The organism is Streptomyces sp. NA02950 (genome assembly GCF_013364155.1).
Taxonomy (GTDB): Bacteria; Actinomycetota; Actinomycetes; order Streptomycetales; family Streptomycetaceae; genus Streptomyces.
This window is the reverse complement of the sequence record NZ_CP054916.1, coordinates 6669269-6784611: the sequence shown is the minus strand read 5'-3', so window position 1 is coordinate 6784611 and position 115343 is coordinate 6669269. Positions and strand designations below refer to the sequence as shown.

At 71.6% G+C, this 115343-nt stretch carries 97 protein-coding genes, 2 tRNA genes and 2 pseudogenes (1 of these 101 cut by a window edge); 69 read left to right on the top strand and 32 right to left on the bottom strand.

The genetic code is table 11. From position 1 onward, the window contains the following. A protein-coding gene (locus tag HUT19_RS29790) for a cysteine desulfurase/sulfurtransferase TusA family protein (RefSeq protein WP_176183401.1) crosses the window boundary here: on the top strand, positions 1-612 show its 3' end. 810 nt of this gene lie to the left of the window's left edge; 612 of the gene's 1422 nt are visible here — the last part of the coding sequence; its start codon lies off the left edge, out of view; it ends in the stop codon at positions 610-612. A 44-nt stretch (positions 613-656) separates the two neighbouring features. On the opposite strand, the gene HUT19_RS29785 is transcribed toward HUT19_RS29790, so the two are convergent. Beyond that, the gene (locus HUT19_RS29785) at positions 657-1631 is read right to left on the bottom strand and encodes a carbohydrate kinase family protein (protein ID WP_176183400.1); all 975 of its coding nucleotides are present in this window, start codon (positions 1629-1631) and stop codon (positions 657-659) included. Positions 1632-1808: 177 nt separating this feature from the next. Here HUT19_RS29785 and HUT19_RS29780 point away from each other — a divergent pair, with 177 nt between their 5' ends. Next, positions 1809-2021, top strand: coding sequence for a hypothetical protein (locus tag HUT19_RS29780; protein ID WP_176183399.1), 213 nt, complete (start codon positions 1809-1811; stop codon positions 2019-2021). Positions 2022-2113: 92 nt separating this feature from the next. Further along, entirely contained in the window at positions 2114-3688 is a 1575-nt protein-coding gene (locus HUT19_RS29775) for a hypothetical protein (protein ID WP_176183398.1), read from the top strand. Positions 3689-3806: 118 nt separating this feature from the next. On the opposite strand, the gene erpA is transcribed toward HUT19_RS29775, so the two are convergent. Further along, positions 3807-4160 carry an iron-sulfur cluster insertion protein ErpA gene (gene erpA, locus HUT19_RS29770; RefSeq protein ID WP_135340779.1) on the bottom strand — a complete coding sequence of 118 codons (354 nt, stop codon included), beginning with the start codon at positions 4158-4160 and terminating at the stop codon, positions 3807-3809. A 236-nt stretch (positions 4161-4396) separates the two neighbouring features. Here erpA and nadA point away from each other — a divergent pair, with 236 nt between their 5' ends. After that, entirely contained in the window at positions 4397-5596 is a 1200-nt protein-coding gene (gene nadA, locus HUT19_RS29765) for a quinolinate synthase NadA (protein WP_176183397.1), read from the top strand. Between the two features lie 102 nt (positions 5597-5698). Here nadA and HUT19_RS29760 read toward each other — a convergent pair whose 3' ends face one another. From HUT19_RS29760 to HUT19_RS29745, 4 genes are all read right to left on the bottom strand, one after another. Beyond that, entirely contained in the window at positions 5699-6382 is a 684-nt protein-coding gene (locus HUT19_RS29760; protein ID WP_176183396.1) for a response regulator transcription factor, read from the bottom strand. Beyond that, the gene (locus tag HUT19_RS29755) at positions 6379-7659 is read right to left on the bottom strand and encodes a sensor histidine kinase (RefSeq protein WP_176183395.1); all 1281 of its coding nucleotides are present in this window, start codon (positions 7657-7659) and stop codon (positions 6379-6381) included. Before HUT19_RS29755 ends, HUT19_RS29760 begins: the two co-directional genes overlap by 4 nt. Positions 7660-7749: 90 nt before the next feature. After that, entirely contained in the window at positions 7750-8028 is a 279-nt protein-coding gene (locus HUT19_RS29750; protein WP_176183394.1) for a hypothetical protein, read from the bottom strand. A 45-nt stretch (positions 8029-8073) separates the two neighbouring features. Continuing rightward, on the bottom strand, positions 8074-8856 hold the full coding sequence (locus HUT19_RS29745; protein WP_176183393.1) for a PspA/IM30 family protein: 783 nt from the start codon (positions 8854-8856) through the stop codon (positions 8074-8076). Between the two features lie 259 nt (positions 8857-9115). Between HUT19_RS29745 and HUT19_RS29740 the strand changes: the two genes are divergently transcribed. Continuing rightward, positions 9116-9712 (top strand): DUF3043 domain-containing protein, encoded by a 597-nt coding sequence (locus HUT19_RS29740; protein WP_176183392.1) that lies wholly within the window; start codon positions 9116-9118, stop codon positions 9710-9712. 104 nt (positions 9713-9816) lie between these two features. After that, the gene (locus tag HUT19_RS29735) at positions 9817-10527 is read left to right on the top strand and encodes a bifunctional 2-polyprenyl-6-hydroxyphenol methylase/3-demethylubiquinol 3-O-methyltransferase UbiG (RefSeq protein ID WP_254886240.1); all 711 of its coding nucleotides are present in this window, start codon (positions 9817-9819) and stop codon (positions 10525-10527) included. Positions 10528-10651: 124 nt separating this feature from the next. Here HUT19_RS29735 and HUT19_RS29730 read toward each other — a convergent pair whose 3' ends face one another. After that, complete coding sequence (locus tag HUT19_RS29730; protein WP_176183391.1) at positions 10652-10855, bottom strand: hypothetical protein; 204 nt, start codon at positions 10853-10855, stop codon at positions 10652-10654. A gap of 139 nt (positions 10856-10994) precedes the next feature. On the opposite strand from HUT19_RS29730, the gene HUT19_RS29725 reads away from it, so the two are divergent. From HUT19_RS29725 to HUT19_RS29715, 3 genes are all read left to right on the top strand, one after another. Next, a complete protein-coding gene (locus tag HUT19_RS29725; RefSeq protein ID WP_176183390.1) occupies positions 10995-12194 on the top strand; it encodes a bifunctional adenosylcobinamide kinase/adenosylcobinamide-phosphate guanylyltransferase in 1200 nt (399 codons plus the stop codon). A gap of 68 nt (positions 12195-12262) precedes the next feature. Further along, positions 12263-13354, top strand: a complete 1092-nt coding sequence (gene cobT, locus HUT19_RS29720) for a nicotinate-nucleotide--dimethylbenzimidazole phosphoribosyltransferase (RefSeq protein WP_176183389.1) — start codon at positions 12263-12265, stop codon at positions 13352-13354. Between the two features lie 97 nt (positions 13355-13451). Beyond that, positions 13452-15251 carry a phosphatidylglycerol lysyltransferase domain-containing protein gene (locus HUT19_RS29715; RefSeq protein ID WP_176183388.1) on the top strand — a complete coding sequence of 600 codons (1800 nt, stop codon included), beginning with the start codon at positions 13452-13454 and terminating at the stop codon, positions 15249-15251. 32 nt (positions 15252-15283) lie between these two features. Here HUT19_RS29715 and HUT19_RS29710 read toward each other — a convergent pair whose 3' ends face one another. Further along, positions 15284-16045 (bottom strand): hypothetical protein, encoded by a 762-nt coding sequence (locus tag HUT19_RS29710; protein WP_176183387.1) that lies wholly within the window; start codon positions 16043-16045, stop codon positions 15284-15286. Between the two features lie 33 nt (positions 16046-16078). Here HUT19_RS29710 and HUT19_RS29705 point away from each other — a divergent pair, with 33 nt between their 5' ends. The 7 genes from HUT19_RS29705 (at position 16079) to HUT19_RS29675 (ending at position 26791) form a co-directional block, all read left to right on the top strand. Beyond that, positions 16079-16948 (top strand): adenosylcobinamide-GDP ribazoletransferase, encoded by an 870-nt coding sequence (locus HUT19_RS29705; RefSeq protein WP_176183386.1) that lies wholly within the window; start codon positions 16079-16081, stop codon positions 16946-16948. Positions 16949-17141: 193 nt separating this feature from the next. Beyond that, positions 17142-18677, top strand: a complete 1536-nt coding sequence (locus HUT19_RS29700; RefSeq protein ID WP_176183385.1) for a leucyl aminopeptidase — start codon at positions 17142-17144, stop codon at positions 18675-18677. A gap of 267 nt (positions 18678-18944) precedes the next feature. After that, positions 18945-20333, top strand: a complete 1389-nt coding sequence (gene lpdA, locus HUT19_RS29695) for a dihydrolipoyl dehydrogenase (RefSeq protein WP_176183384.1) — start codon at positions 18945-18947, stop codon at positions 20331-20333. Positions 20334-20383: 50 nt separating this feature from the next. Continuing rightward, positions 20384-22159 carry a 2-oxoglutarate dehydrogenase, E2 component, dihydrolipoamide succinyltransferase gene (gene sucB, locus HUT19_RS29690; protein WP_176183383.1) on the top strand — a complete coding sequence of 592 codons (1776 nt, stop codon included), beginning with the start codon at positions 20384-20386 and terminating at the stop codon, positions 22157-22159. Positions 22160-22304: 145 nt separating this feature from the next. Beyond that, the gene (locus HUT19_RS29685) at positions 22305-22928 is read left to right on the top strand and encodes a GntR family transcriptional regulator (protein ID WP_176183382.1); all 624 of its coding nucleotides are present in this window, start codon (positions 22305-22307) and stop codon (positions 22926-22928) included. A 92-nt stretch (positions 22929-23020) separates the two neighbouring features. Beyond that, on the top strand, positions 23021-25708 hold the full coding sequence (gene aceE / locus HUT19_RS29680; RefSeq protein WP_176183381.1) for a pyruvate dehydrogenase (acetyl-transferring), homodimeric type: 2688 nt from the start codon (positions 23021-23023) through the stop codon (positions 25706-25708). Positions 25709-25825: 117 nt separating this feature from the next. Then, a complete protein-coding gene (locus HUT19_RS29675) occupies positions 25826-26791 on the top strand; it encodes a YafY family protein (RefSeq protein WP_176183380.1) in 966 nt (321 codons plus the stop codon). A gap of 111 nt (positions 26792-26902) precedes the next feature. On the opposite strand, the pseudogene HUT19_RS42315 reads toward HUT19_RS29675, so the two are convergent. Then, positions 26903-27091, bottom strand: a pseudogene (locus tag HUT19_RS42315) (short-chain dehydrogenase); the annotation flags it as partial. Between the two features lie 342 nt (positions 27092-27433). Here HUT19_RS42315 and HUT19_RS29665 point away from each other — a divergent pair. Beyond that, positions 27434-27955, top strand: a complete 522-nt coding sequence (locus tag HUT19_RS29665) for a DUF4240 domain-containing protein (protein WP_176183378.1) — start codon at positions 27434-27436, stop codon at positions 27953-27955. A gap of 25 nt (positions 27956-27980) precedes the next feature. On the opposite strand, the gene HUT19_RS29660 is transcribed toward HUT19_RS29665, so the two are convergent. Beyond that, positions 27981-28484, bottom strand: coding sequence for a GNAT family N-acetyltransferase (locus HUT19_RS29660; protein WP_176187462.1), 504 nt, complete (start codon positions 28482-28484; stop codon positions 27981-27983). Positions 28485-28596: 112 nt separating this feature from the next. On the opposite strand from HUT19_RS29660, the gene HUT19_RS29655 reads away from it, so the two are divergent. Continuing rightward, positions 28597-29496 (top strand): TIGR01777 family oxidoreductase, encoded by a 900-nt coding sequence (locus tag HUT19_RS29655; protein WP_176183377.1) that lies wholly within the window; start codon positions 28597-28599, stop codon positions 29494-29496. Between the two features lie 295 nt (positions 29497-29791). Further along, positions 29792-31111, top strand: coding sequence for an NAD(P)/FAD-dependent oxidoreductase (locus tag HUT19_RS29650; protein WP_176183376.1), 1320 nt, complete (start codon positions 29792-29794; stop codon positions 31109-31111). 122 nt (positions 31112-31233) lie between these two features. Here HUT19_RS29650 and HUT19_RS29645 read toward each other — a convergent pair whose 3' ends face one another. After that, positions 31234-32796 carry a regulator gene (locus HUT19_RS29645; protein ID WP_176183375.1) on the bottom strand — a complete coding sequence of 521 codons (1563 nt, stop codon included), beginning with the start codon at positions 32794-32796 and terminating at the stop codon, positions 31234-31236. Positions 32797-33013: 217 nt separating this feature from the next. Between HUT19_RS29645 and lipB the strand changes: the two genes are divergently transcribed. The 4 genes from lipB to HUT19_RS29625 all read left to right on the top strand — a co-directional run bounded on the left by lipB (position 33014) and on the right by HUT19_RS29625 (position 36086). Then, positions 33014-33874, top strand: coding sequence for a lipoyl(octanoyl) transferase LipB (gene lipB, locus HUT19_RS29640; protein ID WP_176183374.1), 861 nt, complete (start codon positions 33014-33016; stop codon positions 33872-33874). A 101-nt stretch (positions 33875-33975) separates the two neighbouring features. Then, entirely contained in the window at positions 33976-34926 is a 951-nt protein-coding gene (gene lipA, locus HUT19_RS29635) for a lipoyl synthase (protein WP_176183373.1), read from the top strand. A gap of 271 nt (positions 34927-35197) precedes the next feature. Beyond that, positions 35198-35395, top strand: coding sequence for a hypothetical protein (locus HUT19_RS29630; protein WP_176183372.1), 198 nt, complete (start codon positions 35198-35200; stop codon positions 35393-35395). 10 nt (positions 35396-35405) lie between these two features. Then, positions 35406-36086 (top strand): DUF4191 domain-containing protein, encoded by a 681-nt coding sequence (locus tag HUT19_RS29625; protein ID WP_176183371.1) that lies wholly within the window; start codon positions 35406-35408, stop codon positions 36084-36086. A gap of 120 nt (positions 36087-36206) precedes the next feature. Here the strand turns inward: HUT19_RS29625 and HUT19_RS29620 are convergent, their stop codons facing one another. Continuing rightward, the gene (locus HUT19_RS29620) at positions 36207-36674 is read right to left on the bottom strand and encodes an RDD family protein (protein WP_176183370.1); all 468 of its coding nucleotides are present in this window, start codon (positions 36672-36674) and stop codon (positions 36207-36209) included. Between the two features lie 240 nt (positions 36675-36914). Here HUT19_RS29620 and glnA (HUT19_RS29615) point away from each other — a divergent pair, with 240 nt between their 5' ends. Together glnA (HUT19_RS29615) and HUT19_RS29610 are read left to right on the top strand one after the other, a co-directional pair. Further along, on the top strand, positions 36915-38324 hold the full coding sequence (gene glnA, locus HUT19_RS29615) for a type I glutamate--ammonia ligase (RefSeq protein ID WP_176183369.1): 1410 nt from the start codon (positions 36915-36917) through the stop codon (positions 38322-38324). Between the two features lie 241 nt (positions 38325-38565). Further along, a complete protein-coding gene (locus tag HUT19_RS29610) occupies positions 38566-40494 on the top strand; it encodes an ABC transporter ATP-binding protein (RefSeq protein ID WP_176183368.1) in 1929 nt (642 codons plus the stop codon). Positions 40495-40507: 13 nt separating this feature from the next. Here the strand turns inward: HUT19_RS29610 and HUT19_RS29605 are convergent, their stop codons facing one another. Both HUT19_RS29605 and HUT19_RS29600 read right to left on the bottom strand, forming a co-directional pair. Then, a complete protein-coding gene (locus HUT19_RS29605; RefSeq protein WP_176183367.1) occupies positions 40508-41011 on the bottom strand; it encodes an inorganic diphosphatase in 504 nt (167 codons plus the stop codon). A gap of 114 nt (positions 41012-41125) precedes the next feature. Beyond that, positions 41126-41794 carry a TetR/AcrR family transcriptional regulator gene (locus HUT19_RS29600; RefSeq protein WP_176183366.1) on the bottom strand — a complete coding sequence of 223 codons (669 nt, stop codon included), beginning with the start codon at positions 41792-41794 and terminating at the stop codon, positions 41126-41128. Positions 41795-41936: 142 nt separating this feature from the next. Between HUT19_RS29600 and HUT19_RS29595 the strand changes: the two genes are divergently transcribed. Beyond that, positions 41937-43049: a medium chain dehydrogenase/reductase family protein gene (locus HUT19_RS29595; RefSeq protein ID WP_176183365.1), complete on the top strand. Its 1113-nt coding sequence runs from the start codon at positions 41937-41939 to the stop codon at positions 43047-43049. A gap of 129 nt (positions 43050-43178) precedes the next feature. Then, positions 43179-43805 carry a GntR family transcriptional regulator gene (locus HUT19_RS29590; protein ID WP_176183364.1) on the top strand — a complete coding sequence of 209 codons (627 nt, stop codon included), beginning with the start codon at positions 43179-43181 and terminating at the stop codon, positions 43803-43805. 1 nt (position 43806) lies between these two features. Here HUT19_RS29590 and HUT19_RS29585 read toward each other — a convergent pair whose 3' ends face one another. From HUT19_RS29585 to HUT19_RS29575, 3 genes are all read right to left on the bottom strand, one after another. Beyond that, entirely contained in the window at positions 43807-44178 is a 372-nt protein-coding gene (locus tag HUT19_RS29585; protein ID WP_176183363.1) for a cupin domain-containing protein, read from the bottom strand. Beyond that, a complete protein-coding gene (locus HUT19_RS29580; RefSeq protein ID WP_176183362.1) occupies positions 44175-44990 on the bottom strand; it encodes a carbon-nitrogen hydrolase family protein in 816 nt (271 codons plus the stop codon). Before HUT19_RS29580 ends, HUT19_RS29585 begins: the two co-directional genes overlap by 4 nt. A gap of 190 nt (positions 44991-45180) precedes the next feature. Beyond that, positions 45181-46536 (bottom strand): MFS transporter, encoded by a 1356-nt coding sequence (locus HUT19_RS29575; RefSeq protein WP_176183361.1) that lies wholly within the window; start codon positions 46534-46536, stop codon positions 45181-45183. A 159-nt stretch (positions 46537-46695) separates the two neighbouring features. Here HUT19_RS29575 and HUT19_RS29570 point away from each other — a divergent pair, with 159 nt between their 5' ends. Beyond that, the gene (locus HUT19_RS29570) at positions 46696-47466 is read left to right on the top strand and encodes a DUF2848 domain-containing protein (RefSeq protein ID WP_176183360.1); all 771 of its coding nucleotides are present in this window, start codon (positions 46696-46698) and stop codon (positions 47464-47466) included. Positions 47467-47613: 147 nt separating this feature from the next. On the opposite strand, the gene HUT19_RS29565 is transcribed toward HUT19_RS29570, so the two are convergent. Further along, positions 47614-48057 carry an SPW repeat protein gene (locus tag HUT19_RS29565; protein WP_176183359.1) on the bottom strand — a complete coding sequence of 148 codons (444 nt, stop codon included), beginning with the start codon at positions 48055-48057 and terminating at the stop codon, positions 47614-47616. A 180-nt stretch (positions 48058-48237) separates the two neighbouring features. On the opposite strand from HUT19_RS29565, the gene HUT19_RS29555 reads away from it, so the two are divergent. From HUT19_RS29555 to HUT19_RS29545, 3 genes are all read left to right on the top strand, one after another. Further along, positions 48238-51498, top strand: coding sequence for a LuxR family transcriptional regulator (locus HUT19_RS29555; protein ID WP_254885860.1), 3261 nt, complete (start codon positions 48238-48240; stop codon positions 51496-51498). Positions 51499-51817: 319 nt separating this feature from the next. Beyond that, the gene (locus HUT19_RS29550; RefSeq protein ID WP_254886239.1) at positions 51818-52531 is read left to right on the top strand and encodes a trypsin-like serine protease; all 714 of its coding nucleotides are present in this window, start codon (positions 51818-51820) and stop codon (positions 52529-52531) included. Between the two features lie 394 nt (positions 52532-52925). Continuing rightward, a complete protein-coding gene (locus tag HUT19_RS29545; RefSeq protein WP_176183357.1) occupies positions 52926-53567 on the top strand; it encodes a winged helix-turn-helix domain-containing protein in 642 nt (213 codons plus the stop codon). Between the two features lie 111 nt (positions 53568-53678). On the opposite strand, the gene HUT19_RS29540 is transcribed toward HUT19_RS29545, so the two are convergent. After that, positions 53679-55892 (bottom strand): MMPL family transporter, encoded by a 2214-nt coding sequence (locus tag HUT19_RS29540; RefSeq protein WP_176183356.1) that lies wholly within the window; start codon positions 55890-55892, stop codon positions 53679-53681. A gap of 261 nt (positions 55893-56153) precedes the next feature. Here HUT19_RS29540 and HUT19_RS29535 point away from each other — a divergent pair, with 261 nt between their 5' ends. From HUT19_RS29535 to HUT19_RS29510, 6 genes are all read left to right on the top strand, one after another. Then, positions 56154-57431, top strand: a complete 1278-nt coding sequence (locus HUT19_RS29535) for a histidine kinase (protein WP_176183355.1) — start codon at positions 56154-56156, stop codon at positions 57429-57431. 101 nt (positions 57432-57532) lie between these two features. Continuing rightward, the gene (gene aac(3), locus HUT19_RS29530; RefSeq protein WP_176183354.1) at positions 57533-58411 is read left to right on the top strand and encodes an aminoglycoside 3-N-acetyltransferase; all 879 of its coding nucleotides are present in this window, start codon (positions 57533-57535) and stop codon (positions 58409-58411) included. 200 nt (positions 58412-58611) lie between these two features. Beyond that, positions 58612-59205: a hypothetical protein gene (locus HUT19_RS29525; protein WP_254885859.1), complete on the top strand. Its 594-nt coding sequence runs from the start codon at positions 58612-58614 to the stop codon at positions 59203-59205. Between the two features lie 178 nt (positions 59206-59383). Then, positions 59384-60031, top strand: a complete 648-nt coding sequence (locus tag HUT19_RS29520; RefSeq protein ID WP_176183352.1) for a response regulator transcription factor — start codon at positions 59384-59386, stop codon at positions 60029-60031. A 92-nt stretch (positions 60032-60123) separates the two neighbouring features. After that, positions 60124-63276 carry an alpha-N-acetylglucosaminidase gene (locus tag HUT19_RS29515; RefSeq protein WP_176183351.1) on the top strand — a complete coding sequence of 1051 codons (3153 nt, stop codon included), beginning with the start codon at positions 60124-60126 and terminating at the stop codon, positions 63274-63276. Positions 63277-63358: 82 nt separating this feature from the next. Further along, positions 63359-65305: a hypothetical protein gene (locus HUT19_RS29510; RefSeq protein WP_176183350.1), complete on the top strand. Its 1947-nt coding sequence runs from the start codon at positions 63359-63361 to the stop codon at positions 65303-65305. Positions 65306-65328: 23 nt separating this feature from the next. Here HUT19_RS29510 and pulA read toward each other — a convergent pair whose 3' ends face one another. From pulA to HUT19_RS29480, 6 genes are all read right to left on the bottom strand, one after another. After that, positions 65329-67962 (bottom strand): pullulanase-type alpha-1,6-glucosidase, encoded by a 2634-nt coding sequence (pulA, locus tag HUT19_RS29505; RefSeq protein ID WP_176183349.1) that lies wholly within the window; start codon positions 67960-67962, stop codon positions 65329-65331. Between the two features lie 262 nt (positions 67963-68224). Next, positions 68225-69268, bottom strand: a complete 1044-nt coding sequence (locus tag HUT19_RS29500) for a LacI family DNA-binding transcriptional regulator (RefSeq protein ID WP_176183348.1) — start codon at positions 69266-69268, stop codon at positions 68225-68227. Beyond that, complete coding sequence (locus HUT19_RS29495) at positions 69256-70863, bottom strand: glycoside hydrolase family 13 protein (RefSeq protein WP_176183347.1); 1608 nt, start codon at positions 70861-70863, stop codon at positions 69256-69258. Before HUT19_RS29495 ends, HUT19_RS29500 begins: the two co-directional genes overlap by 13 nt. Before the next feature lie 251 nt (positions 70864-71114). Then, complete coding sequence (locus HUT19_RS29490; protein WP_176183346.1) at positions 71115-71945, bottom strand: sugar ABC transporter permease; 831 nt, start codon at positions 71943-71945, stop codon at positions 71115-71117. Positions 71946-71947: 2 nt separating this feature from the next. After that, positions 71948-72961, bottom strand: a complete 1014-nt coding sequence (locus HUT19_RS29485; protein WP_176183345.1) for a carbohydrate ABC transporter permease — start codon at positions 72959-72961, stop codon at positions 71948-71950. 12 nt (positions 72962-72973) lie between these two features. Further along, positions 72974-74251: an extracellular solute-binding protein gene (locus tag HUT19_RS29480; RefSeq protein WP_176183344.1), complete on the bottom strand. Its 1278-nt coding sequence runs from the start codon at positions 74249-74251 to the stop codon at positions 72974-72976. Between the two features lie 251 nt (positions 74252-74502). Between HUT19_RS29480 and HUT19_RS29475 the strand changes: the two genes are divergently transcribed. The 6 genes and pseudogenes from HUT19_RS29475 to HUT19_RS29450 all read left to right on the top strand — a co-directional run bounded on the left by HUT19_RS29475 (position 74503) and on the right by HUT19_RS29450 (position 81205). Further along, complete coding sequence (locus HUT19_RS29475) at positions 74503-76164, top strand: glycoside hydrolase family 13 protein (protein WP_176183343.1); 1662 nt, start codon at positions 74503-74505, stop codon at positions 76162-76164. Positions 76165-76189: 25 nt separating this feature from the next. Further along, positions 76190-77242: a LacI family DNA-binding transcriptional regulator gene (locus HUT19_RS29470; protein WP_176183342.1), complete on the top strand. Its 1053-nt coding sequence runs from the start codon at positions 76190-76192 to the stop codon at positions 77240-77242. A gap of 115 nt (positions 77243-77357) precedes the next feature. Further along, positions 77358-78239 carry a phosphatase PAP2 family protein gene (locus tag HUT19_RS29465; RefSeq protein WP_176183341.1) on the top strand — a complete coding sequence of 294 codons (882 nt, stop codon included), beginning with the start codon at positions 77358-77360 and terminating at the stop codon, positions 78237-78239. A gap of 177 nt (positions 78240-78416) precedes the next feature. Further along, positions 78417-79268, top strand: a pseudogene (locus HUT19_RS29460) (HAD family hydrolase); the annotation flags it as partial. Between the two features lie 108 nt (positions 79269-79376). Further along, positions 79377-80543: a threonine synthase gene (locus HUT19_RS29455; RefSeq protein WP_176187458.1), complete on the top strand. Its 1167-nt coding sequence runs from the start codon at positions 79377-79379 to the stop codon at positions 80541-80543. Beyond that, positions 80540-81205, top strand: coding sequence for a transcriptional regulator (locus tag HUT19_RS29450; protein ID WP_176183340.1), 666 nt, complete (start codon positions 80540-80542; stop codon positions 81203-81205). Before HUT19_RS29455 ends, HUT19_RS29450 begins: the two co-directional genes overlap by 4 nt. On the opposite strand, the gene HUT19_RS29445 is transcribed toward HUT19_RS29450, so the two are convergent. After that, positions 81190-81723: a MepB family protein gene (locus HUT19_RS29445; RefSeq protein WP_176183339.1), complete on the bottom strand. Its 534-nt coding sequence runs from the start codon at positions 81721-81723 to the stop codon at positions 81190-81192. The two genes, HUT19_RS29450 and HUT19_RS29445, sit on opposite strands and share 16 nt — an antisense overlap. A gap of 104 nt (positions 81724-81827) precedes the next feature. On the opposite strand from HUT19_RS29445, the gene HUT19_RS29440 reads away from it, so the two are divergent. Continuing rightward, positions 81828-82931, top strand: coding sequence for a hypothetical protein (locus tag HUT19_RS29440; RefSeq protein WP_176183338.1), 1104 nt, complete (start codon positions 81828-81830; stop codon positions 82929-82931). After that, positions 82928-84202, top strand: coding sequence for a hypothetical protein (locus HUT19_RS29435; RefSeq protein WP_176183337.1), 1275 nt, complete (start codon positions 82928-82930; stop codon positions 84200-84202). Before HUT19_RS29440 ends, HUT19_RS29435 begins: the two co-directional genes overlap by 4 nt. Positions 84203-84243: 41 nt before the next feature. On the opposite strand, the gene HUT19_RS29430 is transcribed toward HUT19_RS29435, so the two are convergent. Next, complete coding sequence (locus HUT19_RS29430) at positions 84244-87501, bottom strand: bifunctional [glutamine synthetase] adenylyltransferase/[glutamine synthetase]-adenylyl-L-tyrosine phosphorylase (protein WP_176183336.1); 3258 nt, start codon at positions 87499-87501, stop codon at positions 84244-84246. A 347-nt stretch (positions 87502-87848) separates the two neighbouring features. On the opposite strand from HUT19_RS29430, the gene HUT19_RS29425 reads away from it, so the two are divergent. From HUT19_RS29425 to mqnC, 7 genes are all read left to right on the top strand, one after another. After that, positions 87849-87943 (top strand) — tRNA-Ser (locus tag HUT19_RS29425). A gap of 1 nt (position 87944) precedes the next feature. Next, positions 87945-88024, top strand: a tRNA-Tyr gene (locus HUT19_RS29420). 840 nt (positions 88025-88864) lie between these two features. After that, positions 88865-89872 carry an acetylserotonin O-methyltransferase gene (locus tag HUT19_RS29415; protein ID WP_254885858.1) on the top strand — a complete coding sequence of 336 codons (1008 nt, stop codon included), beginning with the start codon at positions 88865-88867 and terminating at the stop codon, positions 89870-89872. Between the two features lie 2 nt (positions 89873-89874). Beyond that, entirely contained in the window at positions 89875-90714 is an 840-nt protein-coding gene (locus HUT19_RS29410) for a menaquinone biosynthetic enzyme MqnA/MqnD family protein (RefSeq protein ID WP_176183334.1), read from the top strand. 130 nt (positions 90715-90844) lie between these two features. Next, positions 90845-92008, top strand: a complete 1164-nt coding sequence (mqnE, locus tag HUT19_RS29405) for an aminofutalosine synthase MqnE (RefSeq protein ID WP_176183333.1) — start codon at positions 90845-90847, stop codon at positions 92006-92008. Positions 92009-92054: 46 nt separating this feature from the next. Next, a complete protein-coding gene (locus HUT19_RS29400; RefSeq protein ID WP_176183332.1) occupies positions 92055-92357 on the top strand; it encodes a ferredoxin in 303 nt (100 codons plus the stop codon). A gap of 11 nt (positions 92358-92368) precedes the next feature. Next, complete coding sequence (gene mqnC / locus HUT19_RS29395; protein WP_176183331.1) at positions 92369-93580, top strand: cyclic dehypoxanthinyl futalosine synthase; 1212 nt, start codon at positions 92369-92371, stop codon at positions 93578-93580. 86 nt (positions 93581-93666) lie between these two features. On the opposite strand, the gene HUT19_RS29390 is transcribed toward mqnC, so the two are convergent. Both HUT19_RS29390 and HUT19_RS29385 read right to left on the bottom strand, forming a co-directional pair. Continuing rightward, the gene (locus HUT19_RS29390) at positions 93667-93774 is read right to left on the bottom strand and encodes a hypothetical protein (RefSeq protein WP_059143180.1); all 108 of its coding nucleotides are present in this window, start codon (positions 93772-93774) and stop codon (positions 93667-93669) included. A 191-nt stretch (positions 93775-93965) separates the two neighbouring features. Then, complete coding sequence (locus tag HUT19_RS29385) at positions 93966-94778, bottom strand: bifunctional 2-polyprenyl-6-hydroxyphenol methylase/3-demethylubiquinol 3-O-methyltransferase UbiG (RefSeq protein WP_176183330.1); 813 nt, start codon at positions 94776-94778, stop codon at positions 93966-93968. A 58-nt stretch (positions 94779-94836) separates the two neighbouring features. On the opposite strand from HUT19_RS29385, the gene HUT19_RS29380 reads away from it, so the two are divergent. The 15 genes from HUT19_RS29380 to HUT19_RS29310 all read left to right on the top strand — a co-directional run bounded on the left by HUT19_RS29380 (position 94837) and on the right by HUT19_RS29310 (position 107018). Next, on the top strand, positions 94837-95553 hold the full coding sequence (locus tag HUT19_RS29380) for a GntR family transcriptional regulator (RefSeq protein WP_176187456.1): 717 nt from the start codon (positions 94837-94839) through the stop codon (positions 95551-95553). A 686-nt stretch (positions 95554-96239) separates the two neighbouring features. Beyond that, positions 96240-96509, top strand: a complete 270-nt coding sequence (locus HUT19_RS29375) for a DUF6284 family protein (protein WP_176183329.1) — start codon at positions 96240-96242, stop codon at positions 96507-96509. Further along, positions 96506-96790: a hypothetical protein gene (locus tag HUT19_RS29370; RefSeq protein WP_176183328.1), complete on the top strand. Its 285-nt coding sequence runs from the start codon at positions 96506-96508 to the stop codon at positions 96788-96790. Before HUT19_RS29375 ends, HUT19_RS29370 begins: the two co-directional genes overlap by 4 nt. Next, the gene (locus HUT19_RS29365; protein ID WP_176183327.1) at positions 96787-97098 is read left to right on the top strand and encodes a hypothetical protein; all 312 of its coding nucleotides are present in this window, start codon (positions 96787-96789) and stop codon (positions 97096-97098) included. The genes HUT19_RS29370 and HUT19_RS29365 overlap by 4 nt, the downstream gene beginning before the upstream one ends. Beyond that, on the top strand, positions 97095-97949 hold the full coding sequence (locus tag HUT19_RS29360; protein ID WP_176183326.1) for a protein spdB: 855 nt from the start codon (positions 97095-97097) through the stop codon (positions 97947-97949). The genes HUT19_RS29365 and HUT19_RS29360 overlap by 4 nt, the downstream gene beginning before the upstream one ends. A 42-nt stretch (positions 97950-97991) precedes the next feature. Continuing rightward, positions 97992-98321: an RRQRL motif-containing zinc-binding protein gene (locus tag HUT19_RS29355; RefSeq protein WP_176187454.1), complete on the top strand. Its 330-nt coding sequence runs from the start codon at positions 97992-97994 to the stop codon at positions 98319-98321. A gap of 79 nt (positions 98322-98400) precedes the next feature. Next, positions 98401-100659: a cell division protein FtsK gene (locus tag HUT19_RS29350; protein WP_176183325.1), complete on the top strand. Its 2259-nt coding sequence runs from the start codon at positions 98401-98403 to the stop codon at positions 100657-100659. 141 nt (positions 100660-100800) lie between these two features. Next, the gene (locus HUT19_RS29345) at positions 100801-101052 is read left to right on the top strand and encodes a hypothetical protein (RefSeq protein WP_176183324.1); all 252 of its coding nucleotides are present in this window, start codon (positions 100801-100803) and stop codon (positions 101050-101052) included. A 13-nt stretch (positions 101053-101065) separates the two neighbouring features. Beyond that, positions 101066-101260, top strand: a complete 195-nt coding sequence (locus HUT19_RS29340; protein ID WP_176183323.1) for a hypothetical protein — start codon at positions 101066-101068, stop codon at positions 101258-101260. 16 nt (positions 101261-101276) lie between these two features. After that, complete coding sequence (locus HUT19_RS29335; RefSeq protein ID WP_176183322.1) at positions 101277-101747, top strand: hypothetical protein; 471 nt, start codon at positions 101277-101279, stop codon at positions 101745-101747. Between the two features lie 46 nt (positions 101748-101793). Then, positions 101794-102549 carry a hypothetical protein gene (locus HUT19_RS29330; protein ID WP_254885857.1) on the top strand — a complete coding sequence of 252 codons (756 nt, stop codon included), beginning with the start codon at positions 101794-101796 and terminating at the stop codon, positions 102547-102549. An 85-nt stretch (positions 102550-102634) separates the two neighbouring features. Beyond that, entirely contained in the window at positions 102635-103480 is an 846-nt protein-coding gene (locus tag HUT19_RS29325; protein ID WP_176183320.1) for a bifunctional DNA primase/polymerase, read from the top strand. Between the two features lie 3 nt (positions 103481-103483). Further along, complete coding sequence (locus HUT19_RS29320; RefSeq protein ID WP_176183319.1) at positions 103484-104959, top strand: ATP-binding protein; 1476 nt, start codon at positions 103484-103486, stop codon at positions 104957-104959. A gap of 466 nt (positions 104960-105425) precedes the next feature. Beyond that, entirely contained in the window at positions 105426-105665 is a 240-nt protein-coding gene (locus HUT19_RS29315; RefSeq protein WP_176183318.1) for a helix-turn-helix domain-containing protein, read from the top strand. Positions 105666-105752: 87 nt separating this feature from the next. Then, positions 105753-107018: a site-specific integrase gene (locus tag HUT19_RS29310; RefSeq protein WP_176183317.1), complete on the top strand. Its 1266-nt coding sequence runs from the start codon at positions 105753-105755 to the stop codon at positions 107016-107018. Positions 107019-107093: 75 nt separating this feature from the next. On the opposite strand, the gene glnA (HUT19_RS29305) is transcribed toward HUT19_RS29310, so the two are convergent. Then, positions 107094-108455 (bottom strand): type I glutamate--ammonia ligase, encoded by a 1362-nt coding sequence (gene glnA / locus HUT19_RS29305; protein WP_176183316.1) that lies wholly within the window; start codon positions 108453-108455, stop codon positions 107094-107096. Between the two features lie 492 nt (positions 108456-108947). On the opposite strand from glnA (HUT19_RS29305), the gene HUT19_RS29300 reads away from it, so the two are divergent. Together HUT19_RS29300 and HUT19_RS29295 are read left to right on the top strand one after the other, a co-directional pair. Continuing rightward, complete coding sequence (locus HUT19_RS29300) at positions 108948-110654, top strand: multicopper oxidase family protein (RefSeq protein WP_176183315.1); 1707 nt, start codon at positions 108948-108950, stop codon at positions 110652-110654. Between the two features lie 145 nt (positions 110655-110799). Further along, complete coding sequence (locus HUT19_RS29295; protein WP_176183314.1) at positions 110800-112563, top strand: NAD+ synthase; 1764 nt, start codon at positions 110800-110802, stop codon at positions 112561-112563. Positions 112564-112802: 239 nt separating this feature from the next. On the opposite strand, the gene HUT19_RS29290 is transcribed toward HUT19_RS29295, so the two are convergent. Further along, entirely contained in the window at positions 112803-114008 is a 1206-nt protein-coding gene (locus tag HUT19_RS29290) for an MFS transporter (protein ID WP_176183313.1), read from the bottom strand. Positions 114009-114180: 172 nt separating this feature from the next. Next, a complete protein-coding gene (locus HUT19_RS29285) occupies positions 114181-115206 on the bottom strand; it encodes an endonuclease/exonuclease/phosphatase family protein (protein WP_176183312.1) in 1026 nt (341 codons plus the stop codon). Positions 115207-115343 lie beyond the last annotated feature (137 nt).

The window sequence follows — 115343 nt, the reverse complement described above, 5'->3', positions numbered from 1 at the left end:
GCGCGGGTGCCGGAGCTGGTGCCGGACGTGGAGGTGGTGGGCGACCCGGAGCGGAGGCTGCCGCATCTGGTGACCTTCTCGTGTCTCTATGTCGACGGGGAGACACTGCTGCATGAGCTGGACCGTGCGGAGTTCTCGGTCTCGTCCGGCTCCTCCTGCACCTCTTCCACCCTCACCCCGAGCCATGTGCTGCGGGCGATGGGGGTGCTGTCCGAGGGCAACATCCGGGTCTCGCTGCCGCTCGGCACGGCCGGGGCGGAGGTGGAGCGGTTCCTGGAGCTACTGCCGGGGGTGGTGCGGGAGGTCCGCGGCCGGCTCGGCGTCCCGGAGACGGCGCGGCCCGCGGCAAGGGAGCCGGCGGCGGAAATGGCGGCGGAACCGGCAGAACCCGAGCTGGTGGTGGACTCGCTCGGCAAGCGGTGCCCGATCCCGGTGATCGAACTGGCCAAGGTGATCGGCGAGGTCCCGGTGGGCGGGGTGGTCACGGTGCTGTCCGACGACGAGGCGGCCCGGCTGGACATCCCGGCCTGGTGCGCCATGCGGGACCAGGAGTACGAGGGCGAGCGCCCGGCCGAACGCGGTGTCGCCTACCGGGTACGCCGCCGCACCTGACGGCGCCCGGCCCCCGGGGAGCCCGGGGGCCGGGCGGCCGGGCGTCAGACCAGGTGGTCGTTGACCTCGCCCGCGGCTTCATGGCCGTACGCCTTGGCGAACCGCTCCATGAAGTGGCCGCGGCGCAGTTCGTACTCCTGCGTGCCCACGGTCTCGATGACCAGGGTGGCGAGCATGCAGCCCACCTGGGCGGAGCGCTCCAGGGACAGCCCCCAGGACAGACCGGCGAGGAAGCCCGCGCGGAAGGCGTCGCCGACACCGGTCGGGTCGGCCTTCGCGTCCTCCTCCGGGCAGCCGACGACGATCGGCTCCTCGCCCTCGCGGTCGATCCGGACACCCTGCGCGCCCAGCGTGGTGACCCGGGTGCCGACCTCGGCGAGGATCCGTTCGGAGGTCCAGCCGGTCTTGGTCTCGATCAGCGCGGCCTCGTACTCGTTGGTGAACAGGTAGTCCGCCCCGCCGACCAGCAGGCGGATGTCCTCGCCGTCCATCCGGGCGAGCTGCTGGGAGGGGTCGGCGGCGAACGGGATACCCCGCGAGCGGCACTCCTCGGTGTGCCGGACCATCGCCTCCGGGTCGTCCGCGCCGATGACCACCAGGTCGAGGCCGCCGACCCGGTCGGCGACCGGCTGGAGCTCGATCTGCCGGGCCTCGCTCATGGCGCCGGTGTAGAAGGACGCGATCTGGTTGTGGTCCGTGTCCGTGGTGCAGACGAAGCGCGCGGTGTGCAGCACCTCGGAGATCCGCACGGACGCGGTGTCCACGCCGTGGCGGTCCAGCCAGGCGCGGTACTCGGCGAAGTCCTCGCCGGCCGCGCCGACCAGGATCGGGCGCAGACCGAGCACCCCCATACCGAAACAGATGTTGGGGCCCACGCCGCCGCGGCGGACGTCGAGGGTGTCGACCAGGAAGGAGAGGGAGACCGTATGCAGCTGATCGGCGACCAGCTGGTCGGCGAAGCGGCCGGGGAAGGTCATCAGATGGTCGGTGGCGATGGAGCCGGTGACGGCGATACGCACGGAAGTCGCTCCTGCGGGGCGGCGGCGGGATCGGACCCTTTACGCTATCGCCTTGCCACGCCCGTATGAACGTAAGAAACTACCCGATAGTAGGGCTATTTTCGCCAGAGATGCGGTGCATACGGTGCGTATGCATCAAATATTCATCCGCGACCCCTTCGGACCGGGAGGCTTCCCATGCCGGAGCACGTGATCAATGCCCTTCCCACCGGTGCCATCGAGCCCGAGTTCCTGGAAGAGCTGCGCGGCCAGGGGGCACGGATGGTGCCGCACTGGCCGGTCACCGTATCGCCGCCGGCCGCACCGGTGTCCCCGGCGCGGATCCGCGGGGTCACCGTGCCGCCCGCGTCCGCGCATCTGCTGGACAATATGTCGGATTACGGCGACTGACGGAACCGTCCGCCCGTCCGCCCCGTCTCACCGGCGTCCCCTCGCGAGGAAATGGGACCGTACAACGTGAGCGGAGCCGAAGGAGCGAAACGGTGAGCACCGACGAGACCGACACCCCGCAGAGCCCCGACGACGACCACCCGCGTCCGCGGCGCCGTTCGCCGCTGGCCGTGGTTTCGGTGGCGGCCGCGGTGCTGGTCGCCGGTGGCGGCGGGGCCTACTGGGCCTCGACCGCGGCGGACGGCAGCGGCACGGCACACAGGGACGGATCACCAAAACCCCTCGCACTGGACGCCTACCCCTCCGCCGGGCACGAGGGCATCGCGCCCGGTGAGCCCGATCCGAGCGGCGGGCGCTATGTGACCGAGGAGAAGCTGCCCGACGGGCCGGACTCGGCCCCGGTGTACCTGTCCGATCCGAAGGTCACCAAGTCCGATGTGGCGCGGCTGGCCGAGGCGCTGGACGTCCCGGGCAGCCCGCGCGGCGACCACGGCTACTGGAAGGTCGGGGGCACCCGGGACGCGGCCGGTCCGGTGCTGCGGGTGAGCCAGGACGGCCCGGGCAGCTGGACCTACTCCCGCTACGGCACCCCCGCCGGCGGCACCTGTGTGCGCCTGCCCGGCTCGGACGGCGACGCCGGCGCGGGCAGCGGCAAGGGCGATGGCGGCACCGCCCGGGACTGCCCCACCTACCGGGACGGAAAGTCCGGGAAGAAGTCCGGCGAGAAGGGCGACGACCACCCCGAGCGCAGCGACGCTGACCACGACAAGGTGGTGTCCGAGGCGAAGGCCAAGCGCACCGCCGAGCCGGTGCTCAAGGCACTCGGACTGTCGGACGCCAAGCTGGACGCGACCGGCCGCTACGCCGCCATCCGCACCGTGAACGCGGAGCCGCGGGTGGGCGGTTTGCCGACGCACGGCTGGTCGACCAGCCTCCAGGTGGCCGCCGACGGCCAGTTGGTCGGTGGCAGCGGAACGCTGTCGACGCCCAAGCAGGCCGACACCTATCCGCTGATCAGCGCGGACGAGGCACTGAAGAAGCTCAACGCGGCGACCAGGGGCCGGGGTCCGGCCAAGGGCGGCACCTGTCCGTCGGCCACCCCGGGCTCGGACGGGCCGGAGGCGGGCGGCGAGATCGCGCCGTGCGAGCCGAACCCCTCGGGTACGTCGAGCAAGGTGACGGTGCGCAAGGTGACCTTCGGGCTGGCCTCGCACAGGGTGGAGGGACGGCGGGCGCTGGTGCCGTCGTGGATCTTCGAGACCCGGCCGACCGGGAACAACGGTGTCTCGATGACCCTTCCGTACCCGGCCGTGCAGCCCGAGTACATCAAGAAGGCCGCCGGTACCGAGAGCCCGGGGCACGGTCACAGCGGCACCTCCGACCCGTCCGGCAAGAAGAAGATCGACGACATCTCCTCGTACAGCGTGGACGGCAAGACGCTGACGCTGCGCTTCTGGGGCGGGGTGTGCCGGACCTACTCGGTCTCCGCGCAGGAGACGTCGAAGCAGGTGACGGTGGAGATCAAGAGCCAGGCCAAGCATCCTGGGCGGGCCTGCATCCTGATCGCCAAGGAGATGACCAAGAAGGTCACGCTGGACAAGCCGCTGGGCGACCGCAAGGTGGTCGACAAGGCGACCGGTGAGACGGTGCCGCCGCGGAAGAAGTGACCCGGATACACGAAGCGGGAAAGAACGGGAAAGAAGCGGACAACACGAAGAAGGCGGCGGTCCCGGCCGGGACCGCCGCCTTCCCTCGCGTCAGTGAGCACGCGCCCCGCGGGAGGGCTCAGCTGAAGGAGTCGCCGCAGGCGCAGGAGCCCGTGGCGTTCGGGTTGTCGATCGTGAAGCCCTGCTTCTCGATGGTGTCGACGAAGTCGATCGAGGCACCGCCCAGGTACGGGGCGCTCATCCGGTCGGTGACGACCTTGACGCCGTCGAAGTCCTTGACGACGTCGCCGTCGAGCGAGCGCTCGTCGAAGAAGAGCTGATAGCGCAGGCCGGAGCAGCCGCCGGGCTGGACGGCGACGCGCAGCGCGAGATCGTCACGGCCCTCCTGCTCCAGCAGGCTCTTGACCTTCGACGCGGCGGCGTCGGACAGGATGATGCCCTCGCTCGCGGTGGTCTCGTCCTGAACGGTCATCTGCTTGTCTCCCGGGTTGTACGGACTGCTTGCCGTCGGCACAAACCAACGGCCCCCCGGATTCATTCCGGGCCCATCGCTTTGTTCCTGCGTTCTTCATGCTCGCACACGGCTCGCGACACCGGAATGCGTCACATCGACACGATGCCCATCGTCAAAGTGACGTGAAGCAGTTATGATAGATAGCGTCATTTTGACGATTAACAGGATCAGGGTTTCCCAGCGAAGAAAGAAGGGTGCGTGACGTGACCACCGCCCAGCCCCTCGACGTGCAGCCGACCCCGCTCGCTCTGCTGCTTCTCGGCCGTGAGGCCGACCCGCGGAGCGAGCGCGGTGTGGAGTGCCCCGGAGACCTTCCGGCGCCCTCCGACCCGGACCTGGTGGCGCGTGCCCGCGCGGCCAAGGAGAAGCTCGGGGACAAGGTCTTCGTGCTCGGCCACCACTACCAGCGCGACGAGGTCATCGAGTTCGCGGACGTCACCGGGGACTCCTTCAAGCTCGCCCGGGAGGCGGCGGCCCGGCCGGACGCGGAGTACATCGTCTTCTGCGGTGTGCACTTCATGGCGGAGTCCGCCGACATCCTGACCGGCGACGACCAGCAGGTTGTGCTCCCCGACCTGGCGGCGGGCTGCTCGATGGCCGACATGGCCACCGCCGAGCAGGTCGCCGAGTGCTGGGACGTACTGACCGAGGCGGGCGTCGCCGAGGTGACGGTGCCGGTCTCGTACATGAACTCCTCCGCGGACATCAAGGCGTTCACCGGCAAGCACGGTGGCACCATCTGCACCTCCTCCAACGCCAAGCGGGCCCTGGACTGGGCCTTCGGGCAGGGAGAGCCCGGGCACAGCAAGGTGCTGTTCCTGCCCGACCAGCACCTGGGGCGCAATACGGCCGTCCGCGACATGGGCATGTCCCTGGAGGACTGCGTCGTCTACAACCCGCACAAGCCGGGCGGCGGGCTGACCGCCGAGGAGCTGCGCGCGGCGAAGATGATCCTGTGGCGCGGCCACTGCTCGGTGCACGGCCGCTTCTCGCTGGACTCGGTCAACGACGTCCGTGAGCGCATACCGGGCGTCAACGTCCTGGTCCACCCCGAGTGCAAGCACGAGGTGGTGGCGGCCGCGGACTACGTCGGTTCGACCGAGTACATCATCAAGGCCCTGGAGGCCGCCCCGGCCGGGTCCAAGTGGGCGATCGGCACCGAGCTGAACCTGGTCCGGCGGCTGGCGAACCGCTTCGCCGACGAGGACAAGGAGATCGTCTTCCTCGACAAGACGGTCTGCTTCTGCTCGACCATGAACCGCATCGACCTGCCGCACCTGGTCTGGGCGCTGGAGTCGCTCGCGGCGGGCAAGGTCGTCAACCGCATCCAGGTCGACCGGGAGACCGAGAGCTTCGCCAAACTGGCGCTGGAGCGGATGCTGGCGCTGCCGTAGCGGACAGCGGACGCCCGACGACGGACGACGGACGGGGCGTGGGGCCGAGGGGCTCCGCGCCCCGTCCGTGGTGTCGGCGTCCGTCGTGTCGCGTCCGTCGTGTCAGAGCCCCGGGCGCACCAGGCCCGTCTCGTAGGAGATCACCACCAGCTGGGCCCGGTCGCGCGCCCCCAGCTTGGCCATCGCACGGTTCACATGCGTCTTGACCGTCAGCGGGCTGACCTCCAGCCGGGCGGCGATCTCGTCGTTGGACAGCCCCCCGGCCACCTGCACCAGCACCTCGCGCTCGCGCCCCGTGAGCGCGTCCAGCCGGCTCGCGTCGTAGGCGGACTCGCCACCGTCCCGGGCACCGTCGCCCTGAGCCAGGAACCGGGCGATCAGGCCCTTGGTCGCGGCCGGGGAGAGCAGCGCCTCGCCCGCCGCCGCGATCCGGATCGCGGCCAGCAGCTCATCGGGCTCGGCGCCCTTGCCGAGGAAGCCGCTGGCGCCCGCCCGCAGGGAGTCCACCACGTACTCGTCGACCTCGAAAGTGGTCAGCATGACCACCCGGACCCCGGTCAGCTCCGGATCCTCGCTGATCATGCGGGTCGCGGTCAGCCCGTCGGTACCGGGCATCCGGATGTCCATCAGGACCACGTCCGCGCCCTTGGCCCGGACGATCTCGACCGCCTCCGCGCCATCGGACGCCTCCCCCACCACCTCCATCTCCGGATCGGAGTCCACCAGCACGCGGAACGCACTGCGCAGCAACGCCTGGTCATCGGCGAGCAGCACCTTGATCGTCATGAGTCCCCTCCCGTACGGCCCTGCAACGGAAGTCTCGCCCGCACCCGGAAGCCGCCCTCGGGCAGGGGGCCCGCCTCGCAGCTGCCGCGCAGTGCGGTGACCCGCTCCCGCATCCCGAGCAGTCCGTGGCCGCCGCCGTGCTCGTCGTCCAGCGGTGCCGCGGGCACGTCCGGCCCGGCCGCGTCGGCGGCCCGGGGCTCCGCCCCCGCCCCGTCGTCCACGACGGTGATCTCCAGTGCGCCGCGGTCGCGGACGATCCGGATCCGGACACCGGCCTCGGGCCCGGCGTGCTTGTGCACATTGGTCAGCGCCTCCTGGACGACGCGGTACGCGGTGAGGTCCACCGAGCCCGCCAGCGGCCCGATACCGCCGCGCGGCTCCTCCTCGACCTCGATCCGCATCCCCACCCGGGCGAAGCCCTCCACGAGCTGGTCCAGCACCCCCAGGCCCGGTGCCGGTTCGGTGGGGGCCGCGGGGTCGCCGTACTGCCGCAGCAGGCCGACCGTGGCCCGCAACTCGTCCAGCGCCGAGCGGCTGGCCTCCCGGACGTGCGCCAGCGCCTCCTTGGCCTGGTCGGGGCGGTTGTCCATGACATGGGACGCCACCCCGGCCTGCACATTGACCAGGGCGATGTGGTGGGCGACCACATCGTGCAGCTCCCGGGCGATCCGCAGCCGCTCCTCGGCCACCCGGCGGCGCGCCTCCTCCTCGCGGGTGCGCTCGGCCCGTACCGCCCGCTCCTCGATGGCGGCGACGTAGGCGCGGCGGCTGCGCACCGCGTCGCCCGCGGCGGCGGCCAGACCGGCCCAGGCGAAGATGCCCAGGTTCTCCTGGGAGTACCAGGGGCTGAGCCCGAAGAGCATCGCGGTCCCGGTCAGCAGCACCGCGGTGAGGAAGCCGACCCGCCAGGTGGTGGGGCGGTCGGTGCGGGCCGCGAGGGTGTAGAGCGCCACCACCACGCCCAGCACGATCGAGGTGCGCGGCGGGCCGCTCTGGGTGGTGGTGATCTCCACCACCGTGATCGCGGAGGTGACCGCGAGCACACTGCCCGGCAGATCGCGGCGGAGCACCAGGGAGGCGGAGGAGAGCAGCGCCAGCAGGACGAAGTACGGGCCGATGTGCTGGTCGCGCAGGTGCGGGTTGGCCACCGCGCCGATGATGATCAGCGCGAAGACACCGATGGCGACCAGGATGTCCAGGGCCCTCGGGTGCGCGGCCAGCCAGCGGTAGGGGCGGGCCAGGCCCGGCCCCACGGAGAGGGGAGTCACGGGATCCAAAGGTAAGCGCCGTACCGGACCGCTCCGTTCCGGGGGCGGCCCGTGCCCGGCGGACAGAGGGGACACGACCTGTACTGGAGTGCGCCCGGGCTAGCCCGGGATCAGGCCGTCGTCCTTGAGCATCGCCTTGACCTCCTCGAGGGTGGCCTCGGGGGCGGGCAGGATCAGCTCGGACGGTTCGAGGGCGTCGTCCGGCAGCGGTTCGCCCACCGTGCGCACGGCGTCGAGGAGCGCGCCGAGCGTCCGCCGGAAGCCGTCCTTATCGCCGCTCTCGACCTCGGCGAGCAGTTCGTCGTCCAGCTTGTTCAGTGCGGGCAGATGGCCTTCGGCCACCTGCACCTGGCCCTCCCCCATGATCCGTACGATCACGCCGACCTCCTCCGGTAGGAGACCTCGCCCGGGTGGGGGCGCGGGCTACTGCTTGTCGAACTTGTGCTGCCCCTGGGACTGCTGGGACTGCTGGGACTGGTCCTGCTGACCGCCCTCGATGGCTTGCTGGGGGCTGCCGCCGGCCAGCTCGGCCTTCATCCGCTGGAGCTCCAGCTCCACGTCCGTACCGCCGGAGATCCGGTCCAGCTCGGCCGCGATGTCGTCCTTGGCCATCCCGGACTGGTCGTCCAGGGCGCCGGAGGCCAGCAGCTCGTCGATGGCGCCCGCCCGGGCCTGGAGCTGCGCGGTCTTGTCCTCGGCCCGCTGGATCGCCATGCCGACGTCGCCCATCTCCTCGGAGATGCCGGAGAACGCCTCGCCGATCCGGGTCTGCGCCTGGGCCGCGGTGTAGGTGGCCTTGATGGTCTCCTTGCGGGTGCGGAAGGCGTCGACCTTGGCCTGGAGCCGCTGGGAGGCCAGGGTGAGCTTCTCCTCCTCGCCCTGGAGAGTCTGGTGCTGGGTCTCCAGGTCGGTGACCTGCTGCTGGAGTGCGGCACGGCGGGAGAGCGCCTCGCGCGCGAGGTCCTCGCGGCCGAGCGCGAGCGCCTTGCGCCCCTGGTCCTCCAGCTTGGCGGACTGACCCTGGAGCTGGTTCAGCTGGAGCTCCAGCCGCTTCCGGGAGGTGGCCACGTCGGCTACGCCGCGGCGCACCTTCTGGAGCAGTTCGAGCTGCTTCTGGTACGAGTAGTCGAGGGTCTCGCGCGGGTCCTCGGCCCGGTCCAGGGCCTTGTTGGCCTTCGCGCGGAAGATCATCCCCATACGCTTCATGACACCGCTCATGGGCCTCGCGCGCCCCCTTCTGACGGACTTGAGACTCCAGCACTCCAACAGACCCAGCCTACGGGCCCTGCTTCCATTACCGCACTGTTCGGGCCCGCGCGCGCTCCTCCTCCAGGACGATCAGGACGCGGGCGCCTCCGGCGCAAGGAGTAGGTGACCACTGTGTCCCGATACGGCGGACTGCCGTTGCCGGATCGTTCCCCATGAGGCTGGGGCGCACACCCGTGAACCCGTACCCTTGGGCTTTGTGTTCCGAAGCCGTTCCAAGGATGAGCAGGCCGCCACCGCCAAGGTGACCGCGGACCAGCCGCAGCAGCCCCGTGACCCGCAGGCGCCCAAGGGCCGCCCCACGCCGAAGCGCAGTGAGGCCCAGTCGCAGCGCCGCAGCCTGGCGAAGACGCCCGCCAACCGCAAGGACGCCGCCAAGCGCCAGCGGGAGGCCCGCCGCACCGATCTGGCCCGTCAGCGCGAGGCGCTCGCCAGCGGTGACGAGCGCTACCTCCCGGCCCGTGACAAGGGCCCGGTGCGCCGCTTCGCCCGCGACTTCGTGGACTCCCGGTTCGTCGTCGCCGAGTTCTTCCTGCCGCTCGCGGTGGTCATCCTGGTGCTGAGCATGATCCGTGCCGGTGCCATGCAGAGCTATGTGCTGCTGCTGTGGATGGTCGTCATCGTGATGATCGTGATCAACTCGTTCATCCTCGCCTTCCAGCTGAAGCGGGCCCTCCGCAAGAAGTTCCCCGACGAGAACCTGCGCGGCACGGTGGCGTACGCCCTGATGCGCACCCTTCAGATGCGCCGACTGCGGCTGCCCAAGCCGCAGGTCAAGCGCGGACAGCGGCCCTGAGCGGGAAATCCGCGGACCGAAGCGGGACACCGTCCGGCTTCACCGGTGGGGCGGAGGGCTGGCTGAGCCGCCTCGGCGGCCTGCGGAACACCGTCCGGCAGGCGCTGGTCGCTCAGCAGCTCGATGAACAGATCACCGCCCGCTATCCGGTGGGCCGGCGGCTGCGGGTGCTCGACGTCGGCCTCGGCCAGGGCACCCAGGCCCTGCGGCTGGCCCGGGCGGGCCACGAGGTGACCGGTCTGGAGTCCGATCCCACCATGCTGGCCGCGGTGCGCACCGCGCTCACGGACGAGCCGGAGGGCATCCGGGCCAGGGTGCGGCTGCTCGAGGGCGACGGCCGGGACACCGGAGCGCACTTCCTGCCGGGCGCCTTCGACGTGGTGCTCTGCCACGGTGTGCTGATGTACGTGTCCGAGCCGGATCCGCTGCTGGCCGGGCTGGCCCGGGTGCTGGCGCCGGGCGCTCTGCTCTCGCTGCTGGTGCGCAACGCCGACGCGCTGGCGATGCGGCCGGGGCTCGCCGGGGACTGGGACACCGCGCTGGCCGCCTTCGACTCGCCCGCGTACACCAACCGGCTCGGGCTGCGGGTGCGCGCCGACCGGCGCGAGGAGCTGACCACGACGCTCACCGCGATCGGTGCTCCGCTGCACGCCTGGTACGGGGTGCGGGTCTTCACCGACCAGGCCCCGGGCGACACCCCGCCCCCGCCGTCCCCGGAGTGGGAGCGGCTGCTGGCGGCCGAGGAGAGGGCCGGGCGCACCGATCCGTACCGCTCGGTGGCGGCCCTGCTGCATCTGTGCGGGGTGCGCGGCTGAAGCGGCTGCCACGGCTGACGGGGCACGGGGCACGGGTCTGACGCGGCTCGCTGAGTGGATGTGGCGGCGCCGCGGGGGCGCCGCCACAGGCGTTTCCCGGCCGAAGGTGCTCAGCCGGCGGTGCTCATTCGCCCCGCAGGCTCATCGGGCCGTAGATCTCGGTGCCGTCCTCGAAGAGGGTGACCTGCTCGGCCCCTCCATCGAGGAGCGCCTTCCACTCCTCACCGAGCCATGACTCCGCATCCCCCTGGGTCGGGAACTCCTCCGGCTGTACCGCGGGCTTCGTCTCCGTCCCATCGGACTTCTCGAACCGCCACGTCCACGCCATGTCCGCCTCCTCCATCCCGCCGGTCCTCGGGTGATTCCCGCCGGTCCACAGGTGATTCTGCCCGCAGCCTAGGCGACTGATCACTCCGTACGGGGTGGCCCCGCGCGACCCGCACCGGTGGACGCGAGACGATCGGGACGTGGAACTCACACTTCTGGGCACCGGAGCCCCCGACGGGCTGCCACGGCACGACTGCCCCTGCGCGGCCTGCGCCACCGCCGTCGGCGACGAGGCACGGGCCGCGACGGCCCTGCTCATCGACGGCGCGCTGTTGCTGGACCTCACCCCGGGGGCCGCCTTCGCCGCCGCCCGCGCCGGGTATTCGCTGGTCGGCGTGCGGCAGGTGCTGCTCTCGCATCCGCACGCGGGCCCGGCCGTCGAGTTCCCCGCCGGACTGCCCGCGCCGGGGCGGGTGCCGGACGGCCGTGAACTGTCCCTGATCAGCGGCCACCGGGTGCAGGCCGTCGCCCTGGACTCCCCCGGCACCGGCTACGCGGTCACCGGGCCCGACGGCACCCGGCTGCTGTACCTGCCACCCGGCGGCGCCCCGGCCGGGCTCACCGAGCAGGCCCAGCCGTACGACATGGTGGTGCTGGACGTCATCGGCCGCCCGGACGCGCTGGCCCGGCTGCGCGCGAGCGGGGCCGTGGGCGCGACCACCGATGTGCTGGCGGTCCACCTCGACCACACCGTGCCGCCCGGCCGCGAACTCCACCGGCGGCTGGCCACGGCGGGCGCGCGGACGGTCCCGGACGGCCGGACGGTGATCGTCGGCGAGTACCACGCGGTGCCGGACCTGCCGCGGCGCACGCTGGTGCTGGGCGGTGCCCGGTCCGGCAAGTCCCTGGAGGCGGAACGGCGGCTGGCCGCCTTCCCGGATGTGCTGTACGTGGCCACCGGCGGCACCCGCGACGGCGACCCCGAGTGGGCCGCCCGGATCGCCGCCCACCGCGACCGGCGGCCCGGCTCCTGGCGCACCACCGAGACCTGCGAGCTGACCCCGCTGCTGGCGGAGGACGGCCCGCCGCTGCTGATCGACTGTCTGGCGCTGTGGCTCACCGACGCGATGGACTCGGTCGGGGCCTGGGACGACGAGAAGTGGGCGCACGGCGCTGAACGTGCCCTGCGCGAGCGGGTGGACGCGCTGGTGGCCGCGGTCCGGGCGACCGGCCGCACGGTGGTGGCCGTCAGCAATGAGGTGGGCGCGGGAGTGGTCCCCGCGACCGCCTCGGGCCGCCGCTTCCGCGATGAACTGGGGCGGCTGAACGCGGCGTTCGCGGCCGAGTGCGAACAGGTGCTGCTGGTGATCGCCGGTCAGGCGCTGCCGCTGCGCGGCTGACCGGCCGTACCGGTCGTGAAGTCCACCGGGGGCCGCGCCCCGGCACCCCCGACGGTAGGGTTCGCGGCGTGAGTGCCCTGAATCTCGATGACTTCGTCGATCTGATCGAGCGCCCCGACGGGGGTATCCGCCGCGATGCCGAGGAGCGCCGGGCACGGCTCGCGCCACCGGTCGACGCGCTGGGGCGGCTGGACGAACTGGGCGAGTGGCTGGCCGCCGCCCAGCAGCGGGTGCCGGTACGGCCGGTCGAGCGCCCCCGCGTGGTGCTGTTCGCGGGCGACCACGGCATCGCCGACCTCGGTGTCTCCGCACGTCCCGCCGGCAGCGCCCACCATCTGGTGCGCTCGGTGCTGGACGGCGGGAGCCCCGTCGCGATCCTCGCCCGCCGCTTCGGCGTACCGGTGCGCGTCGTCGACATGGCGCTGGACTGCGACCCGGCCGAACTGCCCGAGGAGGTCACCCGCCACCGGGTGCGCCGGGGCTCCGGACGGCTGGACATCGAGGACGCGCTCACCCACGAGGAAGCCGAGCAGGCGTTCCGCACCGGGATGGCCATCGCCGACGAGGAGGCCGACGCGGGTACGGACCTGCTGGTCCTGGGTGATCTGAGCGTCGGCGGCACCACCGCCGCGGCGACCCTGATCGCCGCGCTGTGCGGCACCGACGCCTCCGTGGTCACCGGCCGCGGCGGTGCCGGGATCGACGATCTGTCCTGGATGCGCAAGTGCGCGGCGATCCGGGACGGGCTGCGCCGGGCGCGCCCGGTCCTCGGCGACCAGCTCCAGCTGCTGGCCGCCGTCGGCGGCGCCGACCTCGCCGCCATCACCGGCTTCCTGCTCCAGAGCGCGGTACGCCGCACCCCGGTGATCCTGGACGGGGTGGTCTCGGCGGCGGGCGCGCTGGTCGCCCAGCGGGTGGCGTTCCGCGCCCCGGACTGGTGGCTGGCCGGTCAGAACAGCGGTGAACCGGCACAGGAGAAGGCGCTGGACCGGATCGCACTCACCCCTTTGCTCGACCACGGCGTCACAGTGGGAGAGGGGACGGGGGCGCTGCTCGCCCTGCCACTGGTGCAGGCGGCCGCGGCCCTGGCGGCGGAACTGCCCGAGCGCGAGGAGGCCGGGCGTACGGAATCCGGGGAGCCGGAACCCGGGCAGGACTGAGCACCGACTGGGCACAGCGGTTGAACGGTCCGGACATATCGGACACGATGGTCCGGACCGCCACCCCCATGCCTCACCCCTCCTCCGCTCGGCCGTGATGGGAGAGGAAGAGGTCCGCTTGGACAGCCACGCTTACGCCGCCTGGCCGCCGCGCGCCGCCGTGTACACCGTCTGGTACCTGCGTACCGTCACCTTCGTCAATCTGCTCGGCGCGGTGTGGGTGTCGTTCGGCAACGACATCAAACGGCACAACGTCGACGAGTACTTCACCCCGTATCTGCTGACCGCGGGCTTCTTCTCGGCCGCCTTCTCGATGTTCCTGGCCGTCACCATGCGCCGGCACAAGCGCGCGGCCTGGATCCTCAACCTGGCCTTGAGCGGGCTGACCCTGGTGGGGATCGCGCTCGCCATGACCTGGGCCCCGGCCCGGCACCACCCCCAGAACTGGATCTCGCTGCTGCTCACCGCGGCGTTCGTGGCCGCGCTGCTCATCGGGCGCCGTGAGTTCTACGCCAAGGGCGACCGGTCCAACCCCAAGCTGGCCGCGGCGGTCGCGGTCGTCGGGCTGCTGATCGGCTCACTGCTGGCCGCCGCGCTGGTCACCGTCACCAACACCGCGCCCGACGACGACCGCTCCACCTTCCTGGACCGCTGGCACTACGGGGCGCTGCGGCTGATCTCGCTGGTGGCCGTGGAAGGGCGCTTCGAGGGGATCGAGACCCCGGGCTGGGTCAACGTGATCATCAATGTGATGAGCACGGTCCTGCTGCTGCTCGTGCTCTACGCGGCGTTCCGCGCCCGCCGCGCCGTCGACCCGATCTCCCCGGACGACGCACGGCGGCTGCGGGCGCTGCTGGACCGGCACGGCGACCGTGACTCGCTCGGCTACTTCGCGCTGCGCCACGACAAGAGCGCCGTATGGTCCCCGACGGGCAAGTCGGCGGTGACCTACCGGGTGGTGGGCGGAGTGTCCCTGGCCTCCGGCGATCCCATCGGCGATCCGGAGGCCTGGCCGGGCGCGATCGACCGGTGGCTGGCCGAGGCACGTGAGCACGGCTGGATCCCGGCGGTCATGGGCGCGAGCGAGGAGGGCGGCACGGTCTACGCCCGGCACGGTATGGACGCGCTGGAACTGGGCGACGAGGCGATCGTGGACACCGGGGAGTTCACCCTCGAGGGACGTGCGATGCGCACCGTCCGGCAGGCGTACAACCGGGTCGAACGGGCCGGGTACACGGTGAGCATCCGCCGTCACGAGGACATCCCGGCGGCGGAGATGGCCGGTCTGCTGCGGCTCGCCGACGACTGGCGGGACGGTGAGACCGAACGCGGCTTCTCGATGGCGCTCGGACGGCTCGGCGACCCGGGCGACGGCCGCTGTGTGATGCTCGTCAGCACCGACGCGGAGGGCCTGCCGCGGGCGCTGCTGAGCTTTGTCCCCTGGGGGCCGCACGGGCTGTCGCTGGATCTGATGCGGCGGGACCGGGACTCGGAGAACGGGCTCGTGGAGTTCATGGTGCTGGAGCTGATCCAGCGGGCCGGAGAGGTCGGGGTCGATCAGATCTCGCTCAACTTCGCCATGTTCCGGTCGGTCTTCGAACGCGGCTCACGGCTGGGCGCGGGGCCGGTGCTACGGCTGTGGCGCTCGCTGCTCAGCTTCTTCTCCCGCTGGTGGCAGATCGAGTCGCTGTACCGGGCCAACGCCAAGTACCGGCCGATCTGGGAGCCGCGCTATCTGCTCTTCGAGAAGTCCACGGAGCTGCCGCGGATCGGGATCGCCTCGGCCCGCGCGGAAGGGTTCCTGGAGGCGCCGGGGCTGCCGAAGTGGCTCAACCGCACCCGGCTGGTCCGGGGGGCCCGGGTGGAGAAGGGGAATGAGGCCGGGGGTGGTTCATGAGGGAGGGTCATACGGTCATTCATGAGGGTGGTTCATGAGGGCGGGGAGGGCGGCGCGGGGGGTTCGGAGAAGCCGCCGATCCAGTCCTGGAGCCGCCTCGTCACCCGGTTCCAGCGGGCGTCATGCCGCTCGGCCCGCTTCCGTGCCCTCCTCCTCGCCCGCGGCCGGCGCCGGTAGAAGCGCCGGGCCCACGGCGAGTCCGGGCGGGCCAGGCGCACCGCGCCCACAACCGCCACGACGGGCACCAGCACCCCGACCACCGCGATCCGCAACTTCCCCTTGACCAGCGCGAACAGCGCGAACGCGAAGTTGACGGCCACCTCCGCGACGACCGCCCCGCGGCTGCCCCGCTCGGCCTCCGACACCTCGTTCACCCCGAACGGAAGGAAGCCGCTGAGCACCAGGGCGACCAGTGCGGCGGTGATCACCACCACCTCGACGCTCTTGCGGCCCTGCTCGGACCAGTAGACGTCGTGGAGATGGAGGATCAGCGCGAACTCGTCCAGCACCAGCCCGGCGCCCACCCCGAACAGCACCGCCGAGATCGCCGCCCCGGCCCCCTGCCGTCCGCTGGCGACCGCGCCGAACCCGCCGACGACGGTGAGCACCACCCCGGGCACCACATGGTGGATGTGCATCCCGCCCGGGCTGATGTTGCGGAACGGGCCCCGCCCCGCCTTGATCATCCGCGTGATGGTGCGGACGATGACGAACGACAGGATGAACGAGGCCAGGGCCAGGAGCAGCGGCAGTTTGCCGGGCTCGATGATGTTCCGCTCCAACCAGTGGCCCATGGCCCTTCAGCGTGCGCGATAGCCTGCGGCGCGATGGACACCACGCCGGAGCAGTCCCCCGCACGCCCGCCGGAGCCGGAGCGCCCGGCGGACACCGGGCGTTCCCCCGGGCCCGACCGCGCCCCGCGCCCCTCCTGGGACGACGGGATCCGCTTCGCCTTCGGCACCCTCACCGTGCTGCCCGTACGGGTGACGCGCTGGGATCGCGCGGCGGCGCGCGCCGGAATGCTGTGCGCCCCGCTGGCCGGGCTGGTGGTCGGACTGTGCGCCGCCGCACTGGGCGGGGCGCTGCTGCTGCTCGGCGGCGGTGCGCCGGTGGCCGCCGTCGCCACCGTCGCGGTACCCGCCGTGCTGACCCGCGGTCTCCACCTCGACGGGCTCGCCGACACCGCGGACGGGCTCGGCAGCGGCAAGCCCGCCGAGGACGCGCTGCGCATCATGAAGCGCTCGGACATCGGGCCGTTCGGTGTCATCACCCTGCTGCTGGTGCTGCTGGCTCAGGTGGCCGCGCTGGCGGAGCTGTACGCGGCGGGCTGGGCACACGGCGCGGTGGCCGCCGCGGTGGCCGCGACCGCCGCCCGCTGCGCCCTCACCCTCGCGGCCCGCACGGGGGTGCCCGCGGCCCGGCCGGAAGGGCTGGGCGCGGCGGTCGCGGGAGCGGTGCCGAGGCGTTCGGCGCTGGTCGTCGCGGCGGGCACGGTGGCCGTATGTGCCGCGGGCGGGCTGGCGTCCGGCCCGTTGTCCGCCCTGCACCACGGGCTCGCGGTGGTGGCCGCCCTGGCCGCCGCCGAACTCCTGCTGCACCACTGCCGCCGCCGGTTCGGCGGGGTGACGGGGGATGTCTTCGGCGCCCTGGCGGAGACCGCGGCCACCGCGGCGCTGGTCGCCCTGGCCCTGGGCTGAGCCGAGCCCGCGCCAACGGGGTGCCGCACCCGGGCGCGGTGAGAGCTACCCTCGCGGTGAGCCGCGACAGGCCCGCCGATCGGGCGTCCGGCGACCGGCGCATACGATGCCGACGGGCGCGGCCGGCCGCCCCCGCCTCGCGGGGACATCCGATGTCGGCCGACGAACTAACCGGAAGAGGGACCCGACCACTGTGACTGCACTGACTCTCAGCACCTCCTCCGCCGCGACACTGCGCGCGGACGCCGTTGTCGTCGGCGTGGCAAAGGGGGCGAAGGGCCCTGTCGTCGCCGCCGGCGCGGAGGCCGTGGACAAGGCGTTCGGCGGCAAGCTCGCGGCCGTTCTGGAGACGCTCGGCGCGACCGGCGCCGACGGCGAGGTGACCAAGCTGCCCGCCGCGTCCGGGCTGAAGGCCCCGGTCGTGCTGGCGGTCGGCCTGGGCGAGGCCCCGGCCAAGGGCGATGGCTACGACAGCGAGGCACTGCGCCGGGCCGCGGGGGCGGCCGCCCGCGCGCTGTCCGGTTCCAAGAAGGGCGCGTTCGCGCTGCCGGTGGAGGACGCGACGGCCGCCGCCGCGGTCGCCGAGGGCGCGCTGCTGGGCGCCTACGCGTACGACAAGGCCAACAGCGGCAACGGCACCGCGGCCAAGGACAAGAAGAAGAACGGCAACGGCCCGCTGGCCGAGGTCGCCCTGCTGGGCGGCAAGCCGCGGGACAAGGCGTACAAGGCCGCGGCCGAGCGTGCCGCCGCCCTGGCCGCCGAGGTCAACCGGGCCCGCGATCTGATCAACACCCCCTCCAATGTGCTCGATCCGGCCTCCTTCGCGGCGACCGTGGTGGCGGCGGCCAAGGAGTTCGGCCTCAAGACCGAGGTGCTGGACGAGAAGGCGCTCAAGAAGGGCGGGTACGGCGGCATCCTCGGCGTCGGCCAGGGCTCGCAGGCCCCGCCGCGGCTGGTGCGGATCGCCTACACCCACCCCAAGGCGGAGAAGACGCTGGCGCTGGTGGGCAAGGGCATCACCTACGACTCGGGCGGCATCTCCCTCAAGCCGGCCGGTCACAACGAGACGATGAAGTGCGACATGAGCGGTGCCGCCGCCGTGTTCTCCGCCGTCATCACCGCCGCCAAGCTGGGGCTGCGGGTCAATCTGACCGGCTGGTTGGCGCTGGCGGAGAACATGCCGTCCGGTTCGGCCACCCGCCCCGGCGATGTGCTGTCCATGTACGGCGGCAAGACCGTCGAGGTGCTGAACACCGACGCCGAGGGGCGGCTGGTGCTCGCCGACGCGATCACCCGCGCCTGCGAGGAGAAGCCGGACGCGATCGTGGACGTGGCCACGCTCACCGGTGCGATGGTCCTCGCGCTGGGCACCCGCACCTTCGGGATCATGGCGAACGACGACGCCTTCCGGACCACGATCCACGAGATCGCGGAGGAGGCCGGTGAGCAGTCGTGGCCGATGCCACTGCCGGGCGATCTTCGCAAGAGCATGGACTCGCCGGTTGCCGATCTGGCGAACATGGGTGAGCGGATGGGTGGCGGTCTGGTGGCCGGTCTGTTCCTGAAGGAATTCATCCAGGACGGCATCACCTGGGCCCATCTGGACATCGCGGGTCCCGCATTCAATGACTCCGGTCCGTCCGGCTACACCCCCAAGGGCGGCACCGGTGCCGCCGTACGCACGCTGGTGCGGCTCGCCGAGCGCACCGCCGCGGGCGACCTGGGCTGAGGCACGGGCCGAAAGTCCCGCCGATTTCGCCGTCAACGAAATCGGCGGGGCTACGGATTCCGAATACGCGTGAGTAACCCCTGAACTGAGGTCCGGAGAAATCTCACACCACGGCCCCGCGTCCCGCTTCACGTCAACAAGTGCGAAGATGTTGTCTCGGCAGGACAGGGCCCCCGACACCAGGGCCGAAGAATCAGCGGCCGAACAACAGCCGCCGCCCGGCCGACCGACGGCCGGCTCCGGCGCACCATGCATGGAGGACGTGACGTGGCGAACGACGCCAGCACCGTTTTCGACCTAGTGATCCTCGGAGGCGGTAGCGGCGGTTACGCCGCTGCCCTGCGCGCGGCGCAGCTGGGTCTGGACGTCGCCCTGATCGAGAAGGACAAGCTGGGCGGCACCTGCCTGCACCGCGGCTGCATCCCCACCAAGGCTCTGCTGCACGCCGGTGAGATCGCCGACCAGGCCCGCGAGGGCTCGGAGTTCGGTGTGAAGACCACCTTCGAGGGCATCGACATCGAGGGTGTGCACAAGTACAAGGACGGCGTGGTCACGGGCCTGTACAAGGGCCTCCAGGGTCTGATCGCGTCCCGCAAGGTCACCTATGTGACGGGCGAGGGCCGGCTGTCCTCCCCCACCTCGGTCGATGTGAACGGTCAGCGCTACACCGGCCGCCACATCCTGCTTGCCACCGGCTCGGTGCCGAAGTCGCTCCCCGGTCTGGAGATCGACGGCAACCGCGTCATCTCCTCGGACCACGCCCTGGTGCTCGACCGGGTGCCGAAGTCCGCGATCGTGCTGGGCGGCGGCGTCATCGGCGTCGAGTTCGCCTCCGCGTGGAAGTCCTTCGGGGCCGACATCACCATCGTCGAGGCGCTTCCCCACCTCGTCCCGGTCGAGGACGAGAACAGCTCCAAGCTGCTGGAGCGCGCCTTCCGCAAGCGCGGTATCAACTTCTCCCTCGGCTCCCGCTTCTCGGGCGTCGAGTACACCGCCGACGGCGTCAAGGTCTCGCTGGAGAACGGCAAGACCTTCGAGGCCGAGCTGCTGCTCGTGGCCGTCGGCCGCGGTCCGGTCTCGCAGGGCCTGGGCTACGAGGAGGCCGGGGTCGCCATGGACCGCGGCTTTGTCCTCGTCGACGAGTACATGCAGACCAACGTCCCGACCATCTCCGCCGTGGGTGACCTGGTCCCCACCCTCCAGCTGGCCCACGTCGGCTTCGCCGAGGGGATGCTGGTGGCCGAGCGGCTGGCCGGTCTGAAGACCGTTCCGATCGACTACGACGGTGTGCCGCGGGTGACGTACTGCCACCCGGAGGTCGCCTCCGTCGGCATCACCGAGGCCAAGGCCAAGGAGCTGTACGGCGCCGACAAGGTCGTCGCCCTGAAGTACAACCTCGCGGGCAACGGCAAGAGCAAGATCCTGAAGACCGCGGGCGAGATCAAGCTCGTCCAGGTCCGGGACGGCGCCGTCGTCGGTGTCCACATGGTGGGTGACCGCATGGGCGAGCAGGTCGGCGAGGCCCAGCTGGTCTACAACTGGGAGGCGCTGCCGGCCGAGGTCGCGCAGCTCGTCCACGCCCACCCGACCCAGAACGAGGCGCTCGGCGAGGCCCACCTGGCCCTGGCCGGCAAGCCGCTGCACTCCCACGACTAATCGCACGAGCGCGAACCATCCGAACAGATCGTTAAGGAGCAACCGAAACCATGGCGGTTTCCGTAACCCTGCCGGCGCTCGGCGAGAGCGTGACCGAGGGCACCGTCACCCGATGGCTCAAGGCCGAGGGTGAGCGGGTCGAGGCCGACGAGCCCCTGCTCGAGGTCTCCACCGACAAGGTCGACACCGAGATCCCGGCCCCGGCGGCCGGTGTGCTGTCGTCCATCAAGGTCGCCGAGGACGAGACGGTCGAGGTCGGCGCCGAGCTCGCCGTCATCGACGACGGCGGCGCCGCTCCGGCCGAGGCCCCCGCCCCGGCGGAGGAGCCCGCTCCGGCGGCGCAGCCCGAGCCCGCCCCGGCCGCCGAGGCCCCGGCCCCCGAGCCCGCCGCGGCCGCCCCGGCCGGTGGCGGCGAGGGCACCGATGTGGTCCTCCCGGCGCTCGGTGAGTCGGTGACCGAGGGCACCGTCACCCGCTGGCTCAAGGAGGTCGGTGACGCGGTCGAGGCCGATGAGCCGCTGCTCGAGGTCTCCACCGACAAGGTCGACACCGAGATCCCGGCCCCGACCGCGGGCACCCTGCTGGAGATCCTGGTCGGCGAGGACGAGACCGCCGAGGTCGGTGCCAGGCTGGCGGTCATCGGTACAGCCGCTCAGGGGGCCGCCGCGCCGGCGCCGGCCGCCCCGGCTCCGCAGGAGGCCCCGAAGCAGGAGGCCCCCGCCCCGGCCCCGGCCCCGGCCCCGGCTCCCGAGCCGGTCAAGGAGGCCCCGGCCCCGCAGGCGCCCGCCGCTCCGGCTCCGGCGCCCGCTCCGGCTCCGGCCGCCCCGGCTCCGGCCGCGGCAGCCCCGGCGGCCCCCTCGATCCCTGCCCCGGCCGCCCCCGAGGCCGAGGGCGCCTACGTGACCCCGCTGGTGCGCAAGCTCGCCGCCGAGAACGGCGTGGACCTGGCCACCGTCAAGGGCACCGGCGTCGGCGGCCGGATCCGCAAGCAGGACGTCATCGCCGCCGCCGAGGCCGCCAAGGCCGCCGCCCAGGCGCAGGCCCCGGCGGCCGCCGCGCCGGCCGCCAAGAAGGCCCCGGGCGGTGTTTCCATCGAGCCGTCCCCGCTGCGCGGCCAGACCGTCAAGATGACCCGCATGCGCAAGGTCATCGGCGACAACATGATGAAGGCGCTGCACGGCCAGGCCCAGCTGTCCTCGGTCGTCGAGGTCGACATCACCCGGCTGATGAAGCTGCGCGCCCAGGCCAAGGACGCGTTCGCCGCCCGTGAGGGCGTGAAGCTCTCCCCGATGCCGTTCTTCGTCAAGGCCGCGGCCCAGGCGCTGAAGGCCCACCCGGTCATCAACGCCCGGATCAACGAGGACGAGGGCACCATCACCTACTTCGACTCGGAGAACGTCGGCATCGCCGTGGACTCCGAGAAGGGCCTGATGACCCCGGTCATCAAGGGTGCGGGCAACCTCAACCTGGCCGGTATCGCGAAGGCCACCGCCGACCTGGCGGGCAAGGTCCGCGCCAACAAGATCACGCCGGACGAGCTGGCCGGTGCGACCTTCACGATCAGCAACACCGGTTCGCGCGGTGCGCTGTTCGACACGATCATCGTGCCGCCGAACCAGGTCGCCATCCTGGGCATCGGTGCCACGGTGAAGCGTCCGGCCGTCATCGAGACGCCCGAGGGCACCGTCATCGGCGTCCGGGACATGACGTACCTGACGCTCTCCTACGACCACCGCCTGGTGGACGGTGCCGACGCGGCCCGCTACCTGACGGCCGTCAAGGAGATCCTGGAGGCCGGTGAGTTCGAGGTCGAGCTCGGCCTCTGACCGGCCCACGGCAGACGCCTCGGCAGTCGGCCGCGCCCCGCACGGACTTCCGTGCGGGGCGCGGCCCTTTTCCGTCCCCGCTCCGCGGACCTTCCGCTGCCTGGATAATGATTTCCGTTCACCGCTGGTTCCGAAGGAGCGCCCCATGGCCCCGCCCGTCGTCCACTCGCTGCGCGAGCAGATCCGCGAGCACCTCGTGGAGGGGATCGTCAGCGGGCGCTGGAAGCCGGGCGAGCGGATCGTGGAGCGGCGGATCGCGACGGAGCTGGAGGTCAGCCAGACCCCCGTCCGGGAGGCGCTGCGGGAGCTGGAGTCGCTGCGGCTGATCGAATCGGCCCCCAACAAGGGCGTCCGGGTGCGGAATCTGACCGCCTCCGACCTCGAGGAGATCTATCCGGTACGAGCCGGGCTGGAGCAGATGGCGGCGGAGCTGGCGGCGCCCCGGCTGGCCCAGGACACCTCCGCCCTGGAGCCCGAGGTGCGGGCGCTGTACGAGGCGGACCGCAGGGCCGACGGCGAGGCGCAGGTCCGGCACACCGTCGCCTTCCACCGCGAACTGGTGCGGGCCTCGGGAAACAGCGTGCTGCTGCACACCTGGGAGTCACTGGGCATCGAGATCTGGACGACGCTGTCCATCCGCTGGCTGGGCACCGTCCAGCAGTCCTACGCCGAGGAGCACCAGGCGGTCGTGGACGCGTTCCGCCGCCGGGATCCGCGGGTGGGTGAACTCGTCAAGGAGCATGTGCTCGGCTGTGCACCGCGTGCCTGATTTCGCGGCACGGAATGCCAATTTCGCGCCGCGGAGCATTTTTTTCGCTCCGGGCTTTGATCGATCATCGATCAGTACTTACAGTCGGCAGCATGACCGATCTCGCCAGCACGCAGTCCAGTGCGCTCGACCAGATCCCCGACCGGGACCCCGAGGAGACCGCGGAGTGGGGCGCCTCGCTCACGGCCGTCACCCGGGCCGCCGGTCCGCATCGCGCCGCGTACCTGATGCGCCGCACCCTGGAGCGCGCCGAGGGCGCCGGGCTCGCGCTGCCGCCGCTGCTGGAGTCGGACTACGTCAACACCATCCCGACCGCCGCGGAGCCCGCCTTCCCCGGTGACGAGGAGATGGAGCGGCGGATCACCGCCTGGAACCGGTGGAACGCGGCGGCGATGGTCACCCGCGGCAGCAGGGACGGCCTCGGCGGCCACATCGCCACCTTCGCCTCGGCCGCCTGGCTCTACGAGACCGGCTTCCAGCACTTCTTCCGCGGCAAGGAGGCCGAGGGCGGTTCGGGTGACCAGCTCTACATCCAGGGCCACGCCTCCCCCGGCATCTACGCCCGCGCCTTCCTCGACGGCCGGCTGACCGAGCGCCACCTCGACCACTTCCGGCGCGAGGCGGGCGACAGCGGCGTTCACGGGCTGCCCTCCTACCCGCATCCGCGCCGGCTGCCCTGGCTGTGGGAGTTCCCCACCGTCTCCATGGGCCTCGGCCCGCTCTCCGCGATCTACCAGGCACGGTTCAACCGTTATCTGGCGGGCCGCGGCATCAAGGACACCGCGGACTCCCACGTATGGGCCTTCCTCGGCGACGGCGAGATGGACGAACCCGAGTCCACCGCGGCACTCGCCCTGGCCGGGCGCGAGGGCCTGGACAACCTGACCTTCGTCATCAACTGCAACCTCCAGCGGCTCGACGGCCCGGTGCGCGCCAACTTCAAGATCGTCCAGGAGCTGGAGGCGCAGTTCCGCGCGGCCGGCTGGAACGTGGTCAAGTCGCTGTGGGGCTCGGCCTGGGACGAGCTGTTCGCGCTGGACACCTCGGGCGCGCTGGTGCGCAGGCTGCGCGAGGTGCCCGACGGCCAGTTCCAGACGTACGCCACCCGTGACGCCGGCTACATCCGCGAGCACTTCTTCGGCGCCGACCCGGAGCTGGCCCGGCTCGCCCAGCGGGTCACCGACGCCAAGCTCACCGAGTGCTTCCACACCTCCCGCGCGGGCCATGAGCCGCGCAAGGTCCACGCCGCCTACCGCGCCGCCATGGACCACAAGGGCGCCCCGACCGTGGTGCTCGCGCAGACCGTCAAGGGCTGGACGCTCGGCCCCGGCTTCGAGTCGCGCAATGCCAACCACCAGATGAAGAAGCTCACGGGCAAGGAGTTCCGCACCATGCGCGACCTCCTCGAACTGCCCATCCCGGACAGCGAGCTGGACGACGAGCTCGTCCCGTACGCGCACCCCGGCGCCGACTCCCCCGAGGTGCGCTACCTCCAGGAGCGCCGCGCGGAGCTCGGCGGTCCGGCACCCGCCCGCAAGGTCCACCCGGTGGCGCTGCCCGAGCCGGCCGCCAAGCCCTTCGAGACGCTCGCCAAGGGCTCCGGCAGCCAGGAGATCGCCACCACGATGGCCTTCGTCCGGCTGGTCAAGGATCTGATGCGGGACAAGGAGACCGGGAAGCGCTGGGTGCCGATCGTGCCCGACGAGGCGCGGACATTCGGCATGGAGTCGCTGTTCCCGACTGCCGGGATCTACTCCCCGCTCGGCCAGACCTACGACCCGGTCGACCGCGATCAGCTCCTGTACTACAAGGAAGCCACAAACGGTCAGATCCTCAACGAGGGGATCACCGAGGCCGGTTCGATGGCCGATTTCACCGCCGCCGCCACGTCGTACGCGACCCACGGCGAGCCGATGATCCCGTTCTACATCTTCTACTCGATGTTCGGCTGGCAGCGCACCGCCGACCAGATGTGGGCGCTCGCCGACCAGCTCGGCCGCGGCTTCCTGATCGGCGCCACGGCGGGCCGCACCACCATGACCGGTGAGGGCCTCCAGCACGCCGACGGCCACTCGCATCTGATCGCCTCCACCAACCCGGCGGCGCTCGCCTACGACCCGGCGTTCGCCTACGAGGTCGGCGTGATCGTGCGGGACGGCCTGCGGCGGATGTACGGCCCGGACGCCGAGGACGTCTTCTACTACCTGACCGTCTACAACGAGACCAAGGTCCAGCCGCCCATGCCGCAGGGCGAGGGCATCGAGGAGGGCATCCTCAAGGGCCTGTACCGCTACCGGGAGGCCGAGGCGCCCGCCGCCGGCGCCCCCCGGATCCAGCTCCTCGCCTCCGGCACCGCCATCCACTGGGTGCTGGAGGCCCAGAAACTCCTCGCCGACGACTGGGGTGTGGCCGCCGATGTGTGGTCCGCCACCTCCTGGAGCGAGCTGCGCCGTGACGCCCTGTCCTGTGACACGGCGCGGCTCAACGGCGAGGACCGGGCCCCGTACGTCACCCGTGCCCTGGCAGGCGCACCGGGCCCGGTCCTCGCGGTCAGCGACTGGATGCGCGCGGTACCCGACCAGATCAGCCAGTGGGTCGAGCAGGACTGGTACTCCCTGGGCACCGACGGCTTCGGCCTCTCCGACACCCGCGAGGCCGCCCGCCGCCACTTCGGGGTGGACGCCCCGGCGATCGTGGTGGCGGCCCTGGACCGGCTGGCCCGCCGCGGTGAGGTGAGCGGTACCGCCGCCAAGGAGGCCGCGCGCCACTACGGGCTCTGATCCCGTCACGGGCCCGGACAGGGCCCGCCCCCCGGCTCCGCCGTCGTGCGGCCGCGCCTCGCGGTCGCACAACGGCGGTTCTCATCCGGGCCGCCCCGTCCCGGGCATGATGGGCGGGTGCGTGCTGCCCGGCTGATCAAGATGGTGCTTCTGCTCCAGGCCCGGCCCTCGATGACGGGGGCCGAGCTCGCCCGTGAGCTGGAGGTCTCCGAGCGCACCGTCACCCGCGACGCCGCCGCGCTCTCCGAGGCCGGTGTCCCGGTCTACGCGGACCGGGGGCGCGCCGGGGGCTACCGGCTCATCGGTGGCTACCGCACCCGGCTCACGGGTCTCGGCCGGGCCGAGGCGGAGGCGCTGTTCCTGTCCGGCGTACCGTCCGCGTTGCGCGAGATGGGGCTCGCGGACGCCGCGTCCGCGGCCCGGCTGAAGGTGTCCGCGGCCCTCCTGCCGGAGCTGCGCGACGCCTCCCAGAGCGTGGCCCAGCGCTTCCACCTGGACGCCCCGGGCTGGTGGCAGGAGCCGCAGACGCCCGAACTGCTGCCGCCGCTGGCCGACGCGGTCTGGGACGACCGGTGGATCACGGTCCGCTACCGTCGCCGGGACACGGAGGTGGAGCGGGATCTTGAGCCGTACGGCCTCGTGCTCAAGGCGGGCGTCTGGTACCTGGCGGCCAGGGCGGAGGGCGACTTCCGGGTGTACCGCGTGGACCGATTCGTCTCCGTCGAGCCCGGCGGCACCCGCTTCGGCCGGGTCGAGGAGTTCGATCTGCCCGCCTTCTGGGAGGAGCGGGCGGCCCAGTTCGCCCGCTCGATCCTGCGCGAGCGGGCCGTCGTACGGCTCACCCCGGACGGTGCCCGGCAGCTGCCGTACGTCACGGACCGTACGGCGGGCGAGGAGGCGCTGCGCGCGGCCGCGGAGCCCGACGGGCAGGGGCGGATCACCGTCACCCTGCCCGTCGAGTCGCACGAGGTGGCGTTCGCGCAGCTGCTCGCGCTCGGCCCGGAGGCCGAGGTGCTCGAGCCGCCGGAGCTGCGGGAGCGGTTCGCCGAGGCGGCGCGCCGCACGGCCGAACTCTACCGGTAGCGCTCCGCGGGGAAGTGCCGGGAGCCGTCATGCGGCCGCGGCCGCGTCGTGGCCGGTCGCGCCCACGCGGCGGAGCCGCACATCGACACAGCCCCGTGCCCCTTCGGGGCGCTACCGGTAGTCCTCAGCGGTGCCCGCCTTGCCGCCGAAGACGACATCCCGGAAGTAGCCGAAGGCGTCCGGCCGCGATCCGTCGAGATCGTCGAAGCCGTAGACCTTGGCCAGCTCACCACTGGACACGGACTGTCCGTTCCACCGCGCCCGGTCGGGGTCGGCGGCGAGCGCGGCGACCGCCCGCCCGCCGAAGCGCGTCCGCTCCCGGGTGGTGCGGCCCGTCACAGAGACGGTGGCGCCGGCCGCCCCGAGCTCGACCGCCATCGCCCGGCCCGCGCCGCGCGTCGCCCCCGCGACGAATGCGATCCTGCCCGCCCGTGCGCCCTGTGTGCTCACGTACCGGTGTCCCTTCGGTGGTCCGGTATGGCTGTGCGTTCGACGGTCGCAGGGAATCCCGACGTCTTCTGTCGCTTTTTGTTCGCACTTCCCCGGGTCCCCCGGCGGCCCGGTCCCTCTCGATAACGAGAGGGCCGCATCCGGGCCGCTCCACGTGCGGGGGCGCCGGGGAGGGCCGATCCTGGTCCCGTGATGATGGACGAGACGGAGTTCTGGGGGCTGGTCGACAGCGCTCGGGAGGCTGCCGATGGCGACCCCGAGGACCAGTCCGACCTGCTCGTCGAGCAACTGTCCCAGCTCGACCCGGACGCCGTGCTGGACTTCGCGCGGCACTTCGAGGCCCGCTCCAACCGGGCGTACCGCTGGGATCTGTGGGGGGCGGCGTGGGTGCTGCTGGGCGGGGTCAGCGACGACGCGTTCGAGGCGTTCCGCTTCTGGCTGATCGGTCAGGGCCGGGAGGTGTTCGAGGGGGCGCTGCACGAGCCGGACGCGCTCGCCGAGCTGCTGGACGACTTCGACGACCAGGTGGACGGGGACTGCGAGGACCTGGGGTTCGCGGCGGACGAGGCGTATGAGCGGCTGACCGGCGCGGCCCTGCCGGAACTGGGGCTCCCGGCGCCGCCGCGCGAACCCATGGGCGGGGCCATCGACTTCGAGGACGAGCGGGAGCTGGTGGAGCGGTATCCCCGGCTGTGGGAGCGTTTCCGGGCTTGACGGCCCCGCTGTCGGCGGCGCGACATCAGCGGGTGAGGCCGCGGCCCATCAGCACATCGTCCACATACGCCCCCTCGATCAGGAACTCCCCCGGCAGGACGCCCTCCACCGCGAACCCCTCGGACTCGTACAGCCGCCGCGCGGGGGTGTTGGGGCCGAGCACCCGCAGGGTGATACGGGTGGCGCCCGCCCGCCGTGCCCTCGCGTACGCCGCGTCGAGCAACGCTCGCGCCACTCCCCTGCCGCGCGCCCGCTCGTCGACCGCGAGCCCCTGGATCTGCTGGACATGGGCGTTGGAGGCCAGCGGGGTCGCCGGGACGAGCCGGAGGTAGCCGACGGGGCGCCCGCCGAGCTCGGCCACCAGGATGTGCTCGGGGAGGTTGCGGTCGGTGAAGAAGGTGCCGTAGGGCGGCTGGGGGCGCGGCTGCACCGAGTGCCGCGGTGACCAGGCGCGCCGGTCCAGTTCGGCGAGCGCGGACTCGTCGTCCGCCACGGCGGCGCGGATGGCCGGTCCGTCCGGACCGGCCATCCGGTCCGGTGCGGTGGGCGGGGACGGCACGGTCGGCTCGGGCATGCGCGCCAGTCTGTCACCCGGCCCCGTCCTCCGACATCCCTTTCAAGATCGGGGGCAGGATGATGCCATGCATATCGCGGTCACCGGCTCCACCGGGCTCATCGGCACGGCTCTTGTGCGTTCGCTGCGCGAGGACGGCCACCAGGTCCTGCGGCTGGTGCGGCGCGCACCACGCGCGGAGGGCGAGGTCGAGTGGGACCCGCAGCGGCAGTGGGTGGACACCGCGGGGCTGATCGGGTGTGACGCGGTGGTCCACCTCGCGGGCGCGGGGATCGGCGACCACCGGTGGACCGACGCGTACAAGAAGGAGCTGCGGGACAGCCGGGTCCTGGGCACCGCCGCCATCGCCGAAGCGCTGGCCTCGCTGGACACCCCGCCGCGGGTACTGATCAGCGGAAGTGCCGTCGGGTACTACGGGGACACGGGGGCGCGCGCGGTGGACGAGTACGCGCCCCCCGGCGACGGCTTCCTCGCGAACCTGTGCCAGGAGTGGGAGGAGGCGGCCGGGGCGGCCCAGGAGGCGGGCATCCGCACGGTGTTCGCCCGCACCGGACTGGTCGTGTCGCCCCAAGGCGGCGCGTGGGGACGGCTGTTCCCCCTGTTCAAGGCGGGGCTGGGCGGGCGGATGGGCAGCGGCCGCCAGTACTGGAGCTTTATCGCCCTGTACGACCACATCGCCGCGCTGCGCCATGTCATCGCCACCGACGAGCTCGTGGGTCCGGTCAATCTCACCGCCCCCGCGCCGGTCACCAACCGCGAGGTCACGGCGGCCATGGGCCGGGTGCTGCACCGCCCCACGCTCTTCAGCGTGCCGTCCCCGGCGCTGCGGATCGCGCTGGGCGAGATGTCCGGCGATGTGCTCGGCAGTGTGCGGGCGCTGCCGCGCCGGCTGATGGACTCCGGTTTCTCCTTCACCTATCCGCATATCGACGAGGCCCTGCGGGCGGCCCTGAAGGATCAGCGCTGAGCGCGCCCCGCTGACCGTCCGGCCGGAGGGGGGTGCACGGGGCGGCGTCCGGGTGGCGGGACGGTGCGCCGACTCCGCCCGAACGGACCGCCCTTCGACCGTCGGCGGCCGACGTGCGACCTTTGTGCGACCGTGCTCGGTCGATGCGCGACTGCCCTCGAACGTCTTTCTGACTACTGTCACGTACGTCTCGCGTTACCCACCTCACTGAGCCGTGTCGCGGGACTCACGCTTCCGGGCCGCCGGTTGGGGCATCAGGCCCCCGTAGCGTACGCACCGACCTCGAGGAGGGCACGTGCTCAGCAGCGCGCACCGCACGGACGTCGTCATCGTGGGAGCCGGACTCGCGGGTCTGGCCGCGGCTCAACTGCTGGCCGGCGCAGGGGTTGCGGTCATGGTCCTGGAGGCCGCGCCACGGGTGGGCGGCCGGATGGCGACGGACAGCGTGGACGGCTTCCGGCTGGACCGCACCGGACAGTTGATGAACACCTCCTTCCCGGAGCTGCGGCGCACTCCGGGGCTCGGCACCCTCGCCCTGCGCCCGTTCACCCAGGGCGTGCTAGTCCACAGCGAGGGCCGCACCCAGCGGTTCGGCACCCCCCGGAGCATGAGGGGCGCATTCACATCGGCGCGCGCCTTGGCGAACGCCGCCCGTGCGCCCCTGGGCAACGGGCTCGACCAAGCCCGACTCGGTGCCGCGCTCGGCAGGCTCGCCGCCCTGCCCGCGGACCGCCTGCTCGCCCGCCCCGACCGGCCGGTCCACGAGACCCTGGGGGGGCGGGGCCTACCTGCCCGTACGGTCCAGGGGGTGCTGCGTCCGCTGCTGGTGTCGCTGCTCAGCGACCCGGAGCTGACCACCTCCAGCCGCTGTGCCGATCTGGCTCTGCGCGGCTACGCACGCGGCCGCCTCTGCCTCCCGGCGGGCGGCGCGGCTACCGTCCCCGAGCTGCTGGCCGCCACGCTGCCACCGGGGACGGTGCACACCGGCGTCCGTGCCGTATCGGCGTCCACCACCGCCGTGGCCACCGCCGAACACGGCGAGATCGGCTGCCGGGCGGTCCTGGTGGCCACGGGGGCACACGACGCCGCGGCCCTCCTGCCCGGACTGCGGCTTCCGGCCTTCCACCCGGTGACGGTGCTGCACCACACCACCGACCGGCCGCCGCTGAGCGAGCCCGCGCTCGTTCTCGCGGCGAGCGGCTCGGGCCCGGTCGCCCACACCATGGTGGCCAGCGAGGTCGACCCCTCCCGCACCCCGCCCGGCCGGGTGCTGATCACCTCCACGGTGCTCGGCCCCGCCGCCGGACGGCCCACCGCCGAACTCGACCGGGCCGCCCGGGGCCAACTGGCCGCGGTCTACGGCACCTCCACCGCCCGCTGGGAGCTGCTGGCCGCGCACCACGACCCGTACGCCGTCCCGGCCATGCCCGCGCCCCACGATCTGCGCCGCCCGGTGCGGCTGCTGTGCGGGCTGTACGTCTGCGGCGACCACCGCGACTCCAGCACGGTGCAGGGCGCCCTCGCCTCCGGCCGCCGCGCCGCCCGCGCGGTCCTCACCGACTTCGGAGCCCCACCGGGATCCGGCACCGCTGCCGGCCTCCCCGCCGCGGCCTGACCCGCGGCGGCCCAGCGGCCGCCGCCCGGAGCCAACTCGGCGCCTGGCCACCGTTGATGACAAGCCGGGTCCGTCGGCGGCGGGACACCGCCGACGGGCTCCGCCCGGCCCACGGCTAGGCCCTATCCCAGCGCCGCCACCCGCTCCCGGTAGCCCCGCACCGGCGCCGCGTCCCGGTACGGCTCGAGACGGCGTTCAAAGTCCCGTACGTAGTCCAGCGCCCGCATGGACCGCATCTCGGACGCCTGCTGCGCCGCCTCCGCGCCCAGCACACACGCCTGCTCCAGCTCGCCGAGGCCCAGCCGCGCCGTGGCCAGCACCACCCGGCAGAACAGCCTGCTGCGCGCGTATCCGTTGCCGCGCAACTGGAGCGAGCGTTCGGCGTGCTGGGCGGCGGCCCGGTACTGCTGGAGGTCGCGGTGGCAGTGGCCGAACTCGTCGGCGAGCTGCGCCTCGTCGAAGAACCGCGCCCAGTACGGCACGTCGTCGCCCGGCCGCGCCGTCTCCAGCGCCCGTTCGGCCCGGGCGAGCGAGGCGGTGCAGGCCCGCACCTCGCCCAGCACCCCGTGGCCGCGCGCCTCGACCGCGTGCAGCAGCGACTGGAGCGCCGGCGGAGCGCCGCCGCCGACGCCCTGCTGGGCCACCCTGGCCAGCTGCACGGCTTCCCGGCCGTGGCCCAGATAGACGGCCTGGCGGCTCATCGTCACCAGCACATAGCTGCCGTACGCCCGGTCCCCGGCCGCCTGCGCCAGCCGCAGCGCCTGCACGAAGTAGCGCTGCGCCAGACCGTGGGCGGCGATGTCGTACGAGGTCCACCCGGCCAGCCGGGTCAGATCCGCGACCGCCCCGAACAGCCGCCGCCCCACCGCCTCGCTGTAGGTGCCGCGCAGCATCGGCTCGCCCTCGTGCTCGAGATAGCGCACCAGTGCCTGCCGGGCGTGGCCGCCGCCGTAGGTCTGGTCCAGCGTCCGGAACAGCTCGCTGACCGAGCGCAGCGCCGCGATGTCCCCGGTGGTCACCCGGTGGCCGGGGCCGCGCTGGCAGCGGTCCGCCTGCCGCTGCCGGGGCACCGGGGCCCGGCCCGCCGCGGGCGCGCGTCCGGGCCCGGCGGACTGGGCGCCAGGGCGGCCGCCCTGGGCGGGCAGCCGCACGGCCGACCCGCCCGCGCCACCGGCGCCCGGGGCGCTCGCGCCCGGCGCCCCGGACGGGCCCGCGCCCGCCACGGGCTCACCGCGCGCCACCCGGTCGTCGGGCCGTCCGATCAGCCAGTCACGGCTGGGGACGACCAGACCCGCCGGAGTGAACGCGATCTTCCGTAACTCCGCATGGCTGCCGGAGTCCTTCCGCCACAGCCCGCTGACGATGTCCACGGCCTCCTGTGGGGTGGCGGCGAACTCCAGCCCCGCGTAGACCGGAGCACAGGCGTCCAGCCCCAGGTCCTGCGCCGTCAGCCGGCGCCCCAGACGCCGGGTGAACACCTCGGCGATCAGCGCCGGGGTGGTGCCGCGCGGCTGCTGTCCGCGCAGCCAGCGGGTGACCGACGTCTTGTCGTAGCGAAGGTCCAGGCCGTGCTCCAGACCGAGCTGGTCCACCCGCCGGGCCAGCCCGGCGTTGGAGAAGCCCGCCTCGGCAATGAGCGCCGCGAGCTGACGATTGGGAATGCGCTGCGGGGGTCGTTCCGTCATCAGCCTGCCGGTCTCCCTGATCGCCCTGTGCAACGGCGCGAATTTAACCGCCGCTCGAGGGCTGATCGCGGCCGTCGGGCGCCATTCATCCGATCGTGTGAGAACGAGCCCGATGGGGACGCCCGGGTCCGCGGTCGTACAGTGGCTGGGGCGCCGCCGTCAGGCTCCGCCACCTACTTGTACGAGGTCCTGAACGAGGTCCGAACAGGAGCGTGCCGTGACCGCATCGTCCCCGGGGGAGATCCCCGGCTCCTCGTCGCTGCGCTATGTCCATCTGGGGTTCGGCGCGGACGCCGTGGACTACGAGGAGGCGTGGCAGGAGCAGCGCCGGGTGCACGCCGCGCGCTTCGCTGACGAGATCCCGGACACCTGTCTGCTGCTGGAGCATCCGGCGGTCTATACGGCCGGGCGGCGCACGGCCGACAACGAGCGGCCGATCGACGGCACCCCGGTGGTGGACGTGGACCGCGGCGGCAAGATCACTTGGCATGGCCCCGGCCAGCTGGTGGGCTACCCCATCCTGAAGCTGCCGCGACCGGTGGATGTGATCGCCCATGTCCGGCGCCTGGAGGACGCGCTGCTGCTCACCTGCGCGGAGTTCGGCGTGGAGACCAGCCGGGTGGAGGGCCGCAGCGGGGTGTGGGTGCTGGGCGACCCGGTCGAGGAGCGCCGGGCGCTCGGCGGGCTGAGCCTGGACTTCGACCCCCGGATCGACGACGAGGAGTTCGATCCGCGGCTGAACGGCCCGGAGTACGCCCCGTCCAACGCCGGACAGCGCCGTGAGGACCGCAAGCTGGCCGCGATCGGGGTGCGGATCGCCAAGGGCGTGACCATGCACGGCTTCTCGCTGAACTGCAATCCGGACAACACCTGGTTCGACCGGATCGTGCCGTGCGGGATCCGGGACGCGGGCGTGACCTCGCTCTCGGAGGAGCTGGGCCGGGAGGTGCCGGTGTCGGAGGTGCTCCCGGTGGTCGAGAAGCATCTGCGGGCCGTCCTGGAGACGTCGATCCCCATGCCGCGGGCCCTCCGGCCCCGGGGAATGCGGCCTGAGGGCCATGGGTTGCCCTGGACGTAAATCCGTACGAATGACGGGCGTACCCTGGTGACCGCCGACGATTCGAAAGCCGCGCCAGCAAACTCGCCAGCCGAGCCGCCAAGCAAAGAGGAGTGCCGGACGTGTCCGCAGTCGCACCCGACGGACGGAAGATGCTGCGCCTGGAGGTCCGGAACAGCCAGACCCCCATCGAGCGCAAGCCGGAGTGGATCAAGACCCGGGCGAAGATGGGTCCCGAGTACACCGAGCTGCACGGCCTGGTGAAGCGCGAGGGCCTGCACACCGTGTGCCAGGAGGCCGGTTGTCCGAACATCTACGAGTGCTGGGAGGACCGCGAGGCCACCTTCCTCATCGGCGGTGACCAGTGCACCCGGCGTTGTGACTTCTGCCAGATCGACACCGGCAAGCCCCAGGCACTGGACCGCGACGAGCCGCGCCGGGTGGCCGAATCCGTACGCACCATGGAGCTGAAGTACGCCACCATCACCGGTGTCGCCCGTGACGACCTGGAGGACGGCGGCGCCTGGCTGTACGCGGAGACCGTCCGCCAGATCCACTCCCTGATGCCGGATACCGGTGTCGAGCTGCTGATCCCGGACTTCAACGCGGTTCCCGAGCAGCTCGCCGAGGTCTTCTCGGCCCGTCCCGAGGTGCTCGCGCACAACGTCGAGACGGTCCCGCGGATCTTCAAGCGGATCCGCCCCGGCTTCCGTTACGAGCGCTCGCTCGAGGTCATCACCAAGGCCCGCGAGGCGGGTCTGGTCACCAAGTCCAACCTGATCCTGGGCATGGGCGAGGAGCGCGAGGAGATCAGCCAGGCGCTCCAGGACCTGTATGACGCGGGCTGCGAACTCATCACGATCACGCAGTACCTGCGGCCGTCCGTCCGCCACCACCCGGTGGACCGCTGGGTCAAGCCGCAGGAGTTCGTCGAGCTCAAGGAGGAGGCTGAGGAGATCGGCTACGCCGGTGTCATGTCAGGCCCCCTCGTCCGTTCGTCGTACCGCGCGGGGCGCCTCTACCAGCAGGCGATCGACCGGCGTAACGTCGCAGTGGCCTCACAGGCCGTTTGAACCACACGGCTCCACCCGGCTCCACACGGCATCACGTGAGAACCACGTGAACCACCTGTGTGAGCGGCAACACGCTGTGTGAGTACCGGCACACGCACGCACCACCGGCCCGCGCCCTTCCGCAGGTCAGGGGGGTACGGGCCGCATCCAGGCTTCATCGGTGTTTGACCGCCCGGTCACGCACTGGTAACACCATTGGGTAACGATTGAGCCACGCACTGCTTATCAGCAGTGCCTGCGTCGTGATCGTCCGCTGCTTCGAGGGGATCCCATGCCGGCTGCGCCCGTACGCCCGTCCGTCACCGACGCGCTGCTCGCTCTGGAGGGTCTGCTGCTGCGCGGCGGGCAGCGAACCGCCCGCCGCAACGCCTGGACCGCGGTGCTGGAGGACCGGCGCCGGGCCAAGGACCGGCACGAGGCCGAGCATGTACTCGAGACCGTGTCCGCCGGGGCTTCCCGGGCCACGTAAACTTCGCTGTATGGCGAGGAAGGAAACATCCGAGAACCCCGGGCGGCTGAAGCAGATCGCCCTGACCTACAAGATGACCAAGCGGGTCGACTCCAAGATCGGCCTTGTCGTCGCCGGCGTGGGGATCGTCACCTTCGGTGTCCTCCTCGCGATCGGCTTCTGGATCGGCCACCCGATCTTCCTGGGCATCCTGGGCTTTGTCCTGGCCTTCCTCGCGATGGCGATCGTTTTCGGCCGCCGGGCCGAGCGTGCGGCCTTCGGACAGATGGAGGGCCAGCCAGGCGCGGCGGCCGCCGTTCTGGAGAACGTGGGACGCGGCTGGTCGGTGACGCCCGCGGTGGCCATGAACCGCAGCCAGGACGTCATCCACCGGGCCGTGGGCAAGGCGGGCATCGTGCTGGTGGGCGAGGGCAACCCGAACCGGCTGAAGAGCATGCTGGCGGCCGAGAAGAAGAAGATGGCGCGCATCGTGGCGGACGTCCCGGTGCACGATGTGATCGTGGGCTCCGGCGAGGGCCAGGTCGAGATCAAGAAGCTCCGCACCACGCTGCTGAAGCTGCCCCGGGTGCTGCCGGGCGCGCAGGTGACGGTGGTCAACGACCGGCTCCGGGCGCTGGGCGACCTGATGAGCAACATGCCGATCCCGAAGGGTCCGATGCCCAAGGGCATGCGGATGCCGAAGGGACGCTGAGCGCATTTCGCGTCACGGAACGCACATGCGACGGCATACGAATGGCGGCCGGGAACCTTTTCCCGGCCGCCATTGCTTTGTGATCATTGTGATCTGCCGTGTGGTCCGACTTTGCGTCCGCTAGGTCCGGATCTGCACGGAACGGGAAAGCCGGTCGTGCAGTCCGCGGGTGTCCCGGTCCCAGACCACGGCGGGAATGACCAGCGCGAGCAGCACACTGCGCAGCACGGCCCGCGGCAGGGTGAGCCGCACCCCGCCCTCGCCGATGACCCGCAGCCTCAGCAGCAGCTTGCCGGGGGTGGCGCCAACGGTGCCCACGGTCAGGATGCTCAGCACGACGAAGACGGCGAGCGCCCAGTTCGACGTAGCCCTCATGTCGCCGCCGGACAGCGGCCAGCCGACCAGCACGCACAGCCCCCAGTCGATGAAGAGCGCCCCGAAGCGGCGCCCGAGCGGCGCGATGGCACCCGGTCCGCTCTCGGGCAGCCCCAGCGCCTGGCCCCGGTGGCCGCCCATGTCGACGCCCATGTCCTCGGCGGCGGCACGGGGCCCGGAAAGCCACGATCCGATTGCTTGCCTCTTGTCCACCCGACCACGTTACTGCGACCGCATACGTTTCCCGGGAGCCGGGTGCCGCCCCCGCCCTGTGAGGGCCCATGATCGCCTCTTCGGCCCCGCATGTGCGCTCGCGGCCGGTTAACCTGGGTGAAACAAATGGGTCATGCTCGGGAAATCCCGTCTGCCTATGGTCGGGCACAGCACACCACCCCCTTGGACCGTGCGACCGAACAAATCCCGTCCCCCCGCGGCCGGGCTAGGAGGAGTTGGATGTTCCAGAACGCCGACGACGCTCGGAAGTTCATCTCGGACGAGGACGTGAAGTTCGTCGATGTCCGATTCTGTGACCTTCCCGGCGTCATGCAGCACTTCACCGTACCGGCGGAGGCGTTCGACCCGCACGAGGAGCTGGCCTTCGACGGCTCGTCGATCCGCGGTTTCCAGGCGATCCACGAGTCGGACATGGCGCTCCGTGCGGACCTCACCACGGCGCGTGTCGACCCGTTCCGCCGGGACAAGACGCTCAACATCAACTTCTTCATCCACGACCCGATCACGGGCGAGCAGTACAGCCGTGACCCGCGGAACATCGCCAAGAAGGCCGAGGCGTACCTCGCCTCCACCGGTATCGCGGACACCGCGTTCTTCGGTCCCGAGGCCGAGTTCTACGTCTTCGACAGCGTGCGCTTCAACACCACCGCGAACGAGTCGTTCTACCACATCGACTCCGAGGCGGGCGCCTGGAACACCGGCGCGCTGGAGGAGAACCGCGGTTACAAGGTCCGCTACAAGGGCGGTTACTTCCCGGTTCCGCCGGTCGACCACTTCGCCGACCTGCGTGCCGAGATCAGCCTGGAGCTGGAGCGCGCGGGCCTTCAGGTCGAGCGCCAGCACCACGAAGTGGGCACCGCCGGCCAGGCCGAGATCAACTACAAGTTCAACACGCTGCTGGCCGCGGCCGACGACCTCCAGCTGTTCAAGTACATCGTCAAGAACGTGGCGTGGAAGAACGGCAAGACCGCGACCTTCATGCCGAAGCCGATCTTCGGTGACAACGGCTCCGGTATGCACGTCCACCAGTCGCTGTGGAGCAACGGCGAGCCCCTCTTCTACGACGAGCAGGGCTACGCGGGCCTCTCGGACACCGCTCGCTACTACATCGGCGGCATCCTCAAGCACGCCCCGTCGCTGCTGGCCTTCACCAACCCGACGGTGAACTCCTACCACCGCCTGGTCCCCGGCTTCGAGGCCCCGGTCAATCTGGTGTACTCGCAGCGCAACCGTTCCGCCGCGATGCGTATCCCGATCACCGGCTCGAACCCGAAGGCCAAGCGCGTCGAGTTCCGCGCCCCGGACTCCTCCGGCAACCCGTACCTGGCCTTCTCGGCCCTGCTGCTGGCCGGTCTGGACGGCATCAAGAACAAGATCGAGCCGGCCGAGCCGATCGACAAGGACCTCTACGAGCTGGCTCCCGAGGAGCACGCGGGCGTCCCGCAGGTGCCCACCTCCCTCCCGGCCGTCCTCGACTCCCTCGAGTCCGACCACGAGTTCCTGCTCCAGGGCGGGGTCTTCACCTCGGACCTGATCGAGACCTGGATCGACTACAAGCGGACGAACGAGATCGCCCCGCTCCAGCTGCGGCCGCACCCGCACGAGTTCGAGCTGTACTTCGACGTCTAAAGAGCGTCGAGACACCGCGCGGCCGAGGGCCGTCATCCCGTATACGGGGTGACGGCCCTCGCCGTTGTGCTCGGTCCGTATGCATTCGGCCCACGTGCGGGCGAAGGTCCTTCCGGCCGAGAGTCCTCTCCGGCTGATAAACGCCCCGATCGTGTGACTTCGCCCGGACGACCCGCGTCCGGTGACGGCATCCGGCAGTCTGGCCCCTGTCGCGCCGGAAACACACCATCAGGGGGGATTTGTGGCATCACGGACCACTGAGCAGCCCGGTGAGGAACAGAGCGGACAACCGAGGGACGAACAGCCCGGTGAGGAGCTGAGGTTCCGGCCTCCGTCGCTGGTGGCATTGCAGAACAACCCGGTCACCACCCGGTCGATGGTCCGCAGACTGCCGCAACTGGTGCGGCGGTCGCTGGCGCTGGCCTGGAAGGTGGACCGCAGGGCGGTGGTGGCGCTGCTGGTGTGCCAGGCGCTGTCGGGGTTCTTCGAGGCTTTCGGGCTGCTGGCCACCACCGGCACCATCACCGCGCTGATCTCCTCCGGGGAGATCACCGAGCGGCTGCGGGAGGCGTTGCCGTCGATCGCGGTGCTGGCGGGGGCGGCCGGGCTGCGGGCACTGCTGGGGATCGCGGTCAACAACATCTCCAGCAGGCTGTCCCCGCGGATCTCGCGGGAGGCCGAGACCCAGATGCTGGACGCGGCGATCAATGCCGAGCTGGCGGCGTACGACAACCCCGGGTTCAACGACAAGTGGGACGCGGCGGACCGGGGCGCCGAGGTCGCGCAGGATCTGATCACCGAGTCTCAGCAGTTCATGGCCAGTCTGGCGTCGCTGATCGCGGCGGCGGGCGTGGTCACGGTGCTGCACCCGGCGCTGCTGCCCCTGCTGTTGCTGGCGGCGCTGCCGCAGGGGATCGCCGGGATGAAGGCGGCCCGGGTCCAGTACGAGACCAGCCGGGCGATGAGCGCGGACCGGCGCACGCTGGGGCTGCTGCGCTGGTTCATGATCGACAAGGACATCGCCGATCAGCTCCGGTCCGGCACCATGGCCGCCTTTCTGCTGGAGCGGTACCGGGCCATCGGGGTGCGGGTGGACACGGCGACCGACCAGGCGGTGCACCGGGGCGCGCGGTACGCGCTGCTGGGGGCGGTGGCCGGCGGGCTCGCCTCGGGGCTGGTGTGGCTGTCGCTGGCGCTGCTGCTGGGCGCGGGACAGATGTCGGTGGCCTCGGCGGGGACCGCCGTCTTCGCGCTGCGTACGGTGGCCACGTCGTTGCAGGGCATGGTCGGCTACGGGACCCGGCTGTTCCGCACCGGGCTGTATGTGGACGACTGGGCGGAGTTCATCCAGGAGGCGGGCGGTCACCGGATACGGCGCGGCAGCGGGGCCCCGGCGGCACCGCGGGTCGTCCGGGTCGAGGGACTGACGTACGCGTATCCGGAGTCCGACGCCCCGGCGCTGGACGATGTCACCCTCGAGGTGCGGCGCGGTGAGGTGCTGGCGCTGGTCGGGGAGAACGGCTCGGGCAAGACCACGCTCAGCAAGCTGCTCACGGGGCTCTATCTCCCCACCAAGGGCGCGGTGACCTGGGACGGCACCAATGTGGAGGAGCTGGACCCGCAGGAGATGTGGCGGCATACGGCCGTGGTTCCCCAGGACTACGCCCACTGGCCGCTGAGCGCCCGGGACAACATCACGCTCGGCCAGCCGCGCGGCGGGGACGAGGCGGTGCGCACGGCGGCGGCGCACTCCGGTGCCCACGAGGTGGTGGACGGGCTGCGCAGCGGGCTGGACACCCTGCTGGCCCGGCAGTGGTGGGGCGGGGTGGAGCTGTCCGGCGGGCAGTGGCAGCGCATCGCGCTGGCCAGGGCGTTCCACCGGCCCGCCGGGCTGCTGGTCATGGACGAGCCGACCAGCGCCCTCGACGCGCGTGCCGAGCACCGGATCTTCGCGGGGCTGCGGCGGATGGCGCAGGACCGGGCGGTGGTCCTGGTGACGCACCGGCTGGCGAATGTGGCCGTGGCGGACCGGATCGTGGTGCTCGACCACGGGCGGGTGATCCAGCAGGGCACGTTCCAGCAACTGACCCGATCGCCGGGGCTCTTCCGGGAGTTATGGGAGCTTCAGAACGACCGTGGCGTTCCGGCGCCGCGCGGTGAGATGCCCTGAGCGCGGCGGTGGCTCAGTGGGGGCGGGCGGTTCCGGCGGCGCGGGCGCGGGAGGCGGCTATCTCCGCGTACGCGTCGTCGCGGCCCTCCCAGTGGGAACCCTCCACCGACTTGCCGGGTTCGAGGTCCTTGTAGACCTCGAAGAAGTGGGTGATCTCCATCCGGTCGAATTCGGGGACGTCGTCGATGTCCTGGACACCGGTGTAGCGCGGATCGTGGGCGGGGACGCAGAGGACCTTCTCATCCGGCCCCTTCTCGTCGCTCATCACATACATGCCGATGGCCCGGCAGAGGATGACACAGCCGGGGAAGGTGGGCTCGCCGACCGTGACCAGGGCGTCGAGCGGGTCGCCGTCGCGGCCGAGGGTGTGATCGATGTAGCCGTAGTCCGCCGGGTACTTCGTGGCGGTGAACAGCATCCGGTCCAGCCGGATCCGGCCCGCCTCGTGGTCCATCTCGTACTTGTTGCGGGACCCTTCCGGGATTTCCACGACCACATCGAACTCGGCGGACTCCATCGCGACCTCCGGTGACCCGTGCGCTCCGGTGTGCTTCCAGTGTGCGCCGTGACCGCCGGGCGGGCAGCTCGGGTCCCGGCCTCCTCGCGTCCCGGCCCGCTCGGGCACCGTGTCTCAGACGCCGCGCGCGAGGGCCTCGACCTCGGCCTCGAAGAGCATCCCCGGATCGAAGCCCATACCGCTGAACTGGCCCTGCACATCGAGGCTGATCACACCGTGCAGCCGGGTCCAGGTACGCAGGGCGCGGCCCTTCAGCCCTCCGTCGGGATCCGCCCCGTCGGCCCAGGGCCCCACGGCCTCGAGCCGGCGCGCGAGCTCCGCCTCGAGGGGGGACGCGGGCTCATCGGCGGCCGTTCCGCCCAGACCGGCGCAGGCGTCGAAGATCGTGCGCATCAGCGCACGGGCGATCTCGGTGGTCTCCGGCGGCGCCTGGTAACCGGGCACCGGGGTGCCGTAGATGAGCAGATAGCGGTCGGGCTGCGCCTTGGCCCAGTCGCGGATGGCATGGGCCAGCGCGCGGAATCGGTCGTCGGGGGCGGCATCCGCGACGGCGGCGGCCGCGGCCTCGGCCAGATCTCGGTAGGCATCGGTGATCAGCTCGGTGAGCAGCTCGTCCCGCCCTGCGAAATAGCGGTAGAGCGCGGGGCCGGTCATGCCCATCGACTTCGCGATCGCGTTCAGCGAGATGCCCGACGTACCCGCCTCGGCGAGCTGGGCCAGGGCCACGGCCTTGGCCTCCTCGCGGGTCTGCTTGCGGTAGCGCTCTCGCCGTGCTGTCGCCATGGGCGCCTTCACCTTTCGTAGGGCCGGCTCGGAACCGGGGTTGACACATCGAGGGTAACAGGTTCATTGTTTAGTTAGAAGTTCTTACGCACGAGAGAAGGCCTCACGAGAATCGTGGGGCTCATGAGAGACGAGGTTCGCCATGCTCACCGAGGTTGTGCTGCCCGGCCTGGTGGAGCCGGAAGGGCTCCAGCTCCGTACCCGCCCGCTGCCCGAGCCCGGCCCCGGCCAGGCTCTGGTCGAGGTCGAGGCGTCCGGAGTCTCGTTCGCCGAGCAGCAGATGCGCAGGGGGAAGTACTACGACCAGCCGCCGTTCCCCTTCGTGCCCGGCTATGACCTGGTGGGGAGGGTCACCGCCACCGGTGCCGGAGTGGATCCCGCGCTGCGGGGCCACCGGTTCGCGGTGCTGACGAAGACGGGCGGCTGGGCCACCCACACCCTGGTCGACGCGGGTGATCTGGTCGCGGTGCCGGAAGGGGTCGGCGCGGCCGAGGCCGAGACGGTGGTGGTCAATGGGATCACGGCATGGCAGATGCTCCACCGCGTGGCCAAGGTCCGCTCCGGGGCGACGATTCTGGTCCTCGGCGCCAATGGGGGCGTGGGGTCCACCCTCGTCCAGCTCGCCCGCCGCGCGGGTATCACGGTCATCGGCACCGCCTCGCCGCGCCATCACGAAGCGGTGCGGGCGCTGGGCGCCACCCCGGTCGACTACCGAGATCCCGATCTGCCCGCGCGGGTGCGCGAGTTGGCCCCCGGCGGGGTGGACGCGGTCTTCGACCACGTGGGCGGCGAGGGGATCGTGGACTCCTTCCGGCTGCTGGCCCGTGGCGGCACGCTCGTCTCGTACGGCACGGCCGCCACCCGGGACGTCCCGGGCTCGTCGCGGGCGCCGGTGCTCAAGCTGTTCGGCCGGCTGCTGCTGTGGAATCTGCTGCCGAACGGACGGCGGGCGCACTTCTACAACCTGTGGGCCGGACGGCGGCGGCTGGCCGCTTACCAGGAGCGGGTCCGCGCCGATCTGGGTGAGGTGCTGGCGCTGCTGGCCAGCGGGGAGTTCTCCGCCCAGGTGGCGGCGCGGATTCCGCTGGCCGAGGCCGCGAGGGGGATGCGGCTGGCCGAGTCCGGCACGGTCACCGGCAAGGTCGTGCTGGTCACGGGAGCCGGGGAAGAAGACCCTGGCCACCGCGGGGCCGAGAGCGGTCTGCGACTGGTGAACGGGAGCACCGGGCGGACCTGTGGGGAGGGCGTGCGATGAGCGCCGGGCGCGCTGATGCCCCCGGCTCCCTCCAGGATCACCTTCCGGATCACCGGCGCCGGCCCCGCACCGCCGTGATAATTTCCGTATACGAGTTGTATGCGATGACCCACAGCCATGGGGGCCCAGGTGCAGTCCGGACGAGAGAAGGCGTACGCGTTTCTGAAGGAAACCGTGCTGACCGATCCCGACATGCAGGGCAGATTTCTGACCGAGCAGGAGATCGCCGACCGGATCGGCATCTCCCGGACCCCGATCCGCGAAGCGCTGCTGCTGCTCGCGGCCGAGGACCTGGTCCAGTTGGTCCCCAAGCGCGGTGCGCATATCGCGCCGCTGTCCGGCCGGGAGATCACCGAGCTGATGGAGCTGCGGGGGATCGTCGAGCGGCATGCCGCCGAACAGGCCATCGCGGCGGAGAAGGTGCCGGTCGCGGAGCTGACCGAGCTGCTGGCGCGGCAGGGCGGGCTCACCGGCCCCGACCAGGCCAAGGAGTTCATCGCCGTGGACCACCTGTTCCATGCGACCCTGGTCGCCGCGGTGGGCAATGAACTCCTCAACCGGCACTACGAGGGGCTGCGCAGCCGCCAGATCCGCGCCGGGGTGGTGGCCCTGTACAACCAGACCGGCCGCCAGCAGGAGGTGCTCTGCGAGCACCGGGCGATCCTGGACGCGGTGGCCTCCGGCGATACGGAGGCGGCCCGCGCGGCGATCAGCGCCCATCTGGAGACGACGCTGAAGGTGCTGCTCGCCGGGTGAGTCACCGCTCGGCCGCCGCCTCCGGGTAGGTGATCACCAGCATGGTGACGCCCTCGTCGGAGACCCAGGGTCCATGCGGCATATTCGGTGGCCGACAGGCGTAGAAGCCGCGCGAGAAGGTCCTCCCCAGCGTCAGATCGCGCATGCTGCCCTCGAGGAGATAGACCTCCTCCCAGCCGTCGTGCCGGACGACCCCGGACGGGGAGGTGTCCGTCCCCGGCTCCCAGCGCACCAGGGCGGTGGTGCTGGTGCCGCTGCCGTCCGCGGCCAGGATCTGTTCGCTGACCCCCGCGACCGCACCCGGCGGCCGCCGCCAGGGCGCGGAGGGCAGGTGGAATTCGTGTTCCGGCTTGGCCCCGCGATTGCCGCTCATGGCCGTACGCCCAGCTTGCGGTTGGCCAGGACGGACACCGTGCGGCGCACCGCGGTGACCTCCTCGGGGTCGATGTCCGCGACAAGCAGGCCCGGGGCGGCCTCCAACCGCTCCCGTACCGTTCCGTCGGGGCCGATCAGGGCGCTGTGGCCGATACCGGTGGGGGCGCTCCCGGTCGGCGCGGGACCCGCCTCCGACGCGGCCGGGTCGGCTTGGCCCACGGCGGCGAGCCAGAGGGTGGCGTCGAGCGCCCGCGCACGGGTCAGCAGCTCCCACTGCTCGCGCTTGCCCGGCCCCGCGCCCCAGGAGGCGGGTAGCAGCGAGACCACCGCACCGGCGTCGGCATGGGCCCGGAAGAGTTCCGGGAAGCGTACGTCGTAGCAGGTGGCGAGACCGATCCCGACACCGTCGAGATCGAAGGTGACCACCTGGGAGCCCGGGGCCACGGTGTCGGACTCCCGGAAACCGAAGGCGTCATACAGATGGATCTTGTCGTAAGCGGCCTCGACCCCGGGGCCGGTGGCCAGCAGGGTGTTGGTGACCCGCCCATCGGGCGCGGGGGTGAACATGCCCGCGACCACCACCAGCCCGGTGTCCTTCGCGATCTGCCGGACCTCCGTGGCCCAGGGGCCGTCCAGCGGTTCGGCGAGCGGGCCGAGCCGGGTGCCGAAGCAGGCCATGGCGGCCTCCGGGAAGGCGACCAGACGCGCCCCGGCCTCCGCGGCCCGCTGTGCCCCCCGGCGCAGAAGGGCGAGGTTCGACGCCGGGTCCGGGCCGGTGGTGATCTGGCTCAGTGCGATGCGGAGCGGCATGGCGGGTGCTGCCTCATTTCCTGGTCGGGAGGGTCGGAGGTGGGGTACGGGTGGGGCGGGTGGGACGAGTGGGGTGCGGTTACGGGTGGGTGCGCGGTGGTGGCCGGGGTCCGCTCCCCCACCCCGCCCCTTCCCCGGTGCGGCTCGTTTTACGGCTCCGCCGGGCCGGGAGCGGGGCGCGGCGGGCGGGTCAGGGCACGGGGGTGGAGGCGGCGTCGCCGACGGGGTACAGGTCCGGCTCCTCGTCCCGGGCGGGGGCGGGGTCCCGGCCCAGCCCCAGACCGGTCACCGTGAGCGCGGCGGTGATCGCGATGTAGACGGCCAGCGGCACCCATGCGTGATAGGTCCCGAGCAGGGTGGTGAACAGCAACGGCGCGACCGCCCCGCCCACGACCCCGGCCAGGGTGTAGGCGAGTGAGGAGCCGGTGTAGCGCAGCCGCGGGGAGAACTGCTCGGCGACAAAGGCCGCCTGGGGCCCGTACATCAGCGAGTGGATCACCAGTCCACCGATCACGCCCAGGGTGAGCAGGGCCCAACTCCCGTCCGCGACCATCGGAAAGAACAGGAAGGGCCAGATTCCGGCGGCCACCGCGGAACCGCCGTACAGCAGCCGCCGGTTGACCCGGTCCGAGAGGGCACCGGCGAGCGGGATCAGGACGATCTGGAGGGAGGAGCCGATGAGGACCGCGGTCAGCGCGGAGCCCCGGGACATGCCCAACTCATCGGTGGCGTAGGTGAGGACGAAGACGGTGAACATCGCGTAGAGGACATCGGGCGCGATCCGGCTGAGGATCGCCGCGGTCAGGGCGCGGGGCTGAGTGGTGAACACCTCGCGCACCGGTGCCTCGGGACGGTTCTGCGCGGCCTCCATCTCGCGGAAGACCGGGGTCTCCTCCAGCTTGGCGCGGATCCACAGCCCGAAGACCACCAGGAGACCGGAGAACAGGAAGGCCACCCGCCAGCCCCAGGACAGGAACTGCTCCTCGGTCAGCGCGGCGCCGAGCCCGGCCAGGACGCCGTTGGCCAGCAGATTGCCCGCCGGGGGGCCGACCTGGGCGGCGGAGGCGTAGAAGCCGCGCCGCCGGGGGTCGCCGAACTCGCTGGACAGCAGCACCGCGCCGCCCCATTCGCCGCCGACGCCCACCCCCTGCGCGAAGCGCAGCAGCACCAGGGCGACGGGGGCGGCGACACCGACCGTGGCGTAGGTGGGAAGCAGTCCGATCAGCAGGGTCGCGGCGCCGATGAGGACGAGCGTCGCGATGAGCACCTTCTTGCGGCCGATGACATCGCCGAGCCGCCCGAAGACAAAGCCGCCCAGCGGACGGGAGACATAGCCGACGGCGTAGGTGGAGAACGCCAGGAGGGTGCCGGTGAAGGGGTCGTTGGAGGGGAAGAAGAGATCGCCGAAGACCAGGGCCGCGGCGGCGGAGTAGACGGCGAAGTCGTACCACTCCAGGGCGGTGCCGGTGAGGCTGGCGACGAAGGCCCGGCGTACCCCGGCCCCGCCGGGCCGGGGCGCTGCCGCGCTCGGTGCTGTGGGCTGCATGTTCCGTCCTCGATGGGTGGTGCGTGCGGTGGTACGTGCGATGGTGTGTGCGTTCGACCTTCCGGCATACTTGTTGTATACACACCGTATGCGCAACCCCCCGAGGGGAAATCAACCGTTTCGCAATCGCACCGACCCGCGCCCTGGAGGCATCCGCCGATGACCACCACGCACCACCCGCATCACACACCTCACCAGGCACTTCACAGCACGCAGCACCGTCCGGACCGCCCGCACCACCCGCATACCTCGCTCACCTTCGAGCTCCCCGACGGCTCCACCCGCCAGGTGACTGTTGTCCAGCTGCTGAACGCGGGCTACGCCGGACGGAGCCAGGAGGACGTGGCCGCGCATGTCGCCGAGCTCGCCGAGCTGGGCGTACCCGCCCCGACCGTGACGCCCGCGCTCTATCCGGTCTCGCCGTATCTCGCCCAGCAGACGGCACGGGTCAGCGTTCAGCACACCCGCACCTCCGGCGAGGCCGAATGGGCGCTGGTCGTGGCGGACGACGGCGAGCTGCTGCTGACGGCCGCCTGCGACCACACCGACCGGGAGCTGGAGGTGCACGGGGTGGCCTGGAGCAAGAACGCGGGGCCGGATGTGCTCGCCTCCCGCGCCTGGCGGCTTTCGGATGTGGCGCCGCGCCTGGACGAGCTGACGCTCCGGGCCTGGGTCACCCATCACGGCGAGGAGACCGAGGTGCAGAGCGGCACCCTGGCGGAGCTGCTGCCGCCCGCGTACTGGATCGAGCTGCTGCGCGAGCGCGGCGGTCTGATACCGGGCACGGTGCTGATCTCCGGCACGATCCCGATGGCCGAGGGGGTGGACCAGTTCGCCGAGCGCTGGCGGGTGGAACTGGGCGACCCGGCCACCGGCGAGACCATCGAGTGCTCCTACGACGTGGTGCCCATGCCCGAGCCGATCTGCTGAGCCGGAGCGAGCCAAGGCAGCGAAGGCCGCCTGCCGCGGCACCCCCATGGGGGCGTGCGGTCGGCGGCCTTCTCCACTCGGGTCTCGTCGGGTCTCGGTTGTCCGGCCTCAAGGCCGGTGTCTCGGTGAGCCTTTCCGTTGAAACGGTCAGGTCTCCCCCCGGCCCTTCTGCATGACCATCCCCGCGGCCACCAGACCGAACAGGCAGGTGATGGCGCCGACGATCACGTTGTTCCAGATCATCCCGGCGTCGGGGCCCCTCGCGACCACCCAGGGAGAGATGATCATCCATACACCGATCGCGGACATGGCCCAGCACAGGCTGTACATCCTCCTCGGAGCCGCGGTGAGGCCGATCCCCAGCAGCGCGACAGCGAGGCCGAGGACGAGGTTGTGGACCATGAGGTTCGGGCTGGTGCTCGAGAAGTGCACCACCCAGGGAGAGATGGCGAAGTACAGACCGGCGAGAAGCACCGGTCCGTCGAGGAAGACAACATCACGGGCATCCATCATGCGGGCGTAGCGCTCCCGCATTTCGGTCACGTCAGGGTGACCCGCGATATCCCCTCTGGTGTGTGAGACGTCGGCCATAGGACTCGCCTCCTTCGATCCATGCAAGTCTGACCGCGCAGTGCGGTAAAACACCGCACCACCATTGTGCGCCTCGCCTTGGTTTATAGGTAGATGTCTGGTTGGCTCCGATGTTCCACGGTTCGCCGCCAGTCGTCTCCGCAGGGCGCCGCGCGCGGGAGGCAGGGGAGGGCGATACGTGTGGAGCGGTACGGCGAGCAGCCAGAGCCCGTGGTGGGACGCGATGAGCTGCTGATACGAGGGCGTGAACAGCTGGCGCGGGGCGGCAGCGTACTGCTGCCGGGACCCGCCGGAATCGGGAAATCCACCGTGCTGCGGGCGCTCGCCACCGGGTGTTCCGGCGGCGGACGGCTGGTGCTGCACTGCGCGCCGACCGCCTCGGAAAGTCAGCTTCCGTTTCTGGCTCTGATCGATCTGCTGGAGCCGGTCGCCGAGGAGGTGTCCGGCACCCTGCCCGCCTCGCAGCGCACCGTTCTGGACGCGGCGCTCACCGGTCGGCAGAGCCCGTCGGAGCGGGACGGCGGGCTGGCGCTGCGGCTGGCCGTGCTGTCGGTGTTCCGGGCGCTGGCCGCGCGGGGCCCGGTGTTGATGGTGGCCGATGACCTCCAGTGGATGGACGTACCCAGCCGGGAGTTGCTGGCGTTCGCCGCCCGGCGGACGAGCGGACTGCCCGTGCAGATGATCGCGGCGGTACGGACCGGGGCGGAGATGACGGTGCCGGGCCGCCCTGACGGGCGGGGCAGCGGGGAGGACGTCCACGGGGGCGCGCCGCACCTGGGCCCCGGGCACCCCCGTAGCCTGGGCGTCTTCTCCGTCCATGAGCCCAACCCCGGCTCCGGCCCTGGCTCTGGCGACGCCACCGGCCCTGGCACCGACTCCGGCCCGGGCTCCGCCCACCGCCCAGGCGCGGGCCCCCGTACCGCCCCCGGTACCGGCTTCGGCTCCACGCACGGCCCCGGCATCGGCCCTGGCCACGGCCCCCGTTCCGGCTCCGGCTCCGGACCTGGCGCGAGCCCCGATCACGCCGACGGCCCAGGCACCGGCTCCGGCCCGGGGCCCCACCCCGGCCACGGCCCCGGCCCCCACATCGGCCTTGGCCCCGGCACCGGCAGCGGCACCGGGCACCGTCGGGAGGACCACCTTCACACCCCCGAGGGGTACCTCCGCTTACTGCCGCCGCCCGCACTCGTACTGCCCGTACCGCCCCTCACCTATCCGCAGACGGCCGTGCTGCTCTCGGCGCGAAGACGCGTGGGGCTGCCCGGCCCCGTGCTGCGGGACATCCACCGCACCAGTGCGGGCAACCCCTTCTACGCCCTCGAACTCGGCCGTGCCCTGGCCGAGTCGGGGACCCCGCCCCGGCCCGGTGAACCACTGCCCGTGCCGACCAATCTGCGCGCCCTGGTCCTGGACCGGCTGCGCGCCCCGGCCCCCGGCACCCGGGAGACCCTGCTGCTGGCCAGTGCCGCCGCCCGCCCCACCCTCGCCCTGCTGCACGCGGCGGGCCGTACCGACGCCGAGGCCGAGCTGACCGAGGCCGCCGCCCTCGGCATCGTGGACGGCGAGGCCGAGCCGGTGGTGCGGTTCACACATCCGCTGGTCTCCGCCGCCCTGTACGCGGCGGCCGCCCCGCGCGAGCGGCGTGCCGCGCACGCCGCCCTCGCCGCCGCCGCAACCGATCTCATCGAGCGCGCCCGCCATCTGGCGCTGGCCACCCCCGGACGCGACGAGCGCGTCGCGCACACACTCGCGGCCGCGGCCGCCGTCGCCCGGGAGCGCGGAGCGCCCGCGGCGGCCGCCCGGCTCGGACTGCTCGCCGCCGACCGCACCCCGGCCGGGGCCGCCCCCACCGCCCACGCCCGGCGGCTGGACGCGGCCGAGGACGCGCTGACCGCGGGCGAACCGGAACTCGCCCGCGCCACCGCCCATGAGGTGCTGGCCGATTCCGTACGCCCCGCCGACCGCATCCGGGCCTGGATCGCGGTGATCGACTCCGCCGGACAGGCCATGGCCGACGTGGACGACGTCTTCCCGCAGGCGCTCGCCGACGCGGGCGGTGAGCCGCGGCTGCTCGCCCCGCTGCGCTACCAGCTGTCCTGGCGGGCCGTCCTGGTGCAGGGCTCACTGCCGCGGGCCCGTGGCGAGGCCGCCGAGGCGGCGCGGCTCGCGGGGCTGGCGGGCGACCGCCGCACCGAACTGCTGGCGCTGTCCTTCCAGGCGCTCACCGAGACCCTGATGGGCCATCGGAACGCCGAACGCACCCTGGCCAGGGCCCTGGAGGAGCCCCAGGACCCCCAGGTGGCCTGCGATCACAACGGGCCGGGCTACACCCGCTTCCGCTGTCTGCTGATGGGCGACCGGCTGGACGAGGCGCGTACGGCCGTCGGGGCGCTGGTCCGGCTCGCCGAGCGGCGCGGGGCGGTCGAGAGCCAGATCCTCTTCCTGCGCGGACTGGCCGAGACCGAGCTGCGGTCCGGACGCTGCGAACCCGCGCTGGACCTCGCCCACCGCAGTCTGCGGCTGGCCCGTGACGCCGGGATCGGCGAGGGCCCCGCACTCCAGCTCACGGCCCTGGCGGAGGCGGCGGGCGGCAGTGTGGCCCACGCGCTGTCACTGGCCCAGGACGCCGTGCACAGCGCGGAGGAGGACGGCGATCTGCTCTATCTCGCCCGCAATCTGTACGCGTTGGGGCACGCCCGGCTGGTGGCGGGCGACACCGAGGGGGCGGTGAGGGCGCTGCGGCGGGTGCGGGAGCTGGAGCGCGGCCAGGGGGTGACCGATCCGGCGCGCGGCCGCTGGCAGGGCGATCTGGCCGAGGCGCTGGTCCGCACCGGTGCACCGGAGGAGGCCGCCGAGGTCGTCGAGACCACCCGGCGGTCCGCCACCCGGCTGGGCCGCGGCGGTGTGCTGGCCGTACTGGCGCGGGCCGAGGCGCTGATGACGGCCGCGCAGGGCGATCCGGAGCGGGCCGCGCACACGCTGCGGGCCGCGGGGCGCAGTCTGCGCGCCCTGGGCTACCGCATCGAGCAGGGGCGGTGCGAACTGGTGCTGGCCCATGTCGAACTGCGCCGGGGCGATATGACGGCGGCCCGTACGGCGCTGGACACCGCGGCCCGGGTCTTCCGGCGCGCCCGCGCCCACCCCTGGCTGGAACGCACCGCGACCGAGCGCGCCGCGGCCGAACATGCCGACGTGGCACCGGGGTCGGAGCCCGGCACGGCGACGGGGGCGCTGCCGCCGCCACGTCTGCTGGACGCCCTCGCCGAGATGGAGCGGAGGGTCGCCGCGCTCGTCCTGGAAGGCGCCACCAACCGCGAGATCGCGGCCCGGCTGTTCATCAGCGTCAAAACCGTGGAGGCCACGCTGACCCGGGTCTACCGCAAGCTGGGGATCCGATCGCGGGTGGACATCGTCAGACTGGCGACACGCGGCGGCGGTTGACGCCCGCCCCGGCGCCCGCAGGACCCCCCGCGTCCCCCTGACTCCCGCCGGGACAGGGGGATTTCCCTATGCGCCCACCTCAAGGGCCAACCCTCATTGGGCGGTTGACGGACCGCTTCTAGCGTGGATCCGCCGCCGACGGCGCAGTGCGACCCGGTTCGCCCCGAGCGATCCGGGGGCGCCGTCGACGCGACGCGCTCCGTTCAGGTTTCCCCCACTCAACGAAACCCTGGAGAGAAGCATGTCCTTCACGCTCCCCCGCCGTGCCGGCCTCGCGGCCGCGGCCGTCCTCGCCACCGCGGCGTCCATCGCGGGAGTCATGACCGGCACCGCCCAGGCGGCGCCGAAGCCCATCGTCGGCGGTACCACCACGACCGCGTCCGCCTATCCGTACGTCATGCAGATCACGGACTCCTCGCAGAGACAGTTCTGCGGCGGCACGCTCGTGACGCCCACCAAGGTGGTCACCGCCGCCCACTGCATGGTCGGCGAGACCACCGGCAGCGTCCGCGTGGTCGGCGGCCGCACCTACCGCAACGGCACCAACGGCACGGTCAGCAGAGTCAGCAGGATCTGGATCAACCCGTCGTACACGGACGTCACCAACGGCGAAGACGTGGCGGTACTGACGCTGTCCACCTCCATGCCGTACAGCACCCTGCCCTACGTCTCCCCATCCGACACCGGCGTGTACGCCACGGGTACCACCGCCCGCATCCTGGGCTGGGGCACCACCCGCTCCGGCGGTTCCTCCTCCAACCAGCTGCGCACGGCCACCGTCCCGACCGTGTCCGACACCAGCTGCGGCAGCTCCTACGGCTCCGACTACATCGCCTCGGACATGGTCTGCGCCGGGTACACCCAGGGCGGCGTGGACACCTGCCAGGGCGACAGCGGCGGCCCGCTGGTCATCAACGGCAAGCTGGCCGGTATCACCTCCTGGGGCGAGGGCTGCGCACAGGCCGGTTACCCGGGCGTCTACTCCCGGCTGACCACCTTCTCCTCGCTGGTGTCGGCCCAGGTCAACTCCTGATCATCAACCGACGAACGGCCCCTCCCCGCCGGACGGCCGGGGAGGGGCACCGGTACGACGGAGTCCTTGAGGGCGGTCTCCCGCCCGTCCGGGCCGCCCGTCCCGCCCGGGGCCGAGCGGGACGGGCGGGTCGTCTGCTTCAATAGGGGCATGGTCAGCCTCCAGCACGCCGCGACGGGTCACCCCGACCTCGAGCCGTTCTGGCCGTCCCGGCAGGCGCACCATTTCGATCGCGAGTGTTGCCGCGCAACCGTTGCGCGGGCCCGCTCGCTCGGCCGCTGACCCCTCCGCCGCATCTTCCGGCGACCCCACCACGGCCAGGCCGCCCAGCCCGCGCGCACGACGTCCATCGACGCCCCTCGACGACCTCTCGAGCGCGAAAGAGCTGACTCCCATGACCAACGTCCGAAGCCTGTCGTCCTCCCCCGCCCCGGCCACCCCGCCAGCCACCCCGCCGGTCTCCGTCCAGCGTCAACGGTTGCGAGCCGTTGCGCCGGACGAGGTGCCGCCGGTCGCGGAGCTGCTGCATCCCGGTGCGACCTGGCTGCCCGCTCCTCCGCACACCCTCCCCTCGCTGCCCGGCCAGCCGCCGATGGTGGGGTATCTGGTGCTGGTCCCCGCCGACCGGCAGGACCCCGCGGCCTCCGCGGCGTCCGCGGCGTCCGCGGCGTCCCCCTCCTCCGTGGCCTCAGCGACGGCCCCGCGGCCGTCCGGTGGCACCGCGGCGGTGGGCACCGGCGACGGGCTGGTGCGGATCGACCCCGACCGGCGGACCGCGCAGATCCAGGGACAGCCGCTGGAGCTGACCTATCTCGAGTTCGAACTGCTGGCCCATCTCGTCGCCCATCCGCACCGGGTGCACACCCGCGATCAGCTGGTGACCACGGTGTGGGGGTACGGCCACGTCGGCGACGGCCGCACCGTCGATGTCCATGTGGCCCGGCTGCGCCGCAAGTTGGGCGCCGACCACCGGGGCACGATCGTGACGGTACGGCGGGTCGGCTACAAGTACGTGCCCCCCGCGGCCACCGTCTGACCCCGCCGCGGAACGCGCGTGCACGTCGCCGCCCGCGGAACGCGCGTACACGTCGCCGCCCGGGCAGGTCCACGACCTGTCCGGGGCGGCGACGCCAGGCGGTGCGGCCGGTCAGCGGCCCGCTGACACCGGCGGCCGCGGGGCCGCGGCCGGGCGCACCGGCGCCGGCACCGGCTCCTCACCGTGTCCGAGCCGGGGCAGCCACCGCAGGGCGCGCGGCAGATACCAGGCGCGCTCGCCGAGCAGCGCCAGCACCGAGGGCAGCAGCACCATCCGCACCAGCGTGGCGTCCACCAGCACCGCCACCGCGAGTCCGACGCCCATCTGCTGCATGTCCTGCATCTGGAGCAGGGCGAAGACCGCGAACACGGCGACCATGATGGCGGCCGCCCCGGTGACCGAACCCGCCGTGGTCCGGATGCCCTCGCGGATCGCGTCACGCGTGGCCAGGCCCCGGAGATGGGCCTCGCGGATCCGCGAGACCACGAACACGTGGTAATCCATCGACAGCCCGAAGAGGATGACGAGGACGAACAGCGGCATCCACGCCTCGATCGCGCCCGCCGGTTCCATGCCCAGCAGATCAACACCCCAGCCGTGCTGGAAGACGGCGGTCATCGTGCCGTACGCGGCGCCCACCGACAGCAGGTTGAGCAGGATCGAGGCGAGGGCGATCGGCACCGACCGGAAGCAGATCAGCATCAGCAGGAAGGTCACGACGGCGATGAAGAGGAAGACAGGGGCGATATCGCTCTTCAGCTGGTCGTTGAAGTCGAGGTTCCCGGCCAGTTCGCCGCCCACGTACGCCTGCTCGGAGACCGGGCCGAGGATCCTCGGCACCAGGTCGTCGCGCAGGGTGTGCAGGGCGCGCTCGGAGGCGGCGTTCCGGCCGTCGCCGGACAGCGGCACCTCGATCCGGACCACGCCCTCCTTCCGGTGCGGCTCCACCTCGACGGGCTTTCCGAACCGGCCCGAGGCGGCGATCTCCTTCTCGAGGTCGGCGACGGCCGCGCCGAAGCGGGACGAGCCGATGTCATCGGTGCGCACGACCACCTCGGCCGGGGCCGGGCCGCCGGGGAAGGCGCCGGTGATCTCCTTGAAGGCCACGGTCAGCTCGGCCTGGGAGCCGAACTGCTGCTCCATGCCGAGCTGTTCGGTCTTCATCCCCAGCGCGGGGGCGCACAGCACCAGCAGCAGCGCACCGGAGACGGCGGCGAACACCTTCGGCCTGGCCAGCACCGGTCGCATCAGCAGGCCGGAGAGACCGCCGCCGGTGTGCACGCCCTTCCTCCGGCGGCGATTGAGCAGCGGAACCCGTCCGGCCTCGATCCGGTCGCCCAGCCAGGACATCATCGCGGGCAGCACCGTCACCGAGCCGAGCATCGCCATCAGCACGACCAGGATGGTGGCGACGGCGAACCCCTTGAAGAGCAGCAGCCCGGACAGGAACATGCCCGCCATCGCCAGCATGACCGTGATCCCGGAGACCAGCACCGCCCGGCCGCTGGTGGCCGCCGCGATCCGCAGCGCCGTCGCCGCGTCCCGGCCCGCGGCCCGCTCGTCGCGCTCCCGGCGCAGATAGAACAGGCAGTAGTCGACGCCGACGGCAAGACCCACCAGGAACATCACCGAGTTGGTGGACTCGAACAGCGGCACCTGGTGGCTGGCGAACGCCAGCAGTCCGAAGGTGCCGACACAGGCCGTCACCCCGAGCAGCACCGGCAGCAGTGCCGCCACCAGCGCGCCGAAGACCACCAGCAGAATGCCGAGTGCCAGCGGCACCGCCGTGAGCTCCGCCTTCTTCAAGTCGTCGGTCAGCATCCGGCCGAGCATGTGCTCGGCGGAGGCGTCGCCGAACTCATGGACGGTGATGCCCCGGTGGGCGGCGCGGGTGTCCGCCACCGCGTCGAGCACCGGCTCCGCCCGGTCCCCGACGGTGTCCGGGTCGCCCCTGAGCTCAAAGCTGACCAGCCCCTCACGTCCGCTCTCCGAACGCACCGGGGGCTGGATCCGCGCCGTCTCCCCGGTCTTCTCCAGCCGTGCGGTGACGTCGCGGGCGGCGGCGCGCCAGCCGTCCGGCCGCTCGCTGCGCAGCATCACCATCTCCCCGGCCGGGGTCTGGAGCCCGGCGTCCTCGAGGATCCGCTCGGCGCGTGCGGAGTCGCCCGTACCGCCCTCGGAGTTCGTCATCTCCTTGGCCCCGGACATCCCGCCCACCACGGCGACGACCACGACGAACAACAGCCATCCGATGATCGCGGTTTTGCGGTGGCGGGTGCTCCACCCGCCCAGCCGCACGGCCAGGCCCTGCCTCGATGCGCTCATGGCGTCTCTCCCGGGGAGGTACGGACTGATTCGGTCATGTCCTCGACGCTAGAAATCCGCGCGCTCTCGCCCCAGCCGGTCAGCCACCCGATCGAGGAGCCGAAAGGCGAGGCCGGGGGGTGGGGCCAGCTACACCCCCGGACGGGGCCGGGCCCCCGTGACGGCTGGATGAGCGCGCCGTCAGACTGGACATGCCCAACAATGAGGGGCATCGCACCGATCACCACCACCGCCACCGGCCACCACCGAGGGGGACGACGGATGAAGGTACGCAGCGGGTTCGCGGCCTGCGCACAGGGGCTGGCGCTGCTGTTCATCGCGGCGCTCGGATCGATCCCGCTGTTCACACTGATGGTCCTGTCCCTCGCCTTCATCCCGCTGGGACTGGGTGTGCTCACCACCCCCGCGATGGTGACGCTGGTGCGGCTGTACGCCGATCAACGGCGGCTGCTGGCCGCCCGGTGGGCGGACGTCGAGATCCCGGTGCCCTACCGTCCGCTGCCCCGGGACCGCCGCCCCGGCCTCACCGGACAGGTGGAGCTGTGCACCTTCCTGCTGAAGGACCCGGCGACCTGGCGGGATCTGCTGTGGCTGTTGTACGACATGATCGGCGGCCTGTTCCTCGCCACGCTGACCTTCGCGTTCATCCCCTACGGGGTGGAGGGGTGGGTCATGGCCGCGGGCGTGTGGAAGCCGGTCGTGCGCGCGGGCGGCACCTACTGGTACACCTTCATCCCCATCGGCTCCCAGTCGACCGCCCTCCTCGCCGGACTGCTCGGCGCGGTCCTCTTCGGCATCGGTCTGGTGATCTCGCCTCTCCTTTTGCGCACCGGCTTCGTGGTGTCCCGGGCGTTCCTCGCCCCCACCCCGCAGATGGCGCTGGCAGCGCGGGTGCGCCGGCTGACCGAGACCCGGCACGACGCGGTCGACACCTCCGCCGCCGAACTGCGCCGTATCGAACGCGATCTGCACGACGGCGCCCAGGCCCGGCTGGTGGCCATGGGCATGAGCCTGGGCACCATCGAGGCGCTGGTCGAGAAGGACCCGGCCAGGGCCAAGGAGATGCTCGCCGCGGCCCGCACCGACTCGGCCGAGGCCCTGTCCGAACTGCGCGACCTGGTCCGCGGAATCCATCCGCCCGTCCTGGCCGAGCGGGGTCTCGGCGACGCGGTACGGGCGCTGGCGCTGCGGATGACCATCCCCGTCGAGGTGGAGGTTGAGCTGCCGGGCCGGGCCGACGAACCGGTGGAGTCGGCCGCGTACTTCGCGGTCAGCGAGGTGCTGACCAACGCGGCCAAGCACTCCGGCGCCACCCGGATGTGGGTCGATCTGCACCACGGCGGCGGCACGCTGCGGATCGTGGTGACCGACGACGGCCGCGGCGGCGCCCGGATCGCGCCGGGCGGCGGGCTGAGCGGGGTCGAGCGGCGCCTGGGCACCTTCGACGGGATCCTCGCGATCAGCAGCCCGCCCGGCGGGCCGACCATGGTGACGATGGAGATCTCCTGCACGCTCACCGCGCCCCGGCCCGCGGGCTGACCCCTTCCGCCCCGGCGAGAGCCCCGGTGCCAAAGCGCCCGGCGCGGGAGCCGCCGCGAAAAGGTGATGCCGAGTCAGTCCGCCCCTGCTTGGGTGGGGATGTGGACGAAAGAGCACTCCTGGAGCGGTCCGGCGGACCGGTGACCCGGACCCGGCTGGCCGCCGATCTGCGGGCCCTCGGCCTGGCCGAGGGCGACACCGTCATGTTGCACACCCGGATGTCCGCCCTGGGTTACGTGGCGGGCGGCCCGCCCACCCTCATCACCGCGCTGCTGGACGTCGTGGGCGGGGACGGCACCCTGATGGCGTCCTGCGGCTGGAACGACGCACCGCCCTACGACATGGACGAGTGGCCGGAGGCGTGGCAGCGGGCCGTCCGCGCCGAACACCCCGCCTACGACCCGGAGCTGAGCGAGGCGGACCACAACAACGGCAGGCTGCCGGAGGCGCTGCGCCGCTGGCCGGGGGCGGTCCGCAGCCGCCATCCCGACGCGAGCTTCGCGGCGGTCGGGGCGGCGGCCGGGGAGCTGATGGCCGACCACCCGTGGGACGGTCCGCACGGCCCCGGCAGCCCGCTGGCGCGTCTGGCCGAGCGGGGCGGGCGGGTGCTGCTGCTCGGCGCCCCGCTGGACACGATCACCCTGCTGCACCACGCGGAGGTGCTGGCCGAGGCGCCCGGCAAGCGGTACGTCGACTACGAGCAGCCGATCCTGGTCGACGGGCGGCGGGAGTGGCGGCGCTTCCACGACATCGACTCCGAGAACGGGGCGTTCGACTACTCCCCGGTGGTGCCCGAGGGCGAACCGTTCACGGTGATCGCCGAGGACATGCTGGCCGCGGGGTTCGGCGTCCGGGGCACGGTCGCCGCCGCCCGGAGCCATCTGTTCGAGGCGCCGGAGGTGGTGCGCTTCGGCGTCGGCTGGATCGAGGAGAAGCTCGGCGGGCGGTCCGGGCTCCGGTCCCTCGATCCGGGCCCGTGAAGGCGTGATCCAGCCACTCGCTAACATCGTCCACGACGTCACGTCCCCCCGGCACCGCTCGCGCTGCCGCGCCCTCGCGCGCCCGCGTATCCGCCGGAGGGGCCCACGTCACGGCCCGGTGCGGATGCCGACGAACGGCCGCCAGAACCGCTCAACGCAACGGGGAAAGTGAGGACAACATGCGAACGTGGGCTCGTGCTGTGCCGGCGACGCTGGGCGCCGTGGCGCTCGCGGTGGCCCTGGTGGGCTGCAACGACTCGGACTCCAAGGGGAAGTCCGACGGGAAGAAGGACAAGGGCGCGGCCAGTTCCTCCGGTCCCGAGAAGAAGAAGCAGACCTTCCGGCTCGGTGAGGCCAGCCCGCCGCAGAAGAGCGACATGCAGAAGTCCTCCGGCGCCACCTTCACGGTCACGCCCACCAAGGTGGTGACCGGCACCAAGGCCGAAATGGACGCGTCCGGCCTGAAGAAGGACAAGGAGGACGGCCCGCAGATCCCCGTCCATGTCTGGTCCACGCTCACCCACAAGAGCGGCAAGGCCATGGAGATCGGCGACATGGACGACGACCTGGTCGTGCGGACCAACGTCGAGAAGCGCACCCGGGCCCTCATCGTGATCCTCGGCGAGGCGAAGTGGAAGGACTGCCCGGCGCCCGACACCGACAAGAAGCTCACGGCGGGGCAGTCGGAGAAGATCTGCACCACCTTCCTCATCCCGGAGGGCCAGAAGGCCGCCGCCGTGGAGCTGACCCAGGGCTTCTACAGCGAGCCCCTGGAGTGGCCCGTCAAGGGCTGACCCCGCGCGTCCCGGGCGGGCCGCACCCCACACGGGGTCCGGCCCGCCCGGTGCATGGTGCCCGGTCACGGCATGAGCCCGGAGTCAGCCCCCGGGAGCGGTACATTCAACGCGTTCGCCCCGTCCCGTCCCCGGCTCGTTCCCGGTCCGGGGCCCGATGACTTCATGGAGCCGTCACGTGCGCGTTGTGATCGCCGAGGACCTGTTCCTGCTCAGGGACGGGCTGGTGCGGATGCTGGAGGCGTACGACTTCGAGATCGCGGCCGCCGTCGACAGCGGCCCCGGACTCACCCGGGCCTTCGAGGAGCTGAAGCCCGATGTCGCGGTGGTGGACGTACGGCTGCCGCCGTCCTTCACCGACGAGGGGTTGCAGTGCGCGCTGGCCGCGAGGCGGGCCCGTCCGGGCCTTCCGGTGCTGGTGCTCTCCCAGCATGTGGAGCAGCTGTACGCGCGCGAACTGCTGGCCGACGGCAGCGGCGGCATCGGCTATCTGCTCAAGGACCGGGTGTTCGACGCCGACCAGTTCATCGACGCGGTGCGGCGGGTGGCCGGGGGCGGCACCGCGATGGATCCGCAGGTGATCTCGCAGCTGCTGGACCGGCGTTCCCAGGACCGGCCGATCGGCCGGCTCACCCCGCGGGAGCGCGAGGTGATGGAGCTGATGGCGCAGGGGCGGTCCAACGCGGCGATCGCCGCACAGCTGGTGGTCACCGAACGGGCGGTGGCCAAGCACACCTCGAATATCTTCGGCAAGCTGGGGCTGCCGCCCTCCGACGACGTCAACCGCCGGGTGCTGGCCGTACTGGCCTATCTCGACCGGGGCTGAGCGCGCCCCGGGCACCCCATTGCTCCCACCCCGCAACGCTGGTTAAGTGCCGTTCGCAGATGGACCATTGGCCGTTGTCCGTTGGGGGGCGCATGAGCGACCTGAGCAGACGCACGCTGATCGGAACCGCCGGAGCACTCGGTGCCGGAGCCGCGCTGGGGAACACCGTCCCCGCCGCCGCTGACGAACGGGCCGGGGCACGGAACAGCCCACAGGATCCCGCCGTGACCGCTTTTGACACCGGACCCGCGCACGCCGCGCTGCGGCGGCTGCTCCCGGACCACGCGGACCAGTTCCGGCTGAAGGCGCTGGAGCCCGACAAGAACCCCGACAAGGACGAGGACCGGTTCGAGGTCACCGGCGCCCCGGGCCGGCTGACCGTGGCCGGGACGTCTCCGGCGGTGCTGCTCACCGGCGTCCACTGGTATCTGAAGTACACCTGCCACGCCCAGATTACCTGGTCCGGCGACCAGCTCGAGCTGCCGGGGAAGCTGCCCGCGCCGCACCGCCCGGTCCGGCGCTCCAGCGCGCTCCCGCACCGCTTCGCGTTCAACGACACCCATGACGGTTACACCGCTCCGTTCGCCGACTGGGACCGCTGGGAGCACCTGATCGACGTCGCGGCCCTGCACGGCTGCAACGAACTGCTGGTCACCGCAGGCCAGGAGGCCGTCTACCACCGCCTCCTGAAGGACTTCGGCTACTCCGACACCGAGGCGCGCGGCTGGATCCCCGCCCCCTCCCACCAGCCCTGGTGGCTGCTCCAGAACATGAGCGCCTACGGCGGGCCGGTCTCCCCCGAACTGCTGGCCAAGCGGGCCGAGCTGGGGCGCCGGATCGCCGACCGGCTGCGCGAACTGGACATGCGGCCGGTGTTCCCGGGCTACTTCGGCACCGTCCCCGACGGCTTCGCCGACCGCAACGCGGGGGCGCGGACGGTGCCGCAGGGCGACTGGGCGGGGCTCAAGCGCCCGGACTGGCTCGATCCGCGCACCGAGTCCTTCCGGAAGGTGGCCGCCGCCTTCTACCGGCATCAGCGCGATCTCTTCGGCCCGGCCGACCTGTTCAAGATGGATCTGCTGCACGAGGGCGGCGACCCCGGTGACGTACCGGTCCCCGATGCCGCCCGTGCGGTGGAGAAGGCCCTGCGGACCGCCCGGCCCGGGGCCACCTGGGTGATCCTCGGCTGGCAGGAGAACCCCCGGCGCGATCTGCTGGACGCCGTGGACCACGACCGCATGCTCGTGGTGGACGGTCTGTCGGACCTGGACACGGTGACCGACCGGGAGAAGGACTGGGGCTCGGTGCCGTACGCGTTCGGCACCATCCCGAACTTCGGCGGCCGCACCACCATCGGCGCCAAGACCCATATGTGGGCCGAGCGGTTCACCCAGTGGCGCGACAAACCGGGCAGCAAGCTGGTCGGCACGGCGTATATGGCCGAGGCGGCCGAACGTGACCCGGCGGCCTTCGAGCTGTTCAGCGAGCTGGCCTGGCGGGAGGAGGCGGTGGACCGCACCGCCTGGTTCCGGGACTACGCGGACGTACGGCTCGGCGGGCGCGACGAGCGGGGCCGGGAGGCGTACGCCGCGCTGCGCGACACCGCGTACGAGATCAGCAGCAAGGACGGCCGTCCGCACGACTCCGTCTTCGCCGCCCGGCCCAGCCTCACCGCACGCTCCGGCACCAACTACGCCACCCACACGCCCGCCTTCGACCCGGCGGCCTTCGATCCGGCCCTGGCCGCGCTGCTGGCGGTGCGGCCCGCGCTGCGCGACAGCGACGCCTACCGCCACGATCTGACCGATATCGCCCGGCAGGCGCTGGCCAACCGGTCCTGGCAGCTGATCCCGCAGCTCCAGGAGGCGTACCGGCGCAAGGACCTGGCCACCTTCCGGGCGCTGTCCCGGCTGTGGCTGAAACTGATGCGGCTGAGCGACGACATGACCGGTGCCCACCGCCGCTTCCTCCTCGGCCCCTGGCTGGAGGACGCCACACGCATGGCCACCGGTGAGGCGGAAGCCGCCCGGTTGGAGCGCGCCGCCCGCACCCTGATCACCACCTGGGCGGATCAGATCACCGCCGACGGCGGCAAACTGGCCAACTACGCCAACCGCGACTGGAACGGCCTCATCGCCGACTTCCACCTCCCCCAGTGGCGGTCCTACCTCGACGAGTTGGAGGACGCGCTCGCCGAGGGGCGGGCCCCGCGCACCTTCGACTGGTACGCCATCGAGGAGCCGTGGACCCGGGAGCGCACCGGCTATCCGGTGCGGCCGACGACCGACGCCCACCGCACCGCCCGGCGGGTATACGAAACGCTGGCCAAGGCTCCGTACCAGGGCACGCTGACCGTCACCACCGAACCGGCCGCCCTGCCGCCCGGGGGCACCGCCGCCGTCACCGCCGCCCTGCGCAACGTCAACGGGCTGCGCGCGACCGGCCGCGTGGACTTCGCGCTGTCCGTGACCGGTCCGGAGCCCGACCCGCAGGACCCCACCTCGCTGGACTCGGTCCCGGCGGGCGGCACCGGCGAGGTCCACTGGCGCGCCACCGCCCCCGTCGAACCGCTGGACCACCCGCTCAAGGCACTGCCGTACGAGCTGGGCGTGACCTACGGGCCGCGGGGTGAGGACCGGGTGCGGGCGGTGCGCACCGGCGCCCTGTGGATCGCCGGTCCGCTCGCCGACGGCTGGAGGTCGGTCACCAACAACGGTGCGGTCTTCGGGCAGTTGTCGGAACGGTTCGCCATCGACGGCGCGGGCCAGGACCTGTGGAAGGCCACCGCCGAGTTCGGCGCGGTCTACCGTGAAGGGGCCCTGGCCGTGGGGAAGTCGGTGACGGTGAAGGTGGACGCCCAGGCGGTCACCGGCCCCTGGGCGCGCGCCGGGATCGCCGTCCGCAACAGACTGGCCACGGCGGGTTCCGCCGGCTTCGTCAACCTGTCCGTCACCCCGGCCAACGGTGTGGTGCTGTCCTACGACTCGGGCGGGGACGGCACGCTGGACGCCTACCAGCGGATCACCGGTGTCACGGCACCCGTTGCGCTGCGGTTGACCCGCACCGCCGCCACCGCGTACACCGGTGAGCTGTCCACCGACGACGGCGTGAGCTGGCGGAAGGTGGCGACGGTGACCGCACCGGGCGCGGCGGCGACGCAGGACGCCGGAATGTTCATGAGCGCGGCGAACGGCGGCAGCGGTGCCCGGGGCACCGTGGAGTTCAGCGGCTGGAAGGTTTCGTAAGGTTCCCGGCCGGCCCCCGCGGCGGGTACCCGTCGCGGGGGCGCGAGGTGACCAACCCGCCCCGCCACTCGTTCTGTGACATGTGGAACAGCACCAGGCGACAGCCACCCTCGACGACAGCACCACCGGCCCGATCGACGTCGAGCAGGCCGAGGCCGCCATCGTCGAGCACTACCCGCGGCTGGTGCGGCTGGGATATCTCGTCCTGCCGCCCGGTATGGGACGCACCCGCCGGGTGCTGGCCGCGCACGCCCTCGCGCAGCGCGCGCTGCCGCGCAACCGGACGGGCGGCGGCCCCGATCCGCACCCCGATCTCGAACTGCCCTGGCAGCGCGGGACGAAGGGCGCGGCGGCGGACGCCGGCTATGCCTACGTCCGGCTGCGGGTGTTGCGCACCGCGCTGCGGGCCGCCGGGCCACGCCGCTGGTGGCAGCTTCCGCCGCTGCTGCCGCAGGTGTTCGGGCTGCGGCTGTTCCCGCGGTCGGGCGGAGCGGACGAACTCGCCCTGGACCAGGCGCTGTCCGAGCTGTCCGGGCCCGGCCGCGCCGCGTACGTGCTGCGGGAGCTGGAGCGGCTGGAGGACCGCGAGGTCCGCAAGCTGCTCCAGGCCGCGGGGGTCGACGACGCGCGGGGCGCGCTCGCCGAGGCGGACGGTGTGCCGGAGCCCGCGGGCAGCCGGGACGGATCGCCGCTGGAGTCGGCCGAGTTCGACGCGTGTTCGCTCCAGGCGCGGCCGACCGATCTGATGCGCCGCCGCCAGCACCTGCGGGCGCTGCTGGTGGCCGTGGTGGCGCTGGTGGTGTGCGGCACCCTGCTGGGGATGCCGGGTGAGGGCTGGGGACCGAGCGGCGCCGCGGCGCCCTCGTACGCCCGTAACCCCGCATCCGAACGGGCCCTGGATCCGGAGCGGTTGACCCACGTCGCACCGGAGGCGTGGCGCACCGCGAGCCGGATGGACTTCTCCGCGTGGCCCGCGCGCGGCGAACGGGTGCGTGACACCGCGCTGCTGCGCCGCGCGCTGGCCGTCTGGGCGCGGCCCGGCCGCTCGGTGCGGCTGTCGACCACGGCGGGCACGCAGTCGGGGCCGCCGTCCGGACCGCCGCAGCTGCTGTACGCGGGCGAGATCGACCGGGCCGCGGTGGTGCTGCTGTACGACGGACTGCGGATCGCACGGTACGCCGAGGCGGACGGCGCCGACGGCGGCGCGGTGGCGCTGGACCTGGCCCGGCTGGACACCGCGGACGCGGCCACCTCCACGGCGCTGGTGCTGACCCGCGCGGACGGCAATGTGCGCTATTTGACGGCACCGTGGGTGCGCCGGGCCTCGGTCCGGGATCTGCTGCGCCCGGACCGGCGACCGCGTCCGCTGCACCGTGCCCCGGACGGGGTGACCGACCCGGTGCGCACCATGCCGCAGCCGCGGCCGTGCCGTGGCTGGCCCGCGCTGCAACTGGGTTCGCGGCTGGTCGTCGACCTCGGTGAGCTGTCCCCGGCCCGGCTGACGTACGGCCCGCCCGGTCGGCGGGCGCCGCGCGATGTGGCGGGCCGCGCGGCGCGCGCGAGCTGGGCGCGGACGGCCTGCCGGCTGCCGGTGATGCAGGCGCGCGGGGTGCGCAGTGTGAACATCTGGCGGTTCGCGGCCCAGTCGCTGCCCGAGGCGGGCGGCCGGGCGGCGTGGCTGTGCACCCGGGCGGAGACCTGGCGGGGCCGGGGCAGCCGGGTGCTGGCCCAGTTCCAGCCGTGGGGTGTGCGGCGGGGCGCGGCGGGCGCCGTGGCGGCGAGCGCCGACGACTCCCCGGCATGCGGCCCCCGCGAGCCGCGGGTGCTGGCCGGGGTGCTGTGGAAGTCGCAGGCCGGGCGGTGGTATCTGCTGGCCGCGGGCAGCCGCCAGGTGACCGCGATCGCGGCGAGCGGCGGGGTCCGGGGCCGGGCGTACGGCCGGGAGCTGACGGTGCGCGCCAAGGCCGGGGCACACGCCGATCTCAGGGCCCGGCTGTACAACGGTGACCGGCTCGGCCCCCTGCGCTGAGCCGGTCACCCCGGATGGGCCCGCTACGGCCGGGCGAAGACCGCGACCGTCCGGCCCGGGACGCCGAAGGTGCCCGATGACCGCTCGTACGAGGACGTCCTGACCGTGCTGTCCGCGCCGTGCGCCTGCACCGGATGCAGTGCGTACGGCGTCCCGGCGAGTTCCGCGACGGCTTGAGTCTGCCGGTCCGGGGTGGCGTTGAAGACCACCACCAGATCGCCGAGCCGCATGGTGATGACGCCCGGCGTCTCCTTCGTCCCGGACAGCGGGAAGGACAGCGCCCGCTGCACACCGGCGGCCGTGGCCTGGCTGAACGCCTTCTCGGTGGTGCGGATCCGCAGCAGGTCCCGGTAGGCGGCGGAGGCCGAGGTGATCTCGGTGCAGCCGGGGCGGGCCGCCGGGTTGGTCAGCAGGGGCTTGGCATAGGGCCACTTGGCCTTGTTGTCGGCCGCCGGGGGCAGTCCGCGGCCGAACCCGTTGCCGTCCGCGCACCGCCAGTGCAGCGCGTTGAACCAGTCACCGCTGTCGAAGGAGTTGCGGTCCAGGGACTTGGAGCGCAGCCGGTCGGTTCCGGCCTGGCTGAGCGCCGGGCCCTGGGAGAGGGTGGCGGTGGCCAGTGCCACCACCTGCATCCGGGCCCGGTCGGCGGCCGGGGTGCGCGCGGGGAGCTTGTAGGTGAGCGCGTCGTAGAGGGTTTCGTTGTCGTGGGCGTCGGCGTAGGCGAGGGCGTCGCCGGGGGCCGCGGCATAACCGGCCGGTGAGCCGTTGTAGTCGACCTCGGAGCCCTTGACGCGGCGGCCGGTGGTGTCGGTGAAGGTGAAGTCCGCGAGATTGCCCGAGAGTCCGACCTTGATCAGGTCCTGGCCGTGCAGCAGCCGGGACCGCTGTTCGTCCGGGGTGCCGTTGGCCGGGGAGGAGTTGGGGTCGGTGAACAGACCGGAGGCGAAGCCCTGCACCCGCGGGTCCTCGTCGAAGGGCCCGCCGCCGCGCACCGCGTCCCGAGCCCGGTCGCTGAAGGTGGCGATTCCGGTGCCCGCCATGTTCCGCTGGGTGGCCTGGACGAAGCGGGCGTCGTTCGCCACCTCGCCGAAGTTCCAGCCCTCGCCGTAGAGCAGGATCGCCTTGCCGTCCACCCCGTCCTTGGCGGGGGTGAGGGCGTCGAGGGCCTTGCGGACGGCGAGGATGTTGGCCTTGGGGTGGTGGCCCATGAGGTCGAAGCGGAAGCCGTCGACCTTGTACTGCCTGGCCCAGGTGACCACGGAGTCCACCACCAGCTTGCCCATCATCGCGTGTTCGGGCGCGGTGTTGGCGCAGCAGGTGGAGGTGGCGACGGTGCCGTCGTCGAGCAGCCGGTGGTAGTAGCCGGGCACGATCCGGTCGAGCACGGACCCGGGGTCCTGTCCGGAGGCCACGGTGTGGTTGTAGACGACGTCCATGACGGTGCGCAGCCCGGTGCGGTTCAGCCCCTGCACCATCCGCCGGAACTCGCGGGTGCGGGCCGGGCCGTCGGGGTCGGTGGCGTACGAGCCCTCCGGCACGGTGTAGTGCAGCGGGTCGTAGCCCCAGTTGAAGCCGTCCTTGGCGGCCGTCTCACCCACACAGGACTGCTGCCGCTCGGAGTCGGCGGGCAGGGCGGCCAGTTCGCAGCCGGGCTCGGCTTGGTCGGAGCGGCGCTCGGGGACGGTGCCGAAGTCGAACGCGGGGAGAAGGTGGACGTAGGAGGTACCGGCGCGGGCCAGCTGCCTCAGGTGCGTCATGCCGTCCGAGCGCCGGTCGGTGAAGGCGAGGTACTGGCCGGGGTGGTCGCTGGTGCGGTCCGCGACGGAGAAGTCGCGGATGTGCAGTTCCTCGATCCGGGCGTCACGCTCGGGGACCGCCTTCGGCTTCCTGAACGACCCCCATCCGGCCGGGGCCAGCTTCGGGTCGGCCAGATCGGTGACCAGGCTGTGGCGGGAGTCGGCGGTCAGGGCGGTGGCGTAGGGGTCGGTCACCGTGTTGGTGACGACGTGTCGGACAGTGGGCGCCCAGACCCGGACCCGGTAGCGGTAGGGCTTGTCCCGCCAGGCGGCACTGCCGGTCACGCGCCACACCCCGCTGGCGGTGTCCCGGCGCATCGGGACGGTGCGCCCGTCGAGGTCCAGCGCCACGCTCTCGGCGGTCGGCGCCCAGACCGAGAGGGTGGGGCGGCCGCCGTGGAAGACCGGGCCGAGGTGTGCGCGGCGGGCGGCGGGGGCGTACAGGTCGTCCAGCACTCCGGGGATCTGCACATCGGTGCGGTGCAGTACGCGGTGGCCGCCGATGGCCCGCTGGACGGCGGTGACATGGCCTCGCAGGGCGGTGGCGGCCTTGTCGCGGTCACGCGGGTCGACGGCGAAGGCGGGGAAGGACGCGAGATGGGGGTAGGCGGCCTTCTGGGCGCCGGTCAGCGAGGTCGGGGACAGCCGCAGTGCCCCGCCGCGCGAGGAGCGCAGCTCCTCGGCGGTGGAGCCACCGGCCTCGACCTTCCACACCACGGTGGAACGGTCGATCCACTGGGCCTCGGCGGTGGGTGGCGCGGCGGCGGCAGCGGCGGTCTGCTGCCGCGCCGCGGGGGCGGCCGCCGTGCACAGCGCCAGGGCGGCGAGTGCGGCGGCGGTGCGGCGGAGGGTGGGGTTCACGGGGTGGGGACTCCTTCGCGGTGACGTTCGCGGTCGCGGAAATCGACTGGCCCCGCACCGCGTTGGGGGTGGGTGTCTCACCGGGGCGCGGACGATTCCTGGTTGCAAGACCTTTCGCAAGCGATTGCGGCGGTGTTACGTTCAAGCACGTCTCCGGTCCGGCCGGCCGGGGGCCCGTACGCGGGCCCCACGCGCCCGGCCGGTCGGGCCGGTCACTCCCCCCTTGTGGTCCCCCGGCGGTCTCCCGGTGGTCCCCCCACGGTCATCCGTCCCGGCGGACCCGCGCGGTGGAGCCGCGCACCACCAGGTCGGGCTGGAACACGAACTCGGTGCGCTGCACCGGATTTCCGGCGATCTCCTCCAGCAGCGCGCCCACCGCCGCCGTGGCCATCGCCTGCACCGGCTGACGGACCGTGGTCAGCGGCGGATCGGTGAAGGCGATCAGCGGGGAGTCGTCGAAGCCGACCACCGACACATCCCGCGGCACCGTCAGACCCCGCCGGGACGCCTCTCGGATCACCCCCAGCGCCATCAGGTCGCTGCCGCACACCACGCCCGTACAGCCCTGGTCCAGCAGGGCGGACGCGGCCACCTGTCCGCCCTCGACGCTGAACAGGGTGTGCCGGACCGACTCCCCGGCCTCCGCGGGCGAACGGCCGAAGATCTCGCCCATGGCCGCCGTGAACCCCTCGACCTTGCGCCGCGCCGGAACGTACCGGGCGGGCCCGACCGCGAGCCCGATCCGCTCATGGCCGAGCGCGGCGAGGTGGCGTACGGCCATCCGTGCCGCCGCCCGGTCGTCGGGGGACACGAACGGCGCCCGGATGCTCTCGTGGTAGCCGTTGATGAGCACGAACGGCACCCGGCGCTCGGCCAGTCGCAGATAGGTGGCCGGATCGGCGGTGGTGTCGGAGTGCTGCCCGGACATGAAGACGATGCCGACCACATCACGCTCCTCCAGCTGCTCCACCAGCTCGTCCTCGGTGGCGCCGCCGGGCATCTGGGTGCACAGGACCGGGGTGTAGCCGTGTCCGGCCAGCACCTGTTCGATGACCTGCGCGAAGGCGGGGAAGACCGGGTTGATGAGCTCCGGGATCACCAGGCCCACCAGTCCGGCGCTGCGCCGCCGCAGCCGTACCGGGCGCTCGTAGCCGAGGACGTCGAGGGCGGCGAGCACCCGCTGCCGGGTGGCGTCCGCGACCCCCGTCCTGCCGTTGAGCACCCGGCTGACGGTGGCCTCGCTGACCTGTGCCTGGACGGCGATGTCGGCGAGCCGCGGCGGCAGGGGTGCGCTCACACCGCCCACCAGACGGCCGTGTCGGCGGACAGGGTGAACTCAACCTCGGCGCACGGCGGTTCCCCGTCGCTGGACAGCAGCGCCCGGCCCGGGGCCGGAAGCGTGACCGGCTCGCCGGTGGTGTTGACCGTGCAGACCAAGTCCTGTCCGCCGCCGTGCGCCCGGCGACGGAAGGCCAGCACCCCGTCAGGCGCCGTCAGCCACTCCACCGACTCCCCCGCGCCGAGCGCCGGATGGGCCCGGCGGGCGGCGAGCGCCTCGCGGTACAGCTCCAGCGTGGACCCCGGCCGTCCGGTCTGGGCCTCGACGCTGAGCGCGGCCCAGCTGTCGGGCTGGGGCAGCCAGCTCGGGCCGCCCGCGCGGGGGCCGAAGCCGTACGGGGCCTGGGTGCCCGACCACGGGATCGGCACCCGGCAGCCGTCCCGCAGCCCGTCCTGACCGGCCTGTCCGTCGGCGGAGGTGCGGAGGAACGCGGGGTCCTGGCGGGCCTCGTCGGGCAGTTCGGTGACCTCCGGAAGCCCCAGTTCCTCGCCCTGGTAGAGATAGGCGGAGCCGGGCAGCGCCAGCATCAGCAGGGTCGCGGCCCGGGCCCGGCGCAGACCGCGGTCGGGGTCGCCGTCGGCGTAGCGGGTGGCGTGCCGGACCACGTCGTGGTTGGAGAGCACCCAGGTGGTGGGGGCGCCGACCGGCCGCATCGCGGCCAGGGAGTCGTCGATGACGGCACGCATCCGCGCCGCGTCCCAGTCGGCCCCCAGGAAGTGGAAGTTGAACGCCTGGTGCAGCTCGTCGGGGCGGACGTACAGCGCGGTGCGCTCGGGGGTGGGGGCCCATGCCTCGGCGACCCCGATGCGCTCACCGGGGTACTCCTCGAGGACGGTGCGCCAGCTGCGGTAGATGGTGTGCACCCCGTCCTGGTCGAAGAACGGCAGCACATCGCTGCCCAGCAGCTTCAGCTGTTCGGCGCGGCCGAGGTCGGGCAGTCCGGCCGCCTTGACCAGACCGTGGGCCACATCGATACGGAAGCCGTCGACGCCGAGGTCGAGCCAGAAGCGCAGCACCGAGCGGAACTCGTCCTGGACGGCGGGGTGGTCCCAGTTGAAGTCGGGCTGCTCGGGTGCGAAGAGGTGCAGATACCACTCGCCCGGGGTGCCGTCGGGGTTCTCGGTGCGGGTCCAGGCGGGCCCGCCGAAGACCGACTCCCAGTCGTTGGGCGGCAGTTCGCCGTCCGTGCCCCGGCCGGGGCGGAAGTGGAACCGTTCGCGCAGCGGTGAGCCGGGACCCTCCTCCCGCGCCCGGCGGAACCACGGGTGCTGGTCGGAGCAGTGGTTGGGGACCAGGTCGACGATGATGCGCAGCCCCAGCGCGTGGGCGTCGCGGATCACCGCGTCGGCGTCGTGCAGGGTGCCGAACATGGGGTCGATGGCCCGGTAGTCGGCGACGTCGTATCCGGCGTCGGCCTGCGGGGAGGCGTAGAAGGGGCTGAGCCAGACGGCGTCCACGCCCAGCTCCTTCAGATAGGGCAGCCGGGCGCGGATGCCGTCGAGGTCGCCCATGCCGTCGCCGTTGCCGTCGGCGAAGCTCCGCGGATAGACCTGGTAGATCACCGCGTCCCGCCACCAGGCCGGGGCATCCCCGCCTCCGGCGAGTGAGCCGAAGGGCGCTCCGGTGTCGAGAGGGAGAGCGCGCGGAGGCGCCGGGGGACGAGGGGCCGAGCACGGTCGACCGTCGACACCGGATGAAAGCGCCCGGAGGCGAACCGAGCCCGAAGGATCAGGCGAGGGGTCGGCGAGGTACTGCGTCATGTCGTCCTTGGATTCATCGGAGGCGTCGGTTGGCCGGCGGGGTCGCCGCGGGGTCAGGACTTGGTGGCACCGGCGGTCAGACCCGCCACCAGATGGCGCTGGGCCCACGAGAACACCAGGGCGGCCGGGATGGCGATCATGACGGCGGCGGCGGTCATCGAGCCCCAGTCCGAGGTGTACTGGTTGACGAAGGTCTGGAGCCCCGCGGCGAGCGTGAGGTTCTTCTCGCCCGTCATGAAGGCGGAGGCGTAGGCGACTTCGGCCCAGGCGGTGATGAAGGTGTAGAAGGCGGTGACCGCGAGGCCGGGCTTGGCCAGCGGGACGACCAGCCGCCAGAAGGTGCCGAAGGGGTTGAGGCCGTCGACCCGGCCCGATTCGTCGATCTCCACCGGGATGGTGTCGAAGAAGCCCTTCATCATCCAGGCGCAGAACGGCACGGCCACGGTGAGATAGGTGACGATCAGCGAGATCGGCTGGTTGAGCCAGCCCAGCGTCGACATGATGTTGTACAGCGGCACGATGAGGATGGCCACCGGGAACATCTGGGTGATCAGCAGCAGCCACATCAGCGGGCGCATTCCGGGGAACCGGAAGCGGCTGACGGCGTAGCCGGTGGTGGCCGCGACGAAGACGCCCAGGATCGTGGTGAAGACGACGATGAACAGCGAGTTGCCGAACCAGGTCAGGAACTCGGTGTCGTTCAGGACGTGGTCGTAGTTGGCGAGGGTGGGGTTCTTCACCACATCGGTGCTGAACGCCTCGCTCTTCGGCTTGAACGAGGTCACCAGCAGCCACAGCGGCGGGAAGACCGCCACGGCGGAAGCGAGACCCAAGGTGGTGTGCAGCCCGACGGAGGCGAGCGGGCTGCGGCGTCGGTCGCGCATGGCTACCAGACCTCTCCCTGCTTGCGGAGCGAACGGCGGTAGACCACCGCGAAGAGCATGAGGATGATCAGGATCAGCACGCCCCAGGCGGAGGCGCCCGCGAAGTCACGGGGGCTGTTGACGAACGAGAGCCGGTAGGCGTACGTCACGAGGATCTCGGTGCTGTCCCCGGGCCCGCCGCGGGTGAGCAGGTAGATCACCGCGAACATGTTGAACGTCCAGATGGTCGACAGCAGGACCACGGTGGAGCTGACCGACCGCAGCCCGGGCAGGGTGATGTGGCGGAACCGCTGCCAGGGGCTCGCGCCGTCCATCTCGGCGGCCTCGTAGAGCTCACCGGGGATGGACTGGAGTCCGCCGAGCAGGGCGACCAGCATGAACGGCACCCCGAGCCAGATGTTCACGGCGATCACCGAGATCTTGGCCATGGTGGGGTCGTTCAGCCACGGCACCCCGTCGATGCCGCCACCCTCCAGCACCTTGTTGAGGATGCCGTTCTTCTCGTTGTAGAGCAGTCGCCAGGCGAAGACGGAGACGAAGGCGGGCACCGCCCAGGGCAGGATCAGCAGCGACCGGTAGACGGCGCGGCCCGCGAACCGGCGGTTGAGCAGCACGGCGAGGCCGAGGCCGAGCACGAAGGTGACGGCGACACAGGAGACGGTCCAGGTGGCCGTCCAGCTCAGCCGGTCCCAGAAGACCGGGTCCTCCAGGATGGCCTTGAAGTTGTCGAGCCCGACGTTCTCGTAGGTGGCGGGGATGTGGTTGACCCCGATGGTGCGCTCGACATTGGCCTCGTTGGCGTCGGTCAGCGACAGATAGACGCCGCGGACCAGGGGATAGCCGATGATCAGCCCGATGACGATCACGACGGGCGCGACCATGGCCCAGGCGTACCAGTGCCTGGTCAGTACGGAACGGATCCGGCCGGGCGGTTTGTCCCCGGTCCTGCGGACCCGGCCGCGGGTGCTCTTGGCGCCCGCGGCCGGATTCACCGACCGGCTGGTGTCGACAGCCATCGTTGCCGGTCCTTACTTCCAGTCGCCCTTGAGGAGCTTGCGGTAGGCGTCGCCGACGGAGTCCGCCGCCTTCTCGGGGGAGGTCTTGCCGGTCAGGACGTTGGGGAACTGCACCAGGATCGCCTGGAAGAGGCTGTTGCCCTCGGGGATCCAGGGGCGCTCGACGGCCTTGTCGACGGCGTCCTTGAAGAACTTCACATTGGCGTTCGCCGCGACCGTCTTGTTCCGGTAGACGGAGGTACGGGTGGGCAGCAGGCTCAGTTCCTCGGTGGTCCTGGCCTGCACCTCGGCCGAGCTCATGTACGTGGCGAAGGCGTAGGAGGCGTCCAGGTTCTTGGAGCCCGCGTAGACGGTGAGGTTCTGGCCGCCCTGCGGGGCGCCCTGACCGCTGCTGCCGGCCGGGACCGGGACCACGCCGAGGTTGGACTTGTCCTTGAAGGCCTTGCCCGCGAGGGTGTCCTCGATCGCCCACGGCCCGTTGATCGTCATCGCGACGTCGCCGTTCTTGATGGCGTTCTGCATGTTGTCCCAGCCGTCGGTGGCGTCGGTCTCCGCCGCTCCCGAGGTGACCAGGTCCCGGGCGGCGGCGAACGCCTTCACGCCGGGCTTGTCGTCGACGGTGACCTTCTTGGCCTTGGTGTCGAGCAGATCGCCGCCCTCGCCGTAGAGGAAGGGCAGGTACCAGTAGGCGTCGTCGCCGCGCAGATACAGACCGGTCTTGCCGGTCTTCTTCTTGATCTTCTTGGCGGCGGCCTTGAGCTCGGTCCAGCTCTTGGGCGGCTCGACCCCGGCGTCCTTGAGCATCTTCTTGTTGTAGAAGAGGCCGAGGGTGTCGATGACCTGCGGCACCGCGTAGGTCTTGCCCTTGAACCTCGTCCCCGCGGCGGCCTTGGGCAGATAGTCGGACTCGCCTGCGAGGGCGGCGGTGCCGTCCAGCGGGGCGAGATAGCCGATGTTCGCCAGGTCATGGGTCCAGGCGACCTCGGTGCGCAGCACGTCGGGGGCGCCGGAGCCACCGGAGCCCGCGGCGTTCTTGAACTTGGCCAGGGCCTCGCCGAAGGGCACGTTGACGTAGTTGACCTTGACGCCGGGGTGCTCCTTCTCGAAGCCGAGGGCGAGCTTCTTGTAGGTGCCCTTCTCGGCGTCGTTCGAAGTGTCCCAGTAGGTCACGGTGCCGGAGAGCTTGCCGCCCGGCTTGCCGCCGCCGTTGTCACCGTCGTCACCGCCGCATGCGGTCGCCGCGAGCGCCATGGCCGCGACGAGCGCAGTGGCCGCTATGCCACGTCGCATCTGAATTCCTCCAAGACCGGCCGCGTCGTCGCGGCCCCGGGTTGCCGAGGAACGTAACAGGGCTGCAAGAAACTCGAAAGACCTTGCGGGAATTTTCTGCAAGGCATCCGGATTCGTTACGTCCGTGTGTCCTGCCGATGCTCGCCCGGGCCCCATGAGCGCGGCGGACATGCGCCGGAGCGCGCCACCGGGCACCCGCCACCCCCTGCAATCTCTTCCGCAAGGCATTGCAGAGCTGTTACTTTCGCCGCATGACCCAGGAGCTCACGACCTCCCTCCAGGCCGACGCCGCACGACCGTCCGGGGGGCCCGGCTGGTGGCGCGACGCCGTCATCTACCAGGTGTATGTGCGGTCCTTCGCCGACAGCGACGGCGACGGCATCGGTGATCTGCGCGGGGCCCGCGAGCGGCTGCCGCATCTGGCCCGGCTGGGCGCGGACGCCGTCTGGCTGACCCCCTTCTACGCCTCCCCGCAGGCCGACGGCGGCTATGACGTCGCGGACTACCGCGTGGTCGATCCCCTCTTCGGCACCCTCGCCGACGCGGACGACCTGGTGCGCACCGCCCATGAACTGGGGCTGAGAGTGATCGTGGACGTGGTGCCGAACCACACCTCGGACCGCCACCCCTGGTTCCGCGCCGCGCTCGCCGACCGGCCCGGGGGAGCGGCCCGGGATCGCTACCACTTCCGGCGCGGCCGGGGCGCGGACGGCCAACTGCCGCCCAACGACTGGGAGTCGGTCTTCGGCGGCCCCGCCTGGACCCGTACCACCGGTCCGGACGGCACCCCGGGCGAGTGGTACCTCCACCTCTTCGCCCCCGAGCAGCCCGACCTCAACTGGGACTGTCCGGACGTGCACCAGGAGTTCGACTCGGTGCTGCGCTTCTGGCTGGACCTGGGGGTGGACGGCTTCCGCATCGATGTCGCCCACGGCATGGTCAAGGCGGCCGGGATGCCCGATATCGGCCGCACCGAACAGGCCAAGCTGATCGGCTCCCAGGTGCTGCCGTTCTTCGACCAGGACGGGGTGCATGAGATCCACCGCTCCTGGCGGCGGCTGCTGGACTCCTACCCCGGTGACCGGATCGGTGTGGCCGAGGCATGGGCGCCCAGCGCCGAGCGGCTGGCGCTGTACGTCCGCCCCGACGAGCTGCACCAGGCGTTCAACTTCCAGTTCCTCAAGTGCCCCTGGGACGCCGAGGCGATGCGCACGGTGATCGACGAGTCGCTGGCCGCGACCGCGTCCGTGGGCGCCCCCACCACCTGGGTGCTCTCCAACCACGACGTGGTCCGGCACACCACCCGCTACGCCGACGGCGGCCCGGCCCAGGGGCTGCGCCGGGCCCGTGCCGCGGCCCTGCTCACCCTGGCACTGCCCGGTTCGGCCTATCTCTACCAGGGCGAGGAGCTGGGCCTTCCGGAGGTCGTCGATCTGCCGGACGAGTGCCGCCAGGACCCGGCGTTCTTCCGTACCTCAGCCGACGGACAGGACGGCCAGGACGGTCAGGACGGCTTCCGCGACGGCTGCCGGGTGCCGCTGCCCTGGTCCCGCTCGGGCACCAGCTACGGCTTCGGCCCCGGCGGCAGCTGGCTGCCGCAGCCCGCCGAGTGGGCCGGGCTCTCGGTCGAGGCGCAGACCGGCGACCCGGGTTCTACGCTGGAGCTGTACCGCTCGGCACTCGCGCTGCGCCGGGAGCTGCCGGGCCTCGGCGACGGCCGGATGACCTGGCTCACCGCCCCGGCGGGGGTGCTGGTGCTGTCCCGCCCGGGGTTCGTGTGCACGCTGAACACCCTCGGGGAGGAGGTCGAACTTCCCCTTCCGGGACGCGCGCTGCTGTCCTCCGCGCCGCTCACGTACCGCATCGCTACGGTGCGCATTCCTCCTGACTGCTGCGCGTGGTGGGCAATCTGACATGCGACCGGTACAGTCCAATCCCATGACCGCACGGCTCGCTGACATCGCAGCCCAGGCGGGGGTCAGCGAAGCCACCGTCAGCCGCGTCCTCAATGGCAGGCCGGGGGTGGCCGCGGCCACCCGTGAGTCCGTCCTCGCCGCCCTGGACGTCCTCGGCTACGAGCGCCCGGTGCGGCTGCGCCGACGCAGCGCCGGTCTGGTGGGACTGATCACGCCCGAGCTGGAGAACCCGATATTCCCCGCGCTCGCCCAGGTGATCGGGCAGGCGCTGACCCGTCAGGGCTACACCCCGGTGCTGGCCACCCAGACCCCCGGCGGTTCGACGGAGGACGAGCTCACCGAGATGCTGGTGGACCGCGGAGTGGCCGGCATCATCTTCGTCTCCGGGCTGCACGCGGACACCTCGGCCGATATGCAGCGCTACGACCAGCTGCGCGGCCAGGGTGTTCCCTTCGTCCTGGTGGACGGTTACGCACCGGCGGTGCGGGCGCCGTTCATCTCCCCCGACGACCGGGCGGCGATGCTGCTGGCCGTCACCCATCTGGTCTCGCTCGGCCACACCCGGATCGGGCTGGCGCTGGGGCCCAAGCGGTTCGTCCCCGTGCTGCGCAAGATCGAGGGGTTCCAGCAGGCCATGCGGGACCGGCTGGGGGTCTCGCCGGAGGAGTCCGCGGAGCTGATCCAGCATTCGCTGTTCACCCTGGAGGGCGGTCAGGCGGCGGCGTCCGCGCTGATCGACCGGGGCTGTACGGCGGTGGTGTGCGCGAGCGACATGATGGCGCTGGGCGCCATACGGGCCGCCCGGCAGCGGGGTCTGGGGGTCCCTCAGGACATCTCGGTGGTCGGTTTCGACGACTCCCCGCTGATCGCCTTCACCGATCCGCCGCTGACCACCATCCGCAAACCGGTGCAGTCGATGGGGCAGGCGGCGGTGCGGGCGCTGCTGGAGGAGATCGGCGGCACTCCGGCCCCGCCCAGCGAGTTCGTCTTCCTGCCCGAGCTGGTCGTCCGCGGCTCGACCGCCTCGGCCCACGGCCACCCCGTACGGAACGGCGCCGTCGAGCGGACGACATAGCCGGACGTATGGCGCCGTACGCCACATGAAGGACCCCCCGGACTGGTACATATGCGACGAGGAACCGCTTCGGTGATGATCTGCCGGTGGGCCGCGTCTGGCAGACTGTTGCCCTATGGGTGAAGCGACTGTGAGGACTCCGGAGGGCCGGACGGCCACCCCGCCACCCATCGCGGCGACCGGTGCCTACCCGGCGGGGCACACCACGCTGATGTCCCGGCTGCGCACGCCCCGCAGACCCCGTCTCTGGTTCGAGATCGTCCTGATCGCCATCAGCTACTGGACGTACTCCCTCGTCCGCAACGCCGTCCCGGAGCAGAAAACCGAGGCGCTGCGCAACGCGGGCTGGATCTGGGAGTGGGAGCACCGGCTCGGCATGTCCTTCGAGCACGGCGTCAACCACGCGATCGACTCGATCAGCTGGCTGATCGTGGGCATGAACTACTACTACGCCACGCTGCACTTCATCGTGACGATCTGTGTGCTGGTGTGGCTCTACCACTGGCACCCGGGCCGCTATGCCGCCATCCGGCTGGTGCTGTTCGCCACCACGGGCGTGGCGCTGCTCGGCTACTACTTCTTCCCGCTGGCCCCGCCGCGGCTGATGAGCGGCGGCCACTTCATCGACACCGTGGTGGCGCACAACACCTGGGGGTCGATGGCCTCGGGGAACCTGGCCACGATGTCCAACCAGTACGCGGCGATGCCCTCGATGCACATCGGCTGGTCGCTGTGGTGCGGGATCGCCATCGCCACGCTGGCCCGGCCGGTGTGGGCGAAGGCGCTGGGGCTGCTCTACCCGACCGTCACCCTGCTGGTGATCGTGGCAACGGCCAACCACTTCTGGATGGACGCGGTCGGCGGTGTCATCTGTCTGTCCATCGGCTTCTCGCTGTCCTACGTCTGGTACGGCACAACGCCCGCCCGGCTGCCCAAGCAGGTGAGCGGACGGCGGGTGGCGGCCGCTGAGCGCGAGGGCGAGCTGCGGACGGCCTGACGGGTCCGGTCCCGGCCGCGCCGTCCCCCGGTGTGACCGCCGCTGCCTGCACGGCTTGATCGTCTCTTTCCGGACCGCCATTCTGGTGCCGTTCTCCACCGAGTTCACAGGCTCGATGAGGCGTGCGCACCGCCGCGGACCGAGCACGATGAGCGTGACGAAGGGACCACCGGCACCGTGCACACCGCCGACGTAGCGGCTTCAGCCGCCCTGCCCGGCACCGCCTCCGCCGCCTCCGGGGCGGCCCCCGTACTCCCCCGCCCGCGCCCCGCGCCGCCGCGCTTTCCGCTGGTGGCCACCGATCTGGACGGGACGCTGCTGCGCAGCGATCTGACGGTCTCGGCGCGCACCCGTGACGCGCTCGCCCTGGCGCGGCGCTCCGGGTCGCGGCATCTGGTGGTCACCGGGCGCCCGGCCGCGTCCTGCCGCGAGTTCCTGGTCGCGATCGGCTACCGGGGGCTCGCGGTGTGCGGACAGGGCGCGCAGCTGTACGACGCCTCCGCGGACCGGCTGCTGGTCTCGGCGATGCTGGACCGGGAGCTGGCCCGCTCGGTGGTGGAGCGTACGGAGGAGGAGCTGGGCGCGGGGCCGCTGGAGCTGGCGGTGGTCACCGCCGCGCCCGAGAACCGCTGTGTGGTGACCCCGCGCTTCGCCGACCGGATACGCCCCGGGTGGGGGGTGGTCGCGGGCCGCGAGGAGCTGTGGTCCGGGCCGGTCGAGAAGGTGCTGATGCGTCACCGGGAGCTGCCGGACGGGCTGGTGGCGGCGACCGCGGAGCGGATGGGCGGGGGCGAGGTGGCGGTGACCCACTCCGAGAAGGGCATGATCGAGGTACTGCCCGCGGGCACCGACAAGGCGGTGGGGCTGCAACTGGCCGCGGACCGGATGGGGTTCACCCCCGCGGACACCATCGCCTTCGGCGATATGCCGAACGACATCCCGATGCTGAAGTGGGCCGGTCACGGGGTCGCGATGGGCAATGCCCATCCGGATCTGGTCGCGGTGGCCGATGAGCGGGCCCCCGGCCATGACGAGGACGGCCCGTTCCTGAGGGGCTCTCGAGGCACCCTCGTGGCGCCCTTGAACCGCCGTGAACACCTCTTGACGAGGGTTCTACATCTGAACAAAATATCTAAAGTGCGAGTCGAATCCCATGGCAACGGGCCCCACTACGTCGACGAGCGCTCCGGCGCCACGTACCCCATCGACGATCCGCGCTGGCGCGGTGCCGACGGCGCTCCCCTCACCGTCTCCGCGCTGCCCGGTATCACCCGCGAGCAGGTGGACACCGGGGACCGTTCGCTGTGGCGCTACCGGGCGGCCCTCCCGGTGCGCTTCGACGCCCCGGTGTCACTGGGAGAAGGCTGCACCCCCCTGGTGGAGAAGGACTGGGGCGGGGATCGGGTCCGCTTCAAACTGGAGTGGTTCAGCCCCACCGGCAGCTTCAAGGACCGCGGCACCAGCGTGATGATCTCGCTGCTGGCCCAGCGCGGCGTCCGTGAGGTCATCGAGGACAGCTCCGGCAACGGCGGTTCGTCGGTGTCGGCGTACTGCGCCGCGGCCGGGATCCGGGCCAGGATCCTCGTCCCCGAGGGCACCTCCCCGGCGAAGATCCTCCAGAGCCGGGCGTACGGCGCCGAGGTCCAGGTGGTGCCGGGCGGCCGGGACGCCACCGCGGCCGAGGCGCTGCGCCAGTCGGAGCACACCTACTACGCCAGCCACAACTGGCACCCGTTCTTCCTCCAGGGCGTCAAAACCCTTGCCTACGAGCTGTGGGAGGACCTGGGCTTCACCGCTCCCGACGCCGTGGTGACCGTGGCCGGGGCGGGCAGTACCGTCCTCGGCTGCGACCTCGGCTTCTCCGAACTTCTGGCGTCGGGAGGGATCAGCCGCCGCCCCCGGCTGCTGGTCGCCCAGCCCGCCCACTGCGCCCCGCTCCAGGCGAGCTTCGCGGCGGGCACCGAGACGCCCGTCCCGTTCCACCACGCCCCGACCCTCGCCGAGGGCACGGCCATCCGGGAGCCGGTCCGCCGCGCGGAGGTGCTGCGCGCGATCCGCCGCTCGGGGGGCGACATGGCCGCCGTCCCCGAGGACGCCATCGCCGCGGCCGTCCGCCGGCTGGCCGCCATGGGCCTGTACGCCGAGCCCACGAGCGCGACCGCGGCCGCGGCGATCGACATCTTCCGGGCACGCGGCGCGATCCGCCCCGGGGAGACCACGGCCGTGGTGCTCACGGGATCGGGGCTGAAGGCGGCCACGACGATGGCGGCGCTCTTCACCCCGGAGGGTGGTGCACCGCGATGACCGCGGACGAACCGCCGGAGGAACGGCGGCCGGAGGGGACCGCCGAGGACGAACTGCTGCTGCGCGAGGCCGAGAAGATCGTGGTCGCCCTCGGCCGGATGTTCCCCGGGCTGTGCGAGGTGGTCCTGCACGATCTGCGCCATCCGGACCGGGCCATCCGCGCGATCGAGAGCAATCTCTCCGGCCGCTCGGTCGGCGATCCGGCCACCGAACTGGGCCTCGCCCGGATCGAGGACCCCGGCTTCCCCGGGATCGTCCAGAACTACGCCAACAGCTTCCCGGACGGCCGCCCGGCCAAGAGCACCTCGATCGGCATCAAGAACAGCGCGGGCAGCTATGTGGCCGCGATCTGTCTCAACCTCGATGTCTCCCTGTTCGCCAGCGTCGCCCGCAGCCTCACCAACCTGGTGCGCACCGAGGAACAGGAACAGCCCCTCACCGAGACCCTCCGCGCCCGCACCGCCGCCGAGCTGCGCACCGTCGTCGAGGAGTTCGCCGCCGCCCGCGGCCAGACCCCGCGCAGCCTGGGCACCCCCGCCAAAAAGGAGCTGGTCCGCTCGCTGCGGGCGCGCGGCTTCCTCCAGATGAAGCACTCCGTCCAGGTGGTCACCGAACTGCTCGGGGTCTCCCGGGCCACCGTCTACAACTACCTGCGCGGCTGATAGAGCGCCCGGGCGCGGGCGGTGTCGACCGGCCCGGCGGCGGGGATGTCGAGGAAGTGCGCCACCTGCCACGCCTGGGTGGCACGGGCCTGCCGGCTGGTGGCGTCGGCCCACGGCGGATAGACCCGGAACCCCCGCTTGCCGCCAACACCGCCCGTCGAGACGATCCCCCGTTCGCGCAGCACCTCGGGCGAGAAGACGAACTGCCCGAAGCGGTCGCCCTCGTGGGAGCTGATGACGAAGAGGTCCACCGGGTCCGCGGTGTCGAACGGCCGGATCGGCCCCCGCGCGGACCGCTGCCACAGGGTGACGAACTGACCGGTTTTCGTCGGGGTGGTCCTGGCCACCCGGAACCGCAGCGCTGAGCCGTCCGCGCTGAAGGCGTACGCCGCGTACTCGGCGCTCTCCGGCTCCGGCACCGGCTCCGTGCACGGGAAGCCGCAGACGTCGTACACCAGCGCCTTCGCCGCGAGAAGATCGCTGTGCAGCGGCCCGCGCCATGCCGTCTCTGTTCCCATGCGCGCCAGAATGTCATCCGCCACCGACAACCCCTCCCCCCGGGCGCCGCGGCGCCTGTGGCTAAAATCGGCCGCCACATGGGGGAACGGGGAACGGGGAGCACATGAAGCGGGTCCTGCGCGCACGCCGCAGCCGTGTGGTCGCGGGCGTCGTCGCCGTCACGCTGACCGCCGCCGGGCTCGGCACCTGGGCCACGGACACCTGGCCGTTCGACGCCAAGGACCGGTACTGCTGGGGCGCCTGGGAGGAGGACAGCGGACCGGAGTTCCTCGGCGACGAGGCGTTCACCGACGGCAAGGGCAGCCGTACCGCCGAGGAGACCGCGCTCGGCCCGCGGCGGACCACCGGCCGATGCACCGTGGCGATCCATGCCCCGGGCTACGTCGGCGACGACCCCGACGACTCGATGGACACCAGGGTCATCGTCGACTACGGCCCCGCGCCCCGGAGTGCCGCACGGCGCATGGAGTGGATCAACGACTATCTCGGCGGCCGCGCGGTCCCGCTGCCCGACGGACTGCCGGGCGCCACCGACGGCAACCACGGGCTGCTGGTCCTGCCCGAGCGCTGCGACACCCGCGACGGACGGCCGACCGCGATCACCCTCGACGCCACCGCCACCAGCTCCGAGGACGGCCACGTCTACCCGGGCACAGTGAGGCTCGGCGGTTCGCGCTCGGTGGCCGCGCTGATGGTCTCCGTCGCCAACCGGGCGATGGCGAAGACGGGTTGTGCCCCCGCGAAGCCGCTGCGCACCACCTCGCCGGTGCTCACCCTGCCCGAGGAGCGGGAGACCTTCTTCACCCGCGCCTGCCGGATCAGGGGCCTGGAGTTCGACCGCAAGACGGCGATGGACCTCGCCTATCAGGTCGGCACGGTCGGCCGGGATCTCCAGTCCTGTTCGGTGCGGACCAACGACCGGGGCGAGGGCCGGGTCTTCGACGCCCTGATGGTCTCCGCACCACGGCTCGCCGCGCTGTTCGACGGTACGACGGGCAGCAAGGCGGCCGCCCGCGGCTGGCGCGGCACCGGGGTCTTCGCCGACGGCTACAAGGTGGTGCGGGCCGACTGCGCGGGACGGCCCATGATCCTGCTGATGCTCGCCCCGTCCCTGCACGAGACCACGCCGTACTTCACCGCTTTCACCGACGCCGTGACCGAACGCGTCGGCTGTGCGCCCGTCGCGCCGGGAGGCTCCGACCGATGACCGACTCCGAGCACACCGAGCACACCGACAGCAGCGACCGGAACGACCGGAACGACAACGAGCCGGAGAGCGGCACCGAACCGCGGAACGGCGGCGCCCCGCAGAACGCGACCCGGCCGGAAAACGCGACCGAGCCCGCGCCCGCGGCCGATCTTCCCTCGTGGCTGCCCAAGCGGCGGCAGCCCTGGTGGCACTGGCGGCGGCTGACCCGCGGCCGGTGGCGGCCCGCGCTGGCCGCCGCCGTGGCCGGGGCGCTGCTCGGCGCCACCGGCGTGGCCTGGCAGACCGGGACGGGCCCGTTCACGGACGAGTCCCGAGCCTGCTGGAGCGCGCTCGGCACGGACGACGTGGCCGAACTGTTCGACGGCCACACGGACATCGACGCGTCCGACACCCCCATCACCACGGACGGCATCGGCGAGGGCGGCCCGTCCGGCACCTGCGTCCTCAAGTCCCCGCGCGGCGCCCGGGTGACGATCCAGGCCCATCGGCTCGACCTCCGCTTCGGCGGCGCGGCGGACCAGTGGGCCGACGAGTTCCTGTCCGCGCGGCTGACCCCGATGGGCGGCGGGCTGCTGGGCATGGCCTCCGACACCCGCGCCTGGCTCGCGGTCCCGGACGGCTGCATCGGCAGACCGGGCGACGACGACGGGCCGACCGTGTTCGACATCGACACCGGCTGGACGGTCTACCGGGACCAGGTGCGCGCCGGGGAACGCGACCGGCTCACCCGTACCGCGGTCAAGCTGGTCAACCACTACATGGCCGGTGAAGGGTGCGAGGGCACCCTCGGCGATCCGGTGGACCGGATGCCGGACCCGCCCCGCTTCCAGGACGAGAAGCCCGGAGCGATCTGCGGCATCAAGGGGCTGAGCCTCCCCAAGGGCCGTCACGAAGCCTACGAACACGAACGCCCCCTGGTCACCCGGGGCGACGGCCCGGTGCGCACCTGCGACCGCGATGTGCTCTTCGACCACCCCTCGCTGCGGCTGATGACGGTCCAGGACCCCCGGCTCTCGGTGCTCTACCGGCAGCTCTCCTACGACGGCGGCAAGCCGATCAAAACACCCGGCGACCGGGACGGATACGGCTTCGTCCGCGACGACTTCGGACTGTTCCAGGCCGCCTGCCAGACCGGTGAGGTCACCTTCCTGGTGCGCGCCGACGACAGTCGGCACCCCGGCGACATCCGTAGGCTGCTCCCCCGCTACGCGGCGGCCGAGGCGGACCGCGTCGGCTGCGGTCCGCTGCGGATCGAACTGCCCGCCTGACCCGGGCCCGCCGAGGGACCGGGGCGGCCGGTCCCTCCCGATCAGCCCTCGTAGTCGTAGAAGAGACGTTCCACGACGGCCCGCGCACGGCGGGTGGTGCGGCGGTAGTCGTCCAGCATCTCCCCGACATGTCCCGGTCCGTAGCCCAGGTAGCGGGCCACGGCGGCCAGTTCACGGGCCTCGCTGGGGAAGGTGTCGCCGGAGCGGCCACGGACCAGCATCACACCGTTGCGGACCCGGGTCGCCAGCACCCATGCCTCGTCCAGGGTCTGGGCGTCCTCGGTGCCGATCAGACCGGCGGCGTGGGCGGCGGCCAGGGCCTCGCGGGTCCGGGTGGTGCGCAGCCCCGGCTCGGCCCAGCCGTGGCGCATCTGGAGCAGCTGGACGGTCCACTCGACATCGCTGAGGCCACCGCGCCCCAGTTTGGTGTGGGTGGTGGGATCGGCGCCGCGCGGCAGCCGCTCGGACTCCATCCGCGCCTTGAGCCGCCGGATCTCGCGGACGGCGTCCTCGCCCAGGCCCTCGGCCGGATACCGCAGCGGATCGATCAGCTCGATGAAGCGCCCGCCCAGCTCCCGGTCGCCCGCGACCGGTTCGGCCCGCAGCAGCGCCTGGCTCTCCCAGACCAGCGACCAGCGGCGGTAGTACGCGGCGTACGAGGCGAGGGTGCGCACCAGGGGGCCGGACTTGCCCTCGGGGCGCAGATCGGCGTCGATGAGCAGCGGCGGATCGACGGTGGGGAGCTGGAGCAGCCGCCGCATCTCGTTGGCCACGGCGAAGGCGGCGCGGGAGGCCTCCTGTTCATCGGTGCCCTCCCGCGGCTCGTGCACGAACAGCACATCCGCGTCCGAGCCGTAGCTGAGCTCATGGCCGCCGAAGCGGCCCACGCCGATGACGGCGAAACGCGTGGGCAGTTCATCACCCCAGGTGTCGCGGACGGCGGCGCGCAGGGCGCCCGCGATGGCGGCCGCGTTGAGGTCGGAGAGGGCGTCGCCGACCATACCGACCAGCGCCCCCGCGTCGGCGGGCGGCTCGTCCACGACGGCGGCGCCGGTGGGCCGGGCGGGCACATGGGGTTCGGACTCCCGCAGCGCGCTGGGGACCTCCGAGGCACCGCGCGGGGCGACGGGCGTCGCGGGGACGCCCGCGATCCGGGGCGCGGTGCCGCCGGAGCCCTCGTCGCCCGGCGGCGGCCAGCTCACCGTCGGGACCACCGCGCCGTTCGCCAGCCGGGCGCTTTCGATGATGTCCGCCGCGGCGGTACGGAACAGCTCCCGCCGCCGCACCCCGCGCGCCGCTGCGACCGCCTGCTCGGCCCCGTCGGCCCGGCCCACCGCGGCCAGCACCTCCTGCTCCAGATGGCGCCGCCCACGCGGCCGCAGCCCCTCCGGATCCCCGAGCAGGGCGACCGCCTCGGGGGCGCGCAGCAGCAGATCGGGGGCCAGCCGGCCGGTGGAGAGCACCCGGGCCAGATTCTCCGCGGCGGCGCCCTCGTCCCGCAGCAGCCGCAGGTACCAGGGCGTCTTGCCCAGGGCGTCGGAGACCTTGCGGAAGCCCAGCAGCCCGGCGTCCGGGTCCGCGGAGTCGGCGAACCAGCCCAGCAGCACGGGCAGCAGGGTGCGCTGGATCGCCGCCTTCCGGGTCACCCCGGAGGCCAGCGCCTCCAGATGCCGCAGCGCCGAAACCGGGTCGGCGTAGCCCAGTGCCTCCAGCCGCTGCCCGGCCGCCTCGGAACTCAGCCGGATCTCACCGGGCTCCAGCTGGGCGACGGCGTCCAGCAGCGGCCGGTAGAACAGCTTCTCGTGCAGCCGCCGCACCTCGCGCGCGTACCGCCGCCACGCCGTGCCCAGCTCGCTGACCGGCTCGGTGCGGAACTCCAGCGAACGGCCCAACCGCCGCAGATCGGCCTCGTCCTCGGGCACCAGATGGGTGCGGCGCAGCCGGTAGAGCTGGATGCGGTGCTCCATGGAGCGCAGAAAGCGGTACGCGGCGTCCAGCGCGGCGGCGTCGGAGCGGCCCACGTAACCGCCCGCGGCCAGCGCCGCGAGCGCGTCGAGCGTCGTACCGCTGCGCAGCGACTCGTCGGACCTGCCGTGCACCAGCTGGAGCAGCTGGACGGCGAACTCCACATCGCGCAGCCCGCCGGGGCCGAGCTTCAGTTCGCGGTCGATCTCGGCGACGGGAATGTTCTCCACGACGCGACGGCGCATCTGCTGCACGTCGGGGACGAAGTTGTCACGCTCGACGGCCTGCCAGACCATCGGCGCGAGCGCGTCCACGTACGCCTGGCCGAGCACGGCGTCCCCCGCGACCGGCCGGGCCTTCAGCAGCGCCTGGAACTCCCAGGTCTTGGCCCACCGCTGGTAGTACGCGACATGGCTGGACAGGGTGCGCACCAGCGGGCCGTTGCGGCCCTCGGGGCGCAGATTGGCGTCGACCGGCCAGATAGTGCCCTCGACGGTGACGTCCGAGCAGATCCGCATCAGCCGGGAGGCCAGCCGGGTGGCGGCCTGCACCGCCTTCCCCTCAGCCCTCTCCCGACCGTCGGCCTCGTCGACCGCCTCCGCCACGAAGATCACATCCACGTCCGAGACGTAGTTGAGCTCACGGCCCCCGCACTTGCCCATGCCGATCACGGCCAGCCGGCAGGCGGCGGCGTCCTCGGGCTGCTCCTCGGCCGCGATCTCCAGCGCGGCCCGCAGGGTGGCGGTGGCCAGGTCCGCCAGTTCGGCGGCGGCCTGGGTGACATCGGTGGTGCCGCACACATCACGGGCCGCGATGGCCAGCAGCGCCCGGCGGTAGGCGATACGCAGCGCGTCGGGCCGGGGCAGCCGCGCGCCCGGTCCGCTCCAGACGCCCTCCGCCAGGGCCTGTTCGAACTCGGGGGTGGTCGGATGCAGATCGGCGGACTCGTAGGTGACCAGCGCGTGCCAGTCCTGCGGATGCCGGGCGAGATGGTCGCCCAGCGCCTCGGAGGCACCGAGCACCCCGAGCAGCCGGTCGCGCAGCGGCTTGGCGGTGACGAGGGTGTCCAGCAGCGCCCGCCGCGATCCGGCCCGCTGTCCGCCGTTCTCCCCCTCCGCCACCTCCTCGGGCAGCGCCTCGACCAGCCGCACCAGCCCGCGCAGCGCCAGATCGGGGTCGGCGGTCGCGCCGAGCGCCTCGAGCAGCACGGGATCGCTGCGGACCGCGGACAGCTCGGGCGCGTCCAGCAGCCGCTGGGCGGAGGAGGCATCGGTGAAACCGTGCCGGAGCAGCCGGGTGACATTGCTGCTCCTGCGTCCCTGCGGTACGGACATTCCGCACGCCTCCCGTCCGCCGTCGTGATCAAGACTCGCTGACGAGCCTAAGCGACCGCGACGGCGAAGCGGCAGGTCCCAGCCGTGGCGGAAAACCCGTTGCCGCGGTGGTCGGGGGCGCGGCACAGTGATTCCACCGCCGAGACGGGCACCGCGGAACGGTGCCGGGCAGAGAGCAGGGAGGGGAATCCGCGATGATCCGGCAGACCAGCAGCCGCGCGTATCGCTCGTATTCCCCCTCATCACGCTCATCCCGCCGCCCCGGGCGTGCCGTGTCGTAGCCGGACGTCGCCGCCGGTTCCACCGCCCCGGGAAGCCCCGTCGGGCGGCGTTTTGCTTCATCGCCAGGAGGAGCCAGCCGACAGGTGGCGCCGGCCGCGGTCTCGAAAACCGTTGGGCTGCGTGAGCGGCCGTGTGGGTTCGAATCCCACCTCCTCCGCCATGGGCGAGCTGGGCACTGGCGAGCCCAAGGGCCTGTAAAGCCCCCGCTCCGGCTGTGACGGTTCGACTCCGTCCTCGCCCACCGGCTACCCCCGTCGCCGCTCAGACGGTGACGAAGCGGTCGCGCGGTTCCCCGCGCAGGCGGGACGGTGCCGCAGGTCCAGTCGAGGTCGCCGGCGCGCGGCTGGACGGGCGTCGAGGTCGGCGCGGAAGAACTTCAGCGTCTTGGGCTCGACCGTCCCCAGCAGGCGGACGCGGTCCGGCGTTCGGCCGCGATGTCGGCCCGGGTCCCGTGTCGTCCATGGATCAAGGTCCCGCCATGGCGGACATCCGTCCAAGAGCCCGCTGTTCTCGCGGCCGGAAGTGCCGGTTATGGCACGGCAGTCCCCGCGCCGGGACCGGAGGGGAGAGCCCTCCGGCCCCCGAGGAGGGCCACCCGACCCTGGTCCGCGGCGGGTCCCGCCGTACATCGTGGAGAGGACCGGGAGGGGGCCATGTCTCCCCGTCGGCGGGCCCTTCCCGGTCCCCTCGTCACCGTCGGTTGTGTGGTCCGCGGGGCCAGCGCCGCAACGGCTTCGGCGAGGGATCGTCCAACACCCGCTGATCCGTTCCCGGCCGGCACGGCGGTTGACGTGGACCCATCGGAGCGTCCCCGACCCCTCATATCAAAGAAATTGATCCGGCCACCGCGCGGTGCCGTCCAGGACCGCGGACAACCGAAATCCGTTCTTCCTTCAATCAATTCGGAAATGCGAGATGGCGCACAGCAAAACCGCTTGGCCCGCCCGATTCCGCTGGTGTTAATGTGGCGCTCATAACCCTGTGGGGCATTACCCGCAGGTCGCGAATGGGGGATGTACGGATGAGCTTATCCGGCATGCGCACAGAGGCCAGTCAGGGCGTCACCGCGACGGTTGCGAGATTGGCCCACGGGCACATGGCCGCACAGGTGGTGGGGGTCGCGGCCCGGCTCTCCGTGGCCGATCTGCTGCGGGACACCACGCGTACGTCCGCCGATCTGGCCCGCGCGTGCGGGGCCGATCCGCAGGCCATGCACCGACTGCTGCGCGCGATGGCGGGACTGGGACTGCTCTCGGAGGACGAGGGTGGGCGGTTCTCGCTGACCGAGGCCGGATCGCTGCTGCGCACGGACCACCCGGACTCCCTGCACGCACTGGTCCGTCTGCTCACCGACCCCACCACCGTCGGTGCCTGGACAGGTCTGGAAGAGAGCGTCCGCACCGGCGGTCCGCACTTCTCCAAGGCGTTCGGGCAGGACTTCTTCACCTACCTCGGCGGCGCCCCGCAGCTCTCCGAACAGTTCAACGCGGCGATGAGCCAGGGCACCCGCATGGTGGCCGACCTGGTCGCGAACCACTACGACTTCGGGCGCTTCACCACGGTGGTCGACATAGGGGGCGGCCACGGCACCCTGCTGGCCGCCATCCTGCGCGCCCATCCCTCCCTGAAGGGGATCGTCTTCGACGTACCCGAGGGACTGGAGGGCGCCGAGCGGAACCTGGCGGACCTCGGCGTCGGCGACCGCTGCACCCGCGAACCGGGGGACTTCTTCACGGGCGTCACGGCGGGCGGCGACATACACGTCCTCAAGAGCGTCCTGCACGACTGGAACGATGAGCAGTGCGTCACCATCCTCCGGCACTGCCGGGAGGCCCTGCCCGAGAACGGGCGTGTGCTGCTCGTCGAGCGGGTGCTGCCCGACACCGCCGCGGCGGGCGCGGACGAGCTGATGTATCTGAGCGACCTCAACATGCTGGTGAAGGTGGGCGGCCGGGAGCGCACCCGCGCCGACTGGGACACGCTGCTGCGCGCGTCGGGGTTCCGGCTCTCCGCCGTCACCTCGCTGCCCCGCCCCCAGCCCTTCTCGCTGATAGAGGGGACACCGGTCGCCCCGAGGCCCGATCAGTGAGCGTGTCCGCCTCCACGAGGCACCGTCCGCGCGTCGGCCACATCGGATTCCTCAACTGCCAGCCCCTCTACTGGGGGCTCGTGCGCACCGGCGCGCTCCTCGACATGGAGCTCACCAAGGACACCCCGGAGCGGCTGAGCGATCTGCTGGTCGCCGGTGATCTCGACATCGGTCCGGTCTCGCTCGTGGAGTTCCTCCGGCACGCCGATGACCTCGCCGTGCTCCCGGGCATCGCGGTCGGCTGCGACGGGGACGTGATGTCCTGCGAGATCGTCTCCCGGAAGCCGCTGGCCGACCTCGGCGGGGCGCGCGTCGCGCTGGGCTCCACCTCGCGCACCTCCGTACGCCTGGCGAAGCTCATTCTCGCCGAGCGCCACCACGCCCACCCCGACTACCACGGCTGTCGCCCCGACCTCGGGCGCATGCTCGAGGACGCCGACGCGGCCGTGGTCATCGGGGACGTCGGGCTCCAGGCCCATGCGCGGCGGCTGCCCGAGGAGGGGCTGGACGTCCATGACCTGGGCCGGCTGTGGCACGACTGGACCCGGCTGCCGTTCGTCTTCGCCGTCTGGGCGGTCCGCCGCGACTTCCTGGCGAGGGAGCCCGAGACGGTGCACGAGGTGCACCGGTCGCTCCTCGCGGCGCGGGACCTCTCGCTGGAGCACCTCGACGAGATCGCGGCCCGTGCCGCGCGGTGGGCGCCCTTCGGCCCGGCGCTCCTGGAGACGTACTTCAGCACGCTGGACTACGGCCTCGGCCCGCGGCATCTGGACGGGATGACCGAGTTCGCCCGGCGTATCGGCGCCACCACCGACTATCACTGGCTGGCGCCCGTCTCCTGAGGCCACCCGTCCCGGCATCGCGTCCGGGAAACGGGGCTCAGGAGATACGGCGGCGCCCTTGCCGACGCGTGGTTCACGCGACTTCACCACCGTGCCGGACAGACACAGGAACGACGAGGGGATGACGGCAATGGACTCAGGTCTCAAGCGGGAGTTGGAGCAGAAGGTTCTCGCGGGAGAGCGACTCGGCCGTGAGGACGGCATCGCCCTCTACGCCTCGGATGATCTGGCGTGGCTGGGTGGTCTGGCGCATGAGGTACGGACGCGTAAGAACGGTGACCTCGTTCACTTCAACGTCAATCGTCATCTGAACATGACGAATGTGTGTACGGCGTCATGTGCGTACTGCTCGTTCCAGCGGAAGCCGGGCGAGAAGGACGCGTACACGATGCGGATCGAGGAGGCCGTGCGGCTGGCCAGGGCGATGGAGCACGAGAACCTGACCGAGTTGCACATCGTCAACGGTCTGCATCCCACGCTTCCCTGGCGCTATTACCCGCGGTCGCTGCGAGCACTCAAGGAGGCGCTGCCGCAGGTGTCGCTGAAGGCGTTCACGGCGACGGAGATCCATCACTTCGAGAAGATCTCGGGTCTCGATGCCTCGGAGATCCTGGACGAATTGATCGATGCCGGTCTGGAGTCGCTGACCGGCGGTGGTGCGGAGATCTTCGACTGGGAGATCCGCCGCCACATCGTCGACCACGAGACCCACTGGGATGACTGGTCGCGCATCCACCGGCTGGCCCACCAGAAGGGGCTGAAGACCCCCTGCACCATGCTGTACGGGCATATCGAGGAGCCCCGGCACCGGGTGGACCACGTGCTGCGGCTGCGGGAACTCCAGGATGAGACGAATGGTTTCCAGGTCTTCATTCCGCTGCGTTATCAGCATGATTTCGTGGACATGAAGGACGGGAAGATCCGTAATCGGTTGCAGGCGCGGACGTCGATGGCGACGGGTGCGGAAGCATTGAGGACATTCGCGGTGTCGCGTCTGCTGTTCGACAATGTGCCGCATGTGAAGGTGTTCTGGGTGATGCACGGTGTGCAGACGGCGCAGTTGGCGTTGAACCACGGTGCGGATGACATGGACGGCTCGGTGGTCGAGTACAAGATCACTCATGATGCGGACAACTACGGAACGCCGAACAAGCTGACGCGTGATGATCTGCTGGAGCTGATCCGGGACGCGGGTTTCCGTCCGGTCGAGCGCAACACCCGTTACGAGATCATCCGTGAGTACGACGGTCCGGACGCCGGCCGCCGCGAGTCCCCCCAACCCATGCGGGTTTGACCCCGGCCGGCCTCTCCCACCCCACGACGATCGGCGGACACCAGCCATGGACACGAACACACCCGAAGAAGAACTCGAAGTCTGGATCGACCAGGACCTGTGCACCGGAGACGGCATCTGTGCCCAGTACGCCCCGGAAGTCTTCGAGCTGGACATCGACGGACTGGCCTACGTCAAGGACGAGGACGACGAGCTGTGCCGGCAGCCCGCCGCCACGGTGACTGTTCCGCTTCCGCTGGTGCGGGACGTGGTGGACGCAACGAACGACTGCCCCGGTGACTGCATCCATGTGCGTCGCAAGAGCGATCAGGTGGAGCTTCACGGGCCCGACGCAGGAGCACTGGCGTGATGACTCCGACCATGACGACGTTTGAGAAGGAACACCCCGACGCGAAGGCGGCGCTCGACCGCGCCGCCGGCGGGGGGCGTATCTCCCCGGAAGAGGCGCTCGACCTCTACCGGTCCGCTCCGCTGCACGCGCTGGGAGCCGCCGCCGACGCCGCCCGCCGCAGGCGTTACGCGGGTACCGAGCACATCGCGACGTACATCATCGAGCGGAACATCAACTACACCAACGTCTGTGTGACGGCGTGCAAGTTCTGCGCCTTCTACGCCCCGCCCAAGGACACCGCCAAAGGCTGGACCCGCGATCTCGACGACATCCTGCGCCGCTGTGCCGAGACCGTCGAACTCGGCGGCACCCAGATCATGTTCCAGGGCGGCCACCACCCGGACTACGGCGTCGAGTACTACGAGCGGCACTTCGCGGCCATCAAGAAGGAATTCCCGCAGCTGGTGATCCACTCGCTGGGGGCCTCCGAGGTCGAGCACATGGCACGGATCTCGGGTGTCCCGGCGCAGGAGGCGATCCGCCGGATCCACGCGGCGGGGCTGGACTCCTTCGCGGGCGCGGGCGCCGAGCTGCTGCCCGAGCGGCCGCGCAAGGCCATCGCCCCGCTGAAGGAGTCCGGTGAGCGGTGGCTGGAGATCATGGAGATCGCCCACAACCTCGGGGTGGAGTCCACCTCCACGATGCTGATGGGCACCGGCGAGACCAACGCCGAGCGGATCGAGCACATCAGCATGATCCGTGACGTGCAGGACCGTACGGGCGGCTTCCGCGCCTTCATCCCGTACACCTACCAGCCCGAGAACAACCACCTCAAGGGCCGCACACAGGCGACCGTCTTCGAGTACCTGCGGATGATCGCGATCGCCCGGCTCTTCCTCGACAACGTCGCCCACATCCAGGGCTCCTGGCTGACCGTCGGCAAGGAAGCCGGACAGCTGTCCCTGCACTACGGCGCGGACGACCTCGGCTCGGTCATGCTGGAGGAGAACGTGGTCTCCTCCGCGGGCGCCAAGCACCGCTCCAACCGGATGGAACTGCTCCATCTCATCCGCGCCGCGGGCCGCGTCCCCGCACAGCGCGCCACCACCTACGAGCACCTGGTGGTGCACGACGACCCGGCGAACGACCCGGTCGACGACCACGTCGTCTCCCACCTGTCGTCCACGGCCATCGCGGGCGGCACCGCCCACCCCGAGCTGACGGTCATCGCGTCCACCTGACCCTCTCCCGGCAACGGTCTTGCGGGCCGGTGAGACGGCTCCGGGCCGACGGTTCACCACCGTCGGCCCGGAATGCCGCGGCGGGACTACAGCACCGGCAGGTTCTTCCGCAGCTCGAACGGGGTCACCTCGGAGCGGTACTCCTCCCACTCCTGCTTCTTGTTGCGGAGGAAGTCATGCGGCGAATCCGCCACCTGGGAGACCCCTTCCGGTGCCGCTTCCGAGCGGGGGCGGCACGGTTGTCATTGGTCGTTGTTGGTCGTCGTTGGTCACCCTCGTACGGCCCACAGACGGCCCAGAGCGCGGCCCCGGAGACTGGGACAACTTCCCTGTCTCCGGGGCCAGACCGCTCAGACTGAGCAGACATCATGATGGGCGGCGCGGATTACATCGGCGCCTTCCCGACCGCCAGCAGATGGGAACTGGCGGCCAGGAGTTCCGGGTACGGCTCGGCCATTCGCGCGGCTGTCAGTGCCGAGGCGAACATGTCGTCCGTGGGACCTTCCCCAGGCTGTTGCTCGACCGCTTTGAGGAGCGACCACGCGGGGCCCTCGATCCCGAACACCTCTACGTCGGTCAATCCTGCCGCACGCAGTTCGTCGGCGAGTTCATCGGCGCGGTGGTAGTAGGAGAGAGTGAAGCCCTTGCCGTCGTGTACAGCAGTGCTCAGGATCTTGGAGATGGCCGCTTGCAAGCGGTCGGTGTGCAGATGTGCGTAGGTGACGTGCTCGAAGAGGGAGGCGTACCGGTTGATCGCGGCTGCGGCGACGAGCCCCCCGGGCTTCACTACGCGCTGCGCCTCGGAGAGGGCAGTGCGCCGGTCGTCCGGGTCGGGCAGGTGGTAGAGCGGGCCGAGTAGCTGTACCACGTCGTAGCTCGCGTCCTCCGCAGCCAGCGCACGCGCGTCGCCCACCGCCGCGGGGCAGATCGTCGCCGCCTGCTCGACGTGCCGGGCGACGGGATCGATCAGCTCGACCTTGTAGCCGTCTTCTGCGAGCCACCGTGCGTGGACGCCGGTCCCGCCACCCACATCGAGGACGCGCGCCGGTGCTGGGGGGAGGAAGCGGCGCAGGAGCTCCTGCGTGCGGAGCAGTTCGAGCCGCCCGTCTGCCGACATGGTCAGCCGGGTGTCCTCGTCAATGACGTCTGAGTAGAAGTGTTCGATCTCCGGTGCTAGGGCGACCTCTGGTTTCGACATGAGGGCAGTATCCTGTGTACCGGTGGACCAGTCCAGTCCGTATCTGACAAGGGGAACCATGGCGCTGCTGAAGTACGAGGAAATCGCGGAATCCCTGCGGTCCCGGATCGCAGCGGGTGAGTTCGAGCCGGGCGACACCGTTCCATCGGGGCGGGATCTGGCCGAGCAGTGGTCCGTGTCGCGGGCCACGGCCATCAAGGCCATGGACGTGCTGCGCAACGACGGGGTGGTGGAGGCCAAGCAGGGCACGGGGTTCATCGTCACCGAGACCCCCAAGGCGCGGCCGGCGGGCGGGCGACGGGCCGGTTCGGCGCGCGTGACCGGCGGTATGCCATTCCTGCGCGTGGGTGCCCCTGACTGGGCGGCGCCTCCGGCACATGTGGCCGAGGCGCTTCGGATGGACGGCGGCATGGAGGCACTTCGTCGGGTGCGTGTGATGCAGCTTCCCGACGGGAGCCCCCATAGCTATGCGGTGGCGTGGTTCCCACCCGAGGTGGCCGAGGCGGCGCCCCGCCTGGCCCAGACCGCCCCCATCGCGGAGGGCACGACGCGGTACGTCCGCCGCCAGACCGGCCGGTTCCCCGTGGAGGGGACCGACGTCACCACGGTGCGCCTGGCTACGGAGGTCGAGGCGGAGCACTTGGACCTGTCGCGCCCAACCCCGGTGGCTGTCGTGCTGCACACGGCGTACGACCAAGAGGGGCGCCCGCTGGTCTGTGAGGAAGGGGTCACGCCGGGCCCTCTCTATGAACGGGAAGAGACCTACGCCATGTAGCCGTCACGCACGACAGAAGGAGCTGGACCGGTCCGCCGGTCCAGCTTTTTTCGTTCCCAAAGAGTGGCCACTACCAGCAGAAACGAAGGAAGCCGGAACCGGCTTCCACCCGAAGCAGTTGACTGGACCGGTCCACCGGTCCAGTCTATGGATGTGGCCGCAAGCCAGCCCGAACCCTTCGGGGGCGGGGCTGCTTCGCCATGCACGACCAGGAGCCCCGCGTTGGACGGGGGGAGGTGACCCGGCGCCTTGTCATTAACCGGAGGGCTTAGACCGAAAGGTCACGTCTCCATACGCCTACAACGAGGTCATGACCGCGCTACCTGATACGGGCGCGGCCCACCTCGAAGGAGACCTGTCCACGTCCGCTTCCACGCAAGGGGGCACTGTGCACAGCCAACGAAATACGTGGGCGCCGCCGTGATCGACCGGCACGGCGGCGCCTGTGCGTCATCCCCGTTCGCGGCGTCTTCCGCCGACGAACAAGCCGGTCCCCTTCTTCCCGCCATCGCAGCGGCTAGCGCTGCGGCCGGTTGCCTCCTCCGCCCGTCCGACTCACGCACTGCGTGAGCCACACGGGCGGGGTGTGGGGAGCCGGATCTACCGACTTCAACGGCGCGCAGCCCCGGTGCTGGAACACCGGGGCCGCTGTTCGGGCCGTTCCTGTCTGAGAGGAACCAGACCCAATGAGTCCCATCGTTACTGTTCAGGACGCTGTTACCGCGTTCGCCGACTTCATGGAGCCAACCGGCGCTGAGCTGGACGCGATCGACCGGGAGATGCCCGTGATCCTTGCGGACGTCGACCTGTTGGACGCGCAGATCATGACGCTTGACCGGCCGGTGTCGGAGCTGGATGAGCGCCGTATCCGCCGGGCCCGTCGCCGGGCGCTGGCCGCCCGTCGGGAGCTCTCCAACCGCGCCATCTCGATGAGCGTGCCGGGGGTGGGAGCGTGAGCACCATCCCCCCGGTTCCCGGTCCGCTGTCAGAGGATGTTGCCGCGCTGCTGCGGGCTGTGCATGACGCGCTGGACCTGCCGCTGCCCGGCCTGACCGATCAGGACGAGCGGGAGCATTACCGGCTGCTGATCGACCGTGCGGCCGGTGCCCGAGTCGTCCTGGCCTGTGTCCTGGAGCGCAACCACGCCCTTGGATCGTCCGCCGCGTACCTGCGCGGCCGGACCGAAACCGCGCCGGTCACCTACACCCCCTGGGAAGACAAGGGGGACCCGGCATGAGGGACACACCCCGTTGCCCTGCTGCTCACCACGAGGACCCGAGCCCGTGTGACGGTCCGGTCGTCGTGACCGTGCTGGACGCCTACAACGCCGGGGCGGATGGCTGCGAGCACCACGGGGCCCGGCTGCTGGCGTCGTTGGAGCGCGGCAGGGTCTACCCCCTGCCCGACGCCCCGGCGGGAGCCGCCATCCGTGTCTTCACCGCCGCGGACGACATCCCGCCGTTCGTCTGGTACGAGGGCGCCCCGCGTACTCAGCCGAGCCAGCGCAGCCGCGCGGAGAACCGCCGCAAGGGAGGTACGGCATGAGCGCCAAGACCGTTCTTCCCGCCGTGGCGATGACGGCGGTGTCCATGGTCCTCACTCTGGCCGTGGTCCTGATGTGGCTGGGCACGGCGGTGCCGTGGCCGGTCGCGCTGGTCGTCGGTCTCGGCATTGACGGTGGATGGCTCGCCACGCTCGCCTATGAACGCCGACTCGCCGCGCAGGGCGACCACAACCGCACCGTGACGGGCGTCGGCTGGTTCTTCGGCCTGGTCGCCACCGGCGTCCTTATCGCCCACGCACTGACCGCCGAAGAGTCGTCCGGCGCGTGGCTGGCTGTGGCCTGGCTGCCGCTGGCGGCTAAGGCACTGTGGCTGGTCCACAGTCTGTGGGAGCGCACCGCCCTCACCCCGGCCGCGCTCGGTGCGATCCGGGGAATCCAGCAAGAGGCCCGCGACGAAGCGGCCGTTGCCCGCGCCCGGCTGCGGGCGGAAGCGGCCACCGAGGAGACCCGGCTGACGGCCGTGACGCACGCCGGGGCCCGCGTCGCACGCGTCCAGGCCAAGACCGCTGACACCCTCGCCGAAGCATGGTCGACGCTGGAGACGGCACGGAGGGGCGAGGACACCGGCAGGGCCCTGACCAGCGTGACGACCCGCGTCACACCCGGCGTCACACCCTCATGGGAACTCCCCGTGTGGGGCCCCACCGAGTCCGTTCCCGCGCTGGAGACAGGACCCGCACTCACGGATGAGGCGCTTGACGCGCTGGTAGACGAGATCCGGCACAGCGAGACGCCCGCCCTGTCCTACCGCGAGATGTCCGCCCGGTTTCGCGCGGCAGGTCACTCCGCATCCGAAGTGCGCCTGCGGGCCGCATGGAAGCGCGTCGCCTGATGGTGGCGCACGCCGCGTTCTTCGACCGGCGCCCGCTACGGCATACCGATCTACCCGTGGAAGTGCGCGCCGGACGGCTACGCCACCCGGCGTGGACTGCGCGCGCTCGGTCTGCGTCCGGGCGGTCAGGAGGTGGCGGCGCAGGTGATGCGCGGGCGGTACCGGCGCCCGCCGCTGGTCGCCTACCTCTACCGCGTCGACCTCGCGGTGCCGGTGCGGCCGATGACCTCGCGCAAGTGGGGCGCGCTCGCTCTGGCGATGCTCGCCCGCCGCACCTGCCCCGTCTGCCGGATCACCTACAGCTACTGCCTGCCGACCTCGCTCGGCATGTGTGCTGCCTGTGCCCACTCCGAGGACCAGCGCACCCCCTGAACGTTCTACCGGGCCCGACCGGCCACCTTCCACAGCAATCGGTCGGGCCCTCGACTCCCGTGAAGGAGCGATGTACATCGTGACCGAGAACACCGCCTTCCCGCCCCCCAACACCCCCGACAACTCGCCGGAGGAGCGGACGGCCGCCGTGCTGCCGTTCCCGCTGGAAAAGACCGCCCCCGCCGACGCCCCGGCACCGACCGTCCCCGCCCCGTCTGCGACGGCGCCGGTGGAGGTCAAGGCCGGTGAGTGGGAGGCCGAACTTCCCGACACCGACGACCCGGAAGCGGAGGGCGTTGCCGAGGGCGCGCCGGTGGACCCGCCGCGTGAGGTCTATCCGCCGTCGGTGACGGAGTGGATGCAGGAGCGGGACAAGGCCCGTCTGCCGGTGCTGCCGGACTGGGTGAAGCTTCCCGACCAGCGCAAGGCCGTGCGTAAGTGGGCGGTCCGCCACTACTCGACGATGGTCGGCTACCACGCCGTACGCCTGCCGGTCGTCTACACCCCGAAGCTGCTGGCCTACTCGCCGCGTGGTGCGTGGCGCTGGTCGACTGCGATCGGCCGGTGGGTGTTCGATGCCGAGGGCAAGGGCCTGCGGCTCGCGGCCGTGGCCGCCGAAGATGCCGGGGAGTACCTGAGGCTCTCTCGGCAGCGTAACGACCGGGTCCGTCTGCGGGGCATCGTCGCCACCGTCGCCGGGTTCGTCGGCCTCGCCGCCGCCCTCACCCTCTACGTCATGGCCCCGTCCTGGCTGCTCCTGCTGTCCGTGGCCACGCTGACCACCGCGCTCGGGTTGGTGGGGGCGCCGGCGGACCGGCCGCTCATCGACCGGGCGAAGGTGACGTTCCGCAAGCGCAGGCTGTCCTCCGACATCGTGGTCCGCGCGCACGATGCGGCGAACCTGACCGGCAAGGACCAGTCGATCGCCTTCCCCCGGCCGATCGGGCGGGACGGCGACGGGTGGCGCGTGGTGGTCGACCTCCCCTACGGCAAGACGTTCGAGGACGCCGTGAAGGCTCACGCCCGGCTCGCGTCCGGTATGGACATCGCTCCCACTCAGCTCTTCCTCGACAAGGACGAGACAAGTGGCCGCCGGGTGTCGTACTGGATCGCCGACCGTGACCCGCTCGCCGTTCCGGCCGGGCGCACGCCGCTGCTCGGGGCGACGAGGGTGGACTTCTGGAAGCCGTTTCCGTGGGGCGTGGATGAGCGGGGCAACCCGGTCATGGCGTCGATGCTGTGGCTGTCGCTGCTGGTCGGCGCTGTCCCCCGGCAGGGCAAGACGTTCTCCGCCCGTGCGATCGCTCTGGCCGCCGCTCTCGACCCGCACGTCCGGCTGATCGTGTTCGACGGCAAGGCGTCCCCGGACTGGCGTGCGTTCACGAAGGTCGCGCACCGCATCGGGTTCGGCATCGTGCCCCGCAACGGCGTCGACCCGGTGGAACACCTGATCAACGCCCTGATGGAGCTGAAAGCGGATGTGGAGGACCGCTACCACCGGCTCTCGGAACTGCCGCTGCACATCTGCCCCGAGGGCAAGCTGACCCCGGAGATCAGCCGGGACAAGAAGCTGAACATGCCGCTCACGCTGGTGGTCGTCGATGAGGTGCAGGAGTACTTGCAGCACCCCGTGCATGGCAAGACCGTCCTTGAGCTGCTGGTCTACCTCGCCCGCGTCGCCCCGGCGGTGGGGGTGTCGGTGATGAACTCCACGCAGAAGCCGGACGACACCGCCTGCCCCAGCGTGCTGCGTGACCAGCACCAGGCCCGGTTCTCCCTGCGGGTCGGCTCCTGGCAGGTGTCGGACGTCGTCCTCGGTGCCGGTTCCTACTCAGAGGGTCTGGACGCGTCGAAGCTGCTGAAGTCCCATAAGGGCGTCGGGTTGTGCAAGGGCATGTCGGATGACTCCGGGATCGTGCGCACCTACCTCGCCGACGGCCGCGACGCCGACACCGTCCTGACCCGCGCCCGCACCCTGCGCGAGGAAGAAGGCACGCTGAGCGGGGACGCGGTCGGCGAGAGCACCAGCACGCGCGGCGCGGACGCGATCCTCACCGACGTGGCCGCCGTCCTGGGACGCCGTGAGGACAAGGTGTGGTCCGAGACCATCGTGGACCGTCTCGCCGAGCTCAACGCGGACGCCTACGGGGAGTGGGCGGAGTTGGAGGGCCGCGCGAAGGCGGACCAGCTCGCCGCCGCGCTCAAGCCCTTCGGCATCAAGACGGATCAGGTGTGGGGCAAGACCGAGACGGGCAAGGGCGCGAACCGGCGTGGCATCGAGCGTCAGCACATCATCGATGCCGTCACGGAGCGCAACAAGAAGCGGGCTGAGAAGTAGCCCCGAAGTGTTGCTAGGTCTAGCAACCCATGTCGCTAGACCTAGCAACCTCGCTAGCGACCGAAACCGCCCCTGGTCAGCCCGCTAGCACCTAGCGGGCGACCTGCGGAAACCCCTCGGAACCCCTCTGGGAGCCCCCTCATGGACCTGACCGTCCTCGCTAGCGCCTGCCTACTCGCTGTCACGTTGTGTTACGGCGTGCGGTGCTGGCTCCAGCCGTTCGGGCCCTGCCGCAAGTGCGACGGCATGGGCCACGCCCTCACCTACGACCGCAAGGGCAAGCCCAAGCGCGGCCGTGACTGCCGCCGCTGCAACGGCCACGGCATCCGCATACGCCTCGGCCGCTGGATCTACAACCGCGCCGCGCGCACCTACCGCTCCGGCACCCGCTGACTTCGGAGGTCCCGTGGACATCACCATCTCGCTCGTGCTGCTCCTCGCCGTCGGCGTCGCGCTGCTGCTGCGCTTCAAGGCCATCGGCGCGGGCGCGGCCGTCGTCGTCGCGCTCTTCGGCTTCTACCTCGCCGACACCGACGCAAGCGACACCGTCAACCAGCTCGTCACCGCCGTCACCGGCGCCCTCAACGACATCGACCGCTAGAAGGGAGACCAGCACCGTGAACGAACCGACGTCACACCACCCGGCCAGGCACGAGACGGCGGCCGTGCAAGTCCACACCCCCACCCCGATCACCCCCGCGTCCGCACGGGCTGTGCCGGTCCTGCCCGTGCAGCCGGGGCACATCCCCGCGGTCGCGTCCATCGTCATGCCGGACGGGCGGGTCATCACCGGCTACGCCCTCAACCCCATGCAGCCCGAACCGGTCGCCGCCAAGCCGCCCGTTTCCCGCGCGGCCGTCAACGTCGCCCTCGGAGGCGTCGGGTTCCTCGCCGTGTGCGGCGGACTGCTGCTGCTCACCACGTTCATCGCCGCGCTCACTGCCCTGGTCACCCAGCTCATCATCCTGGCCGCCGTGATCTTCGGCGGATGGATCGCCGTGCAGGTGTTCACCGCGAGCGGCGGGCGGGGCGGGGCCACGGTCAACATCCGCAAGGCCGTGATCAAGCGCAACCACTTCCACAGCTGAGAGGTCCGTCTTGCACTTCTACCTCACGACCCACAAACGTCACTGGGTGCGCTTAACCCATGTGCCGCTGTTCCTGAAGTCAGAGCACTTCGCGACGGCGGCCAAGCTGGACCAGGCGCGGGGCCCGTACGCGGTGGACTCCGGCGGCTTCTCGGAACTCCAGCGTCACGGCCGCTGGACCCGCACCCCGCGCCAGTACGTCAACGACCTGCGCCGCATCTGGGAATGCGTCGGCCCATTCGACTGGGCCGCGCCACAGGACTGGATGTGCGAGCCCCTCATGATCCAGGGCGGAACCGTCGGCCCTCAGCGCTTCGTCGGCACCCACCTGAGCGTGGCCGAGCACCAGCGGCGCACCGTAGCCAACTATCTGGAACTGCGGGAACTGGCGCCGGAACTGCCGATCATCCCGGTGCTCCAGGGCTGGGAGCTCCCGGACTACGAACGCTGCCTGGCCCTGTACGAGCGGGCCGGGGTCGACCTGACCCGGGAACCCACTGTCGGCCTCGGCTCCGTCTGCCGACGGCAGGCCACCCGCGAAGCCGCCGCCATCGTCACCACCCTCGCCGGATACGGCATACGGCTGCACGGCTTCGGCTTCAAAACCCTCGGCCTGGAGAAGGTCGGCCGCCTGATGGCCTCCGCCGACTCCGCCGCATGGAGCTACCACGCCCGCCGCCGCCCGCCCATGCCCGGCCACACCCACAAGAACTGCGCCAACTGCCTCCCGTACGCCCTGCGCTGGCGCCTGCGCGTCCTAGCCAGCCTGCCCCCGTGGCAACAGCCCCTACTCGCGGCCTAGACACGGCTGGGGCGGCCCCCTCTCACGCCAATGAAGCGGGGCCGCCCCGGTCTTCCAGCACTCAACAGAACTGGAGACAACCAGCATGACCCAACAGACCCCCCTCCGGCGAGTGGCACTCACCCTGGCCGCCGCCGGTCTCCCCGTGCTGCCCCTGCGCGCGGGTAAGGCCCCGTTCGGCAACTGCCCCACTTGCCGCGGCAACGCGTGCGGCGGGCGGCCGAACATGGTGTCCGCCGGGCCGTGCCAGTGCCCGGGCGTCTGCCACGCGTGGGCCGCCGCCACCACCGACCCGCACGTCCTCACCTCCCCACCATGGACGGCCGCATGGCGGCGGGCGGTCTGCGTCGCCTACCACCCCGGCACCGCCGGACTGACCGTCGTGGACCTGGACGACGCCGCGGCCGTCGCATGGGCCCGCGGGACCCTGCCCACCACCCAAACCGTAGAGACGACGCGCGGTGAGCACTGGATCTACCGCGGCGCGATGACCTCGCACAACGCGGTCCGCTCCGGCGTCGACATCAAGTCGTCCATGTCCTACGCCCGCTATCTCGGGCCCGGCACCGGCACCATGACCACCCTGCCGGACGAGGTGCGCGCACTCGCCGTGAAAGAACCCTCCCCGGCCCGGCGCCCGCACATCGTCACCGTGGCCGCGTTGAGCGGTGGCGGGGAGTGCCGACACCGCACGCCCGTCTACCTGGAACGCGGTATCGCCATGGCGGAGCAGCGCATCACGCAGGCCCGCAGCGCGGTGCACGCGACGGTGTACCGCACGTTCCTGGCGGTGCTGTCCGCGCACGGCCGGTGTGGCTGCCTCACCGACACGCACATCGCGCGTCTGTTCAGCGCTGCCCAGGCCAAGGGCGAATCCGCCCGGCACTGCGCGGACGCGTGGGCCAACGCCCGCGCCGCGCTGGGGATGTGAGTCGTGTCCGAGGACGAGAAGACTCCGGCCCGCCAGATCATCACCGACTACGCGCAAGCGCACTTCCGGTACTTCCGCACCATCGACGGCACCGTGTACGCGCAGCGCAACGGTCACCCCGTAGCCCGGCCGATCCGCTCCCAGGGCACGACGGGGAGCCACCGGCAGGAACTCATGGTCGGCCTCTTCAAGGACGGGGTCGGCGTGTTCAACGGCACGGCACTCAAGGAGGCGTTGGACTTGATCGAAGCACTCGCCCTGACCGAGGACGTACAGCCCACCCACATCCGCGTCGCCCCCGGGTTCGACGGGGCGACCTGGCTCGACCTGGGCCGCGACGACGGCAAGTCCGTCCGCATCCACCCCACCGGCTGGGACATCCTCACCCCCGACCCGCAGGAAGTCTGCTGGCGGCGCACCCAGCTCACCGGCGAACTCCCCCTGCCCGACAAGGACACCAACGGCAAGGGCATCGACCTCCTGCTCCGTCTGTGCAACTTCGCCAACGCGGAGACCGAATGCCTGGCCATCGCCTGGCTGATCGGCTGCCTGGAGCCGTCCGTGCCCGTCCCTGCTCCCTTCCTCACCGGGCCGCAGGGGGCGGGCAAGTCCACGGGCGGCCGGATGCTGGTGCGGATCATCGAAGGGATGAGCGGCGACCTCCGCCGGGCACCAAAGGACGAAGAGAACATGATCACGGCCGTCGCCGCCGGATGGGTCACCGCCCTGGACAACCTCTCCCACCTGCCCCCGGACCTGTCCGACCTCATGTGCTGCATCGTGACCGGCGCCGAGAGCATCAAGCGCGCGCTCTTCACCGACGGCGACGTCGTCCGCTCCCGCTACCGGCGCCCCATGCTCCTGACCGGCATCGACGTCGGCGTCATCAGGCCCGACCTCGCCGAACGCCTCCTCCCGCTCCGTCTCGTGCGGCCCCGGGTGCGGCGAACCGAGGCAGAGCTGTGGACCGAGTACGCGGAGATCCTGCCGGTAGTTCTCGGCTCCCTGCTGGACCTGACAGTGAAGGTGCGGGCCGCGCAGGCGGACACCCCCACCGACCTGCGGATGGCCGACTTCGCCCACCTGTGCGCGCAACTCGATGCGGCTACCGGCTTCGGCTCGCTGACCGCGTACCGGGCCAGCCTCGACGACCTCAACGACGACGTCATCGAAGGAGACCTCCTCGCGCAGACGGTCTTGAAGCACGCCGCCGGACTCGACACGGGCGCGGAAGTCCGAATGACGTCATCGGAGTGGCTGCACTGCCTCACCGGCCTCTACAGCGGCGAGGAGTGCCGTCCCCTGCCCAAAGGCTGGCCCACCACCGGCAAGGTCCTCTCCGACCGCCTCAAGCGGCTACAGCCGACCCTCGCCGCACGCGGCGTCCTCATCGACTGGGGCCGCACCAGCGCCGCCCGCTACATCGAGATGACCCGCCCCGCGACACCGCGCCCGCACCAGCAGGAAGAGGCGTTCTGACCCGCGCCACCACGGAGCCACACCGAACAAGCAAGAGGAGCACCCCCGCCCGCGCGGTGCTCCTCTTGCTGTTCCGGCGGCTTGCCCGCCGCCCGAGGACGCGCCGCGAAGCGGCTCCTTCTTCACTTCCTGAGCAGCACCGCACCACCACAGACACCACCCCTCTCTTTTTCCTAAGAGAAGAGACCCTGCGTCACCCACGTCACCAGCCACCCCAACCCGGACCCTGACCAGCGATGACAGCGGTGACGCAGACGGCCAAACCTGTGTCATCCCGCGTCATCCGCGTCACGGGTGACAGAACCCCGCCCCGCCCTGTGACACGCCCCGAGCTGCCCGCGTCACCGCATAACAGCAGGTCATAGCCGCAAATGACGTGCGTGACGCGATGACGCAGAAATCCGCGCTTTGGACAGGCGCAGACCCCCGGAGACCGGACCCCTCGCCCGCGCACTGAGGACACGTCATGAGCACCGCACGTGAACAGCCGGACCCGCGCGCCACGCTCCGCGCCGGGTTGCCGGACCGCTACCTCACCCCCGACGACATCGCCGAGATGTTCGAAGTCCCGAAAGAGACCGTCTACGCCTGGCGGAAGAAGCGCATCGGCCCGCCCGGATTCCGTGTCGGCAAGCACATTCGCTACCACCCCGCCGTCGTCCAGCGCTGGCAGGACGAACGCATGGCCGCAGAAGCAGCCGCCTGACACCAGAGCAAAACCTCCCACACCAGCAGGGGCGGGGCCATCTGGCCCGCCCCTGCCCTGCGCTGTCCAGAGAAGGGACGACCGCCGATGGCAGGCCACATCCAAGACCGTTGGTACAAGACCGAACCCGGCTCCAACGGCAAACCCCACCGCGTCAAGACCGACCGCCACGGCACCGGCATGCGCTACCGCGCCCGCTACATCGGCCCCGACGGCACTGAGAAGAGCAAGTCATTCCCCGACAAGCAAAAGCGACTGGCCGAGAAGTGGCTGACGCACATCGAGGCCGACATGTCGCGCGGGCAGTACATCGACCCGCAGGCCGGACGCATCACCTTCCGCGAGTACGGCGATAAGTGGCTTGCCGCACAGACCACTGACCCGAACACGCGGGTTCCGGTGGGTGTGCAGCTCAGGCTTCACGCCTTCCCGTACCTCGGGTCGCGCCCGCTGGATTCCTTCCAGCCTGGGCACATCCGTGAGTGGCTGGCCGAGCTGGAGCAAGCTCTACCGGCATCGTCCTACCGTCGGGTGATCTTCTCGAACGTCTCGTCTGTCCTGAGCGCTGCCGTAGATGACGCCCTGCTTCTCAAGAATCCATGCAAGGCACGCTCGGTCCGCGCACCCGAGCGCGGGGCGCCGCGTGTACGCCCGTGGCCCGCAGAACGTGTCTTCGCGGTGCGGGCCGCGCTCCCCAATCGCTATCAGGCGATGGTGGACATCGGGGGCGGCTGTGGCCTCAGGCAGGGCGAGATCTTCGGTCTACCCGATGACGAAGTGAACTACGAAGCCGGATGGCTGCACGTCGCCTATCAGCTGAAGGTGGTCAACGGCCACCTGGTCTTTGCGCCGCCGAAGCGCAACAAAGAACGGGACGTGCCGCTGCCGGAGCACGTCGGTCGCGTGCTCAAGGATCACCGGAAGCACTTCCCGCCCGTGGAGGTGACACTCCCCTGGCTGCGGCCGGACGGCCCGCCTGTCACCAAGCGTCTGCTGTTCTCCCTCATAGGCGGCGGCGCGGTCCGCCGGACCGACTTCAACGCCCGGCTATGGAAGCCCGCGCTCGTGGCAGCCGGGGTGATCCCCGAGCCTGAAAAGGGTGAGCGGCACGAGGCTGCCCGCGAGCACGGCATGCACGCGCTGCGGCACTTCTACGCGTCGGTCCTGCTGGATGCTGGGGAGAACATCAAGGCCCTGAGCGGCTACCTTGGCCACGCGGACCCCGGCTTCACGCTCCGGACGTACACGCACCTGATGCCCAGCAGTGAGGGACGGACCCGCAAGGCAGTGGATCGGCTCTATGAGGCGGTCGAATCCGCGCCGGACGGCCCACAGACGGCCCAAGAGGATTGAGACGACTCCGGGCCAGCGTCGTGACGACGCTGGCCCGGATCATCAGTCTAGCGGGGCACCCCCGCTGACCTGCGCTTACAGCACCGGCAGGTTCTTCCGCAGCTCGAACGGGGTCACCTCGGAGCGGTACTCCTCCCACTCCTGCTTCTTGTTGCGGAGGAAGAAGTCGAAGACATGCTCGCCCAGGGTCTCCGCGACCAGTTCGCTGCGCTCCATCAGGGTGATGGCCTCGCCGAGGTTCTGCGGGAGCGGCTCGATGCCCAGGGAGCGGCGCTCGGCGTCGGAGAGGGCCCAGACGTCGTCGTCGGCACCGGCCGGGAGCTCGTAGCCGCCCTCGATGCCCTTCAGGCCCGCGGCGAGCAGAACGGCGTAGGCGAGGTAGGGGTTGGCGCCGGCGTCCAGCGAACGGACCTCGACCCGGGTGGAGCCGGTCTTGCCGGGCTTGTAGAGGGGGACCCGGACCAGCGCGGAGCGGTTGTTGTGGCCCCAGCAGATGTACGAGGGGGCCTCGCCGCCGGCGCCCGCGGTGCGCTGCGAGCCGCCCCAGATGCGCTTGTAGGAGTTGACCCACTGGTTGGTGACCGCGGAGATCTCCGCGGCGTGGCGGAGCAGACCGGCGATGAAGGAGCGGCCCACCTTGGAGAGCTGGAACTCGGCGCCCGACTCGTAGAAGGCGTTCCGGTCGCCCTCGAAGAGGGAGAGATGGGTGTGCATACCGGAGCCGGGGAACTCCGAGAACGGCTTCGGCATGAAGGTGGCCTGGACGCCCTGCTCCAGCGCCACCTGCTTCATGACCAGACGGAACGTCATGATGTTGTCGGCGGTGGAGAGCGCGTCGGCGTAGCGCAGGTCGATCTCCTGCTGGCCGGGGGCGCCCTCGTGGTGGGAGAACTCGACCGAGATGCCCATCGATTCGAGCATGGTGATGGCCTGGCGCCGGAAGTCCATGCCGATGTTCTGCGGGGTGTGGTCGAAGTAGCCGGAGGAGTCGGCGGGCGTCGGGCGGGTGCCGTCCACCGGCTTCTGGTTGAGCAGGAAGAACTCGATCTCGGGGTGGGTGTAGAAGGTGAAGCCGAGGTCGGAGGTCTTGGCGAGGATGCGCTTGAGGACGTAGCGCGGGTCGGCGAAGGACGGGGAGCCGTCCGGCATGAGGATGTCGCAGAACATCCGGGCCGTCCCGGGGGCCTCGGCGCGCCAGGGCAGGATCTGGAAGGTGCCGGGATCCGGCTTGGCAATCATGTCGGACTCGTAGACGCGGGCGAATCCCTCGATCGCGGAGCCATCGAAACCGATGCCCTCGTCGAAGGCGCCTTCGAGTTCGGCGGGTGCGACGGCGACCGACTTCAGAAAGCCGAGCACGTCGGTGAACCACAGCCGCACAAACCGGATGTCGCGCTCTTCGAGCGTCCGGAGCACGAACTCCTGCTGCTTATCCATGGTCCCCTATCCTTGCAGGTCAAGCGGCTCTTTCGGCGGGCGCGGGGCACCTGTCGCGGCCCCAGTATCACGCGGCGGGATTTCCGGGAGGTTTCCTCCGCTCTCCCCGCCCCGCACCACGATGTGTGCATCGTACTTTCCAGCATGCCGTGACGGACCCGACCGTTCCGCGCCCCGGCGGCGCCTTCGGGGAATGCGATACCCCTTGGGGGTAAGGTGTCGACTATCATGATCATCGGACATCGGGAAATCGGGATAGCGGGACATTGGGCGATCGGGTGGAGGCACCGGTGCACGGAGAGCGGAGGGTGACCGTCGGCCGCGCCCGGCCACCGCACCGCGCCGCCCCGTGGCCCCCCGGCCCACGTCCCGGCCCCCCGCTGGTGTCGTTGCGTATAGAGCGGCGCGTCCGCCTCGTCCCCCACGCGGGGCACGGCGGGCGCGCGGCCCTCCCCTGCGCACATCACGACACCAGCATTGGGGTGCTCTCTCATGCACGCACACTCTCGCCGCGCCGTGCTCGGCGCGGGAATCGCCGCCGCGGGAAGCGGTCTGCTCGGCGCCTGTAGCCCCTCCGTGCCGCCCAACACCATGGGCGCGGACATGGACGACAACGGCATGGACACCTCCGCCAAGGGGGGCGACGCCGTCGCGGCGCCCCGGCCGGAGTACGTCTCCCCCGACGGCCCGGAGGTCAGGGCAGCCGATCGGCAGCGGGGCCAGGGGCCGGTCCGGCGGTTCCAACTGCTCGCCACGGCCACCACGCTCGACCTCGGCGCCCGTACGGTGAAGTCCTGGGCGTACGGCGACATGCTGCCGGGCCAGGAGATCCGGGTCACCGCGGGTGACACGCTCGCGCTCACCCTCGCCAACAACCTGCCGCAGCCCACCTCGCTGCACTGGCACGGCATCCGGCTGCGCAATGACATGGACGGCGTCCCGGGCCTCACCCAACGGCCGGTCGGGACCGGCGCGGCGCACGACTACCGCTTCACGGTGCCGGACCCGGGCACCTACTGGATCCATCCGCACGCCGGCGTCCAGCTGGACCGGGGGCTCTACGCACCGCTGATCGTCGAGGACCCGAAGGAGCCGCTGGCCTACGACAAGGAATGGGTCATCGTGCTCGACGACTGGCTGGACGGGGTCGGCGGCAGTACGCCGGACGCGGTACTCAGGGAGCTCAACGGCGGCATGGTCCCGGGCATGGACCACGGCGGGCCGCGCCGCATTCCGGCGCCCGTCGGCTCGGCCGTCTCCCCCGCCCCCGCGAACGCGGCGCGCGCCACGGCCACGGCCACGGCGAAGGGCAAGGCGACGGCGAAGGGAGGGAAGGCCAAGGGGAAGAAGGGCCGGACCAAGGCTCTCCATCCACCGTCCCGCAGGCTGACGCGCGGCCGGAGCGCGCTGCTGGGCGGCATGGCGGGCGATGTCGCCTACCCCTACTACCTGGCCAACGGCCGCACCCCGCACTCCCCGCAGGTGTTCCGCGCCAAGACCGGTGACCGCGTCCGCATCCGCATCATCAACGCGGGCGGTGACACCGCCTTCCGGGTCGCCCTGGGCGGCCACCGGATGACCGTCACCCACACCGACGGCTACCCGGTCGTGCCCGCGAAGACCGACGCCCTGCTGGTGGGCATGGGCGAGCGCTACGACGTGCTGGTCAAGGTCAAGAGCGGGGTCTTCCCGTTCGCCGCCCTCGCGGAGGGCAAGGGACGGTCCACGATGGCCGTGCTGCGCACCGGCGGCAAGGGGGCGCGGAAGTTCCCCCGTCCCAAGGAGCTCGACGGCGAACTGCTGACCGCCGCCCGGCTGAAGGCGGCGGAGCAGGTGCGGCTGAGTCCGCGCGAGCCGGACCGCACGATCCGGATGCGCTTCACGGGATCGCCGCGCGGCTACGACTGGTCGATCAACGGCAAGCGCTACGACCCGGCGCAGCGCTATCCGGTGCGGGAGGGCGAGCGCGTCCGGATGACCTTCATCAACAGCACCCCGATGTGGCATCCGTTCCATCTGCACGGCCACACCTTCGCGCTGCCGGACGGCGGGGCGCGCAAGGACACCGCGATCCTGCTGCCGCACACCAGGGTGAGTGTGGATTTCGACGCGGACAACCCGGGGCTGTGGATGGTCCACTGCCACAACGTCTACCACTCGGAGTCGGGGATGATGACCGTCCTCGGCTATCAGCGCTAGGCCCTGTCCCGGGCCTCCGGTCCGGGCTCCCTGCCCCCCGGTGCCCGCCGGGCGCGGGCCCGGACGGGAAAGCGGGGCCCGGACGTGAGAAGGGAGACAGTGACCGTCCCGGCCATCGCGTCAGACAGACGATTACACTGGGCGCGTGCCTCAACTTCGTCTCGCTCTGAACCAGATCGACTCGACCGTCGGTGATCTCTCCGGCAATACCGAGTCGATCGTCCACTGGACCCGGCACTCCGCCGAGCAGGGCGCCCACCTGGTGGCGTTCCCCGAGATGGCGCTGACCGGCTACCCGGTCGAGGACCTCGCGCTGCGCTCCTCCTTCGTCGAGGCGTCGCGTGCCGCGCTGCACGCGCTCGCCGCCCGGTTGGACGACGAGGGCTTCGGCGAGCTGCCGGTGGTCGTGGGCTATCTCGACCGCGGCGAGCAGGCCACCGAGCGGTACGGTCAGCCCGCCGGTGCCCCGCAGAACGCGGGGGCCGTGCTGCACCGCGGCCGGGTCGTTCTCACCTTCGCCAAGCACCATCTGCCGAACTACGGGGTCTTCGACGAGTTCCGCTACTTCGTCCCGGGTGAGACGCTGCCGGTCGTCCGGGTCCACGGCATCGATGTCGCGCTCGCCATCTGCGAGGACCTGTGGCAGGACGGCGGCCGGGTGCCCGCCGCCCGTACGGCCGGGGCCGGGCTGCTGCTGTCGATCAACGCCTCGCCGTACGAGCGCGAGAAGGACGACACCCGCCTCGACCTGGTGCGCAAGCGGGCCCAGGAGGCGGGCTGCACCACCGCCTACCTCGCGATGATCGGCGGCCAGGACGAGCTGGTCTTCGACGGTGACTCGATCATCGTCGGCCGGGACGGCGAGGTGATCGCGCGCGCTCCGCAGTTCGCCGAGGGCTGTGTGCTGGTCGACCTCGAGCTGCCCGCCGCCGACCCGGACTCGGTCCCGGAGGGGATCGTGGACGACGGGCTGCGCATCGACCACCGCACGCTCTCCGCCGATCCCCTCCCGGCGTACGAGCCGGAGCCGGAGCTGGCGGGCGGCGAGGCCGAGCGGCTCGGCGACGACGAGGAGATCTACACGGCGCTGGTGGTGGGGCTGCGCGCGTATGCCGCGAAGAACGGTTTCCGCAGTGTGCTGATCGGGCTCTCGGGCGGTATCGATTCGGCGCTGGTCGCGGCCATCGCGTGTGACGCGGTCGGCGCGCGGAACGTGTACGGCGTGGCGATGCCGTCCCGCTACTCCTCCGAGCACTCGGTCACCGACGCGACCGAGCTGGCGCGGCGCACGGGGCTGAACTTCCGCACGGTCTCCATCGCCCCGATGTTCGACGCCTATATGGGGTCGCTCCAGCTCACCGGACTGGCCGAGGAGAACCTCCAGTCGCGGCTGCGCGGCACGATGCTGATGGCCATCTCCAACCAGGAGGGCCACATCGTGCTCGCCCCGGGCAACAAGTCCGAGCTGGCCTGCGGCTATTCCACGCTCTACGGCGACTCGGTCGGCGCCTACGGCCCGATCAAGGACGTTTACAAGACGTCCATCTTCCGCCTGGCGAAATGGCGGAATCGCGCGGCGGAAGAGCGGGGCCAGACCCCGCCGATCCCCGAGAACTCGATCAGCAAGCCGCCGAGCGCCGAACTGCGGCCCGGTCAGGTCGACACGGATTCGCTGCCGGACTACGAGGTCCTGGACCGGATCCTGGAGCTGTATGTCGACCGGGACCGGGGCCGGGAGGAGATCGTCGCGGCGGGCTTCGACAACGAGCTGGTCACCCGGGTGCTGCGGCTGGTGGACACCGCGGAGTACAAGCGGCGCCAGTACCCGCCGGGCACGAAGATCTCCGCGAAGGGGTTCGGCAAGGACCGCCGACTGCCGATCACCAACCGCTGGCGCGAGCACGCCTGACGGCACGGCTCCGGCCGCCGCCGTGGCCTGGCCGCGGGGTGCCGCGCCGTCCGCGGGGCCGAGGCGGCCGGGGCGCGCACACGACGTCCGTCGTACGCGTCCGGACAGCCCCCGGTCCCGGCTTGGCCGCGGCGGGTCGAAAGCCGGGGTCAGCCCGGCGACGGCCGGCGTCCGCGCGGACCACACCGCGCGCGAACGGACGCCGGGTGGCCCCGGCGGCCGAGAGGGCGGTCGACGGGTCAGCCGACCTCCGACATCCGCGGCACCGACTCGCTCGTCGCCACCACCCGCGAGGGCTCCTCCGCGGTGCGGTCGAGCAGCCCCGCGGTGATCGCGATGGCCAGGCCGACCAGGGCGAGGGCCGCGCCGACCAGGGTGGGGGAGGTCCAGCCCCAGCCCGCCGCGATGGCCGCGCCGCCCAGCCAGGCGCCGCCCGCGTTGGCGAGGTTGAAGGCGGAGTGGTTGGAGGCGGAGGCCAGCGTGGGAGCCGAGCGCGCCTTGTCCATGACCAGCATCTGGAGCGGGGTGGTGGTCATGAAGCCGACCGCGCCCAGCACCACCACCGTGGCCATCGCCGCCCACTTGATGTGCACCGTGACGTCGAACACCACCAGCACCGCGGCCAGCGCCGCCAGCGAGCCGTACAGGGTGGGCCGCAGCGCGCGGTCGGTGAGCGGTCCGGCGGCCAGGGCGCCCAGGGTCATGCCGATACCGAAGAGGGCGAGGACAACCGTGACGGAGGACTCGGCGAAGCCGGTGACCTCGGTCATCATCGAGGCGAGATAGCTGTAGACGGCGAACACCCCGGCGAAGCCGAAGACGGCGGTGAGCAGGCCGAGCAGCACCTGGCGGTCGCGGAGCGCGCCCAGCTCCTGGCGGAGGCCGCCGTGCTGGTCCAACGGGACCTGGGGGACGAGCCGGGCGATGGCGGCCATGGCCAGGACCCCGATCCCGGCGACGACCAGGAAGGTCGCTCGCCAGCCCAGGTGCTGGCCGAGCAGGGTGGCCACCGGGACCCCGATGATGTTGGCGATGGTCAGGCCCAGGAACATGGTGGCGACCGCGCGGGCCCGGCGTTCCTCGGCGACCAGGCGGGCGGCGACCACGGCGCCGACGCCGAAGAAGGCGCCGTGCGGCAGCCCCGCGAGGACGCGCCCCGCGACGAGCAGCCCGAAGCCGGGGGCGAGCGCGGAGGCGAGGTTGCCGACGGTGAAGAGCGCCATGAGCAGCACGAGCATCCGCTTGCGCGGCACGCGGGAGCCGAGGGCGGTCAGCAGTGGAGCGCCCACCACGACGCCGATGGCGTACGCGGAGACGAGGTATCCGGCGGTGGGCACGGAGGTGCCCAGATCGTCCGCGACATTGGGCAACAGGCCCATCATCACGAACTCGGTGGTACCGATGCCGAAGGCGCTCACAGCAAGCGCGAGCAGAGCCAGGGGCATGAGAGACCTTTCACAACGACGGAGAGACGTCAGGGGAGAGACGTCAACGTGGAGACGTCAGGACGATTATGTTCCCCACTTGAACAAATTCTCTCACGCCATGTGTTCCCCCGATGCGTCACCGAAGTGAACAGCGAAGGTCAGAAGAGGCCCGAACGTGATGAGCCGCACATCAGAAGTCGACCGACGCCGACACCGGCAGATGGTCGCTCCCGGTCTCCTTCATCGTCCACGCCCCGACCGGGTCCAGCCCGCGCACCATGATCTGGTCGATCCGGGCCATCGGGAACGAGGCGGGCCAGCTGAAGCCGAAGCCGTCACCGGCCGCGCCCTGCGCGGAGCGCATCTGGGAGGTGACGGGGGCCAACGCCCGGTCGTTCATCGTGCCGTTCAGGTCGCCGAGCAGCACCACCCGGTCCAGCCGCTCGTCCGCGATGGCCTGGCCCAGCGCCTCGGCACTGGCGTCGCGCTGCCCCGCGGTGAAGCCCGCGTTGAACCGCACCCGCACCGACGGCAGATGGGCCACGTACACGCCGACCTCACCCTGGGGCGCGGCGACGGTGGTGCGCAGCGCGCGGGTCCAGCCGAGCTTGATGTCCACCGGCTCGGTGCCGGACAGCCGGTACTTGCTCCAGACCCCGACCGTGCCGCGCACCGCGTGGTACGGGTAGGCGTTCTTCAGCGCCCGCTCGTAGACCGGCGCCGCGTCCCCGGTCAACTCCTCCAGCGCCACCACGTCCGCGCCCGAGGTGCGCAGAACGTCGGCGGTGCCCTGCGGGTCGGGGTTGTCCGCGTTGACGTTGTGGGTGACGACGGACAGATCGCCGCCGGAGCCCGCCTTGTCGAAGAACATCAGCCCGCCGAAGAGGTTCAGCCAGACGGCGACCGGCAGCACCAGCGCGAGGACGGCGCTGGCCGACCGCCGGACCAGTCCGAGGACCAGCAGCACCGGGATGAGCAGACCGAGCCAGGGCAGGAAGGTCTCCAGCAGACTGCCGAGGTTGCCGACGTCGTTGGGGATCTGCGCGTGGAAGATCATCACCAGCGCGAGCAGGACCGCGATCCCCGCGAGCACCAGCCCCCGCCGCCAGATCCCGCGGTCGTTGCGGAGCCGGTCGAGCAGAGGGGCGACCTTGGAGCCGGAGCGCTGGGGGGCGCCCCCGGGCTGGTCCGTCTCCTGCGTGTACGCCTGCGCCATTCGCTGTCCCTCACTGCCTCAACTGCCGCGCCTAGGGGAAGACCATAGGCGATGACCAGGGCTTTTCCCGACGCCGTCATCGGGCGTGCCCGATGACGAGGACGAGTGGAGAACGAGCGTGGGTTCCGAGTCCGGGC

Bases quoted from the DNA above. Each gene is read 5' to 3' on its own strand.
- HUT19_RS29730 (WP_176183391.1), bottom strand. From the start codon at position 10,855: ATGGCGTGGACGTGGCGGTTCGAGAAGTCCGATGGGACGGAGACGAAG.
- HUT19_RS29535 (WP_176183355.1), top strand. From the start codon at position 56,154: ATGAAGGTACGCAGCGGGTTCGCGGCCTGCGCACAGGGGCTGGCGCTG.
- HUT19_RS29430 (WP_176183336.1), bottom strand. From the start codon at position 87,501: ATGTCCGTACCGCAGGGACGCAGGAGCAGCAATGTCACCCGGCTGCTC.
- HUT19_RS29375 (WP_176183329.1), top strand. From the start codon at position 96,240: ATGAGTCCCATCGTTACTGTTCAGGACGCTGTTACCGCGTTCGCCGAC.
- HUT19_RS29585 (WP_176183363.1), bottom strand. From the start codon at position 44,178: ATGAGCGGCAATCGCGGGGCCAAGCCGGAACACGAATTCCACCTGCCC.
- HUT19_RS29580 (WP_176183362.1), bottom strand. From the start codon at position 44,990: ATGCCGCTCCGCATCGCACTGAGCCAGATCACCACCGGCCCGGACCCG.
- HUT19_RS29745 (WP_176183393.1), bottom strand. From the start codon at position 8,856: ATGAAGCGTATGGGGATGATCTTCCGCGCGAAGGCCAACAAGGCCCTG.
- HUT19_RS29550 (WP_254886239.1), top strand. From the start codon at position 51,818: ATGACCGGCACCGCCCAGGCGGCGCCGAAGCCCATCGTCGGCGGTACC.
- HUT19_RS29315 (WP_176183318.1), top strand. From the start codon at position 105,426: ATGAGCACCGCACGTGAACAGCCGGACCCGCGCGCCACGCTCCGCGCC.
- HUT19_RS29760 (WP_176183396.1), bottom strand. From the start codon at position 6,382: ATGACGATCAAGGTGCTGCTCGCCGATGACCAGGCGTTGCTGCGCAGT.
- HUT19_RS29565 (WP_176183359.1), bottom strand. From the start codon at position 48,057: ATGGCCGACGTCTCACACACCAGAGGGGATATCGCGGGTCACCCTGAC.
- HUT19_RS29605 (WP_176183367.1), bottom strand. From the start codon at position 41,011: ATGGAGTCCGCCGAGTTCGATGTGGTCGTGGAAATCCCGGAAGGGTCC.
- HUT19_RS29475 (WP_176183343.1), top strand. From the start codon at position 74,503: ATGACCCAGGAGCTCACGACCTCCCTCCAGGCCGACGCCGCACGACCG.
- sucB (WP_176183383.1), top strand. From the start codon at position 20,384: ATGGCGGTTTCCGTAACCCTGCCGGCGCTCGGCGAGAGCGTGACCGAG.
- HUT19_RS29480 (WP_176183344.1), bottom strand. From the start codon at position 74,251: ATGCGACGTGGCATAGCGGCCACTGCGCTCGTCGCGGCCATGGCGCTC.
- mqnC (WP_176183331.1), top strand. From the start codon at position 92,369: ATGACGACGTTTGAGAAGGAACACCCCGACGCGAAGGCGGCGCTCGAC.
- mqnE (WP_176183333.1), top strand. From the start codon at position 90,845: ATGGACTCAGGTCTCAAGCGGGAGTTGGAGCAGAAGGTTCTCGCGGGA.
- HUT19_RS29435 (WP_176183337.1), top strand. From the start codon at position 82,928: ATGACCGACTCCGAGCACACCGAGCACACCGACAGCAGCGACCGGAAC.
- glnA (WP_176183369.1), top strand. From the start codon at position 36,915: ATGTTCCAGAACGCCGACGACGCTCGGAAGTTCATCTCGGACGAGGAC.
- HUT19_RS29380 (WP_176187456.1), top strand. From the start codon at position 94,837: ATGGCGCTGCTGAAGTACGAGGAAATCGCGGAATCCCTGCGGTCCCGG.
- HUT19_RS29630 (WP_176183372.1), top strand. From the start codon at position 35,198: ATGCCGGCTGCGCCCGTACGCCCGTCCGTCACCGACGCGCTGCTCGCT.
- HUT19_RS29665 (WP_176183378.1), top strand. From the start codon at position 27,434: ATGATGGACGAGACGGAGTTCTGGGGGCTGGTCGACAGCGCTCGGGAG.
- HUT19_RS29625 (WP_176183371.1), top strand. From the start codon at position 35,406: ATGGCGAGGAAGGAAACATCCGAGAACCCCGGGCGGCTGAAGCAGATC.
- HUT19_RS29655 (WP_176183377.1), top strand. From the start codon at position 28,597: ATGCATATCGCGGTCACCGGCTCCACCGGGCTCATCGGCACGGCTCTT.
- HUT19_RS29515 (WP_176183351.1), top strand. From the start codon at position 60,124: ATGAGCGACCTGAGCAGACGCACGCTGATCGGAACCGCCGGAGCACTC.
- HUT19_RS29300 (WP_176183315.1), top strand. From the start codon at position 108,948: ATGCACGCACACTCTCGCCGCGCCGTGCTCGGCGCGGGAATCGCCGCC.
- HUT19_RS29285 (WP_176183312.1), bottom strand. From the start codon at position 115,206: ATGGCGCAGGCGTACACGCAGGAGACGGACCAGCCCGGGGGCGCCCCC.
- HUT19_RS29325 (WP_176183320.1), top strand. From the start codon at position 102,635: ATGACCCAACAGACCCCCCTCCGGCGAGTGGCACTCACCCTGGCCGCC.
- HUT19_RS29310 (WP_176183317.1), top strand. From the start codon at position 105,753: ATGGCAGGCCACATCCAAGACCGTTGGTACAAGACCGAACCCGGCTCC.
- HUT19_RS29450 (WP_176183340.1), top strand. From the start codon at position 80,540: ATGACCGCGGACGAACCGCCGGAGGAACGGCGGCCGGAGGGGACCGCC.
- HUT19_RS29710 (WP_176183387.1), bottom strand. From the start codon at position 16,045: ATGGGCCACTGGTTGGAGCGGAACATCATCGAGCCCGGCAAACTGCCG.
- HUT19_RS29545 (WP_176183357.1), top strand. From the start codon at position 52,926: ATGACCAACGTCCGAAGCCTGTCGTCCTCCCCCGCCCCGGCCACCCCG.
- HUT19_RS29470 (WP_176183342.1), top strand. From the start codon at position 76,190: ATGACCGCACGGCTCGCTGACATCGCAGCCCAGGCGGGGGTCAGCGAA.
- HUT19_RS29485 (WP_176183345.1), bottom strand. From the start codon at position 72,961: ATGGCTGTCGACACCAGCCGGTCGGTGAATCCGGCCGCGGGCGCCAAG.
- HUT19_RS29490 (WP_176183346.1), bottom strand. From the start codon at position 71,945: ATGCGCGACCGACGCCGCAGCCCGCTCGCCTCCGTCGGGCTGCACACC.
- HUT19_RS29440 (WP_176183338.1), top strand. From the start codon at position 81,828: ATGAAGCGGGTCCTGCGCGCACGCCGCAGCCGTGTGGTCGCGGGCGTC.
- HUT19_RS29645 (WP_176183375.1), bottom strand. From the start codon at position 32,796: ATGACGGAACGACCCCCGCAGCGCATTCCCAATCGTCAGCTCGCGGCG.
- HUT19_RS29600 (WP_176183366.1), bottom strand. From the start codon at position 41,794: ATGGCGACAGCACGGCGAGAGCGCTACCGCAAGCAGACCCGCGAGGAG.
- HUT19_RS29290 (WP_176183313.1), bottom strand. From the start codon at position 114,008: ATGCCCCTGGCTCTGCTCGCGCTTGCTGTGAGCGCCTTCGGCATCGGT.
- HUT19_RS29385 (WP_176183330.1), bottom strand. From the start codon at position 94,778: ATGTCGAAACCAGAGGTCGCCCTAGCACCGGAGATCGAACACTTCTAC.
- HUT19_RS29660 (WP_176187462.1), bottom strand. From the start codon at position 28,484: ATGGCCGGTCCGGACGGACCGGCCATCCGCGCCGCCGTGGCGGACGAC.
- HUT19_RS29575 (WP_176183361.1), bottom strand. From the start codon at position 46,536: ATGCAGCCCACAGCACCGAGCGCGGCAGCGCCCCGGCCCGGCGGGGCC.
- HUT19_RS29570 (WP_176183360.1), top strand. From the start codon at position 46,696: ATGACCACCACGCACCACCCGCATCACACACCTCACCAGGCACTTCAC.
- HUT19_RS29705 (WP_176183386.1), top strand. From the start codon at position 16,079: ATGGACACCACGCCGGAGCAGTCCCCCGCACGCCCGCCGGAGCCGGAG.
- HUT19_RS29780 (WP_176183399.1), top strand. From the start codon at position 1,809: ATGCCGGAGCACGTGATCAATGCCCTTCCCACCGGTGCCATCGAGCCC.
- aceE (WP_176183381.1), top strand. From the start codon at position 23,021: ATGACCGATCTCGCCAGCACGCAGTCCAGTGCGCTCGACCAGATCCCC.
- glnA (WP_176183316.1), bottom strand. From the start codon at position 108,455: ATGGATAAGCAGCAGGAGTTCGTGCTCCGGACGCTCGAAGAGCGCGAC.
- HUT19_RS29685 (WP_176183382.1), top strand. From the start codon at position 22,305: ATGGCCCCGCCCGTCGTCCACTCGCTGCGCGAGCAGATCCGCGAGCAC.
- HUT19_RS29715 (WP_176183388.1), top strand. From the start codon at position 13,452: ATGGGAGAGGAAGAGGTCCGCTTGGACAGCCACGCTTACGCCGCCTGG.
- HUT19_RS29400 (WP_176183332.1), top strand. From the start codon at position 92,055: ATGGACACGAACACACCCGAAGAAGAACTCGAAGTCTGGATCGACCAG.
- HUT19_RS29345 (WP_176183324.1), top strand. From the start codon at position 100,801: ATGGACCTGACCGTCCTCGCTAGCGCCTGCCTACTCGCTGTCACGTTG.
- HUT19_RS29595 (WP_176183365.1), top strand. From the start codon at position 41,937: ATGCTCACCGAGGTTGTGCTGCCCGGCCTGGTGGAGCCGGAAGGGCTC.
- HUT19_RS29540 (WP_176183356.1), bottom strand. From the start codon at position 55,892: ATGAGCGCATCGAGGCAGGGCCTGGCCGTGCGGCTGGGCGGGTGGAGC.
- HUT19_RS29445 (WP_176183339.1), bottom strand. From the start codon at position 81,723: ATGGGAACAGAGACGGCATGGCGCGGGCCGCTGCACAGCGATCTTCTC.
- HUT19_RS29365 (WP_176183327.1), top strand. From the start codon at position 96,787: ATGAGGGACACACCCCGTTGCCCTGCTGCTCACCACGAGGACCCGAGC.
- erpA (WP_135340779.1), bottom strand. From the start codon at position 4,160: ATGACCGTTCAGGACGAGACCACCGCGAGCGAGGGCATCATCCTGTCC.
- HUT19_RS29465 (WP_176183341.1), top strand. From the start codon at position 77,358: ATGGGTGAAGCGACTGTGAGGACTCCGGAGGGCCGGACGGCCACCCCG.
- HUT19_RS29360 (WP_176183326.1), top strand. From the start codon at position 97,095: ATGAGCGCCAAGACCGTTCTTCCCGCCGTGGCGATGACGGCGGTGTCC.